Below are 115,343 nucleotides of genomic sequence, written 5' to 3'. Positions count from 1 at the left end.
ATTATCGTTTCCTGCCCTTATTACTTTAGGAACAATACCATCAGATTCCATAATTTCAATTCCATATACAAATGAAAATGCAATACCCTCTAGTGCTGCTCTACACATGTGGGCCTTATTATGCCTGTTCAAATTCAAATTAAGAACTCTTGTACCTATATCTTGGTTGTTGAGCATCCTTTCTGCACCATTACCAAAGGGAAGTATACATAGGCCGTCAGCTCCAACAGTTACTGTAGCCGCTAAATCATTCATTTCTTGATATGATTGTACATCAAAATTATTCAATAACCACCTATACTGAATTCCTGCACCATTTATACATAGTAATTTTCCAATATTTTTTAGAACTCCTTTTTTATAATTTACATGCGCAAAATTGTTGACTCTCGAGCTTTCTTTAACCGATAAATTATCCGTTACCGCATATACTACACCTGATGTTCCTCCGGTAGCTGCAACTTCCCCAGGATTAAATACATTGAGTGAAAGTGCATTGTTAGGTTGGTCACCAGCACGATATAAAATAGATGTCCCCTCTTTAAGTCCACTTTCAGTTGCACCCTTGCTCGAAACAATTCCTTGATTACTAAAAGTTGTTGCTACATCAGGAATCATACCTTTTGGAATTCCATAATAATTTAAAATATCCTGTGAGATTTCATCTTCTTTGAAATCCCAAAAAATACCTTCTGATAAACCAGAAATTGTTGTATTGATTATATCTGAAAATCTATAGGCTATATAATCGCCTGGTAACATGAACTTAAAAATACTATTGTAGATTTCGGGTTCATTCTCTTGTACCCATCTTAACTTAGAAGCTGTGAAATTAGCTGGCGAATTCAATAAATGTTCATCACATTTTTTGGCACCTATCTTTTGATAAGCTTTATTCCCAATTTCTACAGCTCTGCTATCACACCAGATAATAGAGTTTCTCAAGGAATTTCCATCTTTATCTACTAACACCAATCCATGCATTTGATAAGCAATGCCAATGCCTTGAATATCGTTCTCAGAAACTTCACTTTCCATTTTGATGCGCTTGATGGCTCTACAAGTATAATGCCACCAGTCTTTAGGATTCTGTTCAGCCCATCCTTTTTCAGGAGCAGAAATCGACATCTCTTTTTCTGGTTCTTGCACGAGGTGCTTACTCAAGCCCGTAGCAACTTCTACCAAGGCCACTTTTATAGAAGAACTCCCTAAATCTATTCCTAAATAATACATTTGAGAAATAACAAAAGTTATTTCTCAAATGTAGCAAATGTTATACTTAAAAAGGGAAGATTAATATATGCAAATTTATTTTATAGATAGAATGGAAAGAAGAATACAGTATTTAGATTGAACATAGCATATTGATAAAAATTTATATTTTTTTAACAGTAAAAATCTTCTTTTTTAAGGAATATTATCTTTCTTGTTAAGAACATTAACACTGACCTAATCATAAAAACGATGAAAAAAAACCTTTTACTACGTAACCTAATAATAGTTTTTTCAACCATTATAATATTTATAAGTTGTCAAAAAGAAGATGATTTCATTAACAATGAAAATGTTGATTCTGTAATCGAAGAAGAAATTTTTCTTCAAGGAGAAATGCTAAAAAATCCATATGAAATTTCCAATATTCGACAAGCCTACCTAAAAGTATTGGGCGAAATTGAACAAGGAGACGTTAAAACTGGAAAAGGTTTTAAGATGACTTCCAAAGGAGACACAACCCAAATTGAACCAAATTATCTTTATGTACGATTTGACCCTAAAAACACTAGGCAAGAACAAAGGCTTAAGGAGAAAAAGAGATTTACGGTTGTGGATTACCCTCTAGAATACGAAAATCCAAATGACTATAGAAAAACCATAAAAAGGGATGAGGATGAAATCTCTTCTTATTGGACAAGTGTGCCCATTGGAAAGAAATTACCGAAGAATATACCCTATGTAATACTTCAAGAAATGTATATCCCTGAAAAGGACCCAAAATATGACAATAAAAAGGGAGGAAATGATGCCACTAAAAGAGGTGAAGTTAATGATGAAATAGATTTCATGAATCATTTATTAGAAGAGGCTTATGCCGCAACGGATAATGAAGACTTATTGCCAGATCCTCCAATTGATAAAAAAGGTGAAACTTGTGAAACATGCTTTTTGGGAATTAACCTTCGTGCAAAATGGAATCCTAGTGGGAATATTCAAATATGGGATGACCATGTTGGAACAACTTCAAGAACTGTAAGAGATTGTCGTGATGAAGTAAGTTATGATTACACTCCATGTTATAACGGGGATTATGCAAACTGCCCAAGAACGGTCACTACCACTGTTTGTACCAACAGAACAGTACAGGAAAATGGAAGTTATATTCCTTTAGTTGGAGCTCAAGTTTTGATAAGAGATACTTGGACTTTAGGAAACGCAATTACTGATAATAATGGGGATTATCGTTTTAGTTCTGTGCGAGCAAAAGTAAAATATCTTATTCAATGGGAAAGATACCAATATAGTGTTCGTGATAATGGTGGACTTTTTCAAGCTGAGGATAAAGGTCCAAAGCTATATAAACAAGCATGGAACTATCAAATAAGAGGCGGTCGTATGGAATACCGTGCTAATATTCATAGAGCTGCTCATAACTACTACTATGGAAATATAAATGGTCTAAGAAGACCACCAAATAACTTTACCAATAGACAAACCAAGATAAGAGCAAGGGAAACATGTTGTGATGGGGTCAACGAGTTTTACCTACCTTATTTGACTGGGGGTATTTGGCCAACCATTACAATAAAAGAGTATAGAGCACCATCAAGGGATGTTTTTTCTACAACAACCCACGAAATTGCGCACTCTACACATGCGGCAAACTCTGTGATAAATTTTCCCTTGGCAACAAAAAGACATCGAGAGAGTTATGCAGAATTTATTGAGACAATAATAACTAATAGGTACTATCAAAATCTTACTGGGAATCCCAATTTTGAAATTAATGGATTTAGACAGGGGTTTACTCGAGCTGAAGAGAATGTATATACTTCTTTTTTCATAGATTTATGGGATGATTTTAACCAAAGAACTAGACTGGGTGATAATGCGCTGCCGAACGATTTGGTAGAAGGTTATACTTTTCGCCAAATTGAAGATGCAGTATTTAAAAGAACTGATTATTCAGGTGTTGTGAGAGAGCTACAAAAACTAAATAATCCAACTGAAAATCGATTATGGGAATTAAGAAATCATTGGGGATCAAAATAATTGTTGTATGTGTCGTCTTTTTTTGTTCATGCGGTCCTGACTATAACGAAGAGTTTATAGATTTTGTAATAATCAATGAGTCTGGCATTGATATTAGAATAAATCCTAACCCTCCTATTAGTGAACAATTCCCTACGAGTGTAAGGTCGTCTTTTTTAGTTGCAAATAATGATGCTTTTTCTGAGGTAATTGAAATAAACACTAGAGATGCTAATTTTTCATTCCGTACATTTTTTGGGACAGACAATATTGAAATTATATATGGCAATGAACGAAAAGTATCATATTCTTGTGCAAACGGTGATGAAAGCAACAATTGCGAAAATTCAAGAAATATATTGTCATTTAGGGCGAATTCAGATAATCGAGCTGAATATATTTTTACTGTAAATGATTTTGATATAGCAATGCCTTGTGATGGGAATTGTAATTAACTACTATTTTTTATGATAAAAAAAATTGTTTTAGGTCTAATTTTATTTTCAGTGTCATTCAATTCTTTACAATGTCAAAATAAGACAAATACCCCAGAATTTGGAGTCCATCTTGGCTATGCATTGATAGATATCAATTCAAATATTTTTGGAGGCGATACCCAATCTGGTTTTTTTCTTGGCGCATCCCTAGATTTTTCAGTTTCCAAAAGCCTAAGCCTCCAACCAAAAATTCTTTATGCAAGCTATAGTGATGTTGGTTTTTTGCACATACCTATCTTTTTAAGTTATGAAACAAAAACTGGTATCTATTTTAGTACTGGACCGCAACTGACAATAATTTTAGATGACCCTTTCAATACTAATAAAGAGTTGGGCTTAGATTTAGGTTTGGGTGTAGGATATGATTTTTCTAATAGCGTTTTTATTGAAGCTAGGTATTCATTTGCACTAACCAATAGATTTAATGAGGATATCAACTTTGACGATGAAGCCTTTTCAGATACGCCAAACCTTAAGTATAATAATTTCTTATTTGGTATTGGATACAAATTTTAATCCTTATTATTTATAATTAAGCGCGTAATATTTGATGCATCCCCCATGCTAAGGACCGTTAAAGTTAGTATTATGGGAATTATGATTAGAATGTTTCAAAGCCAAAAGGTCACACATGCTATGAATTTTTAAAGTTTAAATAATTTTTATTGTTGGCCATTTGAGAAAAGCCAAGAAATTTTTCTTAGCTTTTCTCTTTTTACCATGAATAGCATATCCACTACTAAGTCTGTAAATGTTACGCAATTCAATCTTATTGAAACAAAATAAACTTTGTAGTACCAAATTTTGCGTGAGAAGTGTTTGCAAATAAAAAAGCCTCAGAAGGTATAAATCTTCTGAGACTACAATAGTATTGGTGATCGCGATAGGATTCGAACCTATGACCGTCTGCTTAGAAGCTTCTTTAAAGGAACTTCTTCAAAATAGAAGAGTCAATATAATTTATTGATTTACAAATACTTAAATAATATTTGATAGTAATTGAAATGATTTGATATCATCCATTTGTTTGCAAATTGTTTGCAAATTGTTTGCAAATTTTTTAAGTATCTTTAAGAATATGAGGACATATTTGACCCTTTTATTGGATACTAGAAGAGCAAAAAAAGATGGTTCCTTTCCTATAATTTTTCGTCTTACACACCTACGGAGAACTACCTCGATTTCTACCGGTTATTCAATATTAGAAAAATATTGGGATTCTAAAAAATGTACAATTAAAAGGAACTATACTAGAGTAGAATCCATTGCTAGGCTAAACACTTTGCTTCTTAAAGAGGAAGCAAGGGCAAATGATATCATTAATCAACTATATGATAAGGGAAAGCTTAATTATTTTTCTATTACTCAGGTAAAAAATAGGATCACCCGAAACAATACCTATGATTCATTTTATAAATATGGAGAATTACTTTCTGAGGAATTGAAAGTCTCACATCAATATGGCACGTCTAGGAGCTATAGAGGAATTATTTCCATACTAAGGACTTTTACCAAAGGAAAAGACTTAAAGTTTAATGAACTCAACTATGACTTTATAAAGCGATTTGAACGCTACCATCTAGCTAAAGGAAACAGCATCAATAGTCTTTCAGTTTATCTAAGAGCTATTAAGGCTATTTATAACAAAGGTATCAAAGCCGGACTGGTTGAAAAAGAAGCTTATCCATTTGCTAATTATTCCATACGACAAACTCCAACAGAAAAGCGAGCACTGAATATTGATGATATTAGAAAAATTATGGAACTAGAAATTCCGAAGGATATGGTTTTGTATCGATACCGAAACTATTTCATTTGTTCTTTTCTATTATATGGGATGAACTTTACAGATATGTGCTATCTCAAATTGAAAAATATTGTAGATGGTAGAATCAAATTCAGAAGAAGAAAAACTTCTAAACTATATGATATCAAAATAACGGAGCAATTAGCTCAAATTCTTATCATATATCTAAAGGGAAAGGGTAAAGAGGACTATATTTTCCCAGTAATAAAAAGAGAAAATCCAGAACTACAAGAGCGAGAGATTTCTTGGGAACGCCAACGCTACAATAGAGGCTTAAAGACTATAGGGGAAATGTGTGGTATTGAACAAAGACTAACCACATATGTTTCGCGTCACAGTTTTGCCACACAAGCTATGCTCAACAATGTACCTTTGCAAGCTATCTCTGCCATGCTTGGTCATAGTAAACTAAACACCACCCAAATTTACCTAAAGTCTTTACCAACAAATATACTTGATGATTATAATCAGCAGTTGATAGAAATGATATAGGAAAAGTGAATAGTTCCTAAAAATTTAATAAACCAACTAGTTTTAAAAAAAGCCGGTTTAACTAAACCTATTCTATGAAAACTATTTTTCATCGAAAAGCATCAAAAAATCATCTACCTGAACGGATTCTGCTCAATGTCTCTTGGGTCATTCCTAAATACGAGGCTATCATGCTTAACGGAACTCTTTGTAAGATACCAGGGTGAGTGTTGATGAATATTTCATAACGTTCTGCGGCAGTATTAAAATGAATGTTGTCAAGTCTTTTGTCTAACAATAAGATTCCTTGATTACTAAATAGTCGGCCTATTTTTTCGAGTTCACGGCTAGAAGAAAACAGTTCTTCCAATTTAGCATATTCAAATTTCCATAAGACACATGGCTCCAAAGTTTCTATCCATTTATTGCTTGGCTCTCTTGTAAAAAAACTTCCAATGGCTCCAACAAATTCATTTTCTGGGCCTATCCAACAAGTCACATCTTTACCATCTTTATAGAGATAGATTCTGATCAAACCTTTCTCTACAAAATAAAGGTTATTGCATACATTGCCTTCTTCAAGAAGTATCGTTTTAGATGGGTATTCTACCCTTTCGATAGTACTAAGCAGTAGCTTTTCATTTTCGGGGGACAAATTACCAATATCCCGGAAGGTTCTCAATAAGTTTTCCATTCCACGTATTCTCTATTTTTTAATCTTCAAGGTTTCATTTCTAAGACGCTATCACAAGTGTTTTGTTACTTCAAATTTTCACTTTCTTATCATCTATATGTTACGCTCCCTATTATTTGATATATATCAAATATATTCTATTGGCAAATTTTCATTTTTGCCATTCATCAATCAATAATATAAACATGAAAAAAATCGTCCTATTCTCTTTATTCTGCTTAATTAGTACATCAACAGTAATATCTCAAAATGCAATTAACCCATCAAATCTCAAGATAGACAAAGCCTTTATATTTCCAGAAAAGTACACAATGAATATGTTCTTTATTGTGGATTCTCAAAAAATACCAATGGGGAAAATTCATACCTCATTAGTTAAAGTAAACGAGAATATTGCTATCATAACCAAGTTACAAATGCCAAATCAAACGGATGGTCAATGGATAGATAGCACCGTTGTTAATTCTACAAATTTTAAGCCTTTATATCATTCGTCAAAAAACCCTCAACGAGAAATGGTTATGGAATTTGGTAAAAAAATCACCGGTTATTATAAAGATTTAATGACCGGTTCTAAAACTCAAATTTTAGAGACGACTATTGAACCTTTTTTTGACAGCAACTTTTACCCTTATCTAATACGGTTACTACCGCTTGAAGATGAATATGCTACTGCAATATACATGTTTGATTACAACCCAAAATCAAAAATTGGAATTATGAAAGCAACCATTTTGGACACTAAGTCAAGTGAAATTGATTTTAATGGAAAAGAAAGAAAAATTTGGGTGGTTAAAACCACTAATGACATTTCTGATAATAAATTCATTACCACCTTCTATATAGATAAAACAACAAGACAAACACTGAAACAGGTTACTGAAAATGAACGTGGGCAACTTGTTATGGAGCGCACAGAATAAGTAACCATTGACACAATCAAAGTCAATTAAATAAACACCTATAAATGAGCAAAGAAAATAGAACAATAGAATTAGAAAGAACCATTAATGCACCACTAAAACTGGTTTGGAAAGTGTGGACAAACCCAGAACATATTGCCAAATGGTGGAGTCCCAAAGGAATGGAAACCCAAATAAACCATTACGAATTTAGTGAAGGGAACACCTGGAAATATATTATGAAGCTGCCAAATGGACAAGAATTTATTGCTGAAGGCCAATTTAAAGAGATTGAAGCTCCCATTAAAATTGTAACCGAAGCCCATTTTCGTCCAAAAACTGAAGGTGTTCTTCTGGAAACACTCTTTGAGAATCAAGGGTTACAAACCAAATTAAAATTTAATGTGGTACACCCCACCGAAGAATACAAACTGGCACAAGAACAAATGGGCGTAGATAGCGGATGGGAAGCAGCTATTGATAGGTTTGCTGAATGTATATGGAATTTATCATAATCAAAAAATCATATCAACATAAGATTCCATCGAATCAGTATAACCACTACAATAATACTATTTGAAAATAGACGAGTGAATTTCAGCGTAAAATACTTCTTGGATTGGAAGAAAATCAAGTTATGACCAATACCCTTAAAATCAGCATTTTTCTATTCCTAATGGTTCGGAGCATTGGATTTTCGCAACAAAAACAAGATAGTTTAGCAAATAGGATTTCAAAAATTAGTACAGCTACCACTGCAGAAAAATCAACAAAATCTTCCATTCCAGTAGAAACGATGTTCGGTAATCGAAAAGTAAACTATCTGTCAATATTAAATAATAAGTTAGGGAACAGTAAGAAGTTAAGTTATTTCAGTGTAATCACTATTGCTGCTCCATATGATAAGACCAATGGCCCTAATGAATTAATTGTTTCTAACGCATTGACTTATAAATTAAGTAAAAAATTGTTTGCTACGGGAGGGCTGCAGTACCATTTTCTAAAGGGAGTTGTTCCTGCTAGTGGTTTCCAGTTTTTTCCCGCAAATGCCAAATGGCTATTTGTTCTTAGTTCAAGCATTGCTTTTGCGTTAAACACTAGCTTTCAAAATGTTGGTATTATGGAGTTTAAGCCTTGTATTTCAAATATATTAAAGCTATACACCAGAGTACAGGGAATTTATAACATTAAATTAAAAAATAACCTTCATGAAAGAAGTCTTCTTTATCTACGTACGGGACTTACTATTAAAAGAACCAGTTTGGGTTTAGGTTTTAATATGGACTTTTACGGTCCTGATAAAACAAAACAGGAGAACTTTGGGATTTTTATCCATCAATTGTTGTGATATGATTGATATTTTAAAAAAAGTAAATAGCTATCCATCCATCTTGCTACTATTAATATTTATGTGTAGTTGTAAGAGTACCAATCTTTCGTATTTCAACAAAACGCTTCCTACCACAACACCGGTATTATTTGCTCCTAATTTGGTCAATACTAATAGGATTGAACTTAATGTGGTTTTTAATTATGATCATACAGAAATGTTCTTCTCAAGAATTGTAGAGAATAGTTTTGTGATACATCATTCTGAACTTATAAATGGTGAATGGTCCAATATCGAACCCGTTAAAATGTATGCCGATGATGTTTTAGTTTCTGTTGCCTGTGACCCTACTATTACTAAAGACGGAAAAACCATGTATTTTCTTGGTGTTGACCCAGGGTTATATACTAATGATGTTACTAGAGAAGAACTTTATAAAATACCTCCAGACATTTATAGAAGCAGAAAAGTGAAAGGAAAGTGGGAGTTAGCCTCTAAAGTGGATTTTTCAGTTTCCACTGAATATATAGAAACCTATCCTGTGGTTACGGCTGATGGGAGTTTATATTTTCGTTCAAACAGACCCAATAATAAAGGAGGAATGCAGACCTATCGTGCGCATTACCTGGGAGATGGAAAATTTGAAACACCTGTTTTAGTAAACCTTAAGACAGAGCACAAAGAACTAATAACCTATGTTTCACCAGATGAGCGATATGCCATTACCAATGGACAGGGTAGATTTCAAATAACGTTTAAAAAAAATGGCGAATGGACTAAACCGAAAGAAATACCCTTAAACTATGATAGTGATTGGAGGTATTATTGTCCTTACATGTCTTCAGATGGAAAGTATTTTTTCTATTCCAGACGATACAATGACCCCAACAAAAAAGGATGGGTTGGAGTGGAAAAAGGAGAGGTTTATTGGGTAAGCGCAGACATACTTTTAGACGTAAAATAGAATAAAATTTCAGTAAAAAAATTAAAAGATTGGGACACTGATTTTAATTAAAACTTACTACAAATAATGAAAAAAACATACTTAATAAGTTTTGTCTTACTGTTGCTTATAATAGGCTGCAACGATAAGACCAAAAAGTTATCTGAATCCAAAAAAACACCTAGAGTGCCAGATTCATCAAAAGCAACTAAAACATCCAATCAAGAAAAAATAAAACAATTCAATTGGGATGATATAGCCGAATCAACTGTTGATATTGGTGCTTTTCCATATATCTCTCCTCCGGAGGGAATGGTTGTAGATAAAGAATATTCGACGTCTTATGAGTTCGATAAACTCGAATTTTTTGATGGCAACTCTTCCTTTGTTTTAGATGGTAGGGTAGAAAGGATTAAGACAGAAATGGAAGGTGATAAAGAGTGGCAAGAATACTACTTTCAAAAAAGTATTTCAGAATATTTAAAATCCATAGGGGCACAACTACTATTTGAAGGGCAAATACCGAATGAGTTTATCCAGAAATGGGGAGAGGACCCTAATGCCATATATGCCCATATGCATGAATTCTATGCAGGCGATGTTGTGAATTACCCCGTTAGTATTTATGTCCTTAAGACACCGAATAAAAAAATAGGTGTTCAAGTTTCGCCAACCTCAAAAAGAATAGGTATTGTAGAAAACAGTGCATTTGTACAAACTATAGAAAAAATATCAGCAGATGATATTTTTAAGGCTATTGAAAAAGAGGGAGTAGCCACATTGTACATCAATTTTGATACGGGAAAATCTAGAATCAAAGCCACATCTTATGAAGTTATTGGCGAAGTTGCTAAAATGATGATAGACAATCCAAACCTAAGAATTAGTATAGAAGGCCACACCGATGCTACAGGTAACCCAATGGATAACATGAGACTATCTAAAAGCAGGGCTCAAACTGTGCTTTTAGCCCTAACTGATGAAGATGTAGATGCTGCAAGGCTACAGAGCAAAGGTTTTGGCCAAACAAAACCAATTGATACAAATACTACTGAAGAAGGAAAAGCGAAGAATAGAAGGGTTGAATTAAGAAAACTAAACTGATTGAAAAAACGGAGTTATTGAATAAGTTCAAATCTTAAAGCTAATGAAAAAACTATTAATTATCGTCTTTGGAATATCTTCAATATTACAATCATGCAAACATGATAAAGCTAAAGAGATATCAATTTTAAACCAAGAAAAAAAATCATTTGATTATTTAAATGTCGATTTAAAAGAGCAGTCAGACTATTACTGTAAAGTAAAAATCAATAATGACGAAGGGGTTACTACAGATTACCTAATGAGCAGTAGTAATGCCATGAAAAAAGAAAACATATTAACATTATTTGGTATCTCACTGAACGATGCGATGTATGAAAAATATGAACTTTATATCAGCTTAAATAGAGTTCATAACTCTATAGATCCAAAACTCGAAGTTGGAACTTACAAAATAATTCCACTTTTTTCAGATATCGAAGATGATAGTTTAAGCTTTCGAATTGGTGAAAGTGTAATTAGTGAACAAAATTTTGAGGAAACTAAAAAAAATAATCTATTACATGAGATAGAAGGAAGCTATGCACTTGTATCTGATTATCCTAACGTCTTAAAAATTAATGATGTAATCAATTTAGGAATTACAGAAAAAAGCTTGTACTACACAACCGGCAAATATCGAGTAAAAGGAGAAGCTCAACTCGAATTATTAAGTGTTGATACTGAAGAGAAACTAACGGTAAGTATTGACTTCGATGTTGAGCAAGAATGGTATTTAAGCAAAAAGAATCTTGATTAAACTAGAATATCAATAAAAAGAAAAATGATTAAAAAACAATTTTTAGCAATAACTATATTAGCTTTATTAACATTATCTTGTTCTTCAGATGATGACCCGAGAGATAATTACCCCAAAAAAAAGGACATTTCATTTTCTGTTACATCTTCTGACACGGATCGATTATCAAGAGTAACAATTAAGATTATAGGGAATGGTGTGGAAATTTCTAATTCTTCTTATAGTCAGTCCCATCTACCTTTGACAAGGGAATATTTGAAACAATCAATTCCCTTCCAAACACTATTAGGTATTACATATGAAGATAACTCAGGCGGAGAGATTGGAGTTCCTTTTGAGCCATATAATATTAAATTTATAATAAAAGTGGACTCTGAAACTGTTGCTGAAAAAGAGATTACGATTAACGGCCCTGGTACTGTTGATTCTGTTGAGTTTACATTTAATTAAGAATTTGGGTTACAAAGTTTACCCGCAATTTGACAAACTTGAATGTGTTTGGATTTACCAAAATTCCCAAACTCAAAACCAAATCGTATAAATAACTAACGATTCCTACTTTTTTCAATTATGAGAGACTGGTATAAAAAATACACAATGAAACATAGCTTTACATATTATCTTACACTCATAATAATCAAATTAAAAGGTTTAAAACAAAAATTTAGTCAAGACCCTATTGATTATGAATCCATACGCAAAGAAGATGTATATAAACCCAATGGAAAGTTCTTTAAAAAGAACATAACTAATAGGTTACAGATATTAAACACCTCAATTACTGAAATTGGGCTTAATGATTCAAATAAACTCATATTGTTTATACACGGTGGAGCGTTTATCTCTGGTCCTGGTAAACATCACTGGGATACCGTAAAATCTATTGTTCAAAGTACAGATTGCACAATTTGGATGTGCAATTATCCAAAGGCGCCCGAATTTCATATCAGTGACATCTCAGAGAATATTGATGCTGTTTTTATGAAGGCTACTGAAGTGTTTGAACCCAAAAACATAATCTTATTAGGAGATTCCGTGGGCGGAACATTAATCACAAGTTTAGTGCAAAGACTGTTACAAGAAGAATGGCAATTGCCCAAAAAATTACTATTGATTTCACCAGTAATGGATGCTTCTTTTACCAATCCAGATATTGATAAGATAGATTCCTTTGACCCCATGCTCTCAAAAAAAGGGCTGTTAAGTGCAAAGAAAATGTGCGCAAAGGACTACCATTTAAAAGACCCTATCATTTCCCCTATTTATGGAAGTTTTGAGGGTTTTCCAGAAACGATTCTTTATGCGGGGGAAAGGGACATTACCTATCCTGACCAAATTTTGGCCTACAAAAAAGCAAAAAAAGCTAACGTAAACATCAAACTGATTGAGGGAGAGAACATGCCTCATATTTGGCCCTTTTTACCTATTATGAAAGAAGCGAAGATGGCATTAAATGGATTAATAACCAAAATCAAAGAATAATCTAGGTAATTCTCTGAATAAGTTATCAGTTTAATCTCTTGAATACAGTTAAAGACAGTCTAAATCCTAAATATTTTGCATAACAATCCAATTAAAATCACAGCTTTAACCTCTTTCTGCGTTGACTTCTTTCCAGAAATCGGCACAACATATGTAGGTGGTAATTCTTTAAATTTTGCTACACAATGTAGAATATTAGGTCAACCTAATATTTCAGTAATTGGTGCCATTGGAAAAGATACATTTGGAGATCTTATCCAACAACATTTACATAGCTATACTATAAATACTTCTAGAGTATACGCTAGTGGCGAACCTACGGCATCAAACAAAATTTTTATTGATAAAAATGGAGATCGGTTCTTTAAAGAAGATAGTTGGAATGGAGGAGCTTTTGATACATTCAGATTATCTGAAAATGACTGGGATTCCGTTAGAAATAGTCAAATAATAGCCATGCCAGCAGGTGATCCCAATTTAATAGAACTGCTGGATAGAAGACATCCGGATCAATTGGTAGTGATTGATTTTTTAGACTATTTGGGATTAGATTATATAGAAAAACATATAGACAATATTGATATTGTTTTTTTAAGCGGAAAAGAAAATCAATTAAATGACCTTTTTGAACTATCTGTAAAAAAGCAAACTTTGATTGTTCCTACAATGGGGGCAAAAGGCAGTATCGCTTTTTTTGAAAACAAAAGATACTTTCAAAAAGCAATTGAAGTTGATAAAATAATTGACACGACAGGATGTGGCGATGCCTTTCAAGCAGCATTTAGCATAGAATGGTTTTATACAAAAGACATTAAAAAATCCTTATACGCTGGCGCTTTTGCTGCAAGTAAGGTCCTAAGTTTTTTAGGTGGAGTTCAAAAAATAATTAATTAAAAATCTTAATTATGAAGATAAAGACATTTCAAAAAATAGGCGGGTTCTCCTCAATTTCATTAGGTTTAATTTACATCTTAGCCTTCGTAGTCTATGGTGGGATATTAGATTATCCGAGCAAAGAAGCATCTGAAACTGAAAGACTAGCATTCTTGTCAGATAATTACTTAGTGCTATCCTCAATAACTTTTATTAGCTACGTCTTGTTCGGGATAATACTAGCTGTTCTGGTGATAGTTATGCATCAGCGAGTAAAAGATAGTTTTCCCAACAGTTCTTTGGTTACATCTGCCTTTGGTATCATCTGGGTTGGTTTGGTTGTTGCCAGTGGAATGATTGCAAATATTGGACTTAATTTGGTATTGGAAATTGGAATTGAGAATCCTGAAAAAGCCATGACAATCTGGTCTAGCGTGGGTATTGTTTCAGAAGGACTAGGTGGCGGCAATGAGATAGTTGGGGGGATTTGGGTGCTGCTATTAAGTACTATAAACCTCAAAAGTTCCCTTTTTTCAAGGTCATTGAACTTTATAGGCTTGCTTGTGGGTTTTGCAGGTATCTTAACTGTTTTACCTATTGATATATTCAAAGAGGTTTTCGGAATTAGCCAAATCATTTGGTTTATATGGATTGGTATGACATTAATTCGCAAACCAATCGACATGAAATACAATGTAATTTAAAATATGAATTCCAAATTGGCAATCAAGATAATGTTATGGGCATTGGCAGGCATCATATTCTTTCACTTTACCGTCATATTTAAACTGGTGCCTTTTGAAATCACCTGGGGAGGTAGATTAAAAAGTGATATGGAGATGTACATTTTCGAAAGCATTTCAATCCTACTCAACCTACTTTTGTGTACAGCGCTCCTTATAAAGGCTACGTATTTGAAAGAGGTTATATCAATGAAATTCGTAAATATCATTTTATGGTTTTTTCTTTTTCTGTTTGTCTTAAATACGATTGGAAATCTTTTCGCTAAAACACATATCGAGAAATTCTTTGCCATACTCACTTTTATGTTCTCCCTTCTGATTTTTATCATCCTTAAGAAAAAACCACAAGATAAATTCTACCGAAATTCTTCAACAAAAAAATCATGAAACAACTCCTTTACCTTGTAATCTGCTTATTTGGCATCCAAATTTTAGTAGCACAAAATACTCAAACTCAAATTGAGATGATTCCTTCTAATTGGAACGTCCCCAATGATGCCTTGTTTGAAAAATTTGACAATAGAAAAACCCTTGTTCTAAAAAATGGTAGAGCAACAGTAAAGAATTTGAATTTTACTAATGGATCTATCGAGGTAGATGTATATGCTAAATCTAAAAGAAGTTTTGCCGGTATCAGCTTTAGGGAACAAGACGATACATTAGAAGAGGTTTACATGCGATTACACAAATCCAATCAGGCAGATGCGGTACAGTACACACCTATGTTTAACAACGAATCCAACTGGCAACTATATCGGGAACACCAAGCAAATACATCTTTTAAGGATGAAGGTTGGAATACCTTGCGCATAGAATTAAAAAACCGAAGCGTTCAAGTATTTGTGAATAACGTCAAGGTTATGACTGTGGATAACTTAAGAACAGAACAAAAAGAAGGTATTATCGGACTTTGGGCTTTATTTGGGAACCGATTCTCAAACTTTAGGGTTACGCATGGCAGTATTTCTGAAAAGCAAGCTGAAATAGAAACACCAAATAGGGACATGAATATCATAAGGTATTGGGAAATCACAAAAGCGTATCCCTACGAAGAAGGTAAAGTAAGATTCGAAGATTTTTCAAAAGAAAATTACACTACGGTATCAACCGAAGCATCTGGATTATTACCTATATCCAAGTATGTTAAAAAGACAACCTCTGGTAGCTTTGAACGAAATAAGGAAGAATATGTGGTTGCCACTACATCCATCAATTCAAAGACAAATAAAACACAGATTTTTTCTTTTGACTATAGTGATAAAGTTTTGGTATTTATAAACGGTAAACTTTTTTTTAATGGTAATAACGCTTTTAGACAAAAAGGCGTCCAATTTATGGGGCACATAGATATCAATACCAACAAACTATATCTTCCACTTAAAAAAGGTGAAAACAAAATTCATTGTGTGGTTATAGAAAAAGCTAATGGCTGGGGATTAATTGGAAAATTAGAATAATCTTTTACAACAGGGTTGAAACCTTTCAAACTAACTTAAACGGATCATCCAAAAAGGGCTTTTATGGAAGATTTATTATTGAAATGTATAACAACAACGAGCAAATCCTTGGAAGAAGAGATCAGTCCTTTAGAGAAAAAGTTAAAGCCTTTGAAGTTCAAAATGGGTTAGACCATCCTAAATATGGTAGGAGTGTGTTCATCGGCCTATTTTATTATGGATGGAGGTTTCTATGAGTATTATTTGAATGATGATTTAAACAGTAAAGTGATTGACCCTTGAAGTAATTTCAAAAAACCTTAGCCTTGGCAATGAAATGAAAATATAACGCTTTCAGAACTTAGTAAATGGTATACTTGATGTATAAATTTAGATTTACTCAATGAATTCGGAAATAATAGAAACGAAGATAAATAGAACCAAACAGCGTATTCAACTCAGAGATAAAAGACATCTGGGTTTTGCTGAATACGGTCCTCGTGACGGATATCCAATAGTCTATTGTCCCGGCTCACAAAGCTCAAGATTAGAAATGCATTATGATCTTTCTTTTACAATTACCCATCAGCTAAGAATTATTGCAGTAGATAGGCCAGGTCATGGGATGTCAGACTTTAATCCAAAGGGTAGTATTCTTGAATTTGCACGAGACATCAAAGAACTGATGGGGTTCCTCAAGATAGATCGATTCTCAGTTGCAGCCATGTCTGCTGGAGCTCCTTTTGCTTTCGGTATTGTTTATAAAATTCCTGAGAAAATTAATCAAATGGCTATTGTTAGTGGATTTGCTCCTCTAACAAAGCATAATAAGAAAGCTTTGTCTAGAAAAATTAAGCTGATGCTTGGTGTGTCAAAATCATTTCCTAAATTCTTTGCCCTACTCTTAAGGTTTCAGGCGAAGCAAATAGCTAAGAACCCTGAGAAAGTACTTCAAAGTTTTTTAAAAATGATGAATGACTCAGACAAAAAAATCCTTGAGAACCCAGCGGTGATTAAGGTGCTTCAAAATATGTTTACAGAAGCCTATAGAAATGGCAGCAAAGGGGTTGCTTATGAGATTTCTAAGATATTGGTAAAAGATTGGGGGTTTGATTATAGCAAGACACAAGTTCCTATATCATTTTGGCAAGGAGAGAAAGACAATAACGTTCCTTATGAGTGGGCCGAATTTATGGCGAATCAAATAGAGCGATCCAGTTTGAAAACATACCCTAACCATGGACATTTATTGATATTTGATCATGCCGAAGAAATTTTTTCAAGCTTAAAAGATCCCGTATCGTTAAACTGATGATCATGATGAAAATAGTTGACAAAAAAATATTTTATAAAGCTCTAGTAAAATTCTACATCCTCTTTTTATTCTTGTTGGTTGGAGCCTGTGTCCCCGAAAATAAGAATACACTATATACTCTGGAACAGAGTCCGAATCATTTTCCAATTGACTTCAAAAGTGAACTTGTTCCCGAAGGAAAAATCATCCATAGAGGAATTTTTAGCCCCGACCTTAAAGAGTACTATTACACAGTTTCCGACACGAACTTCGGAAACTTTCAGGTCTATATAATTCATAGCCTAAATCATGGCTGGTCCGAACCCGAACTTGCTTTTTTTAATAGTCAATACAATGAGCATGGAATGAGTTTTTCTCCGGATGGAAATACTCTTTATTTCAGTTCTACGAGACCGATTCCAATGGAAGGAGTCAGTGCAACATGGCACCTGTGGAAGTCTGAGAAATTGAATGGACGATGGAGTGAGCCTGTTTTTGTAGACATTCCCAATTTAAGGAGTAAGCTGGTTTCTCATCCCACCGTTACCAATTCAGGAACCCTTTACTTTCATTCGAGTAACCTTGACTATAGTGAAATGAGCATTTATCGATCTAAAAAAGTGAAAGGAGTTTTTCAAGAGGCAAAGCAAGTCTCATTTTTCAACAATTCAGAAATACCAACCTGTACGCCATATGTTTCACCTAATGAAGACTATTTGATCTTTGCTTTGGTTGGAAATCAGCTTGATTTGATGATTAGTCATCGTGATGGTCAGGGGCATTGGTCCAATCCGATAAAATTGGATAAAAAAATAAATACGCATGGACAAGGAAACCCATATGTAACACCAGACAACAAGTTTTTGTTTTTAGCAACTGGCAAAGAGGGAGACTCATGGAAGATTCAATGGGTGAATATTGAAGGAGAATTGGAAAATCATTCATTTCAAAATGGTTACAACCTTCCTTAATAGCCGGGAAAAGTTTGATCAAATAGAACACTTATAAAAACCGATAAAATCAAATTATGAACACAAAAATATTGATGACCTGTAGCGCTACTTTCTTGTTCATAGCAGCTCCTCATAAGCTAAAAAAAATCGGATGAAAAAGATCGGAAAGACAATTTTAGCAGTGCTCGTATTGATTGTTGTAATTCTTTTTGTGTATACCAAAATAGATAAAAGTCCTTCTGAAGATACCATTAGCAAAGAATTAAGGAATTGGAAATCAAACTCGGAAGTCTTTCAATTCCAACAATTCAATATTTCCTATTTCGACACCAAGGATGCATCCAAAGAGGTTATTGTATTGCTTCATGGATATCCAACGTCGTCCTTTGATTGGAGCTTACTATGGGAAGATCTGAAAAAAAACTACAGACTCATAGCTTTAGACATGTTGGGTTTTGGTCTGTCCGATAAACCTAGTGATATTCAGTATTCCATTTCTCTTCAGGCGGACATCCAAGAGGCTATTTTAAAAAATCTCCAGATTAAAAGGTTCCATATTTTGGCTCATGATTATGGAGACAACGTTGCTCAAGAAATGATCGCGCGCTTTATGGAAAGCGGATCAAAATATCCTTTCCAAATCAGGTCAGCAACACTGTTGAATGGAGGCTTGTTCCCAGAAACTCATAAGCCTACCAGGGTGCAATCTTTACTAGCGAGCCCATTAGGAAGTCTTATTTCCCCTCTTGTTAATCAATCACTCTTTGAGAATAGCTTTAAAAAAGTTTTCGGAGCGCAATTCCTTCCATCAAAACAAGATCTTATTGACCAATGGTATTTAATATGCCAACAAGGAGGCAACAGAATCAATCATAAATTAGTTCATGCCAGCAACGACAGAATCGTCAATCAAGAACGATGGAGAAATACACTTGTTCAAGATAGAATTCCCATACTTTTTATAAATGGACTACAAGATCCTGTGACTGGCAAAGAGACCGTTGATAGATACAGAAAGATTGTTCCAAACCCAAACCTAATTACGCTTGATTCCATTGGGCACTTTCCTCAATTGGAAGCACCAAAATTGGTCCAAAAAAATCTTGTTAGGTTTATAAATAATCCAGAAATGATTTTTGAAGAACCAAAGGTCCTTATTAACGTAGTTACAACGAATTTATAAAAAATATCAAATGAAAAAGTTACTGAAGAGTACATTACTCACAATTCTTTCAATTGTCCTATTCCTAATTGTACTTTTATCAATTCAATATACACCTACTTACGTTTATCGACTCATAATTATGAATGTAGCGGATGTTTATGATTATAACAATTTTGAAAATCATAGGATTAAAGGAGCAAAACATGCGAATACATTTATTTCAAATCCAAAAGAGAAGTATATAGAATCCCTATTTGAAGAACTCGTAACTAAAACTGGATTTAACAGCTTTAAAGACTGGGCAACCGGGTCTCAAACGACTGCTCTTATTGTTATAAAAAGAGATACAGTCATTTATGAGAAATATTTTAATGGTTTTAGTAGAGATTCCTATTTCCATTCTCAATCTATGGCAAAGTCTTTTATATCGTTTTTAATTGGGACTGCTATTGATGATGGTTTTATAAAAAGTGTTAATGAACCCATCACAAATTATATTCCTGAACTTATAGAGCGAGATTCAAACTTCGAAAAAATAACCATCGAACATTTACTTGAAATGCGTTCAGGGCTTGAGTACAACACAAGTCGAATACCCTTCACTAATATTCATTCTCCTTGGCACGACGAAGCGGTTGGATACTATCATCCCAATGTTCGAAAGTTGTTGCTTAAGGATGTAGAAGTTTTATCCGAACCAGGAAAAGATTTTCAATATTCTAATTATAATACAAGCTATTTAGGATTAATTCTAGAAAGAGCTACTAACTTATCTGTATCAAATTATTTGGAGCAGAAATTATGGTCAAGAATTATGGAATATGATGCGCTTTTTTCCATAGACAGCAAAGAATCTAATTTTGAATATATGCCAAGTCGTTTGATTGCCCGAGCGATTGATTATGCGCGTTTCGGTCAGTTAATGCTAAACGAAGGAAACTGGAATGGTAATCAAATTATATCCAAAGATTGGGTTTGGGAATCTACTAGAGAAAACAAATCAATTCCTAGAGCTATATACCCTAAATGGTTTGGTAGAGGAGAAAAAAGAATTTACTATAACTACCAATGGTGGGGGCATGTAAATAAAGATGGTTCTTTTCATTTCTATGCAAACGGAAACCTAGGACAGAATATTTACATTATACCACAAAAAGAAACTGTAATTGTCCACTGTGGTAATTCACTTCAATATTACAGCAGTGATTTTGACTTATGGAACGTTGCTTTACAGTTGAAATAGAATTCAATAAGAGTTAGGATTCAAAATGAAAACTGACTGTAACACAGTGTATAAAACATAGCTAATAATTACCAAACCGAGAGGTTTGTATATTCTTATGTTGGCGGTAATTAAACTAAAGAGAACTTGAAAAACAACATAATTAAATTTTCAGCACTTATTTTCATTCTATTTTTAAATGCTTGCAAGCCTGATAAGTCGAACACAAAAGAGAATGATTCATCAAAAAAAGAGATTCTTTACCTAGGTCAAAAACCACCTGGCTTAATACCAGAGCCTTTTGCCCCTGGATTAGTTACTACTCAAGGCTGGGAATATTATGGAGATTTCACACCGGATTTAAAAGAATTCTATTTTCTAAGAGAAGTAGGAAAAACTAAAGAAGATAAGAGAACGGAATTCGTCGTTATGAAAAGAACTCATAATCAATGGCAAGATTCAGTAATATCCTCTAGAGTTGGTACACCTTTTATCTCTCCCGATGGTAAGACTATGCACTTAGGTAGAAGATATAAGGAACGTAATGATAACGAAGAATGGTCTGAAATAAAGGAACTTGATTCTCCTTTTGACAGCTTACCGATCATGCGTCTTACGGCTTCTTCTAAGGGCACCTACTTTTTTGATGAGTTCAAAAAGGACTTTACAGGTGATATTCGTTACTCGCGACTTGTAAACGGAAAATATGAAGAACCGAGGCTACTCAATAAAGAGATTAACAAAGGAAAAAGCTTTCACCCATTTATTGCTCCAGATGAATCATATCTACTTTTTGATAGCAAAAGAGAAGACGGATTTGGGGATTCTGATATTTATATTAGTTTTCGTCAACAAAATGGTTCTTGGGGTAATCCTATTAATTTAGGAAATAAAATAAACACTGAAGCTTGGGAAGCATCGGCGAGTGTTACGCCGGATGGAAAGTATCTTTTCTTCAACAGGAACATGGGTTCAAAAGAATATGAGAATGTGGATATTTTTTGGGTGAGTATGCAAGTTGTAGAGAACTTAAGACCAAAAAATTAAGATATAACTACCGCCAACACGGTGTATAAAACATTGCTGGTAAATGCTAAACCTAAAGGTTTGTGTATATTTAGAAAGTCCGCCAAATTTTTAATTTGGCTTTTAGAAAAAGAAACCATAGAAATTCGGCTCTGTATTAAACCGATAAGTTAGATTCTTTTTAAAATAGACTTATGTCAAAGAATAATTCACTTCAAAATTATTTAATACAAACCATTAAGCTTTCTAAAAGAGAAACAGACTTCGTAAAGAATAAGCTTAATCATTTAGAATTAAAGAAAGGCGATTCATTACTTAATATTGGTGATGTGTGCTCATCAGCTTATTTTATTATTTCAGGAAGTTTCTACCAATACAACCATGATGACGATTTTAATATAAAAGTTATTGACTTATATTCTAAAGAAGATTGGATGTTAAATCATCGAAGTTTTACTTCAAGAAAACCATCACAAAACTCTATTGAAGCTTTTGAAGACAGCACGGTGTATGAACTGTCCATAGAATCAATACATGAGCTCATAGCAATATCTCCTAGTTTTCTTAAGCTTGGGAAAATATTAGATATAGCCAATAATCGTCTAGAGTTTTTTGATCAAAACAAATCTGCTGATGAAAAGTATAGATATATACTAACTCAAAAGCCGATGCTGATTCAAAAATTTCCTTTAACAATTATTGCTTCATATCTGAAGATATCTCCAGAAACATTAAGTCGTGTTAGAAAAAGAATTAATTGACTTTAGTCAAGAGAGAGATCTTAGAATAAGATGAATATTTGTCGATATTTTAAATTTCTCTTCAATGAAAAGTCAATTTTATAAGATTACAGGGATTTCTTTGTCAGCAGGTTCCTTCTTGGCTATCATTACCATGATTTTACATCCATCAGGTGGCAGCTTCCAAGAAATTATTAATCAAGCAGCTAAGATGCAAATTGCACATTCAATTGCTATTGCTTGTATACCATTTATGTTGTTTGGATTTTATGGCTTAACCGATAGGCTTTTAGGTCTAAGAAAAATTTCTAAACTTGCCCTTATTTCGGTTACTCTTGGACTTTTTTCAGCAATGTTAGCAGCTCTATTCAATGGCTTAATATTACCGAATTTTTTAAACCAACACGCAAAAAGTCTAGAACAAAGCGAGTCTTTTTTGAAGATCCTAGTAAGTTATGGTTTTACCATTAATAAGGCATTAGACTATGTATTTATTGTTGCTCTTATTTTTGGAATCTTAATCTACTCTATTTTAATAATTAAAACTCAAAAAATCTCTAAGTACTTAGGCTATTTCGGATTATTAATATTAATATTTTCAATAATTGGTGGTCTTACAGGTTTTGCTTTCACAAGCTTAATTGGTTTTAGGATTTTTGTTTTTAGTGTTGCCGTTTGGATTTTATGTTCAGGAATATCATTAATTCAATCTAACAAGGCGTAGTTATGAACAAACTAAAAATCAAAGCGGCATATAATGAATTAGCCGAAAGCTATAGTAGATTGATAGAGCACAAACCTCATAATGCTTATTACGATAGACCTAATACATTAAGTTTACTTGAAGACGTAAACAACAAATCAGTTCTCGATGCAGCTTGTGGTCCTGGAAAATATGCGGAAATATTGCTTTCAAAAAATGCGCATGTAACTGGATTTGACTTCAGTTCTGAAATGATAAAATTTGCTAAAGAAAGAAACCAAAGTAAAGGTAAGTTCTTTGTGCACGACTTAAGTAGTCCTCTGACAATGATAGATGACAAATCCTTTGATTTTGTTCTATGTGCATTGGCTTTACATTACATAGAAGATTGGAACTTAACAATCAAAGAATTTCACAGGGTTCTCAAAACCAAAGGTCAATTAATTATCTCAATTGAACATCCATTTTTTGAATACAATTACTATGAATCTAAAGATTATTTTAAAACAGAACCCGTTAAATGTATTTGGTCAGGGTTTGGAAAACCAATTGAAATCAATAGTCACAGAAGACCACTTCACGATTGTATTTCACCCTTAACAAAGAATGGGTTTTATATCGACAAATTGATAGAACCAAAACCCTTAAAAGAGTTTGAAAAATTAGATCAAAAGCATTATGAAGAACTTATAGAATTTCCAGCTTTTATGTGTCTTAGAGCAGTTAAGAAATAGAAGGCATATACCGAAGACCTAAAAACAACACTATAAATAAAAATGAATCTTTTGTCTTTATTTCTCCAAACTCTTTAAATTCTCGGAATAAATACGATGTGCACGTGTTAAAAATGAATCTATCCAAACTATTTTATTCTCTTTTTTAGAAATAGTACCTGATTTACTTACAAGTTTTTGGACTTGCAAAAAAAAGTGGACAATCAGATAAAAACTACCATTAAGATTAAAAGGTTAAATAATATAAACCAATACAGTCAGTAGATTTTTAGTCTGCAAACTGTACTCTAATTAATGGACTACTTATAAAACTATACATCACTTTAACATTCATATGAAAACTAGAAGCTATAGATTGCGTGAAGTCTTTTAATTCTTGTAAGGTACTGGAACTATAATATGTGCCATTAAGAATAACACTGTTGATTGATTTTGAATTAGTTATTTTTTTTAAAGGATTTTTGTCTAGAATAACTAAGTCCGCTATTTTTCCGTTTTCAATAGTTCCATATTTGTTTTCCATATTTGCAAATTGTGCAGGAATAATAGTTGCACTTCGTAAGGCTTCTAGGTTTGAAAAACCACTTTTGGTTAACTCTTCCAATTCGTCATGAATACTAAATCCTGCAAAAGTATAAGAGTCTGTAACATCTGTTCCCGCCATAATAGGTACACCTATTTTATTGGCCATACTAAGTTGTTTTTTTGAAGCCTCATAAAAAGAAGCACTCAGACCTTTGTTTGCCAATGATGTATTTTGCTTTTTATTACGATTCACATCAAATCCCCACCATAGCTTTTTTCTAACCCAAGAAATATATTTTAGGTTAGGATTACTTAAAAATGAGTCTTTATGTGCAAGCGCTTCAAATTTCAAAGTTTGTAATGTAGGTGTCCAATACGCATTATACTCTTTCATAAGATGCATCAATTCAGCAGCTTTTTCTATATTAAAATCATTCACCATTGAATTTTTTGATTTTTGAAAAAAGTGTATCCAGTCTTTAGATATTCTAAGACTATCGGCTTTAGGGAAAGCTTCATACATAAAAACTCGGCCGTGTTCAAAACTGCGTTGACCCAACTTTATAGCTTCTTCTAAACTGATAAAAATAGGTTTGTGTCCAGCTAAGTGTAATCCATGTTTTGGTGCTTGGGTTGCGAGTCTCTTGTAAGAACTAGGTGAAATTTGCTGATATACTTTTATGAAATCAACATTCTTATTTTTATAAAAGTTCAAAACTGAGTCAACATCGTCATTTTTTTGAAGTTTAAAATATTCTGAATAGTTGTCTGGTACGGAAGAAGAACCATCCATTTGATAACTACTTTGTAATACATATTTTGGTGCTACTCGTAAATTTTTATTAACCTCTTCGTTCCATTTTAAACGTTCTTCACTGCCTACCCAATAACTATCTTTTTTGTTCAGTTGACCAGACATGTCCCGTATTCCTGTAATTCCATTTGCAATGTACAATGGGTGATGAAGCCATTCTGAATGCTGATTAGAGTGCGTATGCATATCCCATAACCCAGGAATTATGTATTTTCCTTTTCCCTCAATTACTAAGTCTGCTTCTTGTACTTGGTATTTTAAAGTGTCAATAGATATGATGATATTATCTTTTATTAAAATAGTTCTATTAGACAATATTTCCCCAGATTTAACATCAATTAGGTTTATAGATTTAATCAAAGTACTAGGGTACTTTTTTGGTGTCTTAAAGTTTGGCAAAGGCCATGAAATAGCTATTCCAAAAACTAGAAGAAGTAGTGAAATGAATGTAAATAGAACTTTAATTGATTTAATGATTTTTTTCTTCATCAATAGGATTTATTATAAAATAGTAACAAAGGCAAAAACGAATCGTCTCATTTAAAGAACCTTTAATTATTTATATTCTTGAAATAATATCCGTTTTTGTGCAGATATATTTGCATGAATATTTATGTTAGTTAATTAGTATGTTAGTATGAGTTTTATAGATATTTTTCTTATTCTTATTAGCAGCGCAGGGCTTCTGCACGGAATTACATTTGCTATTTATCTTACTTTTTTCAAGAAGAAAAAATCAATAACTAATTATCTTCTATCCTTAATTTTGCTCATCATGGCTTTTAGAATTGGTAAGTCTGTTATGCTCAATTTTGGCGATAATTTAGAGCCTTTATTTATCTTTTCTGGTTTGGCGTTGCTTTTGTTGATTGGACCATTGTTAAGATGGTATGTTAAGGCAATGACAACAACTGACTTTAAATTTTCATTTTTTTCTTTAATTGAGATTATTCCATTCTTAACCATTTTTGTTATTAGTTTTTTTGTTCCTGAAAACATTTTTGAAACCAGTCAGCAAAAAATTATAATACTATTCAGTAGTATTTTAATCTTTTGTTATTTACATCTTATAACCTATATTTTTATTGCAAATAATGCTACGAAAAAATTAAAGAAAAAAAATCTAAATCAAACAAAGTCCCAAAGAGCAATATTTGAGTGGTTGCGTTTATTAATTATTGGTTTCATCATCATATGGGTCTCATATGTTTCAAACATTGTAGACAATTCAATCCCTTATATTATTGGCCCTATTCTTTATTCTTTCGTCATTTATTTTTTAAGCTTTAAAGCTTACCAACTTAAAATAATTGACATAGACGGAAATGTATTTAAAACAGATAATGGCAGCCAATTATTTAGTAAAATATCCTCACTAATTATTGATGAAAAATTATATTTAGAATCTACCATTTCGCTTGCTTCCTTGAGTAAAATAATAGGTGAGAGTACTCAAAAAACTTCACAAATTATTAATGAATATGCCAAACAAAATTTTAATGATTATATCAATTGTTATCGCATAGAAGAAGCAAAAAAACTTTTAATAAATCAAAGTAATGAAAAATATACTATATCATCCATTGCTTTCGATTCGGGCTTTAGTAGTTTATCCTCATTTAATAGTGCTTTCAAAAAATTTCAGGGCACAACGCCGTCTTTATACCGAAAAAAAGGTGTTTAATTTTTTGAAAATAGTAGTACAATATTACTTTACCTGGCATCAACTCATGTTGATTTTTATTGGTCTCCATCTACTTTAGATTCACAATCTTTAGCAAAAGATACCAAACCACTAAGGTTATAGAAGTCGCCCATTTTACCTTGCATAGCCGCCATAATACTGTGCTTTGCTATTAATAATCTATTTAAAGGTTTTTTCTCTTTGAGAAGAATAGATGTTATCATATCCTTGGCCTTAGATTTACCAAACGATTTATAGGTTGATAAGACTTTTACAGCATTTTCTTCATCGGTTACTACTCTTGGTTTTGGTTGATACCCCATTTGTTTAACCATTCCTTCAGCAACGCCCCAAGTAGACCATGGATTTTGTCCTGTTATTATATTATCATCGAAACTAATTTTTTCTAGATATAAATCACCTTCATTAAATTTCGCACCACTTTCAATTATTTTATCTTGTAATAGAAATGGAAATATGGATGCTGCATCTGAAATTAGCAACAACTCTTCTTTGTTGGTGAATGCACTTATTTTTTTATTTTCCAAGAGGTGTCGACCATTATCTAACGTTATATTTACGAGAGCAGAAGGTCCGTGGCAGACTGCACCTATAACCTTTTTAGATTGATAATGATTTTTGACAATAGATTGAATGGCTTCGTTATTAGGAAAATCATACATTGTACCTTTACCACCTGCAAAATATATGGCAACATAATTTTCAGGGCCTACTCCATTTATTGGAAGGGTATTAGTCGCCTTATGTTGCGCAATTGAATCATTTAAAAAGGCATAATCATAAGACCCCATATCTTCATCATCAATAACTACTGGTGATTTTCCGCCTTTGGGGCTTGCAATATCAACTTCAAAGCCATTAGCTTCAAACACATAATAGGCCCGCGCTAATTCTGTTAATTCATATCCTGTAGTTTTTCCACTAGTACCCATAGTAGCCGTACTCGTTACTACCACCAAAATCTTTCCTCTTTTGGGTATTCTATTTTGAGACAAGTAAGGCAAATCATTTTTGTTTATAGTTTCTAAAGAAAGGTCTTTAGGTGGTATTAAACTCTTAAACCAAAATCCGAAAGAAAAAATCCCAATAATTAGAAGAAGAATGAAAATTGCTATCCGTTTGAGCCATTTATATTTTTTAAACATAATTTTTAAACATTTTAAATTCCTGTCAAAAAAAAGGTTTAAAACCCATACAAACTGTCGAATTGATAATTCCGTCAGACTATTTTATCAAATAGTAGGATATTTTCACATGCCTTTTGAAGGCTGATTCTTTTTATACATTGTGGTTGCTGCACAACTAAATATCTTATCAAATAAAGCTGTTTTTACTTAATCGCATTAATAATTTCAACTGAAAATCAATGCTTTAGGGGTTAACAGAAATTTAAAAACCTGATTATTTCTCCAGATTTAGGCTTGTGCAACGGTTACCGTTGTTAGCAACAGTTTATTTTTCAACTATTAAGTATTCAACATACCTCAGGGCAGAAACAATCAAATTATTTCGATTTTTAGCCTGTTTTTCAAAATCATTAAGGGTTTCTTTATTTAATTTTCTTCCCTTTATAAAAACAGCCGAAGGATTTCGCAATGTAGACAAATTGAGTAAAGGATTATCATCTATTAATAGAAGGTTAGCAATTTTACCAACTTCAATAGTTCCTATTTCATTCATAATTGAATGAGTTTTTGAAGCATTTACTGTGGCGGTTTTCAATATCTCATAATTAGAAAGTCCTGCTTCTTTGTAAAAAGAAAATTCTTGATGAATTGAAAATCCAGGTATTGTAACACCTATTCCAGCATCGGTACCACAAATAAAGGTGACATCAGCCTCATGAAGTTTTTTGATAATATTTATATGAAAGTCGTGCTGTTTTTTTATAGTATTAACAACAGAAGAATCATTTAATTTTGCAGTAGACCACCTTTCAAATTCCGCTTTGCTATCGACCTTTTTAATTAGAGGGTTCATAAATTGTAATTGCTCTGATTCTAAAATATTATCATCAATTAGCATTTGATAAATGTTATTATAAACCGTTAAAGTTGGACTAAAAGAACTATGTTTTGATTTTGCAAAATCATTAATCACCTCTTTTAATTTTAATGTGTCCAAAGTATAGTTTAGAGGTTGTTGTATAATATCCTCGGCATGTTCTATAGATTTTATTTGTGGATTAAAATGATAGGAATAAGGTACTTTTTGTGACGGATGAGCAACTATGTCCATATCAGAAATTTTGGCCTGTTCAATAACAGCATCAAAGATATCTTCGGTTAAGCCATAAAAAGTTTTAATAAAATCATATCCTCTTTTTTTATATGAAATTACTTTTTCTTTTGCATCACTTGGGTTCACTAATTGTAAGTTATCATCTCCTAAAAATTCTGGTCCTGTAAGTTTAGGACTTGTCGTGAAAAATATTGGAGAAATAATTTCATCATTATTTATATCTTTTTTAAGTCTTAAATGCATTGGCATACCCCATAAATTTCGAACTGATGTAACTCCATTAGATAGATATAGCCCAAGTTCGTATCTATCCCATATGTGAACGTGCATGTCTATAAGACCAGGTGTCAAATATTTATTTTTTGCATCGATAATTTTAACATCTTTGATTTCAATATTGTCTGCGATGTTCTTAATTATACCATTTTTGATATATACCATTTTGTTGACTAAAATAGTGTCTTGATTCATTGGGATAACATTTACATTGGTAATCAAATAGGAATTACTTTTTGCAAATTCATTATTTTCAACTTTTAGGTATTTGGTACTTTGGTTATCAACGAATATTATTATAACCATTGTTGTTAATAAAATTCCAATAAGTATGGCAATAAATTTAAGAATTCGTTTTACTATTCTCATGTTGTATTTAATTGTTGCTATCGGTTACGTATATGAAATGTTGCGTTCTTCGTTTTAAAAATGTATTGACGGAATATATTATTTTCCGTTATTTTAATAATTCCGTCCTATTCGGCTATTTATTTGACTTGTTTTGGGTTCGTAATAAAGACATACCCAAAAAGCAAAGCAAATACAAAATAGACGATACTGACCACGAGAAATATAGAAGATTCACTGCTATTGAATTTGCCAACCACTTTGATCAATGCTATGGAGCTAACCATAAAATGCATAAGATTTCCAATTACCAGAGGCCGACTATAAATTCCGCCGATAAGGTTATTTTTGGTCATCCAGTTGAGTATGCCAAAACCTAGATATAAAGACCCTTGTATTTGTAAGGTTAGAAATATAGCTTGACTTTGATTAAATTCTAAGTATTTGGCTATTTCTTGTGGTATAAATGTCAATCCGAGTCCAACGGTTATTAAAAATAATGCACTACAGATCATCAAAGCTTTTGTATTCATATTTTTAGTCGTTTTTTAATTCAGACGTAATATTCAACCATTTTACATTCCATTTTTCACCATTATTTCGGCCAACAGTGTACAGAAGGAATTTATCATCTGGTGTAACGTATGGGTTTCCTTGTCCATAAGTATTGATAGTACCATTTAGTCTATCTGTTTTCGACCAATTCCCAAAAGAATCTTTATAGCTTATGTACAAATCAAGTTGATCTCCAATACTGGCAAAAATCATGAATTTCTCATCTGGAGAAATGTAAGGAGTACATTTAGCGATATCAGTGTATAAAGGAATTGGGACTTTTTCAGCATTTTGAAATTTACCTTTTACTAGTTTAGAAGAATAAATCTCCATTTCACTGTAATCCAAATTACTGGAATGGAAGTATAATGTTCTAGAATTTGAAATTGTGGGGTGTGATATTAGCTTTTTTCTCAAATTTGGAATATCAACATAAACAGGCGTGGTCCATTCACCATTGATTTTTTCCGATTTCCAGATGTGCCACGTTGAGGCAATATTTTCAATATAGACTGGTCGGGTCGAGCTAAAATAGAGTGAATTTCCATCCGGAGAAAAGCTCATACCATGCTCATCATACTTACTGTTGAAGAATGCTTCTTCAGGTTTAGTCCAAATTCCATTCTTCTTACGAATAGTATACACAGTAAAATTGCTAAAATTTTTGTCTGAAATCGTGTAAAAAAAATGACTTAAATCGGGACTGAAAATTCCTTTATGTATTATTTTATTCTTAGGGACTAGTTCTGGTTTAAAAGAAATAGGGATTTTACCAGGAACCTTATCAGACAAATAGTTCTTTTCGATATTATTCTCTTTACTGATGCAACTTACGAGGGTAAGGATTAAAAATAATATGAATCCTGTCTCTTTTACTTTCCTCAAAAAAACCAAAGATTTTAAACAATTAATTAGCGTATCACTCCTCCAATCGAATGACCATTTTTCTTCCATTGAAATCAATTTCTTGCTTGAGTATTTTTCGTGTTGATGTATCTATATAATAAGTACTCAAAGTGGTGTTGTTTAAAATATCATCTGTAGTTTCCACTTTCCAAACCAGTCTCTCTTTACCATTAAAATTAATACTTATTCCTCCGCATTTTTAATTTTTACGTTTCCGTAAAATTAATTTTTGAGGAACTAAAATCCTTTGACAATTATCAAAAAGTTATTTTTCCGCTCGAATTCTGCTTAAGGTCTCTTGGCTCATGCCTAAATAAGAGGCTATCATACTTAATGGAACTCTTTGCAAGATATCAGGGTGACTTTTAATGAATATCTCATAGCGCTCTGCAGCAGTGTTAAAATGAATATTGTCAAGTCTTTTATCTAATAATAAAATTCCTTGATTGCTAAATAATCGACCTATTTTTTCTAGTTCGCGACTAGTTGAAAACAGTTTTTCTAATTTAGTATATTCAAATTCCCATAAGATGCATGGTTCTAAAGTTTCTATCCATTTATTACTTGGGTCTCTTGTGAAAAAACTTCCTATCGCACCAACAAATTCATTTTCTGGCCCTATCCAACAAGTCACATCTTTACCACCTCTATAAAGGTAGATTCTGGTTAAACCCTTCTCAACAAAATAAAGTTTGTTACATACTTTGCCTTCTTCAAGGAGTACAGTTTTAGCAGGATATTCTACTCGTTCAATAGTACTGAGCAAAAGCTTTTCATTTTCTGGGGATAAACTTCCAACATCTCGGAAGGTTTTTAATAAGTTTTCCATTCCACGTATTCTCTATTTTTTAATCTTCAAGGTTTCATATCTATGACGGTATATATAGGTGTTTTGTTACTTCAAATCTTCACTTTCTTATCACTTATATGTTAAGCTATCTATTATTTGATATATGTCAAATATATTCTTTTGGCAAATTCTCATTTTTGACCCTTATCAATCAATAATACAAACATGAAAAAAATCGTCTTATTCTGTTTATGCTGTTTCACAAGTTTATTAACCGTAAACTGTCAAAATGCAATTAATCCATCAAATCTCAAAATAGATAAAGCCTTTGTATTTCCGGAAAAGTATACGATGAATATGTTTTTTGTTGTGGATTCTCTAAAGAGGCCAATGGGAAAATTTCACACTTCGTTAGTTAAAAAAGATAACAATATTGCTATTACAACAAAATTACAAATGCCAAATCAACCTAAAAATCAATGGATAGATAGCACTGTTGTTAATTCAATAAACTTTGAACCTTTATTTCATTCGTCTAAAAATCCCCAGCGAGAAATGGTTATGAAGTTTGGAGAAAAAATTACTGGATATTATAAAGATTTAATGACAGATTCTAAAACTCAAATTTTAGAAACATCGACTGAACCTTTTTTTGATAGCAATTTTTATCCTTACTTAATAAGATTACTGCCGCTTAAAGATGAATATGCTACTACCATATCTATGTTTGATTACAACCCAAAGTCCAAAATTGGAATTATGAAAGCAACCATTTTGGACACTAAGTCAATTGAAATTGATTTTAATGGGAAAGAAAGAAAAGTTTGGGAGGTTAAAACCACTAATGACATTTCTGACAATAAGTTTATGACCACTTTTTATATAGATAAAGCAACAAGACAAACACTTAAGCAGGTTACTGAAACCGAGCAAGGGCAACTGGTCATGGAGCGAGAAAGCCTAGATTAATTATCCTAATACTTTAAATAGTCATGAATACATCAATAAACACCTTAAGTTTTAAAAGAACCTTCCATGCCTCAATAGACTTAGTATGGAAAGCGTACACAGAGCCAGAGTATATTTCAAAGTGGTGGAGTCCTCAAGGCATGGAGACCGCTATTGTTCATTACAATTTTAAAGCTGGAGGAGCGTGGCAATATATTATGAAAATGCCAAACGACATGGAGTTTATAGCAGAAGGAAAGTTCAAAGAAATTATTCCCATGAAAAAGATACTTACTGAAGCCAATTTCAAACCAAAAACTGAAGGCGTTGGATTAGAAATCTTGTTTGAACCTGAGAGTAATACCACTCAATTTACACTTAACGTTATTCATCCTACAGAAGCGTATAAAATCCAACAAGAAAAGATGGGTGTTGCCAATGGGTGGGAAGCAGCGCTTGCTAGGTTTGCTGAATTAATATGGAATATCACCTAATAAAAAATAATTTAGGTTGTAGCAATCATCACTGAATGCTATAACCATCATAATAATGTTAATTGAAAATCATGACTGATTTACAGCGTCAGCTATTTTTGCAATTAGAGGATAGAAGTCTCTTCAATCAAGCACATGGGGATGCCTTAACATATTTGGATACCATTTTAGATAGAAATGTATACCCCTCAGAGAAAGCCCTAAAAAATCTATCTGTTTTTGAGGAGGAACTTCCCAACGAAACTTGTAATGGCATGCAAGTTCTTGAGCAACTTCATAGGTTTGGAGGTCCTGCAACTACCGCAACTTTAGGTGGACGCTATTTCGGTTTTGTCTGTGGGAGTGCCCTGCCTATAGGTTTAGCAGCAAAAAATTTAGCCACCTATTGGGATCAGGCACCTGCAATGCATGTACTTTCCCCAATCGCCAGTAAATTAGAAAGCGTTGTCGAAAAATGGTTAATTGATTTATTTAATTTACCTGACAATACCTCTGCTGGATTTGTAAGCGGTACTTCTACGGCAAATTTATGTGCGTTAGCTGCCGCACGATACAGAATTCTCCAAAAAAATAACTGGGATGTAAATGAAAAAGGGCTTACAAATGCACCCACCATTAGAATAGTGACTGGCAGACATACGCACTCAACGGTTTTAAAAGCTGTTGCAATATTAGGCCTGGGAAAACAAAATATTGAATGGGTAGAGGTGGATAACCAAGGTCGTATTATACTTGATACACTTCCAAAACTAGATAAAAACACCATTCTGGTTCTACAAGCAGGTAATGTTAATAGTGGGGCATTTGACAATTTTGAAAGTCTTTGCGAAATGGCTAATAACGCAAATACATGGGTTCACATTGATGGGGCATTTGGCTTATGGGCTAACGCTGTAACTGAATTGAAATATTTAACTCAGGGTTTACATAAAGCATCTTCTTGGGCAGTGGATGGTCATAAAACACTCAATACACCTTACGACTGCGGCATTGTTTTATGCAGGGACCAAGAAGCTATAACATCATCATTGCACATGTCTGGTAGTTACTTAATTGAAAGTCAGGAACGGGATGGTATGTTTTATACACCTGAAATGTCTAGAAGGGCAAGAATTATTGAGCTCTGGGCCATATTAAAGAACTTAGGCAAAAGTGGAATAGATGAAATGATTTTGACAATGCATCACAGAGCCAAGCAATTTGCTCAAGAGATTGGTGAAGTTAAAGGCTATTTTATTGAAAATGAAGTGGTATTCAATCAAGTCATTGTTAGATGTGAAACTGATGAAATGACCGATACAGTGCTACATGAGATACAACAATTAAGAGAATGTTGGTTAGGAGGTTCAGTATGGTTTAGTAAAAAGGTGATGAGGATAAGTATTTGTTCTTGGGCAACAACAAGTAAAGATATAACCAGATCTGTAGCATCATTTAAAAAAGCACTGCGCAAGACCATGAAAAAGACTGTAAACTGAAAAAATTGAATTTAAGATGAAAAAAATAAGCTTTATACATCTAATTATACTTTTTACTATAACAGGATGTAAAGAAAAACCCAAAGAGCAATCTATCCCTGAAGTAGGAACAAAAACTATAGACTTGGTTGAAGTGGATCAAGAACCTTCCAATCAGAAAAGGTCTCAACCTTTTAATTGGAATGATATTCAAGAGTCTACAGTTGACATAGGCGCTTATCCTTATATCTCTTCTCCAAAGGGAATGGTTATCGACAAAGAATATTCAACGTCTTATGAGTTTGATAAGCTGGAGTTTTTCAATGGTTATTCGTTTTTTCTGTTGGATGGTAAGGTAGAACGACTAAAAATGAAAATGACGGATGATAAAGCATGGCAAGAATATTATTTTCAAAAAAGTGTTTCAGATTATTTGAAATCTATAGGTGCACAATTACTATTTGATGGTCAAATACCAACTGAATTTACACAAAATTGGGGAGCAGACCCTAATAGCATCTATGAACACATGCACGAATTTTATGCGACAGATGTGGTGAATCAACCCGTTAGTTTCTATGTGCTCAAGACACCTAGCCAAAAAATAGGCTTTCAAATTGGTGCTAACTCCCAAAGTATAGGAGTTGTAGAATATGAAAATCTTGTTCAAACCATAGAAAAATTAACAGCTGATGAGATACTTAATGCTATTGAAAAAGAGGGAGTAGCTACGTTATATATCAATTTTGATACGGGAAAATCAAGAATTAAAGCCACATCTTATGAGGTTATTGCAGAAGTTGTCAAAATGATGAAAAATAATCCTAATCTTAATATAAGTATCGAAGGTCATACCGATGCTACAGGAGATACCGCGGCGAACTTAAAGCTATCTAAAAACAGGGCCCAATCGGTACTTTTAGCATTAACTGATGAAGATGTAGATATATCGCGGTTACAAAGCAAAGGCTTTGGACAAACAAAACCAATTGGTGCCAACAATACTGAAGAAGGAAAAGCGAAGAATCGGCGTGTGGAATTAAGAAAAATATAAATAAACTGAGTTGCAGAAAATGCTCTAAACTAAAGTTGATGAACAAACTATTGATTTTACCCATTTTTATCCTCACCGTGCTTCAAAAAACAAGTACACAACAAAATGAAACCATTCAATTACTAACTTCTGGTAAGTGGTTCGCTGAATACGTAATTCTTGAAAACCAAAAAATGGAATTCGCCCCAGAACTTCAAGAACGTACTTGGATGCTCCTTAACGCCAATCAAAAGGCCGAATATATGATCAACGGAAAAAAGGCGACAGGCCAATGGGAATATGGCCAAGCAAGTTCCGTTTTAAAAATCATCAAAGGACAAGAAATCCAAGAATACAGACTTATTGAAATAAGCCAAGCAAAAATGGTTCTGGAAGAGTTTGGGGAAGAAGAATCCATAATCGGGTGGAGAAAATGATAATTAAAACATAATAGTAATCTTAAATGAAACAGGGCTTCACATATTACTTGACCCTCTTAGTTATTAAGTTTAAAGGACTTAAAAAGAGTTTTAGTCAAGAACCTATAGATTTCCAAAAAATACGAAAAGAAGATATCTTCCTCCCTAAGGGCATTTTTTTTAAGAAACATATCCAAAGGCAATTTCAAGTTTTGAAGACTTCGATAACTGCAATAGGGAAAGGCAATGGGTCGGACAAGTTAATTATATTTATTCATGGGGGCGCTTTTATTTCAGGACCGGCACAGCATCATTGGGATACAATTAAATCGATAACTAAAAAAACAGAATACACAATTTGGATGTGCAACTATCCAAAGGCACCCGAGCATCAAATCAATGAAATATCAGAAAATATAGACGCTATTTACACTAAGGCAACCGAAAATTTTGAAACCGAAAACATAATCTTATTAGGAGATTCAGTTGGCGGGACATTGATTACGACTTTAGCCCAAAGACTAATACAAGAGGAATGGCCGTTACCAAAAAAGTTAGTATTGATTTCGCCCGTTATGGATTCCTCTTTTAGTAATCCAGACATTGATAAATTAGATTCCATTGATCCCATGCTTTCGAAAAAAGGGTTGTTGAGTGCCAAGAAGATGTGTGCAATGAATAATGACCTCAAAAACCCTATAATCTCCCCACTATATGGCAGTTTTGAAGGGCTTCCAGAAACCGTACTCTATGCTGGAGACAGGGATATTACCTATCCTGACCAAATATTAGTATACAGAAAAGCAAAACAAGCCAATGTAGATATCAAATTGATTGAAGGAAAAAACATGCCCCATATTTGGCCCTTTTTGCCGATAATGAGAGAAGCAAAAGAGGCTTTAGATGGGCTCATTAAAACATTGAATCAATCATAAATCAACCTTTGTTCATCGCGCTAGTCATAAAAGTAAAGTACTGGAAAGTTATTTTCTTAGAGCAAAGTATATCTAATCCCTTGGCCATTATCTCTGCTGTTTTGCATTAAACCCAATAGGTAATCTTTTTGCTAAAACAGTTTTTGAGAAATTCTTTGCAATACTCACTTTTGTTTTCGCTATCTTGAATTTGTTCATTCTCAAGAAAAGTAAAAACGAGCAGGATGTTTTGATTAAAAAAAATACCACAAATATTTAAAGAACCATTCAGCACGAATACAAAGTGTCTACAAAATGATAAATATTGACCTATTAGTATAAAAATATGACGCGAGAATTATTATCTCTTATTCTTGAAAGTTTGGGTAATTTCGATGAAGAGGAACAATCTTTATTACTAAAGGAAATCAAGGAGATTCATCTAGCTAAAGGTGAAATTATATTGAATCCGGGTGAGGTCTGTTCTTTGGCTCATTTTGTTGTCTCTGGTAGTCTTTATCAATATAAACTAAACACAGATTTAGATAAAGAGATTATAGATTTGTACACCAAAAATGATTGGGTGTTGGACCATAAAAGTTTTGTGTCAAGAACAGCTTCGCAACATTTTATTGAAGCTTTTGAAGATAGCTTGATTTTCGAAATTTCGATTCAGTCCATACATAAACTCATTGCCAATTCTCAACGTTTTCTTCGTTTGGGTTCAATCTTGGAAAAGACTAGTTCACGACTTAGTTTTTTTGACAACAATAATTCTGCCGATGAGAAATATCGTTTTATCCTAAACCATCGTCAGGACATACTTCAAAAATTCCCATTGGGTATGATAGCTTCCTATTTAAAAATGAAACCAGAGACCCTTAGCCGGATTCGTAAAAAAGTGACATAGAATTTTTCTTTTTGACTTTTATCAAGTGCTCCCCAATGAAAATCTCTTGATTTTTACCTAAAAAATAAAATCAATGGAAAATCATTTTTACAAAAGCACAGGCTGGTCACTAGCTATAGGTTCAATTCTTGCTATTGTCACAATGCTGCTGCATCCAGCTGGAGGTGAAATCTTAGACATTATTGCAGAAGCTAAACCTATGCAAATCGCACATACAATTGCTATTTGCTGTCTACCGTTTATGTTGTTTGGGTTCTATGGCCTAACTAATCTTCTCTCCGAAAAACGAAAATTAGGAGTTCTAGCATTTACTATAATTGCATTTGGGCTTATTGCAGCTATGCTTGCCGCATTATTGAATGGTCTGGTTTTACCTCAATTTCTTAGTCAAAATAAAACATCTTTAGAAACCAACGAAGCTCTTTTATATCTTATAATGAATTATGGTTTTGCAATAAATAAGGCTCTTGATTACGTGTTTATTGTTGCTTTAGCGGCAGGAATTACGCTGTACTCTATGCTAATGATTACTAAAGCTAGTTTTTTTAAGCTACTTGGATATTTTGGACTAGTACTCTTTTTCCTATCCATAGTGGGATTGGCTTCAAATTTTGCCTTTACCGGCCTCTTAGGTTTTCGAATTTTCGTTTTCAGTATGGCTGGCTGGATATTTTTAGCAGGAATAGGGCTTATTAGCATATCAAGACAATAGTGATGAAAGTGATGGTATTTGGTGGTTCTGGTGTTGGAAAAACCACCTTAGCCTCAGAAGTTGCGGTAAGAGTTGGTTTTAAACACTTAGATTCGGATGATTATTATTGGAAACAAACTCGTCCAACATTTCAAGGTAAAAGATCATTTTTCTCAAGAAATAGGAAGATTAAAGTTGACTTCAAAAAATATGATGATGTGATTATTAGTGGGTGCATGATGACCTGGGGTAAAGAATGGCACTCCGCCTTTGACATGGCAGTATTTATAAGACTTGAAAATGAATTGAGATTGGCCCGTCTAAGAAAACGCGAAATCCAACGTTATGGAAAAGCTTTGAAACATGATAATAAAGTTAAAGAAAACTCCAAACTGTTTCTAGAATGGGCCAAGCTGTATGAGAATCCTAATTACAAAGGCAATACGCTTTTCTCTCATGAAAAATGGATGAAATCCTGTAATAGTGAAGTTTTAAGACTTGATGGCAGGCATAGTCTAAAAAGCAATATTCTTAAAGTTATAAATGAAATTGAAAAACTTAGAGAAACCGTATGTAAAAAGTGAATGTAATTAAATTTTTCGCTATAGACCCAAATCGTAGCATACCTTCTAACATCATTTTTCCTTCAAAACACCCCCACAAAAAGACAGGGTGAGTTGAAGGAAAAATATTATCTTAAAAAAAGTATTGATTTTATTTGGTAAGTCCATGGAATACTTGCCAAATTTCATTCTATTTTATGCGAGGTCAATTATAGGTTTGTATTTAAAGTCATTTTCAAACTCTCTAATTCACCTTCAATAATATCCAGTTTATAATATGGTTTCCCAAAGCTTGGCTTTTCTAGTTTAATCTGGTCTAAAAGTTTTTGAATCTGAGTCCGTTCTTTTCTCCAATTCTCTTTTAGCATACGGTTATCATATTGGGTAATCTTATCCTGTTTTAAAGACTGCTTAAATAGTCTTTTTTCAAACTCCAAACTTTCTTTTCTATCCTTCTCTTCATTCTCAGCATATTCAAATAATTGCTTTAGCTTATCATGAGTCGGTCGTAGTTGTTGCCGCTCGATTCTTCGTAGCAGTTCTTCTATATAATCAAAGCGTTTATTTAGTCGATGCTCAAATCCCATATGATTCATCAAATATTTGTTCTTTGATGAAATCTTAGCTCCTTCAAAAAAATCCATCATTAGTTCTAAGGTAAGTGTATGTGACTTTGATATTTTCTTTGAAAACTCCCGATATCTTCCCGCTACTATACGATTGATACTTATGGCCGAGAAATCACTTTTTTTCTTCTTTTCAGTTTTCATTACAGTATTTTTTTTGAGGTTTGATAGGGCCTAACAGTTCTTTTACTATTTTTTACGCCAAAATTATTTTTAGCTTAATTTCCAATTTATTGAAAATCAATGAATTGTAATACGTAACATCGCGTTAGCGTGTTACCCTCTTGCTTTACAAACCTTATCCGCTTCGCTGCTAAAATTTGTAAACATCAATTGGCCTTTTTGAATTTATTTGAAGATAATGGAACTTTAGTTAAAGATGAAGAATCAATATTTACTGTTAGAAATTGATTCAATAAATGTTAAAATTTGCTAAATTTTGAAGTGTTTGCAAATTGTTTGCAAATAAAAAAGCCTCAGAAGGGTTAAATCCTCTAAGGCTCTACAAATACTAGTGATCGCGATAGGATTCGAACCTATGACCGTCTGCTTAGAAGGCATAAAATATCCATATAATTAGTACTATTCATATTATTTCATCTCTTGAAACCCTTGTTTTTATTAGGGTTAGTGCCATTTATTAGAATTTAACGAAAAAGAAAGGTGTGCGTAAAGTGTGCATTTTTATTTTTCTACATTCACGGTAGATTTTCAATTCAATGGCAAGAGCTAGGCTAATTTTGGACACTAGAACCGAATCCCAAAGTAAAGTTACGGGATTGTTTCCAATTGCTATACGTATTTTCCATAAAAAGCCCCGACTCATTAGACTCTCCCATTACACTTCCATTCAAGGTTGGAACGATAAAGATAAAGTCCTCAGAAAATCGGTAAGGGAAAATGCCCACATTGATTGTGATGCCTTAAACATCGAAATCTATGAAAAATTGGATACTGCAAAAAAAACAATTGCCCAATTGGGGAAAAGTATCAATAACATTCCAGTAGACGTCATAGTAAAGGAGGTCAAGAATAGATGGGAAGCCGAAAATGATTCCGAAATCAAAAGAAAGTACGAGGATTGCATTACACTTGAAGAATTTGGCAAGGTACTAATCAAACGTAAACTGAAAGCAAAAAAACCAAGCACTGCCAAATGGTATCGGGACTCCATTGATGCGTTCAAAGACGTAAACAATGGAAAGGACTTGAAACTTTCTGAGATTACTGTCAAGTTCCTTAAAGATTTTGAAACCGAACATCGTTCCAGAGGAAACACCACGAATACCATTAGTGCCTATATGAGGGGAGCCAGCGCAATCTACAATGGAGCGATTAAGGAGGATGTGTTTGACCCCGATAAAAATACCTTCTCCAGGTACAAAATACCCTCTAGTCGAAGAGTAAAAAAGAAAGCTCTTCCCAAGGAAAGCGTAAATGGACTCAAAGAAGTCCAGTACGACCATGATAGTAGTCTTTGGCATTCAAAGAATTACATGATAGTCATGTTCTTGGCCAGGGGAATGAATTTTATAGATTTGGCCAAACTCAAGGTAAAGGATATTTATTCAGGTTATATTTTCTACGGCCGTAGTAAGACCGATGATTCTCTATCGGTAAAGATTATTCCCGAACTCCAAGAGATATTGGATTACTACTTAAAGGACAAAGGACCCGATGAATTTGTATTTCCAGTTGGAAATGATGGTTCTCCAGAAATGTTCAAGAAGTATCGTTCAGATAGAAGATTGATGAATAAGAATTTAAAGATTATTGCTAAAGATGCAAGGATAGATGGGAAATTGACCACTTACTATCTCAGACATTCTTGGGCCACGATTGCTAAGCATATGGGCATATCCACATCTATGATTAGTGATGCCCTTGGCCATCAAAGTGTATCAACTACAGAGGGATATTTAAAGAGCTTTACGAACGATGCGCTGGATGATGCCAATGAATTGGTCGTGACTTGAAAAAAGGTAGCATTTTAACTTGAAGCTCTTATAAAGTGCACGAAACCATTTTATACCTTAATCCCTTGCGGCTTAAAAGGCCTAAATAAATACCTTTCGTACCTTGAATGACCAATATCAGAAAAGGTTCGTTTAATACATTTTTTGCATACTGGTCCTTAATCATTTTCAAATCTGTACTTGAGGGTGTAGGATACTTTTCCGGGTGTGTGTGCCATTCCCCTAAATAAATTGTCCTTTGGTCACTGTTACTGAATTCATAATCAATAATTATCTGTGATTTTTGTTTATTGCGGTCAAAGGTAGTCCTAGTTGCCTTATCATGTAAGGACGGAACCGTAGCCTTTAGAATATAGATTTCATTTCCTCTTACCTGCCCAAGAAGTATACCCCCTGATTCTTTTTGGTGGAACTTTACCTGCTTGTGTTTGGCAAGTAATCCTAGAACATCCTCAGAAATTAAGATTTGGTACTTTCCCAATTTATGGCTCTTCATAATTCAAAGCTTAAAACCTCCCCAAAATTACAGTCTTCCCCCGTTGCGGATATTTCAATATCCAATTCTTCAGCCATGGTTTTATCACCAACCCAGGTGAAACTCCGGGATTGAGCTGGGAGACCGTTCATGATTTCTGAAATCTTAAAAAACATAGCTCCCAAGAACAACTGAATGCTGTTGCCGCCATATGGTGTAAAATCGGATTGGCAACCTGCCTCTTTTTCAGAAAGTATAGGGTTGCCCTGAAAATCCGCATCAATCATGTTAAACTTGAACAGTCCATTATCATCAAAATAGGAATCATAGTTTGGGCACTTGGGAGGAACATAGAGACAGTGGCCGCCCAGCAGATATGGTTCGACCCAAAGGAAGAATATCGGGACCTTAATCGCCCCTTCCTTTAATTTTTTTGCAATCCAAGTTTCAATATTTGCTTCCCCTATGGCCACAAATAAAATATCCGAATCATTGATGTAATCGGGCTCCTTTTCCAGAACCGTATGTATTGATACTTCTTTCGTTGTGACCTTTTGGATTGGGTTAAGGTTGAGCAGGTGATCTTGAATAGCTTTTGTCTTGTACCATTTTAAATAATTCAGTCCCAAAAGATGTCTGCCCAGGTTCTCGACCTTCAGTTTATCGCTATCTACGAACCTAAACTCCAATTCAGGCCCATAATTCAAAAAGTGCACCAAGTTTGACCCTATACTCCCTAAACCTGCAAGACAATATATCCCCGGTTTTGGGGAATTTTGAAAACCTTCACTACGCTTGGTCAGTCTGGCCGGAGAGTATTTTTCAGGATTGATCCTTGTTACCAGATCCTCCCCGTGAAATGTTTTCATAACCTGGATATTGGATAGACTGCCTGGCCTGAAACCATTTCTAGTCACTTTGACCGGTTTATGGAACCACCCAAAATACTTCACTTCGCCACCGAGTTTTTTTTGAAACAAAATCAATTTGGGAAACACCTTGGAATTGATGAACCTCCGATAATCTATATTGTTCTCAATTTGCCGATTGTGCAACAGGTCAAAAGCTTTTCTATTGGTTATGGAAAATGGTGGTTCTAGAATGCCTATCTCACCAGCAAAAAGTGCATCTACCTCGTTATAGCGGATTTTCTTCTTGTCCAGAAAGGTTATGAACCTTTTCCCAATGTCCTCTTCCGTATGAATAATGTGGTGAATCTTGTTGTACGGTTTGTCAAGTGTGATCAGTTTTACATTCTTGTTTATTGGTTTTTCAATTACCAAAAGGGCCGAATCCAGCACCACATCCTTTTCCGAATATTCCCCATTCCAGTAGGCGACAAACTCCTCCAGGAATTCTTCCCTGTTATTATCCCCTTTTATACCCGCTTCAATGATATGCTTGGACCGTCTAATGACCTCCTCCACTACCTTATCGGGGTTTGCCGGATCCGGCTGAATTTTGTTGCCAAAGGTGCACACTAACCTATCGGCCTGTACATGGGGAATGTGTTTGTACCTTTCATAATCTTCTTTGGCCAAAAGCACAATTGGAAAGCTTAGGGGAAAATCAGGAGTAAAAATTATATGTAAACGTATCGTATCAATGCCTGATGATTTGTTGGTTATTTCGGTGGTAACCTCCCAAACATCTATTTTTTCAGTTAACCCAACACATCTTTTTTCGGCTTGATCCAGAACCCGTACCTCCTCGATTTTTCCGAGCCAATCCAAGGCTTTTTTCAGGGCGTGCTGGAATTCAGTCATGCACTTCTCGAATTATCACTTTTAATATAAGCGGGTGCCACATAGGTCTTTGCGCCTTCGATTTCATCCTTTGCCATAAAGCATGGAAACCTGTCCCCAAGATGCTTTTGCCATTTTTTACAGGCATCCTTTTGATTCGGGTTTTCCAAGGCTTGTTCCCCGCTGCTTATGAAAGCGTCCAAACGATCCCTAAAATAATCGATTCTTGACTGCGGATAATCTGCAAACAAATCTTCGCCCACGGGTATCGTAGGCCTCGGGCACGTGAATTGATTGTTCCGTAGCCATTGCCTGATATTTTTCAAGGTTTCCAATAAGCTGATGTCGTCCCTTTCATTGGCTACATAATTGGAGTCTGATCCCGCTAAAATGGTCATGACAACCCCAGGGGGCATCTCACCTTTTAAATGGTCTCCCCAAGCCTTTAAATACCTGACTATCCTTCGCAGTTGATGGTCCTTTTTTCTACGATCGTCCAACCATCTTTGGTATTCCTGCTCATAGCGGCTCCGTTCCACCAAGTACTTAGCCTCAAAGCCAGAATCGATAATCCTTTCGAACCACAGAATGAAATCTACGGGGTTGCTAAGTAGCCATGATTTCTTTTTGTGGGCCAAATCTGGATGGTACATGTCAGTGGCATAATATATCGGAAGGTCCACATGATAATTGAAATCGTTCTTTTTGCCCCTGTACCGTACCCTGACACAGGTATCCTTCTCCTTAATTTCCTCGATTTCGTTCTGGCCTATTCCGGATTTTATCGAGGCTATAATAAAGTCATGGTAGTTTTTGGTTTCCCCTCGGTGCTCCCTGGACCTTTGACCAAAAAAATATACACCATCATCAATATCATATTCATCCTCCGGATTGGCTGGATTGATAATGGTATCCATAACATAGGATCCTTGACTTTGGAACTCCAACTCCTCATTTACGGTATGTAGTTTTCGGACTTCGCCAAAACCACCTTTTATTCTCTTTCTGAGGTTGTCCCGTTTTTCCCTGAGATTTATCCTTCTATCATCGTCCAAGCGTATCGACTTATTGAACGAAAGAAATAGCGTATTGCAATTGGCCATAACTCTTGTTTTAAAATGTTCCTTTTAATTTGTTTGTCTCATACTCTGCCTCAATGGCACCACGGGTCTGCACTGTCCTATTCGTGAAATAGTATCCTTTCAATTTTGCCTTGCCCCCTATTTCAGCTGGTAAGTACTTGAAAACATTTGCTCCTTCGTGATCATCAAGGGTCGCGTTAATTTTATGCCCTCCATTGGTGTAGAAAAAATAAATCCAATAGAATGTATCTTCCCCCAATCTAATGTCTTCCACTAGAGAATAGGAATCTGTGGATTCCTCATTATCATCATTGAAATAACCGTTGATCTTAATTTTGGAGGCGGTTTGCTTAATCTCTATGAAACAGGGCTTCTTTTCCTTTTTCTTATCCCATTCATACTTTACACAACCCTTATATCTGCCGGACATATTGGGCACATTCACAAGAAAGTTGAGCCCTTTGAACCTCCATAAGTACTTGTCGTAAACCTTAAGAAAACCCGTAATAAGTGCCACATTGGTGGGTGCCCTAAGAAAATCCATATCTCTTTCCTTTAACACGGGTATCAGCCATTCGACAATAGCAAAATCAAGCCCTGCGGCAAGTATCAATATTACCGGAATCAGCCATGAGGTCTTATAATATTTAAAGCTCAGCATATAACTTAAACTACTCTAATGCGATTACACTTTCAACCACTCCCTGAATGCGAAATTCCTCCGACATGATAATGGGTTGATGGTCTCTATTTGATGATTGGGGCAACAACAGGATGTGGTTACCGTTGTGCCTGTATTTTTTTATGGTGGCATGGTCATCGATCAGGGCCAGCACCAAGTCATCGTTTTCTGCATGTTGCTGCTGTCGAATCAATACAAGATTCCCATCATTAATCCCTGCTAAATCCATAGAATCTCCTTCTGCTTTTAACAGAAAATATTTGTGACCCGTCTTGACCAACTTTGTAGAAACTGAAACTTCAGCTTCGATATTCTCTTCGGCAAAAATTGGAGATCCACAGGCAACACTACCCAATAAGGGAATTTTGACCGTGTACCTCGGTAGTTCCATTTCGGACGGCACTTGATATTCTTTTAGTATATAACGACCATTTCCCTTTTTTTCCAGAATGCCCTTATCTTCCAAAGCCCGCATCAATAAGGCTGCGGACCGTGGAGATTTATAGTCCAGTTCCTTCATGACCTGACGAACACTCGGTACCAAGCCATTATAATTGACATGCTTTCTGATAATGCCCAAAACCTTAACTTCCTTTGTTCCCAATCGTTTTTGCATACATAAATATACAGTTTGTATACCTCACCTTTGACCTTACTAAAAGCATACTTATCAAACTTTATTAACACCATGTCCCTATCGCCTGCCTGTAACCCTCCTATCACGGATTTGGGATGTTCGCATTTGTCCTCTATGATTGTGGGTGTTAGCTCTCAAGTTTTTTTCTTTAATCTTAAATTGGAAGGTAATTAGATCCTTAAAGAGAAAATGGATGGCAGAATGAAAGAAAGTACTTCCTTTCTAAAACAAATTACAAAGTAAAAACCTCAGTACGAAATTTCATTTTACAAGCATTTACTTCATGCAGACAACAAGTTCTAATCTAAAGGAACTTGTCCCTTAAAATATCAATTATTGAAACTACCAAATTGACCGAGAATGAGACTTTTTGGCTATTTGACAATTTGTTCAATATTTTGATTCCAAAAATGACGGATTGTTGGTACCGTTTAGGAAGCAAGACGAGATTCCCAAAAAAAATTTCCTTTTTAAGGAACTGGACTAAGGGTTTTCATTGAATTGGTTGTTGTCCCTAGTTTTATCCATATAGATTGAGCGCTAAATCCTCAATTTCGTATCCTAATTTCATAGGAGTTATACGTTTCAATTTAGTCCAAAACGGAACGAATTCTTGAATTGAAATTCCGCAATTCTTACCAAAATAAATGTTGGTCAGCCTAATTTGTGGTTTTTCAACAAAATATGATTGGTCAACTACCAATCGCCTATCAAATTCTGGTTTGTCACTTTTAACAAATGGTGATTCATTGTTTACCCAGAGTTTAAGTCCAAAATAGTCCGTTTCCCTTGGTCTACCTTTTTCAAATCGGAATTCTGTGTTACAGAATTTTTCATAGGCCTCCGTATTGTTGAAAGGGAAGTAGGTTGATAACCTAACCTCTAACTCTTTTGAAAAATCGGGTCTTTTATGGAATGCGATTAGTTTTCCCAAGTCTATAAAGGTTCTGGCATCCGGGTATTTTTTATGGAAATCATTTAATTCCTTTTCCAATTCCAAAAAGTCCTTAGGCACTTCATAATAAACCTCTGAAAGCATGAAATTATTCCATTCGTTGGGATTGTTCACAATTTCAAATTCAAGTGCAACACCTTCGTAATTTTTTCCATAATCCTTCCATAGGTCAGGATTACCCAATTCGGATGCCTTGCAAAATGAAAGTGTATATAAATACTTTTTGGAATAATCGATTTGGTTATCCGCTAGGTTCAGTTTTTCTGCAGCATAAGCAAATTCATCTGCATCCGATGAATTGTGAAGATTATAAAGCCTCATTTCCCGATAATTTATAATCGACATCAAATTCTGAACTGAAGTCCAATGGACAAATTTGTTATCAGCCTTATAATAGTATTGACTCTTGGAAAAAGCGTTGTTTTTGTTTGATAATCTTGCTTGAAAAGACATTTCGCTATATCCATTGCCCTCAATCATTCTGTTTGGGATGTACTTGTGAAGAATGGACATAAATTCATCACTTACTTTGTCTAAATATTCCTCTCTGTTCATTTGTGGCTGGATTTTCTCGCATTATGCACAGTGCATATATCTAACCGCTGATTACACGACTGTAACAACAATATAAATTTAATGCTTTTTCAAGTAGAGCTTAAAGCTAAATAAAAGGGGCTGTTTTGAAGCTTTTACAAACTATGCCCCTGCTTAATCCAATCTATTAGCGGTTTATTGAATTGTTTTTGTATCAAAACTTTTGGCTATCGTCTTTTATATTGGGATATATAGGTATTGTTGGACCATTATTCGGTTTTTTGCTCTCTTCAAGGTTTACTCCCAAGGACAGATAAATCAAGCCTGCCCTTACTGCATGCATTAAATTCAACGTTTTTTCTACGAAATCTTGACGTTTAATCCAATAGCTATTTCCGCTATCATCTTTGACCTTGTCCCATTCCTCGTTGGAAATGATATTCAATGACTTGTGCTCCAAGTAATTTCTAATTTCAGCCATGGCCTTGGATTCTGGAGCAATGGAAATAATATTGGGTAAATCCTTATCATAAAAATCCTTGTTCAGCCAAAAAAGCCCTCTAAAGGGCAAATTTTCAGTGGCGTTGACCTTATCCATCACCTCCGTTCTATCTCTAGTTTTCGGTTTGTACCAAATTCTACTAAAAGAGACCGATTTTGTAGGCCATCCCAATTCCATGTAATCGTTCAGGAGGTATGCCAATTTATCCAAAATTGAATAGTTCATCCGAAAACATATTTTTAGCTTTTCTACCGCCATGCCGTAATTGATTCCTTTGGATAAATCCATTTGAAGATTCCCTTTGTCCGAGAAATGGGGTTTTGCATGCACTAGGCCCTCATAATAGATATATCGTGCTGAGACAAACTCCTGTTTCATCTGGTTGAATTGCATTTGATGGAATTCAGGTCTATTGTCCTCCGCCTTCAAAGTGGGTAACAAAAGACAATCATGGGCCGCTATACTTTCTTTACTTAAATCATTGATGGGGTTGAGGAACAACCCATTATTCAGCACCCATTTTCTATACACTACTTCCTCAGGTCCGTTACCCAAATCAAATGAGCCCTCCCCGTAATCATGGCCCAGCTCATCGTTTGGGAAGAGCGATTCAATATTTCCTCTTATTTCTATCACGGAAGTCCTGGTTTCCGCATATAACTCCCCTTCCAACGCCTTGCCAAAGGCTTCGTAAGCCATTTTGAAGAAATAGCCCTGTTGGGCTCCATCATATAGAAAACGTGAGTATCCAAGGATAGTATGGGCATAACTCGCCATAGTTTGCCCAAACTCTGGTATTATTTCAAAGGCCCGGCGGTAGTATTGCAATGCTTCGGAAAACCTGCCTATAGTATTGAACAGAATTCCCAAATTGGTCAACACTTCACACTTCCTCTGAGGGTCATGCCAATACTGCGAAACTGATAGTGCCATTCTTAGATGGAAAATCTGTTGCTCAAGTTCTTTGGGCTGGAAATCCCCTATTTCCAGATTTGTTTGTACCTGTCTATGCTCATGCAGATAGGACCAGCCATTGGCCATGTTGAAATGGAATGCCTGTAGTTGTTCCACATAGAAATCCTCAAAATTCACATCCTTGCCCAAGGCAAGACCTTTTTCAATATAATCGGAATCCTTCATTCCCCTGCCAGATTCAAAGAGGGTCTGAAGTGAAATAACAATATCCTCAGGGTCAATCCCCTTAAAAGTTTGCAATTTCATCAGCACTTTGGGGTCACGAATATTCATAGTCTATCAATCTTTAATAATTCTCAGTAGCTATTTAATCTGCGCTATAGCTGTTCCAGTTTTTCCATTAACTCCTTCAAATCGTTGCTACGCCCAGAATAAATCAAGGTATTATACTTAGCTGCCAATCCAGATTCTACAAGTTCAGCCTTTCGCTGTCGGTCGACCAACATGATATCGGACAACGGTAATCCTGTGCTGATGCGCATGATGTCAATATGGTCGGCTTGGCTTTCTTTTTTACTGTACAGGGCCAGATAAGCCAGAAGTGTAGTTCGAATATTCAAGGTGGCTATATTTTCGAATCCCTTACTCTTAAATTCTAGTAGCAGTCTTTTGACCTCTTTTTTTTTCAGTTTATGTCTTTTTAATAGCTGCTCCAGTATTAAATCCACCCAATTCGGCACTTCCTTATCCCCTATCCTATCGCCTCGAATATAAAGACGTTCCAGTTTCATCAATTCCTCAAGCCGTTGGATAAAACTTTGCGTTTGGATGTACTTTGAAGCCTGAATAAATGAGCTTTTTGCCTTACCCTTGATTTTTTGGGTCCGCGTTTGCGCTCTTAGTTTATTGAGGCCGGCAACAGCGTCCTCTATCAAGGTCTTATGCTCATTTGCCAGTTTATCAAAAAAAATATAGTTCTCATCGGTACTCATTTTACTATCAATATTGGCATAGAAAAAAGTCTTTTGGGTAACCCTATTGCCTCGGAGTCTGGAGGAAATGAGCTGTGAGGTTATAAACAAATCAGGCTTAAATGCGAATCCGTCGGATAATGTGGTCAAAAACTGGTCGTGTCTTTGGGCGTCAGTCTTTCTCTTTTTTGCAGTTTCCAAGAAATGTTCGTGGGACAAAGGACAATACAATTTGCCTTCAGCCCTTTTTTTTAAGATCAGTGCTCTTATGCTGCCCCATAAAGAGTTGCTATCCGGAGCCAACAAATCACTTACCGCAAACTGGTCCAGATAAATGCACTTTTTTTTCGTTGCTTTATTTTGTCTTGATGTCAATGCCTAATTTCTAATTTTCATTGCTTATAATATTTGCCGTTGGGGGCTTCTTTTTACTTCCTGCTACTCAAAAGAAACTAAGATGGAAATTCTTGCTTGACACCTTTGAAGGTTTCAAAATCTGTTCTAAGGTCATCCAAAGTGGGTGGGCTATGTATGATTTGGGCAGCACTATGTGCGTTTATAAATTTGCTGGACCTGGCGAACAAATCTTCTATGGTAGCCTTGTGTTTGTCGATAAGTTGGCCGCTAACCCTCGGCAAGGTAGTCGTCATGATATGCTTTCGATAGCGTTTGACCATTTTTTGAAAAACAACGTCGGTAACAAATAGTTCCAAGGCTGCCCGCAAATACCCATAACCCTCCTCTGCCACATCGCTTTCCAATCTCCCCTGTTGTCCATTATTCAATAGCATATTGATTTTCTTGATTTCAGCACTCAAACTATTGATTTCAAAACCGTCAGTCAGAATTCCAGCTTTATCAAGATTTCTGTGGACATTATAAAACTTAAAATCTACGTTACTCCCAATGGTCAATTTTTGTAAATCCATCAGACTATGGTACAGCAGTATGCTATGTGTGAACACCACCACTTGTCGCTCATTGGCCAGTTCCACAAGTCTCCTTGCCACATCATCAATGATATGATGGTCCAGGGAATTGACCGGATCATCAAAGACGACCGGGGCAACGGTTTCATCCAATTGCATCTCCGTTAGGAATTCGGCCAGGGCTATGGCCTTCTGTTCCCCCTCACTTAATACCTGGTTTATGTTAAAGGTGGAAATGTTTTGACTTAGACGGGAGCTCCCTTTTGAGGTGTAAAATGAAATTTTTACCCCTAGATGGGATTTCCGGAATTTTTTTAATTCTTCATCAAATTTTGTATTGAAGTCCTGTGCTATCAACTCTTGCCTTGCACTGGTGGTTTTGGCACTCAAAGAGGCTGAATTAAATTTATTGGCATTGGTCTCTAAAGCAGCCTGTGCCCTGAGATTGGCTTGACAGTCTATTACCGCTTGTTTTTTTTGGGATAACAGTTGCCTATCCTTCAGTTCTGCAATACTTGCCTGTATTCCCTTTTCAATAGCAAGTAAATTGTCCAACTGCCTGGATACACCGTCCCTTTCGCCCTCCAATTCCTTTTTCTTTTTTTCAAGGATAGTAATGTATTTTTCAAATTGAACGTCAAATTTTACGTCTTTCGTCAAGGTATCTTGAATCACGTGCGACTTCAATGTTTTCATTTTGGAGTTCAATTCCAACAACGCTTTCGGCTGAATCAATGCCCCGGCTTCATCCACCCCGTAAACTGGATGGTGCAAAATTAGCTGGGTATCCACCAGTCTTGTTCTCTGGACAACTCCATTCTTAAGAATTGTGATTCTATTTATTTCACTTTGGGTGGTATCGTTCATGAGCTCTTGATAACTCTGCACCAAATCTTGAGCAGTCGCGTCCGATAAACTTTGCTTGCAGTACACGCACGTATCATCGGGATTTTTTGGATAGTCCTGCTTATTCAGCACCTTAATATATGCATCGGCAGATTTCAAGAAATTGGAAAATTCCGGAGTGTTGAACTTTTCCACACCATTTTGCTCTGCAATGGCAGATAAGGTAACCTGTGTTCGTGCATTTAATCCCTGCAATTGCTCGTTGTACTGGAGTAGATTCGACCAGTCCGTTGGTGAGAGCTTACCCTGGTTCTGTTTTATAGCGGCAATAATACGGCCCAAATCCATGATGTGTAGGTTCAAATTTCCTCTTGTGGTCAGCAAGAAACCTTTGTTCATCCCTTTGGCTTCTTCCTCTTTTTGTTGGAGCGTTTTTAGGTCTTCTGGTGTAAAATTTGCCAATGCATCCAACGCTTTTAAATCAGAGTCCACGGACAATTCATCCACGAACTTATGCTGGGGTGTGCCGGTATGAAGTTGCTCTTTCCAAGGGAGGGTTGTGGGATAAAGCTTAACCTGTCGTTGTCGTAATTCTTCCAATTTGGCCAGTTCGTCCTTGACCAATCGAAACATATAGAATCCCTGAGGGGCCACTAGCAATTCCCTGTTGTTGCCAAGCGATATGTTTACGCAATCGCTGTTGAACACCGATATGGCCGATAGGTCTTCCGTGGTATGCACCCCGTTCCAATGATGGCTATTAGGAGTATCTTCTATTTCGTAATCAATAACACAGCTTTGGCCCTGTTGTGCTTCATTGACATTGGAGAGGATTTCTCGGGAACTGTCAAAACTGTGTCCCAAAGATTTCAGCACACGGCTATACCCAGTTTTACCAACTCCATTATTGCCATAAACAACCGTAATGCCCCGACTGAATTCCATCTCTTGGTCCTCGTCCAAAAGATTTACCCCTTTGACCTTGTGTACCTTGTTCAAGACTACCTTCTTGGCGTCAACACTAAAAGTGGGCTTCTTCACCGCTATGGGTGCTAGTGGGGGGTTAAATACAAATCCTATCTCTTCCAGATAGTAGTTGAAAATTGTATTGCGTTCCTCATCACTCAATGCATCCTGTTTGGCAATGGTCTTGGCAAGTAATAACTTACCCCAGTTCCCATTTGGTTCCGCCCATTCCCATAAAAAATCTATTAATTCCTTCTTTGTACTGGTTCCAGCCATATCGTTTGGATTTTGGTAGAATAAAGATAGAATATTGTTGTAGGAAAATTTAACAATTACTACTATTAAATCAGCCTAAACAGGCTAGGTAGAACAATAACTTCAGTCAGAAGAAAACGTACCATTTATATATTTTTTGTTCCACTTCCGTTGGCCGTATCCTTTCATAGGTCTTCTTTGACCTACCCTTAACTCTTTGCGCTCCCCTTTTTTTATAGGCAAAACAACAAGATTCAATCCTGTAGCCGGCATAAAGCCAGGACCCCGCCCCCAGCGGGGTCTCTTTTTTATACGGCCCCAACAGGTCTGAATCTTGTACTACATCCAGCATCAAAAAAAGGGGAGCGTGAAAGCTCTAGTAGAAGTAAGTCAAAGACTGGAAACCATGAAATCACACACGGACAACAAAAAAGGAAGCGGAACAAAAGAAATCAAAAAAGGGCGAGGCGCTCAAGATAGCATAAGTAAGTCTCTTTTCTTTTTGGTTGGATGGGGATGCGGAGTATTTGGGGCTATTGGTCTGTGTGTTTGGCTTGCACGGCAATTACGAGTTCAATTTTTCTTTAACCAGTCCGCAAAAGGCGGACATAAATACATTTATCATGAGCAATTTTAGAAACCATGTACAATTGATTGGGAACATCGGGGATGAACCCAAAGTGGCAGATTTGGAAAGTGGCAAAAAAGTATGCCGTTTTCCTTTGGCGACCAATGAGTATTACAAGAATGCCAAAGGGCAAAAGGTGGAAAGCACGGACTGGCACAATATCGTGGCTTGGGGCAAGACCGCAGAGATCATCGAGAAGTACGCCACCAAAGGGAGTGAGATCGGGGTCATCGGGAAACTCAAGACCCGAACCTACGAAGGGCATGACGGCAACCAACGTTATGTGACCGAAATCGTGGCGAACGAAGTATTGTTATTGGGCGAAAAGTCCAAGGGCAAAGCCCCCAGCAAGGCGCAGAATACCACGGCCAAAGCCCAAAAGGAGACAAGTACCGAAAAGGATAAAAAGGCTTAATAAAGGAATCGGGGATGTCCCTTGTGGACGTCCCTTGCTTTTCAAAAAAGGAAACCACATGGATGCAACAAAATTCAAACGTCAAGCGGAAACCCTGATCCAAGGGTTTCAACATCTCATTCGGAAAATGCCCCAAAAAGGCAACACAGCCACAACGTGCCAGCGCATGACCTTGCAAAAGGCCCTGAACGGATTGGCCAAAGCGGTCAATGGGGTCACGGATGCAGATTTTATCGATAATGAGGATCATGACCATTAAATGTAATCCTATGGAAACAGCACAAGAAAATCTATCCGACCAGTTGCGACGCTTCCACGGCTCGGCACAATTCTACCGCCTGCCCATTTGTGGCACATTGTATACCGAGGGCATCCAGTTTTTGGCGTCAACGGCAAATGCCTATTGGCTCTTGACCGATGCGTCCATTATGGGCAAGAGCTTGATGGAAAAGAGCTATTTCATCACCGTGGATTTTAAGCGGTTGACCGAAGCGGAAAAGGAAGAAATCGGTTATGATGCCACCATCCAGTACAGCGATGGCAACGGCTTGGTATTTACGACACAGAAATACCACATTAACGATTTTCCCTTGGACAAGCTGCGACTGTACTTTGTGGACAATACGCTCCTATTGCCCTCTGAATATTAAAAATAGTCGAGGGTGTACCTAATTGCGACAGCTACACCCTCTTATCTCATCATTAAACATATAGTAAAACAATGAACACTAAAGTTAACGAAATAAAAGTGAGTTACAAAGAACGCGTCAACGCCAAATTCTGGAAAAAAATCCAATCTTCACAAGATGCCGCTGAAGTGCTTTACGAACATTGGGACAAGGACACCATTGGACTCTATGAATCCTTTAAGGTGGTTTTCCTGAACAACAGCAACAAGGTCAAGGGCATCTATGAACTTTCCAAAGGGGGTATCACCGGAACACTGGCGGATGTGCGAATCCTTTTCGGAATCGCACTCAAAACTGCAGCATGTGCCGTCCTGATTTCCCATAACCATCCTTCGGGCAAGTTGGAAGCCAGTGGAGCGGATAAGGACCTCACCAGTAAAATCAAAAAGGCGGGAGACCTATTGGACATCAAAGTACTCGACCATTTGATCATCGTACCCAATGGCGATTATTACAGTTTCGCCGATAACGGACTTCTTTAATACAAACTCCAATGACAGGTTTTGGAACGGGCAATTTCGATTGTCCGTTTTTTTTGCGCATGAATTTCTATTGAAAGATATTTAACGTTATTTCCGATTCAGTGAATTTTATTCAAAAATATTCGCGTTTCCGTCTTAAAATTTACGAATCCCTTTATTTTCCATGGCCTTCAAACTACCTTCAAGATACGTTGTAAAATTTCCCCTGCGGGGAAAAAGGAACAGCAAGAGGGCAACACGCCGAGGCGGTGTTGCATACGATTCATTTGATTTAAACCCTTGTAAAACAAGGGTTTAAAAAAATAGTATGAAACCGGATGGGAATGGGGTTGACCCCTATCTGACCCAGATATGACCCCTTAAGGGGACCTTTAGGGGTCAAATGGGCCGAGAGGCTTTTAAAACCAAGGATAAGAGAGGGGGCAACATCCCCAAAAAACAAGACTCATGGGAGCCAATGTGAACATTAAGGTCAGTGGCGCGGTGGCCGAAAAATTCAGGGGCCTATCGCCCAAGATCGCCAAAACGCATTCCGAGGCATTGGCCCTGTTGATGGATACCTATGCACAGGTAGGATCGCACAAAAAGGATTTCAGGTCCCATCCCGTGGTCAAGCTTTTGATGGCCCAAGGGGATCAAAACACCGACCGCATCATCTCCATCAACAGGGCCACCGAAAAGGACAAGATCGACCGTATCCTGAGCATCCTTCTGGTGCTCTTCGACCATGGGGCCAAGCGCAAGCATCCCCAAAAACCTTCCCTGGAAAGCATCAACTCGGCACCTTCCCAGGACATTGACACCAGCGGACCGGGCTTTGCCCTGATCGAGCTCCAAGAGGAGAAGCTCAAGGTCCAGGACCGACTGGTCCTGATGCAACGGGAAATCCATGGGCTGCTGCATGAAAAGGCCCAATTGGTCCGTCCCCTTTTGGGCAAGGTCCACGTCAAACTCTTTATTTCCGGTGAGGAGTTCAAGGCCCTCAAACAACGCTATAAAAACGACTGACATGTACATTACCATCACCAAACAGCACATGGATGCCACCTATATGCGGAGTGCCACGGACTTTGTGGCCTATCTGGAAAAGGAGAACGAGGGCAAACATCCCGAACTGCAGGAGCCCTTCTTTGATCAGTACAATGACCGTATCGATGCCAAGACCGTGGTCAAAGAGATCGATGCCAATACCGCAAAGCTCAAAAAAAGGGAGCCCAAATTCTATTCCCTGACCGTTAACCCCAGCAAGCGCGAACTCAAGGCCATGGGCAATGACCCTGCCCTGCTACGGGCCTATGTGCGGGAAGTGATGAAGGACTATGCGGCGGCCTTTTACCGGGAACACGCCATCCATGTGGACCAGTTGAAATACTACGCCAAGATCGAGCACCAACGGCTGTACAAGGGCAGGGACAAAGAAATCCAGGAGAACCGGCCCTACAGGGCGGAGATCGCCAAGCTCCAAAACGACCTCCGAAAAGTGGAGCGGGGCGAGTTGCAGGGCGACACCCAAAAAATGAAACGACAGGTCGAGCGACTTTCCAAAGAAATGCCACATCAAATCGATGGCAGGCCCATTAAGGAGGGGATGCAAAAGCCCGGCCACCAGATGCACGTCCATATCGTGATGAGCCGGAAGGATGTCACCAATAGGTACAGCCTGTCGCCCGGTAGCAGCCACCGTGGATCCGAGGGAAAGCTCCATGGGCAGACCATGAAACGGGGCTTCAAGCGGGACCAGTTCTTCGGGGCGGCCGAAAAGACCTTTGACCGCATGTTCGGCCATGAGCGCAGTTATGTGGAGAGCTATGCCGGAAGAAAGGAACTGGGCCGGGATCCCCTGCGCTATTTTGCAAAACTGGCCAAGCTCCCGACCAACGAACGGGCGGCAGCCCTAAAGGTCCTGGGCAAGTCGGGGGTCAAGGTCCCCTTGCCAGATATTCCCAAGTCCAAAATGGACCTGGTCCTGAAATCCATCAAACACATAAAAAAGGGACTGGACCTAGCAAGGGGTTCCAGTTCCATCGAAATCTAATGATGATGCCCATAGCCATAGACTATCCTTTTTCCGAGCAGCCCCTGGCCGTGCTGACAACGGCCTATGGGGCGATCCTGGCCCTGATGGTATGGACACACCTGAAGAACCCATGGGCTTATTTCTTTTGGAGCGGCATCCTGGTCCTGGCCGGGGCATTGGTCCATCACCACTTTCCCATACAACGGTTTTGGGGAAGTATCCTGGTACAACTGCTGCCCCTCCAGGGGGTGAACCTCCTGTTGTTCGCCCTGCCCGAACTGGTCAGGCCCGAACAAAAGGTCCATCCCCGATACCGGGTCAAGCTCAAGCTCCAGAGCGGCCATTTGGTCCTAAAGAACATCCGCAGGGGGGTGTCCGTCATCGCCTCGGCGGGGAGCGGAAAAACGGAATCGGTGGTGCATGCCCTGTTGCAGCACTTTAGCAAGCACAGCTTCTGTGGGGTCATCCATGACTACAAGCATTTTGAGATCACCGAACTGGCGCATCCGCTTTTCTCCGACCCAAAACTGCCCTTCCATATCGTGTCCTTCGATGATATCCACAAGCGGGTAAACCCCATCGCACCCCGCTACCTTCCCGATGAGGAATCCGTGAACGAGGTCTCCCGGGTGTTGTTGGAGAACCTCTTGGAGCAACGGGAAAACTCGGTCTTCGGTTCCTCCAAATTCTTCAACGATGCCGTGGAGGGCCTGTTGGGCGGGCTGCTGTGGAAACTCAAGACGGCACATCCGGAACATTGTACGCTGCCCCACCTGATCGCGGTCTACCAACAGCTGGACACCCATGACCTGATCGACTGGCTCTCCTCCAACATCATCTCACGGGCGATGGCCGATGCCTTTATCTCGGGCCGGGACTCCGAGCGGCAGACCGCAGGGGTGCTCAGTACCCTGGCCAATGCCCTGAAGAAGATCAGTACCCAGCGGATCTTTATGGCACTTTCCGCCGACGAGGTGCCCTTGGATATCAACAATCCCAAGAACCCATCGGTGGTGGCCATCGTCAACAATCCGAAATATGAGACCGCCTATTCCCCGGTCATTGCCACCATCCTCCATACCATCACCAAACAGATGAGCGTCCGGGGACGAAGGCCCTCCTTTGACCTGATGGAGGAGGCCTCCACCTTACGGCAGCTCAACATGCACCGCATCCCGGCCACCCTGCGCAGCTATGACATTGTTACGGTCTATGTCCTGCAGGACAAGGTACAGAACGACATGATGTATGGGGACAAGGCCAGTCGGGCCATCCTGGGCAACCTTTCCTATCAGTTCTTCGGGAAGGTCAACGACCCCGACACCGCACGCTATTACGAACGCTTTTTTGAACTGGTCAAACGTCCTACCCATAGCGTGAGCAAGGGACAGGACCCTTTTCGTTCGGATACCCGCATCACCAGGGGGGAACGGGAGGTGAGCAAGATACGTTCCGATGCGTTCTTCCGATTGAAGCAGGGGGAGTTCATCTCCTTTGCCGACGGCAGGGACCGAAAGATCCGCTTTCCTGTCCCCAAACCGGTCCGAAGTTTACCAGAGCCTGCCTTCCCCAATACCGATGGCCGTTTCGAAGCCAACTTCAAGCGCATTCACATGGAGGCCCGTTCCCTTTTTGCCTCCAAGGAATAGCCTTGGGCTTCGATACATTGGTTTTCTATCGCCAAAACAGCGACCGCAATCGGGAGTGTTGTTGGCCCTCGTTCCCATCGGGTTTTTTTTGAATTCTTGCCCTATGGAACCAAAATCCTATTTCCGAAATTTGTTGATAACTAATCTGTTACGGATGGAATCAGGTCCGATTTTGGTTATGTATAAAGTAACTTTAATGGTCATCTATAAAACTGGAAATCATGTATTTCAACAATGCACAATGTGACATCTATATCGGGACCGGAGCTGGGAAAAAGCTCATGGAGGAAATGACCTTGGCCCGGAAATCCGTCAAGATTGTATCCCCATTTTTATCGGCCCCGTTGCTGGAAGGTCTCAATGAGCTTCACCAAAAAGGGGTTAAAGTGGAACTAATCACTACAGCGGATGACGACCAAAGGTATGGCAAGCTCCAAAACCTCATTCGCCAGAACGTGCATATCGATGGTAGGGCACGGAAGCAGCGGAAGCGATTGAAAATTGCAGTTTGGGGATGCTATGCCATGGTGGGCATGGGTTTGGTAGCCAGCTGGTGGTTCTTTATCCAACAAGCGCTGCAGCCCGTATTGGTCAGTTTGGCCCTAACCACACTGGCTGGACTGGGTGCATGGCTCTTTCGATTTCTGGTGCGGAACAAAAGGGTCTATTCCTATACCTATGAGCCTATCTTTCCCTTGAAGGTCGTGCCACAAACAAACACCTTTGGACAACGGACCACCTATCTCCATAGCAAGATCTATATCATCGATGACCGTATCGCTTATCTAGGGTCGCTCAATTTTACCCGTAGCGGCACGGAACACAATTACGAGACGCGGGTACGGTTGACCGACGGCCCATCCGTACATAAAATTGTGGAAGAATTTCGGTATCTGATGGACGAGGCCAGTTTTCCGGAATTAGATGTTCAGTTATTTGGAAAATCCCATTTCAAGGAAATCATCAATTAATAACTCCCGGAACTCAAAATTTATTTTTAATGCTTTTAACCATTAAAGTTCCAGAGATTGAAAAATTACGGGCAATGTCAATACCCATAAGCATCTCTGGACTAGGAACCCCTTGGTCCAAACGTCAGCTGGGCACCTCGGGTAATGCATCAGGGGTATATGTTCATTTCAACAAGCATACCATCCTTTACGTAGGTCAAACAACAAGTGGTGTATGGGCTACTTTTGGCGAACGCTTAAGAAGGGAGTTTCAGGAATCCTCATCGCAGGACAGTGATCTTTTTAAATTACTCCAAAGTCAAAAATCTCCTGTGTATACCGCCTTGCTGGATTTAAACTATGTCGATACATTAATATCTGGTGGTCCGAAGGAACTCTCCAAGGAAAGAAAGGCCTTGATACTGGAACAGGTCCTTATCGGAACATATGATCCTGTAGGGAATAAAAAATAGTAGTTCAGAATGTCGTACTTTTCGTAGCCTAGAATAGATTTGGATGGATTACATTTTTATAGATACTTCAATTTTTAAGTCGAACAATTTTATAGAAAGCAAAAGGATTCAGGAGGTTTTCAGATTGGCAAAGGAGGGTCATATTAAGATTCTCATGCCTGAGGTCACCTACAACGAAATTCTCAATAGGGCCCGCAAAAATTTGGAGGAAGCCTTGAAGAGTTTCAATCGCTATCGGAGGGATACCCGTGTCCTGAGAAATATAGCATCTTTAAGGGAAAAGTTCGACCCCTTGGAACAAGAGGCCTGCCTTGTAGAACTGACATCGGCTATCGAGGCAGCGCTTAAAGAGGCCAACATTGAAATGCTCAGATATCCGATCCTGGACACCAAAATCATTTTCGATAGTTACTTCCAAAATAAAAAGCCCTTTGGTGCTGGAATCAAGAAAAGTGAGTTTCCAGATGCCCTGGCCCTCATCTCCGTCGAAGAATGGTGTAAGGTCCATAATAAGAATTGTACCCTATTTGCAGAGGATCGGGACTTGATTGAATATGAAAGCAAGCTTTTATCCCATCGTAATTTCAATGAGTTTCTTGACGAAAAACTAAAAACGGTGGAAGCCACAGCAAAGCGAGCAAAAAGACTGGCAAGGATAGCGCAATTGTATGCGGATAAGTCGGATACCTATATTGCGCAAATCACCGATTGGTTGAAGACACAATTGGATGATGAATCAAAATACTATCATCACATCGATTATTTTGAAGTACATGACATGGATGTGCAAGAGGTTTATGTGGAACTTTTGGAGTATGAGATTACCAGTGTATCCGAAGAGGTCATTTATTTGGAGGCCGAGGCCATTGTCCAATATGAAGTCGAAATAACCACAGATGACCAAAATTCGGGCTATTACGATGGGGACGATAAAACCTGGCATTTCTTCGATACAACAAAGGTCAAGATCGAAGAAGAGGAAAACATAAATGTTACTTTTGAATATGCCATCCCTGAAGCAGGTGAAAAATTTGCTGAACTCAAGTTGTTGGACATCAATGATGGAAACGACTTGGATATTTAATCGTGTATCTTTACCAATGCACATTTGAAAGCCTTTTACGAGAGATTGAATTAGGTTTCCTGAAAAGTGTCATACACCTCCCAAAATACATAGGGTATTGGGACATCTAGTTGTAAAGGACAGTTTCCCCAGAAACAAGGATGGATTTAACATAGACCACACAAACTTTATTTGATTTGAAATACCATGAACTACGATGATGAAATAAAATTGGCCAAAGAAAAAGATATTATTGAAGCGGGTGATATTTTTGATTATAGGGAAACTCCTAATGAGGCACTTTTTGATGATTTCTATACATTCTGTAGGGAGCACTTGAACACTAGTCTGAAAAAGCACAACATTAACCCGACCGCTTTCATCTACACTAATTTTTTTGAGACCAATGCTGGTGCACAATTGAAGAATGACACTTTTTCCATTCATATCAATCTGGGATTGATTGTGGGTTGCTCGGAGAAATTTTTAAAAAACAAGGCCTTGGATGAGTATTTAGAAGCAACCTATCCGTATATGTTTGGACATTACGACAATCCGATAACCGCATTGGCCTTTCAGGTAGCAACACAGTTTACCTATTATCATGAGTTTGCCCATTTGGTCCAGTTTTCCAAAAAAAGAGAAAAATTGTCCCTGCAGGAGCGGTATAACGGAGCATTAGAATATGATAGTGTGGCACATTGTTTAGAGACCAATGCGGACACCCTGGCCGCCATAGCAATAGCAACCCATGTCCAACAATACATCAAGAAAAGTTTTGGAGATAAGGTTTCCCAAGAAAATGTGGAGTTTACAATCGTTGTTCTCTGTTCTTGTTTGCTTAACCATATTGCAAGTTTTTGTGAAGACCTACCCAACATTTATTACAAAGAACATTCACATCCACATCCATTCCTCCGCCTGTTTATGGTCAATTTGAATATTGTGTACTACTTGAACAAAAGTGATTTTTTCAAAGCGCAAGGGATTGACATCCAAGTCAATCCAATTTTTAAGAAAGTGTTGGACTTCTATAAGGGTTTGGAAGAAAATAAGGTGTTTGACACAGCTATGGCCGAGGCAATGGAAGAGGCAGCCCAACAACAAGAAGAAATAGCCAGTTATATGGGAGATTTGATTGAATTTGATTTGAAAGACTACAAAAACGCCATTGACGAATGGAATAAGCACATCGCATAACAAATAGCTTAATGGTTGGGTTAATCACAATCTCCTGAAATCACCCCTTTTCTTTTTGGAGTGCTTCCAATTCCACGCCTAGTTCATTGAACATCCGCATAATACTGTCCAGCTTTAGCTCATGGGGTTCATACTCCTGGGTATTGATGCTGCAGGTAAATTCCCAAAGCTCCAAGACTTCGGAAATGGGCACTTCATAAGGTTGGTAGCTTTTATTGTCGGACACCAGTTTTAAGGTGCAATTTTCTTCTATCTGGTTCTGCACCCGCTTGTAGACCATGCCATCGTTTTGGGTCAATAGTACATAGGTCTTCCCATTTTTAATCTCTTTACGGTCTTCCACGAATTTACCGATCACAAAGGAGCCCGGTTTCATGGGCAACATGGAATCCCCCTTGATGGGAAAGGCCCGATGCTTGCCCGTGGGCAAGAAAGGCAGCTTGATCTTTTCCAATTGCTCGATGTATTCCGGGTCGTCATAACCTGCCAGATAGCCAGCCGAGGTCTTTACCGGGACCACCTCAATCATGTCCTCGTTTTCTTGGTTGACCATAATGGGAAAAAGTACGCGTTGGTTTCCAAGCTCAATAAACGAAAAATCCTTGGCTTTTGTCAAATCCTTGCGGATCAAGATATCAACAGGCACCTTAAAAAAATCGGAGATTTTGACCATAAGGTCCAACGTGGGCATGGAACGCCCTTCTTCCTTCGAACCAATGGTCGAACGCGTCACCCCCAGCTCCTCTGCCAATTCTTCCTGAGAGAGCTTCTTAAGTTGCCTGAGGTGGCTAATATTTTTACCTACGAAATACATAATTACTACAAATATAAGCAATACTTGCTACAAAATGTAGCTAAGTTTGTTTTCGCTATGAACGAACAGATTCTACACCTTGATCTCGACACCTTTTTTGTCAGCTGCGAACGGCTCCTGGATTCCCGTTTATTGCACCGTCCGCTCTTAGTGGGCGGCACCGGAGACCGTGGGATGGTGTCCGCCTGTAGCTATGAGACCCGTAGGTTCGGCATCCATTCGGGAATGTCCATGAAATTGGCCCGTCAACTCTGTCCCGAAGCCACGGTCATCCGCGGCAATGCCGGAACCTATACCAAATTCTCGCAGCAGGTCACGGAAATCATCAAAGAGAAGGTACCCGTTTTTGAAAAATCCAGTGTGGACGAATTCTATGCGGACCTTACCGGAATGGACAAATTCTTCGGTACCTACAAATATGCCACGGAGCTGCGGAATTATATCATCAAAGAAACGGGGCTTCCGATTTCCTTTGGGCTCTCCTCGAACAAAGTGGTGTCCAAGATCGCCACGGACGAGGCCAAGCCCAACAATCAGATGCGGGTGGACTTTGGCTTGGAGAAACCCTTTTTGGCACCGCTTTCCATCCGTAAAATCCCGTCCGTGGGCAAAAAGACTTATGAGACCTTGCGGAGCCTGGGCATCCTGAAAGTGAAGACCGTCCAGGAAATGCCCCTCGAACTGATGACCAGTGCACTTGGCGTGCATGGCCGGACCATTTGGAAACGGGCCCAGGGAATCGACCGACCTCCTTTGGTACCCTTCCATGAACGGAAATCCATATCTACGGAACGCACCTTTGGCAAGGATACCATCAATGTAGAGCAATTGAAGACGACCCTGACTGCCATGGTGGAAAACCTGGCCTTCCACCTACGGACCAATGATAAACTGACCGCCTGTGTTACCGTTCGTATCCGCTATTCGGACTTTCAGACCTATTCCAAACAAATGCGGATTCCCTACACCAGTGCCGATCATATCTTGATCCCCAAAATCCTATCACTTTTCGAAAAGCTCTATGAGCGCAGGATGTTGGTACGCCTAGTAGGGGTGCGGTTCACGGATCTGGTCTCCGGAAACTACCAGATCCATTTGTTCGACGACACGATGGAAAAGCTCAGCCTCTATAACGCCATGGACCGTATCCGAAAACGCTATGGCGACCGAAAGGTGCTGTACGCTTCGTCCATGGGGGCAAAAAGTATCGGAAGGTTCCACAATCCATTTAATGGGGAACCGCCCATCGTTTTGGCGCACCGGACCCAATAATAACCTTAAAACAAAACTTTTTTTATGTATTTGAATTGCCACAGCTACTACTCCCTTCGTTTCGGAACCTTCTCCGAAATCGAACTCTTGAAAATGGCCCAGGAAAATGGGGTCTCCCAATTGGTGCTTACCGACATCAACAACACCTCGGCCTGTCTCAACTTTATCCGGAAGGCACCTGAATTTGGGATCAAGCCCCTAGTGGGCATTGATTTCAGGAACGGGGCCGAGCAGCAGTTTGTTGGGGTTGCAAAGAACAATAAAGGGTTTCAGGAACTGAACGAACTCTGTTCGTACCATTCCCATAACGACCTTCAAATGTGGGAGGAAGCACCTATCCTAACGGATGCTTTTGCAATCTACCCTTTTGAAAAGGTGCTCCAACTGGAAAAGACCTCGTTTCGGGAGCATGAGTTCATCGGTATTTCCGTGGAGAACCTCAGACGCCTGCCCTTTTCCAAGTACAAGGATTACAAAGACAAACTGGTCATCCAACAGCCGGTGACCTTTCGGGATAAACGGGATTTCAACACGCATCGGTTGTTACGTGCCATCGATAACAATACCCTGCTCAGCAAACTCCAATTGACCGACCAAGGACGTGCATCCGAAAAAATGCTGCCCCAAACAGAACTGCTCACCCTCTACCAAGAGTTTCCCAATATTATCGAGAACAGCCAAAATCTCTTGAACCAATGTTCTATTGAATTCGGATTTGGGGAGAGCCGTAGCTCCCAAAACCAACAAGTATTCGGGGGGTCCAAGGAGGTCGATTTTCAAACGCTAGAAAGTCTCTGCAGGCAGGGCCTTCCGAAACGGTATTCCGACCCGACCCAAGAGGTCAAAGATCGGTTGCAACGGGAACTGGAGACTATCAAAAAACTGGATTTTGTGTCCTATTTCCTGATCAACCACGACATCGTTTCCCATTCCAAGGAAAAAGGATTTTTCCATGTGGGACGGGGCAGCGGGGCCAATAGCATCGTGGCCTATATCATCGGTATCACCGATGTGGACCCCATAGAGTTGGACCTCTATTTTGAACGCTTTATCAATCCCTATCGGGCCAGTCCCCCCGACTTCGATATCGATTTTTCCTGGAAGGACCGGGAGGAGATGACCGCCTATATCTTTGAGCGTTTTCCCAATACCGCACTCTTGGCCACCTACAATACCTTTAAGTACCGGGCGGCGGTTCGGGAAATCGGTAAGGTGTTCGGGCTTCCCAAAGAGGAGATCGACAAACTGAGCGATGGCCGTTACACTTTTGAAACCTTGGACAACAACGCAAAACAGGTCTTGAAATACGCAGGGTTCATCAAGGGCATGCCCAACCATCTGAGTGTCCATGCTGCAGGTATCCTGATATTGGACCGACCAATTCACTATTACTCCGCCACTGACCTCCCGCCCAAGGGTTTCCCCACGGTACAGTTCGATATGATCATTGCCGAGGATGCCGGTATCTTTAAGTTCGATATCCTTGGGCAACGGGGATTGGCCAAGATCAAGGATGCCGTAGAGATCATTGCAGAAAACCAACCGGATAATCCACCGATTCCGATCGATCAAGTAGAAACTTTTAAGAACGATACGAACATCAATACCCTATTGAGCCAGGGCAAGGCCATCGGTGCCTATTATGTTGAAAGCCCCGCTATGCGCGGCCTGATGAAAAAACTGGGGGTCAACGACTATTTGGGACTGGTAGCCGCCAGCTCGGTCATCCGCCCAGGGGTATCTTCCTCCGGGATGAAGGATGAATATATCCGTAGGCACAAGGAACCAGAGCGACGAAAGGAAGCGCATCCCATTCTTGCAGAGATCATGCCCGAGACCTATGGCATTATGGTCTATCAGGAGGACGTGCTGAAAGTGGCGCATTATTTTGCGGGACTGGATTTGGGGGAGGCCGATGTCCTGCGTCGCGGAATGTCGGGCAAGTTCCGTTCCCGTGCGGAGTTTGCTGCAGTGGAGGCCAAGTTCTTTGCCAATTGCAGGACAAAAGGCTATTCCGATGCATTGGCCAAAGAGGTCTGGGAACAGATAGCCAGCTTTGCGGGCTATGCCTTTGCCAAGGGACATTCAGCTTCCTATGCGGTGGAAAGCTACCAGAGCCTCTACCTTAAATGCTACTATCCCCTGGAGTTTATGGTGGCCGTACTGAACAATGGCGGCGGTTTCTACACCACGGAACACTATATCCAAGAGGCCCGTATGTGTGGTGGCATCATTCATCCGTCCTGTGTGAACCAAAGCGACCATCCCAATTGTATCCAAGGTAAGGACATCTTTCTGGGGCTTGGCTACCTCCGCAATCTGGAAAGTCTGGTCATCCAACGTTTGCTCTCAGAACGACAACTGTACGGGAAGTTCAAATCCCTGGATGACTTTATCGACCGTGTGGCCATCAGTCTGGAGCAATTGACCATCCTGATCCGTATTGGGGCCTTTCGGTTTACCGGCATGCAAAAGAGCGAACTATTGTGGCAGGCCATCTTTAAGCTGAACGCCACCAAAAAAAGTACAGGCCATCCCAAATTATTTAAGCCCAAGCACAAGAAGTTCGAGCTGCCCAAACTGGAACACAACTGGTTGGAGGATGCCTATGACCAAATGGAACTTTTGGGCTTTCCACTCTATGATTATTTTGACCTGATTTCCGAGGAATTGAAGAACGACCTTAGGGCCAAGGATATGCCGCACTATAAAAACAAGCCGATGTTACTGTATGGCATCGTGGTCAACACCCGGTTCAATACCACCAAACACGGCAAAAACATGCGGCTGAGCACCTTTATTGATCGGGAAGGCGCCTATTTTGATGCGGTCCATTTTACCAATGTTGTGGACAAATACCCCATCCATGGCAGGGGGGTCTTTGCCTGCTATGGAAAGATCAGTGAGGAATTCGGACATTATAGCATGAACATCATCCGATCCAAAAAGATGCACCTGAAGGCCGACCCCCGAAGCCCTGAGGAACCCAGTTTTCAAAGGGACCCCTTTGCCCAAAAAGCCAAGCGGAAACAAATCCAAACCTGATTTTGTATCTTAGGATGGACTAACCAAGACTGATAGTATGTGCTACCGAAGACAACTCAATGCCTAAGCTGTTTGATAAATACTATGAAGAAAATTTTTGAGGACATCCACGCCGTACTGTTTCCCTCTGAAGAGGAACGCAAACAACCGCTGTGGTTTAAAATCCTCATCGTACTTATTCTGTTTGGTATTCCCCTTTTTATTTTCTGGTTTGGGGGTGTTGGTTTCTAGACTGCCCCAATAAGAAAATCACCATGAATCAAAATTAGGAGTTTCCAAAAAGGGGTGTATTCGAAACCATTAAAAAAAACCAAAAATCCAAATGTTAACATATAATGAGCTTATAGCATTAAAAGACAAACTCATCAATAATGAGATTGGATTGGAACTTGCAAAAGAACAATGTTGGAAAGGTTTCAAAGAAGGACAACGTTCTTGGCATACGGAAGACTGGAAAAAAAGAAGGGCAGAAATTATTAAGGACAAATGTGAAATATGCTGTAGCAAAGAAACATTGACGATACAGCATCTTTCCCATCCAAGGAGATACAACGCATATTTAAGAGAGATAACAAGAGCGTACACTAATGATTACATAAATAACAGTTCCGAAATTGATAACTCCAAGTTTGGAGATTACATATCAAAAAATTATGAATATGTGCCGGTTCCTTTGTGCCCAAATTGTATGGGTAAGAACCCGAGCGAAAGGGTAAGAAAAATTCCAAAATATCGTTGCGCGGATTGTAAGCACGAATTTGAAGAAGCGATTTATAGGCCAGCAATCGAACTGATTTCTATTTTTTTCGAAGATGAGGATGCCTACGAAGTGCGGGATAAGTGCTTTGTGTCAAAAGATACATGGAGAAATAAACATAACCTATCAAATATCAAGTATTGGTTTCAAAGAAATATAGCAAAGCATAAAGACGCTGAATCTATTGAAAAAAAAGCGTTTTTACTTTATCTAAACGACAACATCAAATACCTTTCCCTTGAAGATACAATAACCGCTTGTAAAAAATGTGCATCCAACTATGACTTGTATAAAATGGAATTATGCCCTAAATGTAAGGAGTACTACAAGGGAATTCAATATCCTATTTGTATTCAATGTTTGCCTGAAGAAAAACGAAAAGAAGTAGAGAAACAAATTGAGTTTGGTAAAGAATGGCGAGAAATGCATAAAAGACTTGGAATCGACTAAATAACATAAAATGGAATTTATAAAAACAGTTGCTAAGAATGTATCCCATTAAAAGCCCTAGTCCAGTTCTTTAAAACCAAACTTCTTTTGTGACTACCCAATATTAATCCCATCGAAGCCATAATATCCGGCTCCCCTTTTTCTCCTGGAGCTCCAGCATCAGTTTTTCTGCATCTCCCAGCGTGAACTTGGGCAGGACATATACAAAACTATGTCGTTGGCCGACCCTAACGATTTCTGGAAAGCCATATTTTAACATAGGTTCCAATAGCACCATTTGGTGGGAGGACCGCCGTCCTTTTTTTCCGTTGACCCTATAAACTTCCAGTACATCCACTTCAAAATCAATGGCAGACCGATTGTGGATTTCCATTTCCACATAGACTTCGTCGCCATGATAGAACAGTTCTTTTAATCGTAGGGCCAAGCCATCCTTTCGTTTGGTTTTCAGAACTTTTGTTCTCCTGCCCAACACATATTCGGCCCCTTTTTCCATCAGCTTTCGAGGGTTGTCCAGGTCCAACGTTTTTTTGGTGCTCGTGACTACAGGAACCTTTCTTATGGTGTCCAACACTTGGGTTTCCTTTTCCTTGCCAACGCTCTCCACGGTGTTCACAAATCGAAAGTTTTCCATAAGTTCTTTATGGTATTCCAGATGATAGGAATAGACCCGACCATCCTCGGTGATCACCAACAGATTGCTGTCATTGCCCCTGTTGGCCTGTAACAATCCGAAATGCTGTCCCGCCTCCTTGTTATAGCTAAAGGTAAAGTGTTCGGCCCCTGTCACCGCCTGACGTATCGGACTGGGAAAGAACAGCGCCATGGTATGGCTGTCATTGGCATAGAGGGTTTCTTGCGAATTTCCCCTAACAACGTGTAATGAGACAAGGATTAAAAGAATCAATTTTTTCATAGGGCATGGATTAAATTAAGGGGGTCTATGACCCCTTGAGGATAAGTTGGTATTGGTTTCGTACCGTCACTTTGACGTTGCGGTTGTTGCGCCGGAACACCTGTTTGATACCGCTTACCTGTGGCACCCCGGCAATATTGATATCCTGGACCACATCGTCCAGCACCTCCCTTTGGGCATCGGCATGGAAACTGTTCTTGATATAGATTCCCTCGTTCCCGTCCAAAAGGTCATAGGCCTTCAGGTTCACGGGACGATGTTCGATATTGGTGATATTGAGCAGCACGCGGTTCGCTTGAAAACTCACAAAACCGAAAACGAGTGTATTTCTGGGGACTGTTTGCCCTTCGACAATGGCATCAACGGCCAGTCGCAGCTCCAAGCGCTCTTCCGCCCGAACGGTCTGTTCCCCGTTTACTTCAACTACGATGAAGACATCGGTCGCAAGGGTTCCGGCCGGGGTCTTCGGTAGTTCCACATGGGGCGATGAAGCGAAGAACGCGGCATGGGCGGCAGTAAAGTCCCTGACCTCTTTCGTTCCGGTCGTTTTTTTGGTCGCTGTTTTGGGAAGTGTCCGACCGCGGCTATTGGAACTGGAGTCAGTAACGTTGGAATAATTGATCCGTCCATGGCGATAGATACTGTCCACGATCCGTTGGCGCCGCATTTCCTCCAGATCGGGATCGTACAGCCCGGTGGAATCGATAAAGGTTTCGGGATAGACGCTCGGGGCCGTGGTCTCCCGCTCCTCCTTGATGTCATTGACCGCCTCCAGTTTGGAATTGTATTCTTTCTGGGTGTCCTCCAGATCTGGTACTTGGGGCTGCTCCAATTGCTGGGTCTCCCCACTGTCATCGTCCACTACTTGAACGTAGTACACGACCATCAAAACGATGACCGCCAGGATGGCCGAAATAAAAATAATCTTGTTCTTCTGCTGTTTCATATTTTAAAGTTTTACTGTGGATCATCCACTTTTCGGAGCGACTTTTCGAAAAAATCGGTGATCAGCAACCCATGGGTATTGTTCGGGAAATGACGGTCCACATGGATCAACTTGCCCGTGGTGATCAGTTTATAAGTGTCGGTTACCGAACCACGGTCGATCTCGAACAGCGTCTCCACCTGGAACCCGTAGGGTTCTTTTGACAGATCCAATTGGATGTTGATGGAAATGATCTTCTCCACGAGGGAATACTGCAACAAGCGGTTATAGACCCCATCGGCCCTTTTCTGGCGGTAGGCCTCGTCCACGGAACTATCGCCCAGCCACAGGGCCTTTTCGAGATTTTTTTCGTAGTTGCTCTCGTCAAGCCCGTAGAAATACTGGTGGAAAAGGTTCAAATGCGATAGGGCCTCGACCTCCAGATTTTCCTTTTGGGAAACCAGCTTTAAGGGGATAACGGAACCGTCCGTATTGACGGCAAAGGCACTGCCGAGCATGGTCCGGTTAAATTGGAAGACCGTCCACAACGAAAAGCTGCTGGTCAATAGGCAAAGGACGACAACGGCCAACACGATAAAGCGGTTGAGCCTAAGGATATCCGTGATGTTTTTATAGCTTGTTTTCATAGTTGTTTTAATTATTAATGTCGATTATCGACTGGGCTAGCCCGAAAAAAGACGAAAGGTGAAACTGGTCGCCCGTTTATAGAGCTTGAACTTCAACAGGACGATAAACCCGACCCCTGCCAGCTCGATGAGCGGGGCAAAGAATTCACTGCCAAAGTCCGTCCCGAACAGGTTGGGCCAAAAATTATCGGTCACTTCCCGGTAGAGCTCGTTGACGAACACATTGACCAAAAAGAAAGCGGGCACGATCATATAGACCGCTGCATATAGCTTGAAATACCGATAGCCCATCTCCCGGAACTTCTCAAAGACCGCCATACTGATGACCAAGGGGAAAAAGGCCTGCATCACCCCCAACAGGAAATAGCGCTCCGCCAAGAACAGGGGATATATGAACAGGTCCAAAACCCAGAGGAACATCCCCATGGCATGGGCAATCGTGCGTATGCCCAAAAAAGGCGTGGCAAGCCATTCGTACAAAAGCCCCATGGCCTTGGCCGTCGCATCAAAAAGCCCGGCCTCTTCCTCGATCTCGATCTGCTGCATCTGCAACGGCAACAACGCTGGTGCCGTTCCACGGTATTGTCCCTCGATCGCCACCAAAATAGTATCAAAGGCATCCAGCACCTCGGTGGAGAACAGGACCACCAGCACCACGGCAAAATTCTTGACTAGATCGGTCGGGCTCAGCCCCCAGGTGAGCCCTTGACGGTTCACGCCCCCCTCATAGTACTTCTTCAGGATGTTGATCAGAAAGAAGAGCACGGCCAGGGTCTTCATACCAACAATGGTATAAGTGGCAAAATTGCTCGCTTTGATGGTCTGGAAGACCGCATCCACATATTCGAGTCCAATGGACAAAAACATCCGTTTCTTGGTTTAATAGTTCGTTTCCCGATTATTGATCTTGGCCTGCATCTCCCGAAAGGAAATGACCATACGATAGCGTTTGTTCTTCAGCTGGATATCGGCCACCATTTTTTGGGATTCCTCCTTTTGGGCCTCCAATATTTCCAGGCGTTCGCCATCGCTCATGTTCAAAAAGTCGTTGGAGAGCACCTGTCCCATAAATTCCAGATTGTCCAGGGAGGTCTCGATGATGGTATTGAAACTCCCCGATACGGCATCGATCTCCTGGGGTTCGATATAAGGGGAGTTCAATATCTCCCTAAGATCTCTATTGACCATATCCAACAGTTCCTGGTTGTTCCGGTTAATCTCCCTAACCGCCTTGTACTGCTTGACGGCATTGTTGACCTTTTCGAGTTTTTCCTTGACCTCCTTCAGATGGTTGACCATCTTGAGCATCTCGGCGGTCTGTTTCCCGGCCTCCACCAATTGTTTGATGAGGGAGACAAAATTCGTATTGTCATACACCGGCATCCCCTGGGCCACACCGTGGCCCTTTGGTATTAGAAAGAACAGGGTTATTACGATTAAGGTTCGCGTGTTTTTCCTCATGATTTCTGGTTTTAAATTGATGATTCTCTTTTTTGGTTTATGAATTCTTTGATTGCTTTTTCCATACAGCCCGTTTGTTCATAAAGGACCATTATGGCCTCGGATTCGCTGCCGTCCGTCAGATAGGCCGCATACACTTCGGGCGGGACCTCCAAACGGAAGATGTTGCTCTCGTTCCCGATCTTGATAAAGATTTCGGTGTATTTCCGTTCCCCTTTCAGGTCATTGCGGATGGACCGGAGTTGGTTCAAATCGTGGGACGACAGATTGAGCCTTTTGGCCAGGGCATCGTACCCTTTTTCATTGCGGAGGCTGTAGATGACCTGGGTATTCTCCAGGATGCTGGCCGAGGTCGAATTATCCGGCAGTTGGTTGATGGACTGCAGGATAATGCCAATGGCCCCGTTCTGTTTCCGGATGGCTTGGTAATAGAACTCCACGCTCTCCAAGACGTTGTCGAACTTCAGTTGTTTGGCAAACTCATCGAAGAGGATGATGCCCCGCTCGGAGCGGTTCTGCCAAATGGTGCGTTGGACGGCAGACTTGATGAGCTTCAGCATGACGGACAGCACCTCTTTATTGTCCTTCACTTCGTCCAGTTCAAATATGATGAGCCGTTTGTCCTCCAACTTATAGGACTGATCCTCCGTAACCTCGAAGAGAAAGCTATACAGCCCATCGCCGACATATTCCGATAGGATGTGCAGAAAGTTGGTCACATTGAAATAGGCCGAATCGATACCAAGGCTTTCCAACAGGGAGTCCTTTTTTGATTCTACAAATCCATAAAATCCACTCAATGCATAGTTGCCGGACACTGTCCGGTAATAGGCTTTCAATATCCGCTTGAGGGCCACGGCCTCCCCTTTGGTGGGCTTATTGGCGCTGCCCATCAGTTCAAAAAGGAACACCGCCAAATCCTCTAACCTTTCAGGCCCCACATTGTGGGGTTCTGTTACATAAAAGGGATTGATGCCCAGGTTTTTTCCCTGCTCATACCGTAGCACCGTATGGTCGCCTGGATAGAGTTTGGCGAACTTGGTATAGCTGCCGCCCAGATCGATGATGACCAGTCGCACCGCTTCCTCAAAGAACTGGCGCAGGATGTTGTTGGCCAGAAAGGACTTGCCCTCGCCCGTGGGGGCGAAGATGGCAAAGTTCCTGGCCTTGATGCGTTTTTTGTCCGTGTCCCAGACATCCTTGTGCACAGGGATATTGTTTTGGCGGTCGTTGAAAACGACACCGGTGCCATCCGATAGGTAATTCGTATTGTTGATGATCGGGCAAAGCGCATGTTTGAGATCGGCAACATACAGGTCGGCATCCGAGAAGTTGGAGGAAAAACCCCAATAGCTGTTGACCAAATAGTTATTGCGCTCCTGACCTTTTGGGGCATAGGGAAGCATGTCCAGCTCCTTGAACTCAGCCTTGATCTTGGAAGCGATATTTTCCAACTCTCGGGCTTCCCGACACCAGTAGATGATATTGAGCTGTCCACGGATAATCCTTGCGGAATCGTCTTGGTTGATGCGGTCCAGGATGGAGCTGACCCTGCCATGCAGCACCTTGTTCTGTGTCCCGAAATTGGAGCTCTTGGAAAGTTCCTCCAACCGTTTTTCCAATAGTTTTCGCCATTTGTGCCTGTCGTCCAGATAGAGGATCTGGTTGACGATATGGTTTTCGTCCAAGGACAGCCCCAGCCCATCGATAAAGCCTTGGTGGAAGGTGAAATCGTCCGCGGTATAGGATTCGTTGACCTTGCTGCTCTGGACGGTCTCCCCGAAACAGGCCTCGTTGTTGATGGCCAGTACGTCAAAATAATGGTCCCCGATCTGGGTCCCGTCCCTGTCCAACAGGATGTCCGTATCGAAGTCCTCATTGAAACCGTTGAAATATCGGTCCGTCAGGGACAGGATCTCCACTTGGTTCAGGGGATGGCAAACCAGCCGGTGGCCGTTGGAAAGAAACCCTACGGCATCCTTTACGGCGGCTATGAAGTTTTTTGCCCCTTCGGACAGTTCCCACGAAATCGACCGGGGTATCGCTTTGAAGGGGTTCACATACTTGGCAGCATTCAGCCCCCTGTTCCTGGGCCAGATAAAATGGAGGTAGGATGTATGTACCATATGCTTCCGACCCTTAAAATGGTCGTGGGTGGCCCGCTGCAAAAAGGTATGGTTCGAAAGTAACATTGCATCGTATGATGCCTTTTGGTATATGTCCTGTTTGTGGACCACGGTCCCCGAGGGAAGTGACTTCAGGGCCTGGAACCAGGTACCGTGCAGTTCCCCAAAATCGGTAGGGGAAAGCGAATAAATCTCGGGGAGTTCCAACCGGTAGCAAAGAATGATGTTGCCATTGTTGGCAAATACCCGGTTCCCGTCAATATCCACCAATGGATAATGGTCGTTAAGATTTGTCCTCATAGCACAATGCGCTTGTTTTTTTGTTCGAGATGGCCTTGGGCAATACGTTGGTCCTATTCAACAATTGGGGCTCGTTCGATAGTTTTAACAGCACAACGTATAGGCCTCCGTTAAGGACCATGGCCCCGATGACCAGCCCAAAACTGAAGGAAAAGATGACCACCAACAAAGAGCCGATGATCCCGACCATCTGAAGGGCGAACAGGGCTACGGGCAGGCCAAAGATGAGGGCCCGTACCCGAATGTCCCTGTAGACATGAAATGTTTTCATAAGGCTTTTTTAACTAAGGCCACGATGTGGCTGGGTTATACTACGAGGGTTATCAGATAGGTAAAGATGCCCACTACGGCCCCAGCGATCAGCACAAAGACCAATACGCGTGTGATCCCTTTTTTAAGGTCGGCGTTCTCCCCAAAGAAGTGTCCCGCATTGAACAGGAATCCGATAAGGAAGATGACCCCAAGGATGATGGGAAAGATGGTACGGATGGTGTCCGAGATATCGTTGACCGAATCCTCGATGCCCCCGATCTGGGCATAGGTGGGCAAGGTGGCCCATAGCAGCAAAAAGGCTGCCCTTAATTTGTTTTTCATGACTGTTCGTTTAAGACCGAACCTTTCGGTCCGGCCTGGTTAATGATTGATGAATAAACTGGCGTTCCCTTTTTTGTGGGTTGATGAGACCCGGAACGATTCACTAACAAATCTTCAATGTTTTTGTTCAAAAACTAAATTATATTAAAATATTAACAGTATTACAAGTTAAATTTTACGAATATTTTATCTAAAATGAATATTCGTTGAATATTGCACAATCAAAACCTATCGTATGAAACCCTATCCAATGTATATATGTGCATTCATTTTATCCATACTCTGGGCACCGCTTCACGGCCAGAACGGGACCTCCAAAACAAAGGTGCTGCTAGATCCCGGGCACGGTGGGACCGATTCGGGTGCCATTGGCATCAACGGTATCCTCGAAAAAGAGGTTGTCCTGGAGATTGCACTGGAAGCCTTGCGGCTCAACAAGGAACTGTATCATGGGGAACTGGAACTCTACCTGACCCGATATTCGGATACCCTGATCTCGCTAGGGGACCGTAGCCGTCTGGCCAGGGGACTGAGGGCCAATCTGTTTATTGCCATCCATTGTAATGATGCACCCAACAAACGCGCCCAAGGATCGGAAGTCTATGCGGCAACGGGAACGGAACATCCCTATTTGGAGGAGACCGTATCCTTGGGGTACTATCTGTCCAAGGAACTGAACCAACAGCTGGGTATTAAGGATAGGGGCATCAAAAGGGCCAATTTTCAGGTACTTCGCGAGACCAAGGAACAATGCCCCGCCCTGTTGTTGGAGGTCGGCTTTATATCCAATGTTGAGGAGGCCGAACATGTCGAACGAAAAACCGCCCAAACGGCCTTGGCACTTGCCCTATTAAAAAGCATTTTTAAACATCTGGAAAATGATGGAGATCTTTAAGGAGCTGGCCATCCAGCTTAAAATACTGGCCAAGGCTTTTTGGAATGCCCTGGCCGGTCTTCGAAGGAAATAGGTCAGATTCCGTGAAACTGCGCCCACAATAGTGGGTGGTCACTGGCCTGGACCGTTTTGGAAGTCACCGTGGGATAGGTCGGCCACTTGGGTTTTTCTACGGGCCATATGCCCCGTCGGTCCATACCACTGGACTCCAATTTGGCAAATAAGATCGGAGAGCACAAAAGGTAGTCCCGTTGTCTGATGTTCACCCCTTTTTGGTAGGCACCCATCCGAAAATAGGCACCGTCCGTTCCCTTGTCCGCTATTACCTGAAATTCATCATGACGGGAAATGTCCTTTATATGGGTATCCCGCAACAATGGGGAGAGGGCATCACTATAGGAAACATCGTTCAAGGTGCCACAAACCACCACCTGTTCCCTTCCCTTCGAGAGCAATTTTCGGTAGCGTTCAGCGACCCTTTTGGCCTGGGCCTTTCGCTGTGTTTCCTTGGTATCCCCTTGGTCCTTTTCCGGAAAGTGACCATTGATAACGGTAATGGACTCGCCTTTGGGGGTAATAATGCTGTACTCCGGACAATCGATATCGAACAATGGGTCATCGCTTCTTCCCTTTTCATGGGCATGGCTCTTGATACTGTCCACCAGATAACCGTTCTTGGCCAATACGGCCATACCGAGACCTTGGTCACTGTTGCCCTCCAGGTAAAGGAGCTGGGCATAAGGGGTAATCTCGTACTGTTCGGCCAGTTTGCCGTTGAAATCCGAAAGGGACATTCGGTCCTCCACTTCCTGGAGCACCAGGATATCGGGGTCGGCATCCGCGACTATCCGTACCTTATGGGAGACCGCCTTTTCATCGATGGGTATGGAATGCACCTGAACCCAGCCGTTCCACCCGATCTTCGCCGTCGCCCGTTCCTCCAGGGCCACGCCCCTGGGTTTGACATATAGCTGTCCGCCCCTTTTCCGGAGTACCAGATAGGGCTCTGTGGATTTGGAGGTAAAGCCCAACAAAAAGGCAAGTTCCCGGAGCCGGTCAAAATCTGTATCGCTCCTCAGGGATTTGCCCATCAAGGCGTGGAACTCATCCACCCAGGATTGGAAATTCTGGCCCTTAGGGCCTTTCATCAGTTCGTTGTCCCGATGGAACAGGTTTTGGATGTTAAAAGTTGCTATTTTCATGATTTCTCTGTTTTGTTATCATTCCCGCAACGGCGGGAATCTTTTTGAGTTTAATATTCCATTTTATCAATATGGCATCGATGATGCCTAGGTTCTTTTATCCTTTGTCTCCTTTCCAAAGGCCACCAGATTGAACTGCTGCCGCATCCGGCTTCGGACCCTTGGTCCGTAGCGCTCCTGTAGTTCCTCCGCGTTCAAGTTGGTAGTGGCATGGGTACGGATGCCCGTTTTCAAGAAAAGTTCGTAACGGGAGAGCAGGATCTCGCCCATCACATTGCAGTCCTTCCCAAAGTGACGGCCCATGGGTTCCACCCCGAGATCGTCAAAACAATAGAACCGCCCGTCGCCATAGTCCTCGATGATGCGATAGCCGATATGGTTGAAGGCAAAGGCAATGTTTCGGGCCGGGATGACCTCATAGGGCTTGAAATGGGGCGTTAGGTACCGGAGCAATTTCATCAGACTGGTCTTCCCACAGCCCACGGGACCGGAAAGCAACAGGCCCTTATTGGGGTCGATACCCAGTTTTCGGCACATCCCAAAATCCCGGATGGCATAGTTGCAGAGCTTGTACAGTACCTCCCGGTCTTCCTCGTAGATCGTGAAGGATTTCCCGAAGAGCAATCTGCCCTTGGCCTCCAGATAGATCAAGATCTTTTTGAAATCATAGTCCACCCGCTGTCCTTGGAGTTCCCCTAGGGAGTAGGTGACCGCACCTTCGATAATCTTAGAGGGGTTGCCCATAATCCTTTTCCGTTTCGGTGATCAGGTTATCGCTGTTCCCGACCCTTCTGAGCTGGGCTTTTTTGGCCTCAATTTTTTGGGCCGCGATTTCCTTCGCCTTGAGAACCCAATTGTCGGCTGCCGCCTTCCAATCTTGTATGGCCACCTTGCCACCAATTTTCCAGCCGATGGCCTGGTAATGGTTGAAGAACTTAAAGGCCTCCTCCAACACATACTTTTTTTCCTTAAAAAAATCCAAAACCTCCAATTGACTTTTGGGCTTGGCTCCCAAAGAGCGTTTGTTAGGTTTGTATTGTTTGTTATATAAGGTATCCGGTACAGATTTGGGACGGTACGTCCCAAATATGGTCCTGGTGCGTCCCATCAGCGTACCGCTATCGGTACAATTTTGGGACAGTGCCACCATGGAAATTTCATGCGGACTTTTCGCGGGATGGTAGTCGATATAGCCGAATTTGTCAAGCTCCTTCACCAATCGGTGATAGGTAGATTTCGAACCGATCTTGGCCATGTGCATCAACTCCTTGCGATTGGCATAAAATTCCTTTGGAAAACGGTGCAGGTTCCAATAGAAGAACAGGGCCAGGTAGAGGCTGATATGGGAGGCGTGCAAGCGGTCATCCGCGTAGATGTCCGCAAAGGTTGCGTTTAGATGTTGGATATAGTTCATCTATTCTCAGTTTACTGGGGAGAGCTTGTGCTTACCGATTATGGCATCGATCTCCTCCCGGTCGTAATAGATCAGCCCCTCCACCTTGTAGCTGGGAATCGTCTGGTTGTTGCGGAGGTTCTGGAGCGTGGCATGGCTGATCTTCATATGGTCCATCACCTCGGTGGAACGCAACCAATTTTTGGGCTTTGTAAGCTGTGTCTTTTCCTCCAGAAGCCGTTCGATGTCGGCCAAGAGGTCCATCCGAAATTTTTGGAGATCTTCGGTGGTAATAATGGATGTGGGCATTTGTACTTGTTTTTATAAAAACCTTTCGGCCTTTGTTGTTTTCGGTACAAATGTGGCTATCCTTTAGGTAAGTTTTTATATACCATATAACGACCATATACTTTTTTTTGGCCCATTTAAGTGGACCAAAACTGTCCATATCCCACAAAATATCATCAAAAGCGTACCCAAAATCGTTGCAAAATCACCAACAGGTGTTTTTATATACCATATAACAACCATATAAAAAATCAGGCATCCCGTCCGTCGAGAAAACTGAGGAAGGCATCCAGTAGGCGTTGCAGGTATTTGGCCCGATGCTTCTTGCGGTTGGTGATCTGCGCAAACAGCCCATAAGGATCCTGGATCTCGATTCCGAACACTTGGCAGAAATAGTCCATAAAGGCCTTGATCTCAAAATTTCCATGGTTGATGGCCCTGGCCTCACGCAGCGCATAGGCCATTTCCACGGCCGCCGTGGGCGGTAGGGTAAATACAAAAGCGGTTTGCTTATTTAAATCGTCACTGTGTCCTATGGCATGAATTGCGCTGATCTGTTCTTCCAGACCCTTCAAGTAATTTCCATAACGCTCCAATCCTTTAAAGGTGGCCAGCAGCAGATCATGCGAGGTTTCAAATTGGGTATCGTAACGGTATTTGTAGTTTTCTATGGGATGATGACCACCATGTTCCCTTGTAAAATATTGGACATCAAATTCTTTCCGACCTTCCAAGAGGTAGCGGTGAAACTCGAAATGACAGTGATAAAAACGATTTATCCGTTCCCGCTCCAAGCCCAAAAAGTCCAGCTTTGCATCCCGGCCCAATTGGGGCATACGCAGTTCGCATTGGTGGACTTCGGTATAATACACCAAATGCTGTAGGGGAACCGATTTGATCTGCTTAAAGAAATGGATTTCCTCGGTTTCGCTTGAAAATCCGTTTACCACCACTTCTTTTCTTAATAGGACTAGGGTCTTCCTACAAAGAGTAGCACCCTCATTGGCCCGTTCCAATACGGAAAGCCTTGCTGTCCGTAAGTTTTGCAGATCGTCGCCGAAATCCTTTAAAATGTTGATCCCTTCCATAATGGTCGTGCGTTTTGATGCATTGCCCGTGACTTAAAGCTACGTTTCAAAACCGTTGTTTTATGCTGTAAATGGGGTTCATTCCTGAAAAGGGAGCCACTTTTCCCATATGGCGAAATCCCTTTTCGTGAAAGGGTTGCTCTTGGTCCGTAATCGGTTTACATTCCCCATTGTAAACCGGCCCAATGGACCCCAAGGATAAAGCGCTTTTCACCAAATACATCATCGACGACACCTTTGTAGTGCGCACCCCCTATCTGCCCCTGGAACGTCTTGGCCCGATTCAGGAATGGGGACCTCCCCAAACCGCAATCCCCAAATGGTGGTCCAACAGTGTTTTCAAGCGGGCCGTTCAAGAGGCCGCTCCTGATTTTTCGCAGGAAATCCAGCGATGGCTTGAACAAATAAATCCAAAAAAAACAGAACAAATCTGGTATTCCCTTCTGAAGTATCGCATTCGTATATGCACCCGTGCCACGCCCTTTGGCCGTTTTGCGGGCCCAGCTTTGGGCAGCTTCGGAAAAACCACAAAACTGGTTCGGGAAAGTTCGCATCAATTTGACAAGAATATCTGGGTTGATTTACATGACGTTTCGGATACGTCCAATAGGCCCGATCCATCAGGAAAAGAAACGCAGTGGTTTCCAAATACCACCCTGTATCCAACTAAGCTGGGCCAGCGCTATTGGGATTTTCCCTTACCTGAAAGTGATTCCAGGCCCATCTTACAGGAGGTTTCCAAGTCCCCTGCCTTATGTGCAATTCTGAAGCAGGCCACAAACGGGGCAGTGGGGGCCAGGTTATTGGACACCCTGACCCAAATGGGCCACTCCGGGCAATTGGCCGAAGCCTACCTGCAACAATTGAAGGAACGCCAGATCTTGGTACCCGATACTGTTCCCTCCATCTTTGAGCCCAAAATCCAATCCATTGAAAACACAGCCATTAAACATTCGGTCAGCGCAGTCAATAGCTACCCCCGATTCTTGGTGACAACCTTGGACAGTTCAATTAAGGAACAACTCCAGCGTGCATTGCACATGTCCGGTCTTTTTTCACCAAAGGAAACGAATACCGACTATTCCGAATTCTCCAAGGCCTTTGCCTCCTTGTTCGGAAATCGAAAGATACGTCTAGTGGATGTAATGGATGGGGAATATGGACTGGGTTATCCCTTGGGCCGCTACCGAGAGGCGAACAGCTACCTCAGACACTTTGGGCTTTCTTCCAAGCAATCCTTTGCACAAGAAACGCCCACTCCCGCACAACAATGGTTATGGGACAAATTTACAGCGAACCCAAATGTGGAAACCCTATATCTTGATTCCAACGAACTGATGGCATTTGACACGCCCACCTTTGGTTTTCGTCAGACCTTCTTTGGACTTGTGGCATGGCAATCATGGCGGGGGAAATCCCTCTGCCACCCGATTTCTTTTGGTGGGGCTTCCGCTGCCGTGCTCCATGCGCGACACGCCCTCGGACATCCTGGGTTTCTCGAATGGGCGTCGAAAATAGCGACCAAGGAAAAACCGATAGATGGGAATACCATGGCCATGGAAGTGGCCTACCGACCCTTGGGAAAGGAGATGGTGGTAACCGCAAGGCCGCAATTGAGGGATACCATCCTTCATCTGAACAATGGCAGAAGGGCAAAGGAGTCCAAGATTATAGCATTGGAATCTTTGTTGCTGCACCATAATGGAAAGCGGCTTGTAATTACCCACAGGGAATCCGGCAAGCAGGTCGAACCCTACCTAACCACAGCCTATGACCATCAACGTTGCCCCTTGGCCATCTATAGGTTCTTGGGAGATCATCAGTTTTTGGGCCAACGCGCCTACGCCTATTTTGATTGGGGGCCACTTCCAAAGGGTAACCTCAAACTTCCACGGGTCATCATTCAAGATATACTCCTGTCGAAAAGGACTTGGCAGTTTTCAACGGAAACGGTTCGGCAACTCCAACAGACAGCCCATGATTCCAAACGGTTTGTGGACCATTGGAAGGACTTTTGCCTAACGCATCAGCTTCCAAAAAAAATTACTTGGTCCCAACATGACCAAACATTGGTATTGGATATAGATAATTTGCGCTTTGTCAGATTATTTCTAAACCGACTTCCAACAAACAAGACCTTGGCCTTAGAGGAATACTTGCCCCCAGGCAGACCCTTGGTTAAAGATGGTAGGGACCATACCTACGCCAGTGAGTTTCAATTTTCCTTTTTCAAAACATCCAATAATGGTTCCTAATCCAAGTCCAAGATGGCTTTCCCTGTACCTTTCGGGCACACCCAAGATGACCCATAATCTCTTGGTGCGCGAACTGGTCCCAACCCTCCATGAAGCTGCTTTTCTCCCATGGATTTCCAATTGGTTCTTTGTCCGGTATTGGGACGAACTTCCCCAACTACGCTTCCGTGTGCTGGTCTCCAAACTAAAAGAAGCGGAACTAAAGGGCAGTTTGGAAAACAGGTTGGCACACTATCTTAAAGACCATCAGCTTTGGGGGATGGAATGGAAATCATATGTTCCAGATCTGGAACGCTATAGTGTAACAAACATGGATGCCGTTGAGGAACTCTTCCGTTGGCAGAGCGAACATGCCCTTCAGCTCTTTCAGGAGAAACGTGGAGAGGAGAAACGGTTGTCCAGAATACTGCAGCTATTGCCCCAATTGCTGCAATCGACATATCCTTCCCTTCATCAACAGAAGATTTTTATCAAAACCCAACGGGATTATTTTCAGGGCCGTATCCAGTTTTCAACCCATTCTAAAAAGGCCATCTCGAAGGCTTATAGAAAGCTGGCCCCACAGCTGGACATCGAAGAACTTTTGGCCACTACAAGTGCAACATTGACGCCCCCAATTGAAAATATGGCAGTATTATTTCCTGAAATACAAGGAAAGACCGAATCGGAAAGGTCACGCATCCTTCGGGATATTTTCCATATGGGAATCAATAAATGTTTCCTGACCGACCACGACCAATGGGAATTCCTGATCTATGAATTTTTGGATCGGGCCTATGCCTCCCATATTGCAAGAAGCAAGGAACAATAGTTCGTGTCAGCGTTGGAACTGTTCCCGAAGACCGCGGAACAAACGCTCCAACAGGCTCATATCTTCGGTCACAATGCGCCCCGTGCCTAGGTAGACTTCATCTTTGGGCAGCTCCTTCCCATAGCTGGTCACCAGCGAGGCCAAATGGATATTTGCCCCATATTGGCCTGTTTCCGGATGGGGAACTGCATTCAACGAGCCCACCTTTCCTTCCAATATCCCAAATTCGGCGGTAGGGTAATTGTCCAACTGGAGCAACACCTTTTGTCCCTTTCGAACTTTGCCCCTGTTGAGGGCACTGACCGAGACCTGTCCCATGGTACTCTTGCTTCCCAAGGGAACAATTGCTAAAATGGGATTGCCCGATTGAACCTGTTGGAATTCGGTCAATGGCTTCAATGTCGTAAGGATGCCGTCGAACGGTGCCGTCAAGAGATATTGAATTTGGTAGCCCTCCAAGGACTGTTCCAGTTCCAGTCGCGTATGCCGCAGACGGTCGTCCAGTAATCCCAATTCCCGTGTCAGTTCTAGTCCCTGTTGCAGGCGTTGGTCCTCCTGTGAAAGCAACAATAAGCGGGTTTCCCCAAGACGTTGGCGTAGGGCGGTCAGTTCCCGTTTCCGGGAAAGCTGTACCTGTAGTCTTTGCTCATATTCCGCTGCACTGATCACGCCCTTTTCGTGCAAGGTTTCGTAACGTTCCAATTCCAAGGCCCCAAGTGCCACGGAATTTTGGAGTTCCTCCAACAAACGTTTGGAATCCCTTGACCAACGGCCATTTTCGGTTAATCTGTTTTGCGTTGTGGATTGGAAGGCCAAATCAGGAAGGAGACTGTCCAACAGTGCCCGCTGTAACACTAGCTCCCAAAAGGATTGAAAGTACGGCTGTACCTCGCCCAAGTGCATGTCATATGAAACTACGGGTAATTTGACATCCGAATGGCCATTGCCCAAGGAGTCCAGCCAGGATTGGACCAATTGGACATCTCGGTACGTGGCAGGGTTCTCCAATTCCAACAATACCTGACCTTTGGTCACGGAATCACCTGATCGGGCATAAAGCCTTTGGATACGCCCATCGCGCTGTGGGGCCAAGTGGACCACCGGTATTTCCCCCATCACCTGTACGGGTCCCGAGACCACATCGGGATAGGCGATAGAGTGCGCCATCAAGAACAGTACTAGGGTTGATAGGACAATGATATAAGTGCCATAGCGGAGCCAAGCTTGTGGCAACCTGGAACGGAAAACACCTGCTATCTCTATTTTATGGAATTCCAAATCTTTCATGCGCCGACCTCCAATTGGTATTGTACTAGTTTGTAATAGTATTGCTTTCGGGCCACCAGTTCGTCGTGTGATCCTCGTTCGACCACTTTGCCCTTGTCGAGTACCACGATATGTTCGGCATTCCGAACTGTGCTCATACGATGGGCAATGACCAGGACGGTCCGTCCCTTGCGGAAGCGCTGCAGCCCATCCATGACCTCACGTTCCAATTGGGTGTCCATCGCACTGGTCGCCTCGTCCAAAAAGAAAAAACCGGGTCGCTTGTAAAGGGCACGCGCCAGAAGGACCCGTTGCCGTTCCCCTCCACTTAGGGAGGTGCCCTCTGCCCCGATATTGGTCTGAAGGCCCAAGGGCAATGCTTTAACCATTTCCTGTAAACGGGAAAGGGATAGGGCTTCCTCCAGACGCTTATCATCCACACGGCCCTGTCCCGATTCGGTGATGTTGGACAGCAGCGTATCCTCGAACAAAAAGCCCTCCTGCATGACCGATCCACAGACATCACGCCAGTTATCCTTGGCCAGTTTTTTCAGTTCCGTTTCCCCAACTTGAATGGTCCCCGAATAGTTGTCATAATGCCCCAATAACAGTTTCAACAGCGTGGTCTTACCGCTACCGCTGGCACCGACCAAAGCCGTCGTCTTTCCATGGGCAATGGTAAAGCTAACCTCCTCCAAGACCAGGGGCTGCGATGCGGGTCCGTAACGAAACGATAGGTTCTGGATTCCAATGGAACCCTTCATATCGGGAACGGTTCCGTCCATGGGTTCTAAAGGATGCGCATGTACTTCCTGCATCCGTTCCAAACTCAAACGTGCCGCCTGTGCCTCCACAAAAAATTGCGCCATCTGACCCAAGGGCAATCCTATTTGGCCCAAAATGAACTGGATCGAGAGCATGGACCCCAAGGTCAGTTGTCCGGATATGACCAGTCGGGCAGAAAGAAACAATAGGACTAGGGAACCCAGCTGGTGCACGAATAGGGCCCCGTACCGCTGTTTTTGTGAAAGGGAGAGTTGTTTGCCCTGTATACTGAATAGCTTTCTTTGCAACTGGACCCATTCCCCACGCCGTTTGTGCTCGGAACGGTTGTCCTTGATTGCCGTGATGCCGCGGACCAATTGCCATATGGTACGCTGGGTCTCAGACTCCCGTTGGAACCGCTGGTAGTCCCATCGGGCCAGCCGCTTTAGAAAATACAGGGACCAAAAGCCGTATCCCAATAAGGTCAGTATAAAGACCAGGGCCAGTTGTGTGTGATAGTACCAAAAGACCAGTCCAAAGGCCAGAAGCGTGACCATGCTAAAGAGGGTGCCCAGACTTTGAGAGGAAACAAATTCCTGGACCTTCCGATTGTCCTGTATCCTCTGTATGATGTCCCCGGAATGCTTGGACGCAAAAAAAGGAATGGGCAATCGAAGCAGGCGCTCCAGATAATCGGACACCAGGCGAAGGTTGATCTGTTGGGTCAATTGCAACAACAGCCATCCCCGGATGATCTCCACCGAAGAAAGCGACACAAAAAAGACTACTTGGGCCAATAACACCATGTAGACAAAATGCAGGTCTTGGAACTGCACCCCATAATCCACCAAGGCCTGGGTCAGAAAAGGCAGGGCCAGTTGCGTCAGACTACTGAACAACAGCCCGATTCCCAATTGTAGGCCCGTAGTCCGATACCCCTTGAAATAGCCCCATAATCTGGAAAAGCCACTAGTGGCATTAGTACTGTGCGGAAGCTGTTCGCTCTTGGAATTTGGTTCCAGCAACAGTGCAAATCCCTTTTGTGCATCCTCATGGGGCAACCAATGGTTTAAAAATTTCGAAAATGATACTTTGATGATACCCTGTGCAGGGTCGCCCAAAACCACCTTGCCTTTTTGAAAACCGTACAGGACCATAAAGTGCTTATTCTCCCAGTGCAGGATGCAGGGAAAAGGGGCTTCCTTCCGTAGTTCTGAATAACCGATCTCAATGGGCAGGCAGCGAAAATCAAGCTTTTCAGCGGCCTCTTTCAACCCTGCAAAGGAAGACCCGTTGCGCTCCAAATGGCTCCATTGGCGGAGTTGGGCGCGGTCGGTTTCCCGACCATAATAACGGGCGACCATGTCAAGACATGCTGGACCGCAGTCCATGGCATCCCATTGCCGCGTAAAGGGAAAAGAGGGTCGCCATAGTCCCAACAATGCCATTATTTTAAGGTGCTGGCCTCACGCCCCAATAAGAGGGCATCGTTGGCGTTCAGAATTCGCCCCATCCGCGAGAGTTCCCCAAAAGGGGCATAGGTATCATCCCCAATGCGTACCTGCCGCTCCAATCGGGTTCCCGAAAGCATCAGTATGGTCTTGATCTGTTGGTGGTCGAGATCGGGATATTGGGACCACAGCAAGGCTGCTGTCCCCGTAGTCAAAGCACAGGCCAAGGAGGAACCGCCCAAAGTAAAGTAAGGCCGATCTCCGGAGTTGGTGGTCATCAAGTGCTGGCCCGGTGCGAACAGGTCTACGTTGCGTTTTCCATAGCTGGCCCATAAGGGCTTGGCCCATTTCAACGTCTTTCCCGACGCCCCGACCTTCATCAGATTGGTTAGCCGTTCTTCCCCATTGCCGGAATTGTCTATAGGATAGGGCGAATCCCCCGGCTTATCGATGTCCACAGGCGTATTGCCCGCCGGGGTCACCACCAGTACGCCATGCTCTTCTGCATATTCCAACGCCTCCCAGATAAAATCAGGCCGTTCCACAAAATAGCGCCCATGGCTGTAGTTGATGATTTGTGCGCCGTTGTCCACCGCATAGCGGATGGCATTGGCCAAGTCCTTGTCAGTCTCGTGTCCCCTTTCCGGAAAAATGACCAAGGGCATGATCTTAATGTGGTTTGAGACCCCTTTAATGCCTAATCCATTGTCACGGGTGGCGGCCATGATACCGGCCACTTGGGTCGCATGGGTGATCCATCCTTCAGGGGCATCCACCTGATGGTGGCCCTGAACATCGGACAGCTCATAGATGTTGTCCCCGATTACCGCCCTGGGCAGCGTATCCAGATTGCCACATACGGCCTTTCGCATCTCTCCCTGGTACTTATAGTTTTCCATCAGGGAGGGATACCAACCGTAATAGGCATAGTCCTGTACATCGGAAAGCAGTTCCTTTTGTCGTTCGTTTTTCGGTTGGAGCGTATCCAACAAAGCCTCATTGAAGAGTCCGGTTTCGGGATCATAGGCCTCTGGGAATACTTGGATGCACTCTTGAAATTTTTGGAGTTCCTCCTTATAGTAGCCCAATTCCCCTTCTATGTCCGGGATGTCCTTTTGGTAAAGTTCCAGTGCCCTTTGGTACATCCTGTACGACAAGGAATCCTTGGGGCGTACCAAAGTACTGTCCATGCCTTCGAACATAGGTCCCAACCGCCGAAGGGCCCGGACATAGTCGTAGTTGGCAAAACGGAGGGTCTTGCCCTTTCCGTATCCCAAAAAGTTCCAGCCGTGCACATCGTCCACATAGCCGTTACCATCGTCATCCAGACCGTTATTGGGTACTTCGTCCACATTGGTCCAGATTTGGTCCCTAAGATCGAGATGGTCCAGGTCCAAGGGACTATCCATAAGGGCCACGACAACATCCTTTCCATCCGGTTCGACCCGCTCCCGATAGGCCCTTTCCAGACTGATACCGGGAACGGAGTCCTGTTCCAGGTCTAGATGCTGCCAGCCCGATTGTTCCGATACTTCCGGGTTCTTCGAGGTACCGGCCTTTTCGCACCCGCAAATCAATGCTAGTACAAACAGCACCGTTAGATAAAATTGCTTTCGAACCATAGTCCGTTTTTAAAAGTATAATAAAGATTGGGTTAACATTTTGGGTCTTTGTCCTTTCGGACGGTCCAACCTCCATCACCACCGCCTTGGATTTTTTCGGGATGGGCCATCTCCATAACTTTAAAGGTTTCCAGTTTCAGTTCCTTGCTCTTTGAAGAATTTCTTACATTTTTCATTTGAATAAAATTTTAAGATTAAACAGGATAAAGCTATCCAAAGGTGTGGTGCATTCCCAATCAAAAAAGGGCCGATTCCTGAAAAGCGACATCCCCATTCCGGAAAAGGGAAGCCCGATTCACGAATGGGGACCTTGGTTTTCCCGGACCAATTGGGAGGCCGTTTTGCCAAGCCTGCGCTTGCAGACCTTGCTGAGGGATTTGTTGCTTTTAAAGCCACATTGCTGGGCCATGGCATCCAGGGTATATCTTTTTACGAATTCTGAATCGGAGCACAGCTTTTTCAGGAAATGGTCCACCCGAAGCCCATTGATATATTCCGTATAGGACATGTCAACATGTCGGTTCAGGTAATGGGATAGGTATTTTTGGTTGACCCCCATCAGTTTGGCCACCTCCTTTACGGTTATTCCAGCCTCTAGGTAAAATTGATTTGCCTCCAACTCGACCAGACCATCCGATATCGTATTGAGTTTATCCTGGGTCAGCAATAAGGAAGGACTTACCGCTAGAGTGGTTCCGTTCCCTTTGTTGGATCCATCTGGCGTAACAGCTCCGGATTGTGAATGTCCACGTCTACGGATAAAAAAATAGGCCAGCACAATGGTCATAAGTACCAATCCCACCATACCATATAGATACTTTTGGTTGCGGTTCCGGTAACTTGAAAGCAAGGCTTCTCTTTCCCTGACCAAACGTGGCATATCATACTTTTCAGTTAGGTTTTGGTTGATATACCTAAAATTACTGCTGGTCACACTATCTATTGTCAAAAGGGTGGAAATGTGCTCAAGCTCCTTTTTGGTATCCCCGGCTTTTCGGGCCACATCCAAGAGATACTCCCATGCCCCGCGGGTAAGCGGATAAAGGCTTTTGGGATGCTCTTGATAGAGTGCGTCCACCCGTTGCATATGAAAGAGGGTGCTGTCCATTTGGTTCAATGCCCCATAGCTCTTGCCCAGATAAAAATGGGCGATGGCCTGCCGCATCACATCCTCCTGCGTTTTAAAAAAGGAATTGGCTTTTTGAAGGTTTACGATTGCGGTTTGATAGTCCCCCATCCCATATTGGTTGGCTCCATATACTGAAAGGAAATAGGGACGCGGACCACCTTCCATCCCTTCGGAAAGCCCAAGACCCTCATGGACCAGTTGCTGGGAGGTACTGTAATCCCCATTCTGGTGGTGGCCCACGGCCAAGGAGAACAGGGTAAACAGGTAATCCCCTTCAGCGTTTCGAGCTTTATAGTAATCAAGCAGTTCCTCAAAAATTGGAATGCCCCCCTCATTGTCCCCGACAAGGATACGGATAAGGCCGATGTTGTCCCGCACTAAATACTCCAATCGGATACTGTCAACTTCACGCTGCAAAAGCTCATGGCTTTTTAGATAACTGTCAAGCGATTTTTTGTAGTCCCCGGCATCATAGGCATTGCGTCCCTTAAGGAAATAGGCGGTCGCAAGATATTTGGAATCTTCCATTGAATCGGCCAACCGATACAGGCTATCGGTATAGATTTCCGAGGCACTTCCGAGGGTGGTCAATGCCTTTAAATGGTAGGCTCGAAGATAGTGTTCCGGGCTTCCCGAAATCCTTGCCCGTTTTACCAACTCATCCGTGTATGTAAGTACACTGTCCGAATCGGCCCGCCAGAATCCCACGGCTTTAGGATAAAGGGAATCAATGGACTTGTAACGTAATTCGGTCACAGTCTGCGCCCAAAGTTCACAAGAACATAATAGCGATATGTAAATGAACCACTTCATGTTAATATTCAATACAGAATGGCGTTTGGGAAGTAGGTCAGCATGTTTTGGGACCTAAGGGTATTAAATCTGACAGTATTTCTTTCCTTTCTATAATAAATAATTCTATATATTTTCATATTCTGTAAATTATATACTACTATACCATTTAAAATTTAATGTTTTCATTTTGAGTTATGTATTTGATAAAACTTGCCAATTTCACATGTTAACCATTTTATTGTATATTCTAAAAAATAGAATATCTGCTTCTATCCCTATGGATTTTAAGGGATTAACTAGTCTTTAATCAGTTAAAGACCATGATATACGTCAAAGAAAGTATTGAAACAGATACCCATAAAACACTTGCAAATAAAATTGGTTTAACACCTGCTTCCCTAATATCATTTATCGAAAGTGTTGTTCCCACCAAAAATAAAGTGACCAACATTAAACGTTTAGATATTAGAACTGCTACTTCTGAAAACTTGACCGGTAAAAATTCGAAACTGTTTAGTAGAATCGCAACCACAAAAGCTTGAATAAAAAATGGAACCTTGATTTTTCTATCTTTATTCTTAAACCAGTACATGGATAAAAATGACAATGGTATTATCCAAAGCACTCTTGATAACTTTATCGTAGTTGCCACTTTTAAAGCTTCATCGCCATAACCTAGTGCGGCTCCAACAACGGAGCTTGTGTCATGTATGGCAACTGCACACCACATTCCGAATTGACCTTGTGATAAATCGAGTTGATGACCTATAACGGGAAAGACGAATAGTGCTACTGAATTCAATAAAAAAACGACCCCAAGCGCTAAGCTTATAATCTTACCATCAGCTTTAATTATGGGCGCAATTGCAGCGATAGCACTCCCTCCGCATATGGAAGTACCAGAGGTAATCAGATGTCCTAATTTTTTATCTAGCTCAAATACCTTTATTAGGAGGAGACCTAAACTTAAAGTAAATGTAATAGAGAGCAAGGTCAACAAAAATCCTTCTTGGCTCGTTTGAATTGTTTCAGTAATCACCATTCCGAAACCTAAACCTACCACCGCAACTTGGAGCAGATATTTAATCCAGTTTTTGATTTGAAGCTTTGTTGGAAATATTATAGTAAATAATATCCCCAAGACCAATGCTGTAGGACTATTCAAAAAGCCTGACAACAAACTAAGGCATATGAGAAAGAAAATAATTTTTTGAATTTTCATTTTAATTTTTTAACATAGATTACCTAGCACGACAAAAAATCGTGTGTAATTCTAAATTGGAATAGGGATTAAAGCATTAGAAAGCTTAGGGCCCGATAAGCGGTTATATTAATTCATGGGCTCGTTTTATTGGTCTGTATATCAAGTAAACATTCGCATATTATTTCACTAATAAGCTTACAATCTTCAATCGTAAATGTCAATGGTATCCTCAAATCGAATAATGTACTCAAAATAAGATCTGTATTGGGCAATTCTTCGTAATCCAAGTAGTTCCAGCTTTTATGGTTACTGGTATATCCCACAGGATTTTTATTGCCGAACCACTTAATAACAACTCCCCTCTTTCTACATCTTTCCACTAATAATAAGGAGGCCTTAGGAGAAAAACTTGGAATCCGAAATTGAATTGAACTACCCACGAAATCCTCTTTTTTTGTGCGTTCAGGTATTACGATTCCTTCTATTTTTTGTAGTATACTTTCAATAACTCGATACCGCTTGTTCCAACGATTGCAATTTTCTTTAAGTAATCTTAGTTGTGGCCTGAGGATTGAAGCTCTCAAATTATCCATCCTTCCACTATAATTGGGATATATTAGACTTATATTCTCAATAAAATTTTCTTTTGGTGCGCTTAAATGTTTTCCATAGAATTGGTATGAACCGGAAAGAATAATTGCTCTAGCGATAAAATCCCTGTTGTCACTAACAACTATTCCTCCTTCACCTGAATTCATGTGCTTGTACGACTGTGTACTAAAACATCCCGCTAGACCAAAGGTTCCACTTCTTTTACCACCCCATTTTGCACCCATGGTATGCGCGCAATCCTCTATAAGTGTTACCTCATACTTTTTCAATAATTTGCATAGCGCATCCATATCTACAATATGACCCCTCATATGGGATAACATGAGAATTCTTGAACCACTTGAAGTTATTTTTTGTTCTAAATCTTTTAAGTCAATAACCAAATCCTCAGTGGTTTCTATTAATATGGATTTACCTCCAGCATTATGAATTGCACCTGGAACGGGAGACAGCGTAAATGCATTTGTAAGGACGGGTTCACCTCTTTGAAGACCAAACGCACACAAGGATATGTGCATAGCGTAACCACCTGAAGCACAAGAAAGAGCATACTTAGATCCATTATAATTCGCATATTCAGATTCAAATAAACTTGTTTCTGAATCTTCAGAATCAACAACGTTATAGCGATGCAACCTTCCAGATTTCAGTACCTCAATGGCACTGTTAATTGCCTCGTCGGGTATTGATTCCTGCTGGGTGAATTTTTTTTGAAATTTAATACTCATTATTTCCTTCTTTTATTCCAAACACTTCAGCTCATTCGTAGTTATGTCGCTTTTTTTGCCTCTCTTATAAATATTTTCACCAGTCCTAAAGGCTCCTCTCCTCTTCGCATGATTAGATTGAACTTTCTTTTAATTATAAGTCCATTTATGTATACTTGACAGAGCTCTTGATTATGAAGTTCCTTAGCGACTGCCATTTTTGATAAAAAACCTATGCCAGTACCTTGAGACAGAAAATTTTTTAAAACCTCGATTCCTCCTAGTCGAATTTTCACATTTAAATCGGATGAATTTACACCTACTTTTTTAAGCTCTTTTTCCAAAACCATTAAGGTGCCGGACCCTAACTCTCTAAGAACTAACGGAAGTTTAGGAACCTCATCAATTTCTATTGTTCGATTGGCATATTGGTTTTTGGCCGAACAGATTGCAATTATTTCGTCATCCATAAAATGCTCGGATTGGACTTGTCTATTATTAACATGACCTTCCGTTATGGCAAGATCAATTTCTCTATTTAAAAGTGCCTTTATAATGCCTTCATTATTTCTGTTGATCAGCCTTATATTGATATTTGGAAATTTCTCAACATATTGGGATATAATCTTTGGTAACACATATATTGATAAAGATGTACTTGAACCTATTGTCAATTGACCACTAAATTTTAATTCATCTTTGATTATTTCTACATCCGTTAGAATATCGGTTTGAAGTGCCTTGGCTTTTTTCAAATGCGTGTATAATTTTTTACCAGCGGGAGTTAGCTTTATTTTGTTACTTTTTCTTTCCAAAAGGGCAATGCCAAGAATAGATTCCAAGTTTTTTACTTGCTTGCTTACTGCAGGCTGGGAAATACATAGCGAATTTGCAGCCTTTGTAAAGCTTAGGTGTGTAGCCACTTCAAAAAACACCATATAGGGTAAAGAAATCATATTGTCAAAATAAATTTATGTTCACTTAATTAAAACTAGCCTGCCTTCATTTTTTTTTGATATTTTTTTAATTCTTTCTTCACTATAGGTGCAAGAAGGTACAAACCTATAATATTTGGCAAGGCAACCAAGAATACCATGGCGTCCGAAAATTTGAGCACTGATTCCAATTGTATAGTACAACCAATCAGTGTAAACAAACAAAATATAATCTTAAAAATATTCTTTGCCGACTTATTTTCACCAAACAAATAGGTCCATCCTTTTAGTCCATAATAGGACCAAGATATGAGTGTTGAAAAAGCGAATAATATTGCTATTATTGACAATGGTACCACAGACCAGCTTAGTGTTGAGGCAAAGGCTTGCGATGTTAACTCAATACCTTGAATATTTGAATTTTGCATTCCTGGTTCATAGACAGTGGTAAGTATTACCAATGAAGTTATGGTACATATAATCACAGTATCTATAAAGGGTTCCAAGAGACCAACAAAACCCTCTCGTACAGGCTCCTTGGTGCGTACGGCTGAATGTGCTATTGCAGCGGACCCCATACCAGCCTCATTGGAAAAAACTGCTCTCTGAAATCCTAGAATTATAACCCCAACGACACCCCCGGCCATCGCTTTAGAATTAAAGGCTTCCGTGACGATTGCGCCTAGCGCCCATAGTATTTTATCGGAATTTAAAGTAATAATTGATACTGCGAATAATAAATATGCTATCGCCATAAATGGAACCATTGTACTAGTTGTTCTTGCGATTCTTTTTAACCCTCCTATAATAACGCTACCGACGGCCAATGCTATAATCAGGCCAAACAACCATCCCTTGTCCGCAAAAAAGCTATTCTCAGACCCAGTTACAAATACAAATTGTTGAAAGGCCTGATTCGCTTGGAACATATTTCCAGTACCCAAACATCCAATAACGATTGCGAGGGCATAAAATAAACCTAACGGTTTTCCTACCTTACCCAATCCAATTGCTCTTAATCCTCGTTCCAAATAGTACATCGGCCCTCCGGAGATGGAACCATCCTTATTGATTTTTCTATACTTAACCCCTAAGACACATTCAATAAACTTCGTTGACATCCCAAGCAAACCAGCTACTATAAGCCAAAAAACAGCTCCTGGACCACCTATTGATATTACGATAGCTACACCTCCAATGTTACCAATTCCAATAGTTCCAGATAAAGCAGTCATTAAGGCCTGAAAGTATGATATCTCTCCTTCCTCAGATGTACCCTTATAGTCTCCTTTGACCACTCTGATTGCATGGCCAAATCCCCTTATGTTCAAAAAATTAAAGTAAAAGGTAAAGAAGGAAGCTGCAATTATAAGCCAAAGTACTATTATAGGAACATCATAATTCAGAATTTTGATAGGATAAAAAATTATATTGTCCAAACCATCCGCTAATGGACGTAGCGCACTATCAATCAGACTATCAAGACTAAAATCTTTCTCCTTCAAATAAAACAGATCACAATAATCCATATGGGTTCTTCTTCAAATACCTCAATTAAAATTCATTTATTGCTATACCTTCTAATTCTTAAATCGGCCTGTTCTTTGTGCCCCATGAAACCTTCAACCTCTGAAATCTTTGCACAGTACCGCCCTAGTTCCACACTTGCTTCATCGGTCTCCACCCTTTGGTAGGTGCAGGTTTTAAGAAATTTACCAACCCATAGCCCACCTGTATATCTAGCAGCAGCCTCCGTTGGAAGTGTGTGATTGGTTCCAATGACTTTATCCCCATAAGCTACACAAGTACGATTTCCCAGGAATAGGGCTCCATAGTTCGTCATTTTATCCAAAAAATAATCAGGATCGGAGGTGTTCACTTGTACATGTTCGTTAGCTAGTTTATCGGCCATTTTAACCATTTCTTCCATAGTATCAACTAAAATAATCTCACCATAATCTCTCCAAGCTTTTCCTGCTATGTCAGAAGTTGAAAGACTTTTAAGCTGAACTTTTACTTCATCCTCGACTGTATTGGCCAGTTTCTCACTATTGGTAAGTAATATAGCTGCCGAATTAGGACCATGTTCTGCTTGGCCCAATAAATCGGTAACAACCATTTCTACATCCGTAGTTTCGTCCGCTATAATTAGAACTTCGGTAGGTCCGGCAAGTAAATCAATACCAACCTTCCCAAAAAGCTGTCGTTTTGCTTCAGCAACATACTGATTCCCCGGACCGACAATCATGTCTACGGGCTCCATCCCTATACAGCCATAGGCCATTGATGCCAATGCTTGAACACCTCCCAAAACATAAATCTCATCTGCTCCGGCAAAATGCATTGCAGCAACGGTGGTTGGTGAAGGCATATTTGTTTTTGCCTCGGGTGGTGTACAAGCAATGATTTTTTTTACTCCGGCAACTTTAGCTGTGAGGATACTCATTTGAGCAGAGGCTAAAATAGGATATCGTCCTCCGGGAACATAACATCCTACGGTATTGACTGGAATATTTTTATGCCCTAATATTACCCCAGGAATTGTTTCGATTTCAACGTCATGCATCGACGAACGTTGTATCTGCGCAAATCGACGCACCTGGGATTGCGCCCATTTTATGGCATTCAAGGTATCTTCGGGAACAATCGCTATCAATTTTTCTATTTGATTTTTTGATAACCTAAAGGACTCAGGAGACCAATTATCAAACTTGGCGGAGAGATTTCTTATTGCTTCGTCTCCTTGCACTCTTACTTCGTTCAGGATGCTTTCGACAATACGCTTAGTTTCTGAGTTTTCCGTGTCAGATACAGCAACATCGAAACCTTTTTTGATATATTTTACACTCATTTAATCACGTTTGATTTGTCACTTACTATTGGCCTTCGGCAATACATTCTATTTCTATTTTGGCATCCATAGGCAAACGTGATACTTCAACAGTTGAGCGTGCCGGTTTATGATTTTCGAAAAAAAGACTAAATATTTTATTAACCGCCACGAAATCATTTAGGTCTGTTAGAAAGATATTTACTTTAACAATATTCTTAGCTGAACAACCCGCAGCTTTAACTACTTCTTCTATATTTCTAAATATTTGAACCGCCTGTTTTTCAACATTTGAACTAATCAGGGCTGACTGGCCTCGAACAATCCCGAGTTGACCTGAACAAAATATCAGATTCTTACTTTCTGTAATTATAGCCTGAGCATATGGCCCCACTGGTACGGGAGCATTCTCTGTGAAAATTGTTTTCATAATGTATATATTCTATTTATTGTTTAATCAAAGCTGTCCAAATACTTTAAGGAATTTCCTGTATTCAGTAAGAGTATCTTGTCGTCTTTGGAAATTTTTCCTTCATCGGTAAGGTTTAGGACCGCTTGCCAAATTGCTCCTGCTTCAGGTGCCATGGCAATTCCTTCTTGCTGTGCTAATTCGCTGGTTTTCGGAACAATTATTGATTCATCCACCGAAACACAGTATCCGTCGGATTCCTTAATAACCTTGGCAATTAAATCTTTTCCAAAAGCGACAGGTACAGCTAGTCCAAAAGCTACCGATTCCCCATAAGCTTCAGGTTTATTCGGCTTATCATTGACATAGTCTACAACTGGACAACAACTAGAAGATTGAACTGCAACCATTTTTGGTAAATCCTTCGCATCTAACCATCCCATTTCCACCATTTCCTGAAAAGCGGTCCAAATGGCTATTAATCCAGTACCTCCACCTGTAGGATAAACAATCACGTCAGGTAAATCCCAGTTCAGTTGTTCAGCAATTTCAAAGCCCATTGTTTTTTTACCTTGTAATCTATAAGGCTCTTTTAAAGTGGACATATTAAATGCCCCGGTAGCTTTTTGTATTTCAACTGATTTTTGTCCGCATTTATCAATCAAACCATCTAGTACGATTAATTCCGCACCATAAAACTTAACCTCTTTTTTGAAAATCTCTGGAGTTATAGCGGGCATTATAACGGTACATTTAATTCCTGCAGCCGCACAATAAGCACTCAAAGCGCCACCGGCATTACCCGCGGTAGGCATTACCACCTCCTTGACCCCTAGCTCCTTTGCCATGGAAATCGCCATACTCAAACCTCTGGACTTAAAAGAGCCTGTAGGGTTAAGTTCTTCATTTTTAAGAAGGATTTTATCATAACCATAGGTTTTAGCTATTCTTTTTAAGTCCAGGATTGGGGTCATCCCTTCCGCAAGACTCACCTTGTGCTCTAAATTTTTCATCGGTAGGAACTCCGAATACCTCCACATGGAGTGCTCCCTTCCTTTCAATTCAGATTTATCAAAAGTAGAACTTAAATCATAGCTCACTGTTAACGGTTGATGACAACAGGTGGCGAAAGTATTCAATTCATCCAAATCGTATGCTTTCGAGCAAGATGGACAGTTTAGACTTATTGCTTTTGAATTACTCATAATCAGTATATTTTAACCCAAAGATGCTCAATAGTATAAATTGAACCTAATACCGATTTTTGATATGACATAACCAATAGTTATAACGATTCCCTGAGATTAGTTTTTCTTGCAGGGCCGATCAGGCGTTGAATAGTAATAACGACCATTATTAGATTTTTTTCTTATTTATAAAAAATCAAATCCCAATTCGATTAATATGATGTATTCAGATGATTCCAAAATACTTTTTAGACGAATCAACCTTAGTGCAGGTGTTCTTATTTAAAAATCCTGCGTAACGTAACATTCGCAAACAAGCGATCCGATTGTTGAAGTCCACCCCCTAATTGGCCCTTATATCCAAGGAATAAAGATTGCCACATCCGGACTATTCGTTCACAGTGGAAGTAAACTCAATAATATATGGTTCGTTAGGCCGAATTCCAGAGAATTACGATAATATCATTTCAATATAACAATAAGGTCATCGGAATTAACCAAAGATCCCCCTCCCAATAAGATGTCGGCGATCATGCCTTCTGAAGTTGCCAAAACGGTACTTTCCATTTTCATTGCCTCAATAATAAAAAGAGGTTGGTTTTTTCTTATTATTTGCCCTTTTTTCACCAGTACGGCGGATAGCAAACCTTGCAGGGGCGATCCGATATGTTTCTCATTCGAACCATCGGCTTTTTTATTTTCTTTCTTTACGACCTTTACGTTGGAGTCCTTTACCAAAATATTTCTTATTTGGCCATTGATCTTAAAAAAGATGCTCACATTGCCATCTTCATCGGGCTCACCTTTCAACATTAACGAAATCAGCACGTTTTTCCCACGGTCCAACTCCACCATAATTTCTTCACCGACTTCCATACCGTAGAAGAAGTTTTTCGTAGGAATGTTCAGAACATTTCCGAACTTCATATGATTACTGTGCGCATCGACGAAGACCTTGGGATATAGTTTGTATGACAAAAAATCGGTAATCTCCAGCTTGCGGCCCATCCCTTTGTTGAATTTCTTCCGGAATACCTCTAATTCCCTTTTGAAATCAATGGCTTCCAAATGTGAATTAGGTCTGTCGGTATAGGGTTTTTCGTCCTTTAAAACCAGTTTTTGTAATTTTTTTGGAAAGCCACCAAAGGGCTGGCCTAGATCTCCTCGAAAAAAACTTTTGACGGATTCTGGAAAAGAGATATTCTCACCATTTTCCATTATATCCGTAATCGTAAGACCATTACTTACCATATACTGAGCCATGTCCCCTACTACTTTTGAACTAGGGGTTACCTTTATGATGTCTCCGAACAAAAGGTTTACTTGGCTATACATTTTAGTAACCTCGGTAAACTTATCCTCTATTCCAAGTGCAGTGGCTTGTCCTTTTAGGTTTGAATACTGACCGCCAGGGATTTCATGTTCATAAACTTCCCCCGTGCCAGATTTTAAACCTGACTCGAAGGGATAGTAATAGTTACGAACGGTTTCCCAATAGTTTGAATACTCAGCCAATTTTGTGGTGTTCATCTTATTTTCGCGCTCATGATAACGTAGCATTTCAAGTACCGAATTAAAATTGGGCTGTGATGTAAGCCCAGACAATCCTCCTAGTGCGACATCGACAACATCCACTCCTGCCTCTATGGCCTTCAAATAGGTAGTGGTCTGCAAAGAGGATGTGTCGTGGGTATGAAGATGTATCGGAATATCAATTTCAGATTTCAATGCTTGAATCAAAGTATAGGCTGCATTAGGTTTCAGTAAACCAGCCATATCTTTTACCCCTAGAATATGGGCTCCAGCATTTTCGATATCTTTAGCAAGCCTAAGGTAATATTTCAAATCATATTTCGTTTTTGATGGATTTAAAATATCGCCTGTATAACAAATAGAACCTTCGGCTATTCCTGCCGTTTTCTTTCTAACATGTTCTATACAAGGCGCAATGGACTCCATCCAATTTAATGAATCAAAAATGCGAAAGACATCTACTCCTGTATTCCAAGATTCTTCCACAAACTTTTCAATCAAATTATCTGGATAGGCCTTATAACCTACTCCATTAGACCCGCGAATTAGCATCTGCAACAGCATATTTGGCATTGCTTTACGCAACTGAGCCAAACGCTCCCAAGGATTTTCTTGCAAGAATCGTAAGCACACATCAAAAGTAGCTCCACCCCAAACTTCCATAGAAAAAATTTCAGGATGGTTCTTGCTGTAACCTTCAGCAACTTTAAGCATATCGATGGTTCTCATTCTGGTCGCCAAGAGACTTTGATGGCCATCACGCATGGTTGTATCCGTAAAATGAACTTTCTTTTCTTCTTTTAACCATTGGGCAAACTTTTCAGGCCCTAAAGCTGTCAATAGATTCTTAGTTCCACTAGGGTGATCTTCCAAAATAGGAAAAGAAGGCACAATAGGTTTTGAAAAAGTACGATTCTGATCAAATTTCTTTATATCTGAATTTCCATTTACAATGGTCTCCCCTAAAAATCTAATCAATTTATTCGCTCGATTTCGTGGTTCAACAAACTCGAATAATTTAGGTTCGTTTCTAATAAAATTCACCGTAACCTTACCTTCCCGAAAAGTAGGGTGCTTTAGTATATTGTCCAAAAATGCCATATTCGTATTTACCCCACGAATACGAAATTCAGCCAACGCCCTGCGCATCTTTCGGCAACAGCCGTCCAAGGTTCGGCTCCTTGCTGAAACCTTGACCAGCATTGAATCAAAAAATGGTGAAATGGAAACACCTTGGTATATGCTTCCCGCATCCAAACGGATTCCGAAACCGGATGCACTGCGATACGTTGTCACTACTCCATAATCGGGCTTAAAATTATTCGCTGGGTCTTCTGTAGTAATACGACACTGAAGTGCTACACCGGAAATATGAACAGATGCTTGATTAGGTATCTTTATTTGGGTATCAGACAATTTATATCCTCCGGCAATGAACAATTGTGTCTTGATTAAATCAATATTCGTAATCATTTCGGTTACCGTATGCTCTACTTGTACGCGAGGATTTACTTCGATAAAATAAATGCTGCCATCTTCATCAACCAAAAACTCGACAGTACCGATATTATCATAATCGACCGCTTTACAAATATCAGTGGCATAGTTATACAATTTATCTTTGGTCTGCTGCGGCAAACCTATGGAAGGGGCTAGCTCAATCACTTTTTGATATCGCCGTTGCACAGAACAATCCCTTTCATATAAATGTACCAGATTACCGTAGGTGTCCGCCACTATTTGAACCTCTATATGTTTGGGGTTTTCGACATATTTTTCCAGAAAAACGGTATCATCGCCAAAAGCATTCAGTGACTCTCTTCTAGCCTCTGAAAAACCCTTGCGAAGCTCATCCGCATTCCGTATAACTCGCATACCACGACCACCACCACCAGAAGCGGCTTTAAGCATGATTGGATATCCAATCAGATTGGCTTGGTCTATTGCTACCTCAATAGATACAAGATCTTTTACACTACTTTTAATAATCGGAACTTTGTTCGCGACCGCTACGTCTTTTGCCCTTATTTTATCTCCTAAAGCCTTGAGAACTGAAACTTTAGGACCAATAAAAATTAGTCCGTTATACTCACACTTTTCTGCAAATTTTGAATTCTCGGAAAGAAATCCATATCCTGGATGTATGGCATCTACATTATTATCTTTAGCCACCTTAATAATGGTATCAATATCTAAGTAGGGCTTTAGGGGTTCATTATCAGCCCCAATCTGATAACATTCATCTGCTTTGTAACGGTGCAACGAATAACGGTCTTCATAGGTATAAACACCTACCGTCTTCACTCCGATTTCTACACATGCCCTAAAAATCCGGATGGCAATTTCACCTCTGTTCGCTACTAAAACCGTTTTGATTTTCATTTAATGGTTTTGGATTTAATTTGTTTTAATATTTCAATAGAGTATAGGATTTTCATCTTTTTAAGCCCAAAAAATTGTCAGTTCCTTAAAGCGGCTAAAACAAATTAGAAAAGAACCTTAGCTAATTTCATAGCACCTTATTTTCTGCCCATATGAATCAAAGATGCCTCAATGAACATACTGAACCTAATACTGATTTCTCATATACAATAACCTTAGGTTATAAGCAGTTTGAATCTTCATTCCCTAAAAAAGAAGTAGGTATGTTCTAATTTTTCATGCAAATATGATATGATGATAATCTCAATTTACATTCAAAAAGGAATAGTCACAAAGAATTATTACCCTTTAAATATATGATATACAGTATTTTAAAAATATTTTCAACAAAAGTTCAATAGAAGTAAGCAATAAGAAAAGGACAATTTTTATGGTAAGACTTTTATTAGAATGGATTCAACAAAAATCTAAAAAACATTTTTTTTCAAATTTAAAAAATCACAATTTTCAATATGTTAAGAATGACAATGAAAAAATGTTATTTGTGCATATTGTAAAATAATCTATATTTATATTGAGATATTTCTAATTCTAATGGCTTTTTATTAAGAATGTTCCTTTACTAGATACGCAAAACAATCAGATTAGAAATTTAACCATAATGCTATGGTAACGTAAAAAACACATCTTTTTGCAAATGAAACGGTAGTTTCCCTTGTATAAGTTTTTTCATAAATCAAATCACTTGAAATCAAGTAATACAATTAGCGAGTCAACTAATATCCTAGCCAAAAAAAGCAATCAAGCATTTTTTGAAGGTGTATTTAAATTGTATTATGATAAATTATTATACTTTGCTTGGAACTACCTGAACAGTAAGGAAGATGCGGAAGAGGTCATTCAAGAATTATTTTTAAAATTTTGGCAGAATATTGACCGATGTGGCGAAATCACTAATTTGAATAGTTATTTATTTAAAATGACCAAAAATGCCTGTTTGGATAAAATTAAGCATAAAAAGATAGTTGCAGATTTTGCCCATCGCAGAAAATTGGAAGTCAATGAAAGGTTCATTAAAGATGAGGCGGCCCATCTGCTATTGGAAAACGAACTAAAGAAAGTAATTGATAAAGGAATCGAATCGCTTCCAGCAAAATGTAAACAAGTTTTTTTGAAAAGTCGATTTGAAGGTCTTAAAAATCGAGAAATAGCAAAAGAATTATCTATTTCAAAAAAAACTGTGGATAATCAAATAAGTAAAGCTCTGAGCATTCTAAGAATTCACTTGAAGGAGTTCATTAGCCTGTTATTGTTACTTGGGATTACTTATCACTAATTAAAGTGCAGCCTCTATTCGTGCTGTCGTATCTCGAATGCTAAACCGAACTAACTCCTTTGATTTTTTTTCAAGTTCTTTTCAAGTATGAATTAGTTCCGCCCAGTTGTTAAGTTTCTTCAAATTGATACAATGTAACGCTTCCAAATTTTACAGAAGGTCTGGATGTAAAGGTAAAGTCTTTAATTTCCGAATCAAGGATTACTTCCATATCTAATTCACACTTCATACGACAATTTTCTAATTGAAGAATATCATAAATTAATTTGCTCTGAGTAGGTATATTTCAAACTTTAATCGTCTTAACTACAGAACATGCTTCATGGACGATAAAAATCTTATTAAATATCTGCAGCAGAAACTCTCTTCAGAAGCATCAAAAGATGTTGAAGAATGGATTTTATACTCTGAAGAGAACTCCAAACGCTTCAACACTCTAAAGGCCCAATACCTTATTCAATCGGTTAAAAGTGTTAATACAACTCCAGATATCGATGAAAAATATCAATCTTTTAAAGAAAGATATATCGATAAGAAGATACGTATCCCCAATTTATTTAAATACGCGGCTGCCATAGTAATTCTAATAACCACAATCTTTATATATAATAATCAAACTGTCAAAGAAATCATCATACCGGAAGATGCTATAACCCTTGAATTAGAGGATGGGACTATTAAAGTGCTAAGTCAACAAAGTGAATCAACGGTTAAAGATGAAACAGGTAATTTTATTTACAAACAAAAGGGAAATACTTTAATTTATTCCGATGAAAATACGCAGAGCGAACTAAAATACAATACGCTTTCAATCCCTAACGGAAAAACCTTTGAGCTTAGTTTGTCTGACGGAACCAAAGCCCACCTGAATGCTGGCAGCTCTATTAAGTATCCCATTAGTTTTATTCCTGGTTCACCTAGAGAAATATTCATTACCGGCGAGGCCTATCTTGACGTTGCCAAAGATGAAAATCGACCTTTTATTTTAAAAGCCTCTGATTTGAACATAAGGGTCTTAGGAACCCGATTCAACGTCCATGCTTATCCCGAGGATAATGTTACAGAAGTTGTATTAGTAGAAGGCACCGTAAGCTTGTATGAAAGCAGCAAATCTTTTGAAAAAGAAAATAGTACCATACTCGAACCTGGTAATAAAGCCAGTTTTGGCAGAAATAGTAAGGATATTGAAATACGTAATGTAAGTACCCTGATCTACACGTCATGGCGAAATGGAGAATTAGTCTTTAGGGATATGCCCTTTGAGAACATTCTGAAAAAAATGGAAAGGCACTATAACCTAACTATTATCAATAATAACAGTAAGCTGTCAAAAGAAATTTTCAATGCCAGTTTTGGTATAGTTCCCGTAGAAAAAGTTTTAGAGGAGTTAAGCGATGTTTATGGTATTGATTATGAAATAGAAGACAAAACTATTACAATAAATTGATTGTTGTTTAAATGAAAAAAATATAAAAATCCAATAAAATAGCTGCCAATGAATTAGATAAAATCATACATCACAATCAGTATTCGTTCACAAAACAAAAAATCGGAAAATGGTGACACATTTCCCGATTAGAATACATGATTAAACAAAAAAGTTTAACCAAACAAACACTATAAAGTTATGAAAAAACCGCTTATTTCTAAAAGCCGGTCCATTCCATTATTAAAACTCAATTTAAAAATGAAGTTAAGTGTTCTATTTATTGCATTGACATTTTTTACCATGCAAGCAAATGACACTTACGGACAACTTACCAAACTATCACTTAACGCGGTCGACGAATCAATTTTGAATCTAATTGAAGAAATAGAAAGTACGACAGAGTTTCGATTTATTTACAGGAAAAAAGATGTTGATCTTAACCGAAAAATATCACTCAAGGCAGACAACCAGACATTGGAAAGTATTTTGGGGAATATCTTTCAAAATACGACAACAAATTTCAAAATAAAAGACAAGAGAGTCTATTTAATTCCTTATGAGCGTAAAACCAAAATTCCAATAATGGTGGTGAATCCTGAATCTAGAAAGGACTCCAAGAATATACTTCAACAAACGGTAAAGGGAACAGTTAAAGACAAGGACGGCACACCACTACCCGGTACTAGTATTGTGGAAAAAGGAACCGCGAATGGTACACAGACCGATTTTGATGGAAACTTTACCATAAATGTTACATCCAATGATGCAATATTAGTGGTTTCTTATATTGGTTTCGCGACCCAAGAAATAGTCTTGGACAACCGCACAACACTAAACATTGTTCTTCAAGAAGACTCAGCTCAATTAGATGAGGTAGTGCTAGTTGGGTATGGAAAATTGAGCAGGGAAAACTTGACAGGGGCGGTAAGTTCGATTAATTCGGATAAAATCGATGCTTTTCCAGCAGCAAGTGTTGAACAAAGTCTTGCCGGAAAATTACCTGGTGTTCAACTCTCACAAAGTTCTGGGCAGCCCGGTGCAGGTATAAGTGTAAGGGTTAGGGGGATTACGTCGATCTCTGGTGGCAACGAACCTCTGTACGTAATTGACGGGGTTCCCTTTTTCAACAGCGATGTTAGAGGGTTAAATGGTATATCTTCTATAAATCCTAATGATATTGAATCCATTCAAGTTCTCAAGGACGCTTCTTCAACCGCCATATATGGGTCAAGAGGTGCCAACGGTGTTGTCTTGGTCACCACTAAATCAGGAAAAGCCGGTGCAAAGCCATCTATCACTTATAGTACTTGGTTAAGTACTAGGAGTGTACGTCAAAAGCTAAATCTGATGAACGGAGATGAGTTTTTAGATTTCCAACGTCAATTTTTTGAAAACTCAGGTTCTCCAGTGCCTGATGAAATCTCAGAAATACAAAACAGGAATACGGATTGGCAAGACGAAGTTTTTAGAAACGGTATTGCGACTAACCACAACATCAGTATGTCTGGTGGAAATGAAAATACTCAATATTATGTTTCGCTTAACTCATTAAATGAGCAAGGAATAATTCTGAACAGTGATTTTAAAAGAATATCGTTCAGAACAAATCTCGACGCCAAGTTAAACAACACATTTTCTATAAAAACCTCGATAACGGGATCAAATTCCGTACAAAACGGTTTTTCAGCCGCTCAAAACAATAATACGCAAAGCTTTTTAACTAGTGGAGTAGGTTCGATACTCTTAGCGTTACCTACTGAACCTGTCTTTGACTCAGAAGGTAATTTTAGTAATATCTTTCCCTACGACTTCGCAAATCAAGTAGAAAATCCCGTTGGCTATGCTAGACAAATTTTAGATAAAACAACGGTTAGGAGGTTCTTAGGGAATTTTACTCTAGAATCTAGAATACTAAAGGGATTAACCAATTATACTCGTTTAGGTGTTGATTACCAAAATATAAGAGGAGATTCGTATTTCCCGTTGGCTTTGGTATTGGCTCCAGGTGGAAGGGCCACTGTTACCAATAGAGAGGTTTTAAATTATGTTGTGGAGAACTATTTTGAATATGACGCAGAAATTCTTCCCGAACTTAATTTTAATGCCGTTTTTGGTGGTTCACTTCAAGAAGAAACTTCTCAATCGCTGTTTCTTCAAAGTTCTGATTTCTTTTCAGATGAACTTACCAATAATGCAATCCAATCCGGTTCATCTATTGCAGTGCCTATCACAAACAATATCGATCAGAGCATAGCATCAGCTTTCGCTCGAGTAAATTTTATTTACAAAGACCGGTATCTTTTTGGGGCAAGCGTGCGAAGTGATGGGGCCTCAGTTTTCAGTGAGTCCAACAAGGTTGCAACGTTTCCTTCGCTATCAGCAGGTTGGAAAATATCTAATGAAAATTTCATAGGTGAAGACTCCAAAATTTCTAATCTTAAGTTGAGGGCAAGTTGGGGTAAATCAGGAAATCCCGGTATTCAACCCTACCAGTCGTTGCCACTTGGGATAATTGTCACCACCAGTCAAGGTGCAGGGACAGGACTTTCAACAGGGCTTACACCTAACTTACCGAACCGTAGCTTAACTTGGGAAACAACTACGCAAACAAATTTTGGTGTTGATTTTTCAATGTTTGATTCTAGGTTAAGGATGTCCCTTGATTATTATGAAAAGGATACGGAAGATGCACTTACTTCGGTACAATTACCTCCATCAGGTGGGTTCGCTACTATCATTGATAATGTAGGTGCGGTCCAGAACAACGGTATTGAGCTCGCTCTTGGCGGAATATTGGTTGATAAGGATGATTTGACCGTGTCTTTAGATTTTAATATTTCAAAAAATTCGAATGAGGTTACACGGTTAAAAGATGGTCAAGACTTAGTGTCTGAATTTACATTTGCACAAACAGCTGATGCCGTGGGCGGTGTTTCCAGTGTAGCCCGGGTAGGCGAACAACTTGGAGCGTTTTTAGGTTTCCAGTTCAATGGTTTTGATGACAGTGGGGAGCCAGAGTATGAAGATTTTAACGATGATGGGGTCTTAGATGATGATGATAAGATAATCATTGGTAATCCAATTCCTGAGATACTTTACGGTTTCAACAGTTCCATAAGATTTAAGAATTTAAATTTTACCATGGACTGGCAAGGAGTGGCGCAAGCCGATATCCTCAATATTGGGGAATTCAATCTTACATCGCCTACCAATGAATATAATAGACTAGCTAATATTTATGATTTCTATCCAAATGTAAACCAGAATTCTGTTCATAGAATTTCCGACAGATATGTCGAGAGTGGATCTTTTTTGAGATTGAGAAACGTCAAGATTGGTTATACAATTCCTATAAAAAGTTCCATTTTCGATAACATCAATTTTTTTGTTAGTGGGCAGAATTTAATAACCATTACTGATTATTCAGGTTTCGACCCAGATGTCAATTCACTAAGTGGAAATGATATAAAGCAAGGGGTTGATTTAGCTGCTTATCCTGCAGCCAAATCATATACCTTAGGTTTGAATGTAAAATTTTAATACAGAAAAATGAAAAAATATATAATTACGTTACTTATTGGTTTTCTATTTTTCTCTTGTGAGAAAATGGAATTCATAGAAGAAGATCCCAACAGTGATTTTATACTTCTAGATATAAATGAAGAATCTCTTGAAGCAATTATTAATGGTGCGTATGAGCCTTTGACAAGAAGTCGAGGCAGATTGTGGGAATCAGTATATAGTACTTTTTTAGATCAATGTACGGAGTACTCTTATTCTAGATTATCATTGTTCAACGATATCGCTCTTTATGATTTTAACCTTTTGAGTGCAGGATTTAATGGAACCATGTGGACTTCTTTCTACGAATCCATAGGCAGGGCGAATTTCATTATCGATAACCTTGCAACAAATACGGCCCTATCCGAACCTGTAAAGAACGCAGCGATTGGAGAGGCACGTTTTATAAGGGCTATATGTTATTTTAGTTTAGTACGCACATATGGTAGTGTCCCACTGCGTACCAGTCCTATAGAGAACGCAAATGAAATTGAACTTGAAAGTTCAAGTATAGATGCTATTTATCTGCAAATTGTCGAGGATTTTATTTTTGCAGAGACAACTTTACCAGAGGTAGTAGATTCAGGTAAAGAAGGTCGTGCAACGCAAGGTGCTGCAAAAGTTGCACTGGCAGATGTTTATCTTACCTTAGGTAATTTTAGTGATGCAAGAAATAAGGCCAAAGAGGTTATTGATAATAAGGATACATATGGGTATGAGTTAGTCTCTTCTTTAGAAACTTTATTTTCACCAACATTACCAACAAACAGTGAAGAGGTTTTTGCGCTAAAGTTTGCACAATTGGCTGGACAAGGGAGTTTTTTACCTGCTTATGCAGCCGATTCTAGAGCCAACCAAGCAGGAATAGCATCAAATGGAAATAGGTTTATTCATACTTATAACACTAGTCCTTTCATTTCAGAATGGGATACGGAAGATTTGAGAAGGAATTTTAATCTTTATAATGAGATTGAAATAGATGGTGAAGTTCTTCCTGCAGATATTCCGACAGCTGCATCCAATACTATAAATGGAGATTTTTACTACGGGAAATACCAAGACCCAGACTCACCTGCGAGTACCGGAGCAGGAAATGACTTTTATCTATACAGGTATGCTGATGCACTATTAATATTTGCCGAGGCTGATAATCAATTGAACGGACCTACTGCTGATGCGTATGAAGCTGTTAATCAAATTAGAAGAAGAGGGTATGGCGTTGACATCAATACACCTTCTGCTATTGCTGATTTTCCTGCCGGTCTAAGTCAAACAGAATTCGATGACCTCATCTTTCGAGAACGAGGCTACGAGTTTTTCTTCGAATGCAAAAGATGGTTCGATCTCAAACGTACTGGAAGATGGGAAAGTTTTGCTTTAGCAGCTGGAAAACCTGCGCCACAATCTGATTATTGGCCGTTACCGCCTGTAGAATTGGTAAACAATCCCTCTGCTGGAAATTAATCTTTTTTGAATTTAAAAAGGGTGGATAATATTATCCACCCTTTTATTTAAACAAAACATGAATTTTAGAATATTACTAATTCTAGCACTAGCCTTTATAGAGGTTCAAGCTCAAGATAAAACAGATTTTTACCTGCTTCTTGGCCAGTCAAATATGGCGGGAAGAGCCGCTATTAGGGTCGTGGACACTACGGAATTGGACAAGGTTTTTCTAGTTAATGATAAACTAGAACTAGAACCTGCAAAAAATCCTTTAAACCGTTACTCTACTATCCGTAAAGACGATAGTGAACTGCAAAGGCTTGGGCCAGGATATTCTTTTGGCAAAGAACTGGCAAAGTCAATTAATGATACCATCGTATTATTCGTAAACGCCAGAGGGGGAACCGAAATAGACAGATTTTCAAAGGGCAGTGAATACGGGTTGTATGAGGCAACCATGAATAGGCTCAAGATGTCTTTAAAGAAGAACCCCTATTTAAACCTTAAAGGCGTATTGTGGCAGCAAGGTGAATCGGACAGGAACAAATCTGAAGTCTATTTAAAAAAGCTGAAACGGTTCATTACTACCATGAGAAATGATCTAAAAGACCCAGATTTACCGTTTTTCATAGGGGAAATGGGAAAATGGAACAAGGATTATGATATGGTCAGGAAAGAACTTTTGACCGTTGAAAGTAATATTGAAAACGTACATCTAATTACCTCTAAGGACTTGACCAATTTTGACGAGCACCATTTTGATAGTAAATCACAGGAAGAATTGGGTTTAAGATACGCTAACAGCGTCTATAAGAACTTATACAAAACCAAAAAAATTGAGAAACCTAGAACAGAGCGTATCCTAGAAAAGATAAAATCAAATAGTAATGATGCTTTTGTCATCGCGCATCGAGGAGATTGGCGAAATGCTCCGGAGAATTCTATTCAAGCCATTGAAAATTGCATACAAATGGAAGTGGATATTGTTGAAGTTGATATTGCCATGACAAAGGACAGTGTATTGGTTCTGATGCATGACAAGACATTGGACAGAACGACTAAAGAAACCGGAACAATCAATGAAAAAACCTATAGTGAAATTAAAAACCTCAGATTAACCAACGCTGTTGGCTTTTTTACAGAACAAAAAATACCCACTTTACAAGAAGCATTAAAAACCGCTAAGGGTAAGATTTTATTGGACTTAGATATAAAAGGGGATATACCTTTTCATTTAGTTGATAGGATTCTAAATGATGAATCAGCCTACCGAAATGTAATAACAAGATCTTACAGACCTTACGATAAAGCTCTTGAATATTATAGCAGGAGTTTGAAAAAACTCATTTACTTTCCAAACATTTCAAAAAATATTAATGACATCGAATCTTACATTCAAGACTTTGAAGAGAATATAAATCCAATGGCTTATGTACCTAAATTCGAATCAGATGATTCCGAAATTTTAAAATATTTCAACACAATACTTAACAATGATGATAAGATATGGATACATACCATTACAGGCAGCAGAAGTGGCGGTCATGATGATGAAAGGGCTGTCAATGATTTAGATGGATCTTATGGATGGCTTTTGGAAAAAGGAGTTCGAATCTTTCAGACCGATAGGCCGCAATTATTAATTGATTACTTAACAGATAAAGGCCTGCGGTAATGAAGAAGTCAATATTTTATATAATTATTGGCGTATTGATTTTGCTAAACATACTTCTTCTAACGAATCCCTGTTTGGTTTCAAAATGTACAACTCCGCAACAGAGAAAAGCCACCAATAAGCGCTACTATGCAGGAAGGAATGATTTATTCAAAATTCTTCCCCAAAGTAATTCCGATATACTCTTTCTGGGTAATAGTATTACGGATGGGGCAGAATTACAAGAGTTGTTCAACAACCCAAACGTAAAAAACAGGGGTATAAACGCAGATACTATTATAGGGCTACAAGAACGTTTAGAGGAAATTCTGGGTATTGAACCAAATAAAATCTTCATCCTGATAGGAACAAATGATCTCAAAAATCATACAGTCAGCAAAATTTTAATAGACTACAAAAATCTTTTAGAAAAAATTAGAATTCTATGCCCAACATCTCAGTTATATGTTCAGAGTATTCTGCCCGTTAAAAATAGCACATTGCGGAACAATGAAGACATTAACACTATTAATGCCAGTCTAAAAAAAATACTGGCCGGCAAAGCAAATATCAAATTTATAGATGTAAACAGTCCATTACGTGGGCTGGACGGAGAGCTAAAATCCAGTTATACCTATGATGGCCTGCATTTAAACGGTGCGGGATATATGAAATGGAAAACCGTTATTGAAAAATTTGTGAGTGGTTAGTTTAGTTGAGTTAGTTTAGTTTGAGGGCGTAGTCAAAATGACTGCGCCTTTTTTTCAAAAACTATTAAAGAAACTCCATTAACAAAAAATATTGGTTGAATAAAATTTTTAATTAGATGGTAAATAAAGAAAAAAAAGCAAAAGCCTATTGGCAAGAAAATGTAAGATACTTATTCCTTCTTTTGGCCATTTGGTTCATAGTTTCCTTTGGAGCGGGCATCCTGTTCAAGGATAGTCTGGATAACATTAAAATAGGCGGCTTCAAACTTGGTTTTTGGTTCGCACAGCAAGGTTCGATTTACATTTTCGTGATATTGATTTTCGTTTACGTACGATTAATGAACCGGCTGGATAAGAAATATGGCTACGACGTCGATTAACCAACTGAACTCGTCCAGAGTTTTTGTTTGGAGATGAGCTCAATAAAACCAACACAATTATGAATGAAGCACAAATTTGGACCTACGTCTTGGTCGCCCTGACCTTTAGTCTGTATATAGGCATCGCAATCTGGTCTCGGGCAGGTTCTACAAAAGAATTTTATGTAGCTGGGGGAGGCGTTTCTCCACTGGCCAATGGTATGGCAACAGCCGCTGATTGGATGTCGGCGGCATCATTTATCTCCATGGCGGGCATTATTTCCTTTGCAGGATACGATGGCTCCGTGTATCTCATGGGATGGACCGGCGGTTACGTATTACTGGCACTGCTCTTGGCGCCTTATTTGCGAAAATTTGGCAAGTTTACCGTTCCTGATTTTATTGGTGAACGCTATTACTCAAAAACAGCACGTTTGGTAGCTGTTTTCTGTGCCCTCATCGTTTCTTTCACTTATGTGGCCGGACAAATGCGGGGTGTCGGTATCGTTTTCTCAAGATATTTAGAAGTTGATATCGAAACCGGTGTTGTCATAGGGATGATAATTGTCCTGTTTTATGCAGTTTTAGGCGGGATGAAGGGTATTACCTACACCCAAGTGGCCCAGTACTGCGTTTTGATTTTTGCCTTTATGGTTCCCGCCATTTTTATCTCCATGCAAATGACCGGAAATCCTATTCCCCAAATGGGTATGGGCAGCACCACTACTGATGGCTCAGGAATGTATCTATTGGACAAACTTGACGGACTTTCGACAGAATTAGGCTTTAAAGAGTATACCGACGGTTCTAAATCTGTTGTTGACGTTTTCGCCATAACATTTGCATTAATGGTGGGCACTGCGGGCCTACCCCATGTGATTGTTCGTTTCTTTACCGTAAAAAGGGTAAAAGATGCCCGTAAATCGGCAGGTCTGGCGCTGTTGCTTATCGCTATCTTATATACGACCGCACCCGCAGTTGCTGTATTTGCAAGAACTAACCTCATTGAAACTGTAAGTAACAAGCGATATGATGAAATGCCCAAATGGTTCAGCAATTGGGAGACTACTGGGCTGATAAGCCATAATGATAAAAATGGTGATGGTGTGATTCAATATGTTGCCGATGCACGGATGAATGAATTGACCGTAGACAGGGATATAATGGTTTTGGCCAATCCTGAGATTTCCGATTTACCGGCATGGGTGATTGGTCTGATTGCAGCGGGTGGTTTGGCTGCTGCTTTATCTACCGCCGCGGGATTGTTATTGGTGATTTCTTCATCGGTTTCACATGACTTGATAAAGAATATTATCAAACCTGATATTTCAGAAAAAGGTGAACTATGGGCTGCAAGATGTGCTGCAACAGTTGCAGTGGTGATTGCAGGTCTGTTCGGTATTTATCCGCCAGGTTTTGTGGCGGCA

General features: G+C 39.6%; 105 protein-coding genes (2 of these 105 cut by a window edge). 60 read left to right on the top strand and 45 right to left on the bottom strand.

The features are described 5' to 3' along the window. Positions 1 to 1,233 carry the 5' portion of a xylulokinase gene (locus AACP56_RS13660; protein WP_339335005.1) on the bottom strand. It extends 246 nt beyond the left edge of the window, so 1,233 of the gene's 1,479 nt are visible here — the first part of the coding sequence; it begins with the start codon at positions 1,231 to 1,233; the stop codon falls past the left edge of the window. 231 nt (positions 1,234 to 1,464) lie between these two features. On the opposite strand from AACP56_RS13660, the gene AACP56_RS13655 reads away from it, so the two are divergent. From AACP56_RS13655 to AACP56_RS13640, 4 genes are all read left to right on the top strand, one after another. Then, entirely contained in the window at positions 1,465 to 3,267 is a 1,803-nt protein-coding gene (locus AACP56_RS13655; RefSeq protein ID WP_339335007.1) for a hypothetical protein, read from the top strand. Beyond that, the gene (locus AACP56_RS13650; RefSeq protein WP_339335009.1) at positions 3,234 to 3,701 is read left to right on the top strand and encodes a hypothetical protein; all 468 of its coding nucleotides are present in this window, start codon (positions 3,234 to 3,236) and stop codon (positions 3,699 to 3,701) included. The genes AACP56_RS13655 and AACP56_RS13650 overlap by 34 nt, the downstream gene beginning before the upstream one ends. A gap of 12 nt (positions 3,702 to 3,713) precedes the next feature. Beyond that, positions 3,714 to 4,259, top strand: coding sequence for an outer membrane beta-barrel protein (locus AACP56_RS13645; protein ID WP_339335011.1), 546 nt, complete (start codon positions 3,714 to 3,716; stop codon positions 4,257 to 4,259). A 562-nt stretch (positions 4,260 to 4,821) separates the two neighbouring features. Then, on the top strand, positions 4,822 to 6,042 hold the full coding sequence (locus tag AACP56_RS13640; RefSeq protein WP_339335013.1) for a site-specific integrase: 1,221 nt from the start codon (positions 4,822 to 4,824) through the stop codon (positions 6,040 to 6,042). Positions 6,043 to 6,151: 109 nt separating this feature from the next. Here the strand turns inward: AACP56_RS13640 and AACP56_RS13635 are convergent, their stop codons facing one another. Further along, a complete protein-coding gene (locus tag AACP56_RS13635) occupies positions 6,152 to 6,715 on the bottom strand; it encodes a Crp/Fnr family transcriptional regulator (protein WP_339144556.1) in 564 nt (187 codons plus the stop codon). Between the two features lie 185 nt (positions 6,716 to 6,900). Here AACP56_RS13635 and AACP56_RS13630 point away from each other — a divergent pair, with 185 nt between their 5' ends. The 20 genes from AACP56_RS13630 to AACP56_RS13535 all read left to right on the top strand — a co-directional run bounded on the left by AACP56_RS13630 (position 6,901) and on the right by AACP56_RS13535 (position 24,104). After that, positions 6,901 to 7,638, top strand: a complete 738-nt coding sequence (locus tag AACP56_RS13630; RefSeq protein WP_339144558.1) for a DUF3108 domain-containing protein — start codon at positions 6,901 to 6,903, stop codon at positions 7,636 to 7,638. A 44-nt stretch (positions 7,639 to 7,682) separates the two neighbouring features. After that, the gene (locus AACP56_RS13625) at positions 7,683 to 8,132 is read left to right on the top strand and encodes an SRPBCC family protein (protein WP_339144559.1); all 450 of its coding nucleotides are present in this window, start codon (positions 7,683 to 7,685) and stop codon (positions 8,130 to 8,132) included. 104 nt (positions 8,133 to 8,236) lie between these two features. Beyond that, positions 8,237 to 8,965, top strand: coding sequence for a hypothetical protein (locus tag AACP56_RS13620; RefSeq protein WP_339335015.1), 729 nt, complete (start codon positions 8,237 to 8,239; stop codon positions 8,963 to 8,965). Between the two features lies 1 nt (position 8,966). Further along, positions 8,967 to 9,911, top strand: a complete 945-nt coding sequence (locus AACP56_RS13615; protein WP_339144563.1) for a hypothetical protein — start codon at positions 8,967 to 8,969, stop codon at positions 9,909 to 9,911. Positions 9,912 to 9,977: 66 nt separating this feature from the next. Next, positions 9,978 to 10,994 carry an OmpA family protein gene (locus tag AACP56_RS13610; RefSeq protein ID WP_339144565.1) on the top strand — a complete coding sequence of 339 codons (1,017 nt, stop codon included), beginning with the start codon at positions 9,978 to 9,980 and terminating at the stop codon, positions 10,992 to 10,994. A 43-nt stretch (positions 10,995 to 11,037) separates the two neighbouring features. Next, entirely contained in the window at positions 11,038 to 11,733 is a 696-nt protein-coding gene (locus AACP56_RS13605; RefSeq protein WP_339144566.1) for a hypothetical protein, read from the top strand. Positions 11,734 to 11,757: 24 nt separating this feature from the next. Beyond that, positions 11,758 to 12,183, top strand: coding sequence for a hypothetical protein (locus AACP56_RS13600; RefSeq protein ID WP_339144568.1), 426 nt, complete (start codon positions 11,758 to 11,760; stop codon positions 12,181 to 12,183). A 147-nt stretch (positions 12,184 to 12,330) separates the two neighbouring features. Continuing rightward, positions 12,331 to 13,215 carry an alpha/beta hydrolase gene (locus tag AACP56_RS13595; RefSeq protein ID WP_339144570.1) on the top strand — a complete coding sequence of 295 codons (885 nt, stop codon included), beginning with the start codon at positions 12,331 to 12,333 and terminating at the stop codon, positions 13,213 to 13,215. Between the two features lie 75 nt (positions 13,216 to 13,290). Then, positions 13,291 to 14,109, top strand: coding sequence for a carbohydrate kinase family protein (locus AACP56_RS13590; RefSeq protein WP_339144571.1), 819 nt, complete (start codon positions 13,291 to 13,293; stop codon positions 14,107 to 14,109). An 11-nt stretch (positions 14,110 to 14,120) separates the two neighbouring features. Beyond that, positions 14,121 to 14,792, top strand: coding sequence for a hypothetical protein (locus AACP56_RS13585; protein WP_339144572.1), 672 nt, complete (start codon positions 14,121 to 14,123; stop codon positions 14,790 to 14,792). 3 nt (positions 14,793 to 14,795) lie between these two features. After that, positions 14,796 to 15,218 (top strand): hypothetical protein, encoded by a 423-nt coding sequence (locus AACP56_RS13580; RefSeq protein ID WP_339144573.1) that lies wholly within the window; start codon positions 14,796 to 14,798, stop codon positions 15,216 to 15,218. Next, the gene (locus AACP56_RS13575) at positions 15,215 to 16,288 is read left to right on the top strand and encodes a family 16 glycoside hydrolase (protein WP_339144575.1); all 1,074 of its coding nucleotides are present in this window, start codon (positions 15,215 to 15,217) and stop codon (positions 16,286 to 16,288) included. Before AACP56_RS13580 ends, AACP56_RS13575 begins: the two co-directional genes overlap by 4 nt. Before the next feature lie 382 nt (positions 16,289 to 16,670). Then, a complete protein-coding gene (locus AACP56_RS13570; RefSeq protein WP_339144577.1) occupies positions 16,671 to 17,579 on the top strand; it encodes an alpha/beta fold hydrolase in 909 nt (302 codons plus the stop codon). A 5-nt stretch (positions 17,580 to 17,584) separates the two neighbouring features. Then, positions 17,585 to 18,532 carry a TolB family protein gene (locus tag AACP56_RS13565; protein WP_339144579.1) on the top strand — a complete coding sequence of 316 codons (948 nt, stop codon included), beginning with the start codon at positions 17,585 to 17,587 and terminating at the stop codon, positions 18,530 to 18,532. Positions 18,533 to 18,665: 133 nt separating this feature from the next. Then, positions 18,666 to 19,697 carry an alpha/beta fold hydrolase gene (locus tag AACP56_RS13560; RefSeq protein ID WP_339144581.1) on the top strand — a complete coding sequence of 344 codons (1,032 nt, stop codon included), beginning with the start codon at positions 18,666 to 18,668 and terminating at the stop codon, positions 19,695 to 19,697. A gap of 10 nt (positions 19,698 to 19,707) precedes the next feature. Beyond that, complete coding sequence (locus AACP56_RS13555) at positions 19,708 to 20,922, top strand: serine hydrolase domain-containing protein (protein WP_339144583.1); 1,215 nt, start codon at positions 19,708 to 19,710, stop codon at positions 20,920 to 20,922. A 126-nt stretch (positions 20,923 to 21,048) separates the two neighbouring features. After that, positions 21,049 to 21,948: a hypothetical protein gene (locus AACP56_RS13550; protein ID WP_339144584.1), complete on the top strand. Its 900-nt coding sequence runs from the start codon at positions 21,049 to 21,051 to the stop codon at positions 21,946 to 21,948. A 173-nt stretch (positions 21,949 to 22,121) separates the two neighbouring features. Continuing rightward, positions 22,122 to 22,688: a Crp/Fnr family transcriptional regulator gene (locus AACP56_RS13545; protein WP_339144586.1), complete on the top strand. Its 567-nt coding sequence runs from the start codon at positions 22,122 to 22,124 to the stop codon at positions 22,686 to 22,688. Between the two features lie 64 nt (positions 22,689 to 22,752). Then, positions 22,753 to 23,391, top strand: a complete 639-nt coding sequence (locus AACP56_RS13540) for a hypothetical protein (RefSeq protein ID WP_339144588.1) — start codon at positions 22,753 to 22,755, stop codon at positions 23,389 to 23,391. A 2-nt stretch (positions 23,392 to 23,393) separates the two neighbouring features. Next, positions 23,394 to 24,104: a class I SAM-dependent methyltransferase gene (locus tag AACP56_RS13535; RefSeq protein ID WP_339144590.1), complete on the top strand. Its 711-nt coding sequence runs from the start codon at positions 23,394 to 23,396 to the stop codon at positions 24,102 to 24,104. 268 nt (positions 24,105 to 24,372) lie between these two features. Here the strand turns inward: AACP56_RS13535 and AACP56_RS13530 are convergent, their stop codons facing one another. Next, positions 24,373 to 25,932, bottom strand: coding sequence for an amidohydrolase family protein (locus AACP56_RS13530; RefSeq protein WP_339335017.1), 1,560 nt, complete (start codon positions 25,930 to 25,932; stop codon positions 24,373 to 24,375). 148 nt (positions 25,933 to 26,080) lie between these two features. On the opposite strand from AACP56_RS13530, the gene AACP56_RS13525 reads away from it, so the two are divergent. Continuing rightward, complete coding sequence (locus tag AACP56_RS13525) at positions 26,081 to 27,127, top strand: helix-turn-helix domain-containing protein (protein WP_339335019.1); 1,047 nt, start codon at positions 26,081 to 26,083, stop codon at positions 27,125 to 27,127. 56 nt (positions 27,128 to 27,183) lie between these two features. Here the strand turns inward: AACP56_RS13525 and AACP56_RS13520 are convergent, their stop codons facing one another. The 5 genes from AACP56_RS13520 to AACP56_RS13500 all read right to left on the bottom strand — a co-directional run bounded on the left by AACP56_RS13520 (position 27,184) and on the right by AACP56_RS13500 (position 32,303). Then, the gene (locus AACP56_RS13520; protein ID WP_339335021.1) at positions 27,184 to 28,293 is read right to left on the bottom strand and encodes a type 1 glutamine amidotransferase domain-containing protein; all 1,110 of its coding nucleotides are present in this window, start codon (positions 28,291 to 28,293) and stop codon (positions 27,184 to 27,186) included. A gap of 307 nt (positions 28,294 to 28,600) precedes the next feature. Continuing rightward, positions 28,601 to 30,034 (bottom strand): amidohydrolase family protein, encoded by a 1,434-nt coding sequence (locus AACP56_RS13515; protein ID WP_339335023.1) that lies wholly within the window; start codon positions 30,032 to 30,034, stop codon positions 28,601 to 28,603. Positions 30,035 to 30,153: 119 nt separating this feature from the next. Further along, complete coding sequence (locus AACP56_RS13510; protein ID WP_339335025.1) at positions 30,154 to 30,546, bottom strand: hypothetical protein; 393 nt, start codon at positions 30,544 to 30,546, stop codon at positions 30,154 to 30,156. A gap of 4 nt (positions 30,547 to 30,550) precedes the next feature. Then, positions 30,551 to 31,453 carry a hypothetical protein gene (locus AACP56_RS13505; RefSeq protein ID WP_339335027.1) on the bottom strand — a complete coding sequence of 301 codons (903 nt, stop codon included), beginning with the start codon at positions 31,451 to 31,453 and terminating at the stop codon, positions 30,551 to 30,553. Between the two features lie 286 nt (positions 31,454 to 31,739). After that, a complete protein-coding gene (locus AACP56_RS13500; RefSeq protein WP_339335029.1) occupies positions 31,740 to 32,303 on the bottom strand; it encodes a Crp/Fnr family transcriptional regulator in 564 nt (187 codons plus the stop codon). Between the two features lie 186 nt (positions 32,304 to 32,489). Here AACP56_RS13500 and AACP56_RS13495 point away from each other — a divergent pair, with 186 nt between their 5' ends. The 9 genes from AACP56_RS13495 (at position 32,490) to AACP56_RS13455 (ending at position 39,714) form a co-directional block, all read left to right on the top strand. Continuing rightward, complete coding sequence (locus AACP56_RS13495) at positions 32,490 to 33,233, top strand: DUF3108 domain-containing protein (protein WP_339335031.1); 744 nt, start codon at positions 32,490 to 32,492, stop codon at positions 33,231 to 33,233. A 23-nt stretch (positions 33,234 to 33,256) separates the two neighbouring features. Beyond that, on the top strand, positions 33,257 to 33,706 hold the full coding sequence (locus tag AACP56_RS13490; protein ID WP_339335033.1) for an SRPBCC family protein: 450 nt from the start codon (positions 33,257 to 33,259) through the stop codon (positions 33,704 to 33,706). A 71-nt stretch (positions 33,707 to 33,777) separates the two neighbouring features. Then, a complete protein-coding gene (locus tag AACP56_RS13485) occupies positions 33,778 to 35,184 on the top strand; it encodes a pyridoxal phosphate-dependent decarboxylase family protein (protein ID WP_339335035.1) in 1,407 nt (468 codons plus the stop codon). Positions 35,185 to 35,200: 16 nt separating this feature from the next. Next, on the top strand, positions 35,201 to 36,217 hold the full coding sequence (locus AACP56_RS13480) for an OmpA family protein (protein ID WP_339335037.1): 1,017 nt from the start codon (positions 35,201 to 35,203) through the stop codon (positions 36,215 to 36,217). A 38-nt stretch (positions 36,218 to 36,255) separates the two neighbouring features. After that, positions 36,256 to 36,633 carry a hypothetical protein gene (locus tag AACP56_RS13475; RefSeq protein WP_339335039.1) on the top strand — a complete coding sequence of 126 codons (378 nt, stop codon included), beginning with the start codon at positions 36,256 to 36,258 and terminating at the stop codon, positions 36,631 to 36,633. Positions 36,634 to 36,659: 26 nt separating this feature from the next. Continuing rightward, positions 36,660 to 37,550 carry an alpha/beta hydrolase gene (locus AACP56_RS13470; protein WP_339335041.1) on the top strand — a complete coding sequence of 297 codons (891 nt, stop codon included), beginning with the start codon at positions 36,660 to 36,662 and terminating at the stop codon, positions 37,548 to 37,550. Between the two features lie 325 nt (positions 37,551 to 37,875). After that, entirely contained in the window at positions 37,876 to 38,439 is a 564-nt protein-coding gene (locus AACP56_RS13465) for a Crp/Fnr family transcriptional regulator (RefSeq protein WP_339335043.1), read from the top strand. 73 nt (positions 38,440 to 38,512) lie between these two features. Next, a complete protein-coding gene (locus AACP56_RS13460) occupies positions 38,513 to 39,151 on the top strand; it encodes a hypothetical protein (protein ID WP_339335045.1) in 639 nt (212 codons plus the stop codon). Between the two features lie 2 nt (positions 39,152 to 39,153). Further along, positions 39,154 to 39,714, top strand: coding sequence for a shikimate kinase (locus AACP56_RS13455; protein ID WP_339335047.1), 561 nt, complete (start codon positions 39,154 to 39,156; stop codon positions 39,712 to 39,714). Positions 39,715 to 39,902: 188 nt separating this feature from the next. Here AACP56_RS13455 and AACP56_RS13450 read toward each other — a convergent pair whose 3' ends face one another. Then, positions 39,903 to 40,463 (bottom strand): BfmA/BtgA family mobilization protein, encoded by a 561-nt coding sequence (locus tag AACP56_RS13450; protein WP_339335049.1) that lies wholly within the window; start codon positions 40,461 to 40,463, stop codon positions 39,903 to 39,905. A gap of 575 nt (positions 40,464 to 41,038) precedes the next feature. Between AACP56_RS13450 and AACP56_RS13445 the strand changes: the two genes are divergently transcribed. After that, entirely contained in the window at positions 41,039 to 42,295 is a 1,257-nt protein-coding gene (locus AACP56_RS13445) for a tyrosine-type recombinase/integrase (RefSeq protein ID WP_339335051.1), read from the top strand. Between the two features lie 28 nt (positions 42,296 to 42,323). On the opposite strand, the gene AACP56_RS13440 is transcribed toward AACP56_RS13445, so the two are convergent. The 9 genes from AACP56_RS13440 to AACP56_RS13400 form a co-directional block, all read right to left on the bottom strand. Further along, positions 42,324 to 42,791: a Mov34/MPN/PAD-1 family protein gene (locus AACP56_RS13440; protein WP_339335053.1), complete on the bottom strand. Its 468-nt coding sequence runs from the start codon at positions 42,789 to 42,791 to the stop codon at positions 42,324 to 42,326. Beyond that, positions 42,788 to 44,536: an E2/UBC family protein gene (locus tag AACP56_RS13435; RefSeq protein ID WP_339335055.1), complete on the bottom strand. Its 1,749-nt coding sequence runs from the start codon at positions 44,534 to 44,536 to the stop codon at positions 42,788 to 42,790. The genes AACP56_RS13440 and AACP56_RS13435 overlap by 4 nt, the downstream gene beginning before the upstream one ends. Continuing rightward, a complete protein-coding gene (locus AACP56_RS13430) occupies positions 44,533 to 45,618 on the bottom strand; it encodes a cyclic GMP-AMP synthase DncV-like nucleotidyltransferase (protein ID WP_339335057.1) in 1,086 nt (361 codons plus the stop codon). Before AACP56_RS13430 ends, AACP56_RS13435 begins: the two co-directional genes overlap by 4 nt. Positions 45,619 to 45,628: 10 nt before the next feature. Beyond that, positions 45,629 to 46,258 carry a Cap15 family cyclic dinucleotide receptor domain-containing protein gene (locus tag AACP56_RS13425; protein ID WP_339335059.1) on the bottom strand — a complete coding sequence of 210 codons (630 nt, stop codon included), beginning with the start codon at positions 46,256 to 46,258 and terminating at the stop codon, positions 45,629 to 45,631. 10 nt (positions 46,259 to 46,268) lie between these two features. Then, positions 46,269 to 46,895, bottom strand: a complete 627-nt coding sequence (lexA, locus tag AACP56_RS13420) for a transcriptional repressor LexA (RefSeq protein WP_339335061.1) — start codon at positions 46,893 to 46,895, stop codon at positions 46,269 to 46,271. Positions 46,896 to 47,436: 541 nt separating this feature from the next. Further along, complete coding sequence (locus AACP56_RS13415) at positions 47,437 to 48,426, bottom strand: DUF2971 domain-containing protein (RefSeq protein ID WP_339335063.1); 990 nt, start codon at positions 48,424 to 48,426, stop codon at positions 47,437 to 47,439. Positions 48,427 to 48,619: 193 nt separating this feature from the next. Continuing rightward, positions 48,620 to 50,155 carry an LA2681 family HEPN domain-containing protein gene (locus AACP56_RS13410; RefSeq protein WP_339335065.1) on the bottom strand — a complete coding sequence of 512 codons (1,536 nt, stop codon included), beginning with the start codon at positions 50,153 to 50,155 and terminating at the stop codon, positions 48,620 to 48,622. A 44-nt stretch (positions 50,156 to 50,199) separates the two neighbouring features. Beyond that, positions 50,200 to 51,168 carry a hypothetical protein gene (locus AACP56_RS13405; RefSeq protein ID WP_339335067.1) on the bottom strand — a complete coding sequence of 323 codons (969 nt, stop codon included), beginning with the start codon at positions 51,166 to 51,168 and terminating at the stop codon, positions 50,200 to 50,202. A 77-nt stretch (positions 51,169 to 51,245) separates the two neighbouring features. Further along, complete coding sequence (locus tag AACP56_RS13400; protein ID WP_339335069.1) at positions 51,246 to 53,810, bottom strand: AAA family ATPase; 2,565 nt, start codon at positions 53,808 to 53,810, stop codon at positions 51,246 to 51,248. Between the two features lie 346 nt (positions 53,811 to 54,156). Between AACP56_RS13400 and AACP56_RS13395 the strand changes: the two genes are divergently transcribed. The 11 genes from AACP56_RS13395 to AACP56_RS13345 all read left to right on the top strand — a co-directional run bounded on the left by AACP56_RS13395 (position 54,157) and on the right by AACP56_RS13345 (position 63,355). Continuing rightward, on the top strand, positions 54,157 to 54,426 hold the full coding sequence (locus AACP56_RS13395) for a hypothetical protein (RefSeq protein ID WP_339335071.1): 270 nt from the start codon (positions 54,157 to 54,159) through the stop codon (positions 54,424 to 54,426). Further along, the gene (locus AACP56_RS13390) at positions 54,413 to 54,832 is read left to right on the top strand and encodes a single-stranded DNA-binding protein (RefSeq protein WP_339335073.1); all 420 of its coding nucleotides are present in this window, start codon (positions 54,413 to 54,415) and stop codon (positions 54,830 to 54,832) included. The genes AACP56_RS13395 and AACP56_RS13390 overlap by 14 nt, the downstream gene beginning before the upstream one ends. Before the next feature lie 269 nt (positions 54,833 to 55,101). Beyond that, on the top strand, positions 55,102 to 55,482 hold the full coding sequence (locus AACP56_RS13385) for a DUF6876 family protein (protein WP_339335075.1): 381 nt from the start codon (positions 55,102 to 55,104) through the stop codon (positions 55,480 to 55,482). Positions 55,483 to 55,553: 71 nt separating this feature from the next. Then, positions 55,554 to 56,003 (top strand): JAB domain-containing protein, encoded by a 450-nt coding sequence (locus tag AACP56_RS13380; protein WP_339335077.1) that lies wholly within the window; start codon positions 55,554 to 55,556, stop codon positions 56,001 to 56,003. A 447-nt stretch (positions 56,004 to 56,450) separates the two neighbouring features. After that, positions 56,451 to 57,011, top strand: a complete 561-nt coding sequence (locus AACP56_RS13375) for a BfmA/BtgA family mobilization protein (protein WP_339335079.1) — start codon at positions 56,451 to 56,453, stop codon at positions 57,009 to 57,011. 1 nt (position 57,012) lies between these two features. Then, complete coding sequence (mobB, locus tag AACP56_RS13370; RefSeq protein WP_339335081.1) at positions 57,013 to 58,038, top strand: MobB family relaxase; 1,026 nt, start codon at positions 57,013 to 57,015, stop codon at positions 58,036 to 58,038. A gap of 86 nt (positions 58,039 to 58,124) precedes the next feature. Continuing rightward, the gene (locus AACP56_RS13365) at positions 58,125 to 59,669 is read left to right on the top strand and encodes a type IV secretory system conjugative DNA transfer family protein (protein WP_445227697.1); all 1,545 of its coding nucleotides are present in this window, start codon (positions 58,125 to 58,127) and stop codon (positions 59,667 to 59,669) included. A 221-nt stretch (positions 59,670 to 59,890) separates the two neighbouring features. Beyond that, the gene (locus tag AACP56_RS13360; RefSeq protein ID WP_339335086.1) at positions 59,891 to 60,640 is read left to right on the top strand and encodes a phospholipase D-like domain-containing protein; all 750 of its coding nucleotides are present in this window, start codon (positions 59,891 to 59,893) and stop codon (positions 60,638 to 60,640) included. Between the two features lie 29 nt (positions 60,641 to 60,669). Continuing rightward, positions 60,670 to 61,092, top strand: a complete 423-nt coding sequence (locus AACP56_RS13355) for a hypothetical protein (protein WP_339335088.1) — start codon at positions 60,670 to 60,672, stop codon at positions 61,090 to 61,092. A 43-nt stretch (positions 61,093 to 61,135) separates the two neighbouring features. Further along, positions 61,136 to 62,176, top strand: coding sequence for a PIN domain-containing protein (locus AACP56_RS13350; protein ID WP_339335090.1), 1,041 nt, complete (start codon positions 61,136 to 61,138; stop codon positions 62,174 to 62,176). A 186-nt stretch (positions 62,177 to 62,362) separates the two neighbouring features. Then, positions 62,363 to 63,355: a hypothetical protein gene (locus AACP56_RS13345; protein WP_339335092.1), complete on the top strand. Its 993-nt coding sequence runs from the start codon at positions 62,363 to 62,365 to the stop codon at positions 63,353 to 63,355. Between the two features lie 40 nt (positions 63,356 to 63,395). Here AACP56_RS13345 and AACP56_RS13340 read toward each other — a convergent pair whose 3' ends face one another. Then, positions 63,396 to 64,169, bottom strand: coding sequence for an XRE family transcriptional regulator (locus tag AACP56_RS13340; protein ID WP_339335094.1), 774 nt, complete (start codon positions 64,167 to 64,169; stop codon positions 63,396 to 63,398). Positions 64,170 to 64,226: 57 nt separating this feature from the next. Here AACP56_RS13340 and dinB point away from each other — a divergent pair, with 57 nt between their 5' ends. The 3 genes from dinB to AACP56_RS13325 all read left to right on the top strand — a co-directional run bounded on the left by dinB (position 64,227) and on the right by AACP56_RS13325 (position 69,693). Beyond that, entirely contained in the window at positions 64,227 to 65,441 is a 1,215-nt protein-coding gene (dinB, locus tag AACP56_RS13335) for a DNA polymerase IV (protein ID WP_339335096.1), read from the top strand. A 24-nt stretch (positions 65,442 to 65,465) separates the two neighbouring features. Then, the gene (locus AACP56_RS13330; RefSeq protein WP_339335098.1) at positions 65,466 to 68,486 is read left to right on the top strand and encodes a DNA polymerase III subunit alpha; all 3,021 of its coding nucleotides are present in this window, start codon (positions 65,466 to 65,468) and stop codon (positions 68,484 to 68,486) included. A 322-nt stretch (positions 68,487 to 68,808) separates the two neighbouring features. Further along, positions 68,809 to 69,693, top strand: coding sequence for a hypothetical protein (locus AACP56_RS13325; RefSeq protein WP_339335100.1), 885 nt, complete (start codon positions 68,809 to 68,811; stop codon positions 69,691 to 69,693). 103 nt (positions 69,694 to 69,796) lie between these two features. On the opposite strand, the gene AACP56_RS13320 is transcribed toward AACP56_RS13325, so the two are convergent. The 8 genes from AACP56_RS13320 to AACP56_RS13285 all read right to left on the bottom strand — a co-directional run bounded on the left by AACP56_RS13320 (position 69,797) and on the right by AACP56_RS13285 (position 76,662). Beyond that, a complete protein-coding gene (locus AACP56_RS13320) occupies positions 69,797 to 70,519 on the bottom strand; it encodes a DUF4138 domain-containing protein (RefSeq protein ID WP_339339974.1) in 723 nt (240 codons plus the stop codon). A gap of 115 nt (positions 70,520 to 70,634) precedes the next feature. Further along, positions 70,635 to 71,555, bottom strand: coding sequence for a conjugative transposon protein TraM (gene traM, locus AACP56_RS13315; protein ID WP_339335105.1), 921 nt, complete (start codon positions 71,553 to 71,555; stop codon positions 70,635 to 70,637). Between the two features lie 11 nt (positions 71,556 to 71,566). Beyond that, positions 71,567 to 72,181, bottom strand: a complete 615-nt coding sequence (locus tag AACP56_RS13310; protein ID WP_339335107.1) for a conjugal transfer protein TraK — start codon at positions 72,179 to 72,181, stop codon at positions 71,567 to 71,569. 36 nt (positions 72,182 to 72,217) lie between these two features. Further along, the gene (locus tag AACP56_RS13305; protein WP_339335108.1) at positions 72,218 to 73,048 is read right to left on the bottom strand and encodes a hypothetical protein; all 831 of its coding nucleotides are present in this window, start codon (positions 73,046 to 73,048) and stop codon (positions 72,218 to 72,220) included. 12 nt (positions 73,049 to 73,060) lie between these two features. Further along, the gene (locus tag AACP56_RS13300) at positions 73,061 to 73,642 is read right to left on the bottom strand and encodes a conjugal transfer protein (protein WP_339335110.1); all 582 of its coding nucleotides are present in this window, start codon (positions 73,640 to 73,642) and stop codon (positions 73,061 to 73,063) included. A gap of 11 nt (positions 73,643 to 73,653) precedes the next feature. After that, a complete protein-coding gene (locus AACP56_RS13295; RefSeq protein ID WP_339335112.1) occupies positions 73,654 to 76,068 on the bottom strand; it encodes a TraG family conjugative transposon ATPase in 2,415 nt (804 codons plus the stop codon). Beyond that, positions 76,052 to 76,258 carry a hypothetical protein gene (locus AACP56_RS13290; protein WP_339335114.1) on the bottom strand — a complete coding sequence of 69 codons (207 nt, stop codon included), beginning with the start codon at positions 76,256 to 76,258 and terminating at the stop codon, positions 76,052 to 76,054. The genes AACP56_RS13295 and AACP56_RS13290 overlap by 17 nt, the downstream gene beginning before the upstream one ends. 116 nt (positions 76,259 to 76,374) lie before the next feature. Then, the gene (locus tag AACP56_RS13285; RefSeq protein ID WP_339335116.1) at positions 76,375 to 76,662 is read right to left on the bottom strand and encodes a hypothetical protein; all 288 of its coding nucleotides are present in this window, start codon (positions 76,660 to 76,662) and stop codon (positions 76,375 to 76,377) included. 235 nt (positions 76,663 to 76,897) lie between these two features. Between AACP56_RS13285 and AACP56_RS13280 the strand changes: the two genes are divergently transcribed. Continuing rightward, positions 76,898 to 77,557: an N-acetylmuramoyl-L-alanine amidase family protein gene (locus AACP56_RS13280; protein ID WP_339335118.1), complete on the top strand. Its 660-nt coding sequence runs from the start codon at positions 76,898 to 76,900 to the stop codon at positions 77,555 to 77,557. 74 nt (positions 77,558 to 77,631) lie between these two features. Here the strand turns inward: AACP56_RS13280 and AACP56_RS13275 are convergent, their stop codons facing one another. The 5 genes from AACP56_RS13275 to AACP56_RS13255 form a co-directional block, all read right to left on the bottom strand. After that, on the bottom strand, positions 77,632 to 78,759 hold the full coding sequence (locus tag AACP56_RS13275; protein WP_339335120.1) for an endonuclease/exonuclease/phosphatase family protein: 1,128 nt from the start codon (positions 78,757 to 78,759) through the stop codon (positions 77,632 to 77,634). Between the two features lie 87 nt (positions 78,760 to 78,846). After that, on the bottom strand, positions 78,847 to 79,503 hold the full coding sequence (locus AACP56_RS13270; protein WP_339335122.1) for an ATPase: 657 nt from the start codon (positions 79,501 to 79,503) through the stop codon (positions 78,847 to 78,849). Then, positions 79,487 to 80,173, bottom strand: a complete 687-nt coding sequence (locus tag AACP56_RS13265) for a hypothetical protein (RefSeq protein ID WP_339335124.1) — start codon at positions 80,171 to 80,173, stop codon at positions 79,487 to 79,489. The genes AACP56_RS13270 and AACP56_RS13265 overlap by 17 nt, the downstream gene beginning before the upstream one ends. Before the next feature lie 6 nt (positions 80,174 to 80,179). After that, positions 80,180 to 80,461, bottom strand: coding sequence for a helix-turn-helix domain-containing protein (locus AACP56_RS13260; RefSeq protein WP_339335126.1), 282 nt, complete (start codon positions 80,459 to 80,461; stop codon positions 80,180 to 80,182). Between the two features lie 230 nt (positions 80,462 to 80,691). Next, on the bottom strand, positions 80,692 to 81,528 hold the full coding sequence (locus AACP56_RS13255) for an RteC domain-containing protein (protein ID WP_339335128.1): 837 nt from the start codon (positions 81,526 to 81,528) through the stop codon (positions 80,692 to 80,694). 185 nt (positions 81,529 to 81,713) lie between these two features. Here AACP56_RS13255 and AACP56_RS13250 point away from each other — a divergent pair, with 185 nt between their 5' ends. Beyond that, complete coding sequence (locus AACP56_RS13250; RefSeq protein WP_339335130.1) at positions 81,714 to 83,783, top strand: lantibiotic dehydratase; 2,070 nt, start codon at positions 81,714 to 81,716, stop codon at positions 83,781 to 83,783. Then, the gene (locus AACP56_RS13245) at positions 83,737 to 84,594 is read left to right on the top strand and encodes a thiopeptide-type bacteriocin biosynthesis protein (RefSeq protein ID WP_339335133.1); all 858 of its coding nucleotides are present in this window, start codon (positions 83,737 to 83,739) and stop codon (positions 84,592 to 84,594) included. Before AACP56_RS13250 ends, AACP56_RS13245 begins: the two co-directional genes overlap by 47 nt. A 6-nt stretch (positions 84,595 to 84,600) precedes the next feature. On the opposite strand, the gene AACP56_RS13240 is transcribed toward AACP56_RS13245, so the two are convergent. The 13 genes from AACP56_RS13240 to AACP56_RS13180 form a co-directional block, all read right to left on the bottom strand. After that, positions 84,601 to 85,881: an HlyD family secretion protein gene (locus AACP56_RS13240; RefSeq protein WP_339335135.1), complete on the bottom strand. Its 1,281-nt coding sequence runs from the start codon at positions 85,879 to 85,881 to the stop codon at positions 84,601 to 84,603. Continuing rightward, on the bottom strand, positions 85,878 to 88,073 hold the full coding sequence (locus AACP56_RS13235) for a peptidase domain-containing ABC transporter (protein WP_339335137.1): 2,196 nt from the start codon (positions 88,071 to 88,073) through the stop codon (positions 85,878 to 85,880). The genes AACP56_RS13240 and AACP56_RS13235 overlap by 4 nt, the downstream gene beginning before the upstream one ends. Further along, positions 88,073 to 89,698 carry a S8 family serine peptidase gene (locus AACP56_RS13230; RefSeq protein WP_339335139.1) on the bottom strand — a complete coding sequence of 542 codons (1,626 nt, stop codon included), beginning with the start codon at positions 89,696 to 89,698 and terminating at the stop codon, positions 88,073 to 88,075. The genes AACP56_RS13235 and AACP56_RS13230 overlap by 1 nt, the downstream gene beginning before the upstream one ends. A gap of 32 nt (positions 89,699 to 89,730) precedes the next feature. Further along, entirely contained in the window at positions 89,731 to 89,874 is a 144-nt protein-coding gene (locus tag AACP56_RS13225; RefSeq protein ID WP_339335141.1) for a hypothetical protein, read from the bottom strand. A 119-nt stretch (positions 89,875 to 89,993) separates the two neighbouring features. Then, positions 89,994 to 91,535: a helix-turn-helix domain-containing protein gene (locus AACP56_RS13220; RefSeq protein WP_339335143.1), complete on the bottom strand. Its 1,542-nt coding sequence runs from the start codon at positions 91,533 to 91,535 to the stop codon at positions 89,994 to 89,996. Between the two features lie 394 nt (positions 91,536 to 91,929). Continuing rightward, positions 91,930 to 92,844 carry a YeiH family protein gene (locus AACP56_RS13215; protein WP_339335145.1) on the bottom strand — a complete coding sequence of 305 codons (915 nt, stop codon included), beginning with the start codon at positions 92,842 to 92,844 and terminating at the stop codon, positions 91,930 to 91,932. Between the two features lie 113 nt (positions 92,845 to 92,957). Continuing rightward, a complete protein-coding gene (locus AACP56_RS13210; protein WP_339335147.1) occupies positions 92,958 to 94,166 on the bottom strand; it encodes a DegT/DnrJ/EryC1/StrS family aminotransferase in 1,209 nt (402 codons plus the stop codon). Between the two features lie 41 nt (positions 94,167 to 94,207). Continuing rightward, on the bottom strand, positions 94,208 to 95,101 hold the full coding sequence (locus tag AACP56_RS13205) for a LysR substrate-binding domain-containing protein (RefSeq protein ID WP_339335149.1): 894 nt from the start codon (positions 95,099 to 95,101) through the stop codon (positions 94,208 to 94,210). Between the two features lie 35 nt (positions 95,102 to 95,136). Then, positions 95,137 to 96,609, bottom strand: a complete 1,473-nt coding sequence (locus AACP56_RS13200) for an alanine/glycine:cation symporter family protein (RefSeq protein WP_339335151.1) — start codon at positions 96,607 to 96,609, stop codon at positions 95,137 to 95,139. Between the two features lie 32 nt (positions 96,610 to 96,641). Further along, the gene (gene hisD / locus AACP56_RS13195; protein ID WP_339335153.1) at positions 96,642 to 97,931 is read right to left on the bottom strand and encodes a histidinol dehydrogenase; all 1,290 of its coding nucleotides are present in this window, start codon (positions 97,929 to 97,931) and stop codon (positions 96,642 to 96,644) included. Between the two features lie 25 nt (positions 97,932 to 97,956). After that, on the bottom strand, positions 97,957 to 98,340 hold the full coding sequence (locus AACP56_RS13190) for a Rid family detoxifying hydrolase (RefSeq protein WP_339335155.1): 384 nt from the start codon (positions 98,338 to 98,340) through the stop codon (positions 97,957 to 97,959). Between the two features lie 23 nt (positions 98,341 to 98,363). Next, positions 98,364 to 99,524 carry a threonine synthase gene (locus AACP56_RS13185; RefSeq protein WP_339335157.1) on the bottom strand — a complete coding sequence of 387 codons (1,161 nt, stop codon included), beginning with the start codon at positions 99,522 to 99,524 and terminating at the stop codon, positions 98,364 to 98,366. Between the two features lie 444 nt (positions 99,525 to 99,968). Further along, positions 99,969 to 103,421 carry a pyruvate carboxylase gene (locus tag AACP56_RS13180; RefSeq protein WP_339335159.1) on the bottom strand — a complete coding sequence of 1,151 codons (3,453 nt, stop codon included), beginning with the start codon at positions 103,419 to 103,421 and terminating at the stop codon, positions 99,969 to 99,971. A 745-nt stretch (positions 103,422 to 104,166) separates the two neighbouring features. Between AACP56_RS13180 and AACP56_RS13175 the strand changes: the two genes are divergently transcribed. The 8 genes from AACP56_RS13175 to AACP56_RS13140 form a co-directional block, all read left to right on the top strand. Beyond that, positions 104,167 to 104,757, top strand: a complete 591-nt coding sequence (locus AACP56_RS13175) for an RNA polymerase sigma-70 factor (protein ID WP_339335161.1) — start codon at positions 104,167 to 104,169, stop codon at positions 104,755 to 104,757. Positions 104,758 to 105,079: 322 nt separating this feature from the next. After that, entirely contained in the window at positions 105,080 to 106,204 is a 1,125-nt protein-coding gene (locus tag AACP56_RS13170; RefSeq protein ID WP_339335163.1) for a FecR family protein, read from the top strand. Positions 106,205 to 106,384: 180 nt separating this feature from the next. Further along, complete coding sequence (locus tag AACP56_RS13165) at positions 106,385 to 109,726, top strand: TonB-dependent receptor (protein WP_339335165.1); 3,342 nt, start codon at positions 106,385 to 106,387, stop codon at positions 109,724 to 109,726. A gap of 9 nt (positions 109,727 to 109,735) precedes the next feature. Next, positions 109,736 to 111,211: a RagB/SusD family nutrient uptake outer membrane protein gene (locus AACP56_RS13160; RefSeq protein ID WP_339335167.1), complete on the top strand. Its 1,476-nt coding sequence runs from the start codon at positions 109,736 to 109,738 to the stop codon at positions 111,209 to 111,211. Between the two features lie 58 nt (positions 111,212 to 111,269). Further along, a complete protein-coding gene (locus AACP56_RS13155) occupies positions 111,270 to 112,868 on the top strand; it encodes a sialate O-acetylesterase (protein WP_339335169.1) in 1,599 nt (532 codons plus the stop codon). Further along, on the top strand, positions 112,868 to 113,557 hold the full coding sequence (locus AACP56_RS13150; protein WP_339335171.1) for a GDSL-type esterase/lipase family protein: 690 nt from the start codon (positions 112,868 to 112,870) through the stop codon (positions 113,555 to 113,557). Before AACP56_RS13155 ends, AACP56_RS13150 begins: the two co-directional genes overlap by 1 nt. 116 nt (positions 113,558 to 113,673) lie before the next feature. Continuing rightward, positions 113,674 to 113,937 (top strand): DUF4212 domain-containing protein, encoded by a 264-nt coding sequence (locus AACP56_RS13145; RefSeq protein WP_339335173.1) that lies wholly within the window; start codon positions 113,674 to 113,676, stop codon positions 113,935 to 113,937. Positions 113,938 to 113,996: 59 nt separating this feature from the next. Beyond that, positions 113,997 to 115,343: the 5' portion of a sodium:solute symporter family protein gene (locus tag AACP56_RS13140; RefSeq protein ID WP_339335176.1), read on the top strand. The gene runs 369 nt beyond the window's last position; the window shows 1,347 of its 1,716 coding nt (coding positions 1–1,347); its start codon is at positions 113,997 to 113,999; the stop codon falls past the right edge of the window.

This window comes from Croceitalea sp. MTPC6, assembly GCF_036985525.1.
Taxonomy (GTDB): Bacteria; Bacteroidota; Bacteroidia; order Flavobacteriales; family Flavobacteriaceae; genus Croceitalea.
The sequence above is the reverse complement of the archived record's forward strand: the minus strand, read 5'-3'. Positions and strand labels throughout refer to the sequence as shown.

Excerpts from the sequence above, each read along its gene's own strand:
- AACP56_RS13655 (WP_339335007.1), top strand. The coding sequence starts at position 1,465 with ATGAAAAAAAACCTTTTACTACGTAACCTAATAATAGTTTTTTCAACC.
- AACP56_RS13650 (WP_339335009.1), top strand. The coding sequence starts at position 3,234 with ATGGGAATTAAGAAATCATTGGGGATCAAAATAATTGTTGTATGTGTC.
- AACP56_RS13645 (WP_339335011.1), top strand. The coding sequence starts at position 3,714 with ATGATAAAAAAAATTGTTTTAGGTCTAATTTTATTTTCAGTGTCATTC.
- AACP56_RS13640 (WP_339335013.1), top strand. The coding sequence starts at position 4,822 with ATGAGGACATATTTGACCCTTTTATTGGATACTAGAAGAGCAAAAAAA.
- AACP56_RS13635 (WP_339144556.1), bottom strand. The coding sequence starts at position 6,715 with ATGGAAAACTTATTGAGAACCTTCCGGGATATTGGTAATTTGTCCCCC.
- AACP56_RS13630 (WP_339144558.1), top strand. The coding sequence starts at position 6,901 with ATGAAAAAAATCGTCCTATTCTCTTTATTCTGCTTAATTAGTACATCA.
- AACP56_RS13625 (WP_339144559.1), top strand. The coding sequence starts at position 7,683 with ATGAGCAAAGAAAATAGAACAATAGAATTAGAAAGAACCATTAATGCA.
- AACP56_RS13615 (WP_339144563.1), top strand. The coding sequence starts at position 8,967 with ATGATTGATATTTTAAAAAAAGTAAATAGCTATCCATCCATCTTGCTA.
- AACP56_RS13610 (WP_339144565.1), top strand. The coding sequence starts at position 9,978 with ATGAAAAAAACATACTTAATAAGTTTTGTCTTACTGTTGCTTATAATA.
- AACP56_RS13605 (WP_339144566.1), top strand. The coding sequence starts at position 11,038 with ATGAAAAAACTATTAATTATCGTCTTTGGAATATCTTCAATATTACAA.
- AACP56_RS13600 (WP_339144568.1), top strand. The coding sequence starts at position 11,758 with ATGATTAAAAAACAATTTTTAGCAATAACTATATTAGCTTTATTAACA.
- AACP56_RS13595 (WP_339144570.1), top strand. The coding sequence starts at position 12,331 with ATGAAACATAGCTTTACATATTATCTTACACTCATAATAATCAAATTA.
- AACP56_RS13585 (WP_339144572.1), top strand. The coding sequence starts at position 14,121 with ATGAAGATAAAGACATTTCAAAAAATAGGCGGGTTCTCCTCAATTTCA.
- AACP56_RS13580 (WP_339144573.1), top strand. The coding sequence starts at position 14,796 with ATGAATTCCAAATTGGCAATCAAGATAATGTTATGGGCATTGGCAGGC.
- AACP56_RS13575 (WP_339144575.1), top strand. The coding sequence starts at position 15,215 with ATGAAACAACTCCTTTACCTTGTAATCTGCTTATTTGGCATCCAAATT.
- AACP56_RS13570 (WP_339144577.1), top strand. The coding sequence starts at position 16,671 with ATGAATTCGGAAATAATAGAAACGAAGATAAATAGAACCAAACAGCGT.
- AACP56_RS13565 (WP_339144579.1), top strand. The coding sequence starts at position 17,585 with ATGATGAAAATAGTTGACAAAAAAATATTTTATAAAGCTCTAGTAAAA.
- AACP56_RS13560 (WP_339144581.1), top strand. The coding sequence starts at position 18,666 with ATGAAAAAGATCGGAAAGACAATTTTAGCAGTGCTCGTATTGATTGTT.
- AACP56_RS13555 (WP_339144583.1), top strand. The coding sequence starts at position 19,708 with ATGAAAAAGTTACTGAAGAGTACATTACTCACAATTCTTTCAATTGTC.
- AACP56_RS13545 (WP_339144586.1), top strand. The coding sequence starts at position 22,122 with ATGTCAAAGAATAATTCACTTCAAAATTATTTAATACAAACCATTAAG.
- AACP56_RS13540 (WP_339144588.1), top strand. The coding sequence starts at position 22,753 with ATGAAAAGTCAATTTTATAAGATTACAGGGATTTCTTTGTCAGCAGGT.
- AACP56_RS13535 (WP_339144590.1), top strand. The coding sequence starts at position 23,394 with ATGAACAAACTAAAAATCAAAGCGGCATATAATGAATTAGCCGAAAGC.
- AACP56_RS13530 (WP_339335017.1), bottom strand. The coding sequence starts at position 25,932 with ATGAAGAAAAAAATCATTAAATCAATTAAAGTTCTATTTACATTCATT.
- AACP56_RS13525 (WP_339335019.1), top strand. The coding sequence starts at position 26,081 with ATGAGTTTTATAGATATTTTTCTTATTCTTATTAGCAGCGCAGGGCTT.
- AACP56_RS13520 (WP_339335021.1), bottom strand. The coding sequence starts at position 28,293 with ATGTTTAAAAAATATAAATGGCTCAAACGGATAGCAATTTTCATTCTT.
- AACP56_RS13515 (WP_339335023.1), bottom strand. The coding sequence starts at position 30,034 with ATGAGAATAGTAAAACGAATTCTTAAATTTATTGCCATACTTATTGGA.
- AACP56_RS13510 (WP_339335025.1), bottom strand. The coding sequence starts at position 30,546 with ATGAATACAAAAGCTTTGATGATCTGTAGTGCATTATTTTTAATAACC.
- AACP56_RS13500 (WP_339335029.1), bottom strand. The coding sequence starts at position 32,303 with ATGGAAAACTTATTAAAAACCTTCCGAGATGTTGGAAGTTTATCCCCA.
- AACP56_RS13495 (WP_339335031.1), top strand. The coding sequence starts at position 32,490 with ATGAAAAAAATCGTCTTATTCTGTTTATGCTGTTTCACAAGTTTATTA.
- AACP56_RS13490 (WP_339335033.1), top strand. The coding sequence starts at position 33,257 with ATGAATACATCAATAAACACCTTAAGTTTTAAAAGAACCTTCCATGCC.
- AACP56_RS13485 (WP_339335035.1), top strand. The coding sequence starts at position 33,778 with ATGACTGATTTACAGCGTCAGCTATTTTTGCAATTAGAGGATAGAAGT.
- AACP56_RS13480 (WP_339335037.1), top strand. The coding sequence starts at position 35,201 with ATGAAAAAAATAAGCTTTATACATCTAATTATACTTTTTACTATAACA.
- AACP56_RS13475 (WP_339335039.1), top strand. The coding sequence starts at position 36,256 with ATGAACAAACTATTGATTTTACCCATTTTTATCCTCACCGTGCTTCAA.
- AACP56_RS13470 (WP_339335041.1), top strand. The coding sequence starts at position 36,660 with ATGAAACAGGGCTTCACATATTACTTGACCCTCTTAGTTATTAAGTTT.
- AACP56_RS13465 (WP_339335043.1), top strand. The coding sequence starts at position 37,876 with ATGACGCGAGAATTATTATCTCTTATTCTTGAAAGTTTGGGTAATTTC.
- AACP56_RS13460 (WP_339335045.1), top strand. The coding sequence starts at position 38,513 with ATGGAAAATCATTTTTACAAAAGCACAGGCTGGTCACTAGCTATAGGT.
- AACP56_RS13455 (WP_339335047.1), top strand. The coding sequence starts at position 39,154 with ATGAAAGTGATGGTATTTGGTGGTTCTGGTGTTGGAAAAACCACCTTA.
- AACP56_RS13450 (WP_339335049.1), bottom strand. The coding sequence starts at position 40,463 with ATGAAAACTGAAAAGAAGAAAAAAAGTGATTTCTCGGCCATAAGTATC.
- AACP56_RS13445 (WP_339335051.1), top strand. The coding sequence starts at position 41,039 with ATGGCAAGAGCTAGGCTAATTTTGGACACTAGAACCGAATCCCAAAGT.
- AACP56_RS13440 (WP_339335053.1), bottom strand. The coding sequence starts at position 42,791 with ATGAAGAGCCATAAATTGGGAAAGTACCAAATCTTAATTTCTGAGGAT.
- AACP56_RS13435 (WP_339335055.1), bottom strand. The coding sequence starts at position 44,536 with ATGACTGAATTCCAGCACGCCCTGAAAAAAGCCTTGGATTGGCTCGGA.
- AACP56_RS13430 (WP_339335057.1), bottom strand. The coding sequence starts at position 45,618 with ATGGCCAATTGCAATACGCTATTTCTTTCGTTCAATAAGTCGATACGC.
- AACP56_RS13425 (WP_339335059.1), bottom strand. The coding sequence starts at position 46,258 with ATGCTGAGCTTTAAATATTATAAGACCTCATGGCTGATTCCGGTAATA.
- lexA (WP_339335061.1), bottom strand. The coding sequence starts at position 46,895 with ATGCAAAAACGATTGGGAACAAAGGAAGTTAAGGTTTTGGGCATTATC.
- AACP56_RS13415 (WP_339335063.1), bottom strand. The coding sequence starts at position 48,426 with ATGAACAGAGAGGAATATTTAGACAAAGTAAGTGATGAATTTATGTCC.
- AACP56_RS13410 (WP_339335065.1), bottom strand. The coding sequence starts at position 50,155 with ATGAATATTCGTGACCCCAAAGTGCTGATGAAATTGCAAACTTTTAAG.
- AACP56_RS13400 (WP_339335069.1), bottom strand. The coding sequence starts at position 53,810 with ATGGCTGGAACCAGTACAAAGAAGGAATTAATAGATTTTTTATGGGAA.
- AACP56_RS13390 (WP_339335073.1), top strand. The coding sequence starts at position 54,413 with ATGAGCAATTTTAGAAACCATGTACAATTGATTGGGAACATCGGGGAT.
- AACP56_RS13385 (WP_339335075.1), top strand. The coding sequence starts at position 55,102 with ATGGAAACAGCACAAGAAAATCTATCCGACCAGTTGCGACGCTTCCAC.
- AACP56_RS13380 (WP_339335077.1), top strand. The coding sequence starts at position 55,554 with ATGAACACTAAAGTTAACGAAATAAAAGTGAGTTACAAAGAACGCGTC.
- AACP56_RS13375 (WP_339335079.1), top strand. The coding sequence starts at position 56,451 with ATGGGAGCCAATGTGAACATTAAGGTCAGTGGCGCGGTGGCCGAAAAA.
- mobB (WP_339335081.1), top strand. The coding sequence starts at position 57,013 with ATGTACATTACCATCACCAAACAGCACATGGATGCCACCTATATGCGG.
- AACP56_RS13365 (WP_445227697.1), top strand. The coding sequence starts at position 58,125 with ATGGTATGGACACACCTGAAGAACCCATGGGCTTATTTCTTTTGGAGC.
- AACP56_RS13360 (WP_339335086.1), top strand. The coding sequence starts at position 59,891 with ATGTATTTCAACAATGCACAATGTGACATCTATATCGGGACCGGAGCT.
- AACP56_RS13355 (WP_339335088.1), top strand. The coding sequence starts at position 60,670 with ATGCTTTTAACCATTAAAGTTCCAGAGATTGAAAAATTACGGGCAATG.
- AACP56_RS13350 (WP_339335090.1), top strand. The coding sequence starts at position 61,136 with ATGGATTACATTTTTATAGATACTTCAATTTTTAAGTCGAACAATTTT.
- AACP56_RS13345 (WP_339335092.1), top strand. The coding sequence starts at position 62,363 with ATGAACTACGATGATGAAATAAAATTGGCCAAAGAAAAAGATATTATT.
- AACP56_RS13340 (WP_339335094.1), bottom strand. The coding sequence starts at position 64,169 with ATGTATTTCGTAGGTAAAAATATTAGCCACCTCAGGCAACTTAAGAAG.
- dinB (WP_339335096.1), top strand. The coding sequence starts at position 64,227 with ATGAACGAACAGATTCTACACCTTGATCTCGACACCTTTTTTGTCAGC.
- AACP56_RS13330 (WP_339335098.1), top strand. The coding sequence starts at position 65,466 with ATGTATTTGAATTGCCACAGCTACTACTCCCTTCGTTTCGGAACCTTC.
- AACP56_RS13325 (WP_339335100.1), top strand. The coding sequence starts at position 68,809 with ATGTTAACATATAATGAGCTTATAGCATTAAAAGACAAACTCATCAAT.
- AACP56_RS13320 (WP_339339974.1), bottom strand. The coding sequence starts at position 70,519 with ATGGCGCTGTTCTTTCCCAGTCCGATACGTCAGGCGGTGACAGGGGCC.
- traM (WP_339335105.1), bottom strand. The coding sequence starts at position 71,555 with ATGAAACAGCAGAAGAACAAGATTATTTTTATTTCGGCCATCCTGGCG.
- AACP56_RS13310 (WP_339335107.1), bottom strand. The coding sequence starts at position 72,181 with ATGAAAACAAGCTATAAAAACATCACGGATATCCTTAGGCTCAACCGC.
- AACP56_RS13305 (WP_339335108.1), bottom strand. The coding sequence starts at position 73,048 with ATGTTTTTGTCCATTGGACTCGAATATGTGGATGCGGTCTTCCAGACC.
- AACP56_RS13300 (WP_339335110.1), bottom strand. The coding sequence starts at position 73,642 with ATGAGGAAAAACACGCGAACCTTAATCGTAATAACCCTGTTCTTTCTA.
- AACP56_RS13295 (WP_339335112.1), bottom strand. The coding sequence starts at position 76,068 with ATGAGGACAAATCTTAACGACCATTATCCATTGGTGGATATTGACGGG.
- AACP56_RS13290 (WP_339335114.1), bottom strand. The coding sequence starts at position 76,258 with ATGGTCGGGATCATCGGCTCTTTGTTGGTGGTCATCTTTTCCTTCAGT.
- AACP56_RS13285 (WP_339335116.1), bottom strand. The coding sequence starts at position 76,662 with ATGAAAAACAAATTAAGGGCAGCCTTTTTGCTGCTATGGGCCACCTTG.
- AACP56_RS13280 (WP_339335118.1), top strand. The coding sequence starts at position 76,898 with ATGAAACCCTATCCAATGTATATATGTGCATTCATTTTATCCATACTC.
- AACP56_RS13275 (WP_339335120.1), bottom strand. The coding sequence starts at position 78,759 with ATGAAAATAGCAACTTTTAACATCCAAAACCTGTTCCATCGGGACAAC.
- AACP56_RS13270 (WP_339335122.1), bottom strand. The coding sequence starts at position 79,503 with ATGGGCAACCCCTCTAAGATTATCGAAGGTGCGGTCACCTACTCCCTA.
- AACP56_RS13265 (WP_339335124.1), bottom strand. The coding sequence starts at position 80,173 with ATGAACTATATCCAACATCTAAACGCAACCTTTGCGGACATCTACGCG.
- AACP56_RS13260 (WP_339335126.1), bottom strand. The coding sequence starts at position 80,461 with ATGCCCACATCCATTATTACCACCGAAGATCTCCAAAAATTTCGGATG.
- AACP56_RS13255 (WP_339335128.1), bottom strand. The coding sequence starts at position 81,528 with ATGGAAGGGATCAACATTTTAAAGGATTTCGGCGACGATCTGCAAAAC.
- AACP56_RS13250 (WP_339335130.1), top strand. The coding sequence starts at position 81,714 with ATGGACCCCAAGGATAAAGCGCTTTTCACCAAATACATCATCGACGAC.
- AACP56_RS13240 (WP_339335135.1), bottom strand. The coding sequence starts at position 85,881 with ATGAAAGATTTGGAATTCCATAAAATAGAGATAGCAGGTGTTTTCCGT.
- AACP56_RS13235 (WP_339335137.1), bottom strand. The coding sequence starts at position 88,073 with ATGGCATTGTTGGGACTATGGCGACCCTCTTTTCCCTTTACGCGGCAA.
- AACP56_RS13230 (WP_339335139.1), bottom strand. The coding sequence starts at position 89,698 with ATGGTTCGAAAGCAATTTTATCTAACGGTGCTGTTTGTACTAGCATTG.
- AACP56_RS13225 (WP_339335141.1), bottom strand. The coding sequence starts at position 89,874 with ATGAAAAATGTAAGAAATTCTTCAAAGAGCAAGGAACTGAAACTGGAA.
- AACP56_RS13215 (WP_339335145.1), bottom strand. The coding sequence starts at position 92,844 with ATGAAAATTCAAAAAATTATTTTCTTTCTCATATGCCTTAGTTTGTTG.
- AACP56_RS13210 (WP_339335147.1), bottom strand. The coding sequence starts at position 94,166 with ATGAGTATTAAATTTCAAAAAAAATTCACCCAGCAGGAATCAATACCC.
- AACP56_RS13205 (WP_339335149.1), bottom strand. The coding sequence starts at position 95,101 with ATGATTTCTTTACCCTATATGGTGTTTTTTGAAGTGGCTACACACCTA.
- AACP56_RS13200 (WP_339335151.1), bottom strand. The coding sequence starts at position 96,609 with ATGGATTATTGTGATCTGTTTTATTTGAAGGAGAAAGATTTTAGTCTT.
- hisD (WP_339335153.1), bottom strand. The coding sequence starts at position 97,931 with ATGAGTGTAAAATATATCAAAAAAGGTTTCGATGTTGCTGTATCTGAC.
- AACP56_RS13190 (WP_339335155.1), bottom strand. The coding sequence starts at position 98,340 with ATGAAAACAATTTTCACAGAGAATGCTCCCGTACCAGTGGGGCCATAT.
- AACP56_RS13185 (WP_339335157.1), bottom strand. The coding sequence starts at position 99,524 with ATGAGTAATTCAAAAGCAATAAGTCTAAACTGTCCATCTTGCTCGAAA.
- AACP56_RS13180 (WP_339335159.1), bottom strand. The coding sequence starts at position 103,421 with ATGAAAATCAAAACGGTTTTAGTAGCGAACAGAGGTGAAATTGCCATC.
- AACP56_RS13170 (WP_339335163.1), top strand. The coding sequence starts at position 105,080 with ATGGACGATAAAAATCTTATTAAATATCTGCAGCAGAAACTCTCTTCA.
- AACP56_RS13165 (WP_339335165.1), top strand. The coding sequence starts at position 106,385 with ATGAAAAAACCGCTTATTTCTAAAAGCCGGTCCATTCCATTATTAAAA.
- AACP56_RS13160 (WP_339335167.1), top strand. The coding sequence starts at position 109,736 with ATGAAAAAATATATAATTACGTTACTTATTGGTTTTCTATTTTTCTCT.
- AACP56_RS13155 (WP_339335169.1), top strand. The coding sequence starts at position 111,270 with ATGAATTTTAGAATATTACTAATTCTAGCACTAGCCTTTATAGAGGTT.
- AACP56_RS13150 (WP_339335171.1), top strand. The coding sequence starts at position 112,868 with ATGAAGAAGTCAATATTTTATATAATTATTGGCGTATTGATTTTGCTA.
- AACP56_RS13145 (WP_339335173.1), top strand. The coding sequence starts at position 113,674 with ATGGTAAATAAAGAAAAAAAAGCAAAAGCCTATTGGCAAGAAAATGTA.